Source organism: Alcaligenes sp. LTN-3 (assembly GCF_059735605.1).
This window is the reverse complement of the sequence record NZ_JCAPDN010000003.1, coordinates 1-112,182: the sequence shown is the minus strand read 5'-3', so window position 1 is coordinate 112,182 and position 112,182 is coordinate 1. Positions and strand designations below refer to the sequence as shown.

The 112,182-nt window shown below is 56.6% G+C and carries 108 protein-coding genes (1 of these 108 only partly in view); 56 read left to right on the top strand and 52 right to left on the bottom strand.

The window, feature by feature from the left end; genetic code table 11:
- The 3 genes from leuA to AC6I6N_RS13475 all read right to left on the bottom strand — a co-directional run.
- Nucleotides 1-830: the 5' portion of a 2-isopropylmalate synthase gene (gene leuA, locus AC6I6N_RS13485; protein WP_199827894.1), read on the bottom strand. The gene continues 865 nt to the left of window position 1, outside the view; the window shows 830 of its 1,695 coding nt (coding positions 1-830); its start codon is at nt 828-830; the stop codon falls past the left edge of the window.
- Nucleotides 831-968: 138 nt separating this feature from the next.
- Nucleotides 969-1,121, bottom strand: a complete 153-nt coding sequence (locus tag AC6I6N_RS13480; RefSeq protein ID WP_159063885.1) for a hypothetical protein — start codon at nt 1,119-1,121, stop codon at nt 969-971.
- Nucleotides 1,122-1,160: 39 nt separating this feature from the next.
- Nucleotides 1,161-1,715, bottom strand: a complete 555-nt coding sequence (locus AC6I6N_RS13475; RefSeq protein WP_094195249.1) for a hypothetical protein — start codon at nt 1,713-1,715, stop codon at nt 1,161-1,163.
- A gap of 16 nt (nt 1,716-1,731) precedes the next feature.
- Here AC6I6N_RS13475 and rpoN point away from each other — a divergent pair, with 16 nt between their 5' ends.
- Complete coding sequence (gene rpoN, locus AC6I6N_RS13470; RefSeq protein ID WP_094198227.1) at nt 1,732-3,117, top strand: RNA polymerase factor sigma-54; 1,386 nt, start codon at nt 1,732-1,734, stop codon at nt 3,115-3,117.
- A 156-nt stretch (nt 3,118-3,273) separates the two neighbouring features.
- On the opposite strand, the gene AC6I6N_RS13465 is transcribed toward rpoN, so the two are convergent.
- The 9 genes from AC6I6N_RS13465 to AC6I6N_RS13425 form a co-directional block, all read right to left on the bottom strand.
- The gene (locus AC6I6N_RS13465; protein WP_497943565.1) at nt 3,274-5,400 is read right to left on the bottom strand and encodes a TonB-dependent receptor; all 2,127 of its coding nucleotides are present in this window, start codon (nt 5,398-5,400) and stop codon (nt 3,274-3,276) included.
- Between the two features lie 566 nt (nt 5,401-5,966).
- Entirely contained in the window at nt 5,967-6,605 is a 639-nt protein-coding gene (gene leuD / locus AC6I6N_RS13460) for a 3-isopropylmalate dehydratase small subunit (RefSeq protein ID WP_497943564.1), read from the bottom strand.
- Nucleotides 6,602-8,014, bottom strand: coding sequence for a 3-isopropylmalate dehydratase large subunit (gene leuC / locus AC6I6N_RS13455; RefSeq protein ID WP_497943563.1), 1,413 nt, complete (start codon nt 8,012-8,014; stop codon nt 6,602-6,604). Before leuC ends, leuD begins: the two co-directional genes overlap by 4 nt.
- Nucleotides 8,011-8,916 carry a hydroxymethylglutaryl-CoA lyase gene (locus AC6I6N_RS13450; RefSeq protein ID WP_497943562.1) on the bottom strand — a complete coding sequence of 302 codons (906 nt, stop codon included), beginning with the start codon at nt 8,914-8,916 and terminating at the stop codon, nt 8,011-8,013. The genes leuC and AC6I6N_RS13450 overlap by 4 nt, the downstream gene beginning before the upstream one ends.
- Nucleotides 8,913-10,124: a CaiB/BaiF CoA transferase family protein gene (locus tag AC6I6N_RS13445; RefSeq protein WP_497943561.1), complete on the bottom strand. Its 1,212-nt coding sequence runs from the start codon at nt 10,122-10,124 to the stop codon at nt 8,913-8,915. Before AC6I6N_RS13445 ends, AC6I6N_RS13450 begins: the two co-directional genes overlap by 4 nt.
- Nucleotides 10,125-10,252: 128 nt before the next feature.
- Nucleotides 10,253-11,551 (bottom strand): TRAP transporter large permease, encoded by a 1,299-nt coding sequence (locus AC6I6N_RS13440; protein WP_321269216.1) that lies wholly within the window; start codon nt 11,549-11,551, stop codon nt 10,253-10,255.
- Between the two features lies 1 nt (nt 11,552).
- Nucleotides 11,553-12,071, bottom strand: coding sequence for a TRAP transporter small permease (locus AC6I6N_RS13435; RefSeq protein ID WP_094195256.1), 519 nt, complete (start codon nt 12,069-12,071; stop codon nt 11,553-11,555).
- A gap of 59 nt (nt 12,072-12,130) precedes the next feature.
- Complete coding sequence (locus AC6I6N_RS13430) at nt 12,131-13,132, bottom strand: TRAP transporter substrate-binding protein (protein ID WP_094195257.1); 1,002 nt, start codon at nt 13,130-13,132, stop codon at nt 12,131-12,133.
- A 34-nt stretch (nt 13,133-13,166) separates the two neighbouring features.
- On the bottom strand, nt 13,167-13,787 hold the full coding sequence (locus AC6I6N_RS13425) for an isochorismatase family protein (RefSeq protein WP_094195258.1): 621 nt from the start codon (nt 13,785-13,787) through the stop codon (nt 13,167-13,169).
- Between the two features lie 171 nt (nt 13,788-13,958).
- Here AC6I6N_RS13425 and AC6I6N_RS13420 point away from each other — a divergent pair, with 171 nt between their 5' ends.
- The 3 genes from AC6I6N_RS13420 (at nt 13,959) to bfr (ending at nt 15,993) form a co-directional block, all read left to right on the top strand.
- A complete protein-coding gene (locus tag AC6I6N_RS13420) occupies nt 13,959-14,843 on the top strand; it encodes a LysR family transcriptional regulator (RefSeq protein ID WP_094195259.1) in 885 nt (294 codons plus the stop codon).
- 130 nt (nt 14,844-14,973) lie between these two features.
- Nucleotides 14,974-15,243 carry a (2Fe-2S)-binding protein gene (locus AC6I6N_RS13415; RefSeq protein WP_094195260.1) on the top strand — a complete coding sequence of 90 codons (270 nt, stop codon included), beginning with the start codon at nt 14,974-14,976 and terminating at the stop codon, nt 15,241-15,243.
- Nucleotides 15,244-15,513: 270 nt separating this feature from the next.
- Nucleotides 15,514-15,993, top strand: a complete 480-nt coding sequence (gene bfr / locus AC6I6N_RS13410; protein ID WP_094195261.1) for a bacterioferritin — start codon at nt 15,514-15,516, stop codon at nt 15,991-15,993.
- Nucleotides 15,994-16,135: 142 nt separating this feature from the next.
- On the opposite strand, the gene AC6I6N_RS13405 is transcribed toward bfr, so the two are convergent.
- The 4 genes from AC6I6N_RS13405 to AC6I6N_RS13390 form a co-directional block, all read right to left on the bottom strand.
- Complete coding sequence (locus AC6I6N_RS13405) at nt 16,136-16,759, bottom strand: hypothetical protein (protein ID WP_094195262.1); 624 nt, start codon at nt 16,757-16,759, stop codon at nt 16,136-16,138.
- 110 nt (nt 16,760-16,869) lie between these two features.
- Nucleotides 16,870-18,483, bottom strand: a complete 1,614-nt coding sequence (locus AC6I6N_RS13400; protein WP_094195263.1) for a peptide chain release factor 3 — start codon at nt 18,481-18,483, stop codon at nt 16,870-16,872.
- A gap of 97 nt (nt 18,484-18,580) precedes the next feature.
- A complete protein-coding gene (locus tag AC6I6N_RS13395; protein WP_094195264.1) occupies nt 18,581-19,204 on the bottom strand; it encodes a LysE family transporter in 624 nt (207 codons plus the stop codon).
- Between the two features lie 65 nt (nt 19,205-19,269).
- Nucleotides 19,270-20,745 (bottom strand): DEAD/DEAH box helicase, encoded by a 1,476-nt coding sequence (locus tag AC6I6N_RS13390; protein WP_230019491.1) that lies wholly within the window; start codon nt 20,743-20,745, stop codon nt 19,270-19,272.
- A 426-nt stretch (nt 20,746-21,171) separates the two neighbouring features.
- Between AC6I6N_RS13390 and AC6I6N_RS13385 the strand changes: the two genes are divergently transcribed.
- From AC6I6N_RS13385 to AC6I6N_RS13365, 5 genes are read left to right on the top strand one after another with little or no spacing between them, the layout of a single operon-like run.
- Entirely contained in the window at nt 21,172-21,792 is a 621-nt protein-coding gene (locus tag AC6I6N_RS13385; RefSeq protein ID WP_094195266.1) for a LemA family protein, read from the top strand.
- 20 nt (nt 21,793-21,812) lie between these two features.
- The gene (locus AC6I6N_RS13380) at nt 21,813-22,769 is read left to right on the top strand and encodes a TPM domain-containing protein (protein WP_094195267.1); all 957 of its coding nucleotides are present in this window, start codon (nt 21,813-21,815) and stop codon (nt 22,767-22,769) included.
- Nucleotides 22,770-22,786: 17 nt separating this feature from the next.
- The gene (locus AC6I6N_RS13375) at nt 22,787-23,281 is read left to right on the top strand and encodes a TPM domain-containing protein (protein ID WP_497943560.1); all 495 of its coding nucleotides are present in this window, start codon (nt 22,787-22,789) and stop codon (nt 23,279-23,281) included.
- Between the two features lie 15 nt (nt 23,282-23,296).
- Complete coding sequence (locus AC6I6N_RS13370) at nt 23,297-24,703, top strand: DUF2868 domain-containing protein (protein ID WP_125277879.1); 1,407 nt, start codon at nt 23,297-23,299, stop codon at nt 24,701-24,703.
- The gene (locus AC6I6N_RS13365) at nt 24,700-26,148 is read left to right on the top strand and encodes a DUF3482 domain-containing protein (protein ID WP_121737685.1); all 1,449 of its coding nucleotides are present in this window, start codon (nt 24,700-24,702) and stop codon (nt 26,146-26,148) included. Before AC6I6N_RS13370 ends, AC6I6N_RS13365 begins: the two co-directional genes overlap by 4 nt.
- An 11-nt stretch (nt 26,149-26,159) precedes the next feature.
- Here AC6I6N_RS13365 and AC6I6N_RS13360 read toward each other — a convergent pair whose 3' ends face one another.
- The 3 genes from AC6I6N_RS13360 to AC6I6N_RS13350 all read right to left on the bottom strand — a co-directional run bounded on the left by AC6I6N_RS13360 (nt 26,160) and on the right by AC6I6N_RS13350 (nt 27,537).
- The gene (locus tag AC6I6N_RS13360) at nt 26,160-26,603 is read right to left on the bottom strand and encodes a DUF488 family protein, N3 subclade (RefSeq protein WP_321269237.1); all 444 of its coding nucleotides are present in this window, start codon (nt 26,601-26,603) and stop codon (nt 26,160-26,162) included.
- A gap of 233 nt (nt 26,604-26,836) precedes the next feature.
- A complete protein-coding gene (locus AC6I6N_RS13355; protein ID WP_094195272.1) occupies nt 26,837-27,085 on the bottom strand; it encodes a GlsB/YeaQ/YmgE family stress response membrane protein in 249 nt (82 codons plus the stop codon).
- 275 nt (nt 27,086-27,360) lie between these two features.
- Nucleotides 27,361-27,537 (bottom strand): hypothetical protein, encoded by a 177-nt coding sequence (locus tag AC6I6N_RS13350; RefSeq protein ID WP_159063886.1) that lies wholly within the window; start codon nt 27,535-27,537, stop codon nt 27,361-27,363.
- 311 nt (nt 27,538-27,848) lie between these two features.
- Between AC6I6N_RS13350 and thpR the strand changes: the two genes are divergently transcribed.
- The 12 genes from thpR to AC6I6N_RS13290 all read left to right on the top strand — a co-directional run bounded on the left by thpR (nt 27,849) and on the right by AC6I6N_RS13290 (nt 37,778).
- Nucleotides 27,849-28,448 carry an RNA 2',3'-cyclic phosphodiesterase gene (thpR, locus tag AC6I6N_RS13345; protein WP_094198228.1) on the top strand — a complete coding sequence of 200 codons (600 nt, stop codon included), beginning with the start codon at nt 27,849-27,851 and terminating at the stop codon, nt 28,446-28,448.
- Nucleotides 28,445-29,383, top strand: a complete 939-nt coding sequence (locus AC6I6N_RS13340; protein WP_230019486.1) for a LysR family transcriptional regulator — start codon at nt 28,445-28,447, stop codon at nt 29,381-29,383. The genes thpR and AC6I6N_RS13340 overlap by 4 nt, the downstream gene beginning before the upstream one ends.
- Before the next feature lie 195 nt (nt 29,384-29,578).
- A complete protein-coding gene (locus tag AC6I6N_RS13335) occupies nt 29,579-30,253 on the top strand; it encodes a DUF4286 family protein (protein ID WP_094195274.1) in 675 nt (224 codons plus the stop codon).
- 37 nt (nt 30,254-30,290) lie between these two features.
- Nucleotides 30,291-31,259, top strand: coding sequence for a TRAP transporter substrate-binding protein (locus AC6I6N_RS13330; RefSeq protein ID WP_108727086.1), 969 nt, complete (start codon nt 30,291-30,293; stop codon nt 31,257-31,259).
- A 15-nt stretch (nt 31,260-31,274) separates the two neighbouring features.
- Entirely contained in the window at nt 31,275-31,766 is a 492-nt protein-coding gene (locus AC6I6N_RS13325) for a TRAP transporter small permease (RefSeq protein ID WP_094195276.1), read from the top strand.
- A complete protein-coding gene (locus tag AC6I6N_RS13320) occupies nt 31,759-33,054 on the top strand; it encodes a TRAP transporter large permease (protein ID WP_108727087.1) in 1,296 nt (431 codons plus the stop codon). Before AC6I6N_RS13325 ends, AC6I6N_RS13320 begins: the two co-directional genes overlap by 8 nt.
- 12 nt (nt 33,055-33,066) lie before the next feature.
- Nucleotides 33,067-33,891, top strand: a complete 825-nt coding sequence (locus AC6I6N_RS13315) for an NHL repeat-containing protein (protein WP_094195278.1) — start codon at nt 33,067-33,069, stop codon at nt 33,889-33,891.
- A gap of 64 nt (nt 33,892-33,955) precedes the next feature.
- The gene (locus AC6I6N_RS13310) at nt 33,956-35,092 is read left to right on the top strand and encodes an ABC transporter permease (RefSeq protein WP_321269243.1); all 1,137 of its coding nucleotides are present in this window, start codon (nt 33,956-33,958) and stop codon (nt 35,090-35,092) included.
- Entirely contained in the window at nt 35,086-35,883 is a 798-nt protein-coding gene (locus AC6I6N_RS13305; RefSeq protein WP_094195280.1) for an ABC transporter ATP-binding protein, read from the top strand. The genes AC6I6N_RS13310 and AC6I6N_RS13305 overlap by 7 nt, the downstream gene beginning before the upstream one ends.
- Entirely contained in the window at nt 35,883-36,800 is a 918-nt protein-coding gene (locus AC6I6N_RS13300) for an MlaD family protein (protein ID WP_321269245.1), read from the top strand. The genes AC6I6N_RS13305 and AC6I6N_RS13300 overlap by 1 nt, the downstream gene beginning before the upstream one ends.
- Nucleotides 36,797-37,432, top strand: coding sequence for an ABC-type transport auxiliary lipoprotein family protein (locus AC6I6N_RS13295; protein ID WP_094195282.1), 636 nt, complete (start codon nt 36,797-36,799; stop codon nt 37,430-37,432). Before AC6I6N_RS13300 ends, AC6I6N_RS13295 begins: the two co-directional genes overlap by 4 nt.
- Before the next feature lie 4 nt (nt 37,433-37,436).
- Entirely contained in the window at nt 37,437-37,778 is a 342-nt protein-coding gene (locus tag AC6I6N_RS13290) for a hypothetical protein (protein WP_321269247.1), read from the top strand.
- Nucleotides 37,779-37,974: 196 nt separating this feature from the next.
- Here the strand turns inward: AC6I6N_RS13290 and AC6I6N_RS13285 are convergent, their stop codons facing one another.
- Complete coding sequence (locus AC6I6N_RS13285; protein ID WP_094195284.1) at nt 37,975-38,655, bottom strand: HAD family hydrolase; 681 nt, start codon at nt 38,653-38,655, stop codon at nt 37,975-37,977.
- A 205-nt stretch (nt 38,656-38,860) separates the two neighbouring features.
- On the opposite strand from AC6I6N_RS13285, the gene dctP reads away from it, so the two are divergent.
- The 3 genes from dctP to AC6I6N_RS13270 all read left to right on the top strand — a co-directional run bounded on the left by dctP (nt 38,861) and on the right by AC6I6N_RS13270 (nt 41,815).
- The gene (gene dctP / locus AC6I6N_RS13280; RefSeq protein WP_094195285.1) at nt 38,861-39,835 is read left to right on the top strand and encodes a TRAP transporter substrate-binding protein DctP; all 975 of its coding nucleotides are present in this window, start codon (nt 38,861-38,863) and stop codon (nt 39,833-39,835) included.
- Between the two features lie 130 nt (nt 39,836-39,965).
- Nucleotides 39,966-40,490 (top strand): TRAP transporter small permease, encoded by a 525-nt coding sequence (locus AC6I6N_RS13275; protein ID WP_121737700.1) that lies wholly within the window; start codon nt 39,966-39,968, stop codon nt 40,488-40,490.
- Between the two features lie 14 nt (nt 40,491-40,504).
- Nucleotides 40,505-41,815 carry a TRAP transporter large permease gene (locus AC6I6N_RS13270; RefSeq protein WP_230019483.1) on the top strand — a complete coding sequence of 437 codons (1,311 nt, stop codon included), beginning with the start codon at nt 40,505-40,507 and terminating at the stop codon, nt 41,813-41,815.
- Nucleotides 41,816-42,913: 1,098 nt separating this feature from the next.
- Here the strand turns inward: AC6I6N_RS13270 and AC6I6N_RS13265 are convergent.
- From AC6I6N_RS13265 to AC6I6N_RS13255, 3 genes are all read right to left on the bottom strand, one after another.
- Nucleotides 42,914-43,102: a hypothetical protein gene (locus AC6I6N_RS13265; RefSeq protein ID WP_121737702.1), complete on the bottom strand. Its 189-nt coding sequence runs from the start codon at nt 43,100-43,102 to the stop codon at nt 42,914-42,916.
- Nucleotides 43,103-43,215: 113 nt separating this feature from the next.
- Nucleotides 43,216-44,376 (bottom strand): thiolase family protein, encoded by a 1,161-nt coding sequence (locus tag AC6I6N_RS13260; protein ID WP_406611683.1) that lies wholly within the window; start codon nt 44,374-44,376, stop codon nt 43,216-43,218.
- A 21-nt stretch (nt 44,377-44,397) separates the two neighbouring features.
- Nucleotides 44,398-46,014, bottom strand: coding sequence for an ATP-dependent acyl-CoA ligase (locus tag AC6I6N_RS13255; RefSeq protein WP_406611684.1), 1,617 nt, complete (start codon nt 46,012-46,014; stop codon nt 44,398-44,400).
- A gap of 356 nt (nt 46,015-46,370) precedes the next feature.
- On the opposite strand from AC6I6N_RS13255, the gene AC6I6N_RS13250 reads away from it, so the two are divergent.
- Nucleotides 46,371-47,327 (top strand): Bug family tripartite tricarboxylate transporter substrate binding protein, encoded by a 957-nt coding sequence (locus AC6I6N_RS13250; protein ID WP_094195291.1) that lies wholly within the window; start codon nt 46,371-46,373, stop codon nt 47,325-47,327.
- Nucleotides 47,328-47,414: 87 nt separating this feature from the next.
- Here AC6I6N_RS13250 and AC6I6N_RS13245 read toward each other — a convergent pair whose 3' ends face one another.
- On the bottom strand, nt 47,415-47,762 hold the full coding sequence (locus tag AC6I6N_RS13245; RefSeq protein ID WP_094195292.1) for an ankyrin repeat domain-containing protein: 348 nt from the start codon (nt 47,760-47,762) through the stop codon (nt 47,415-47,417).
- A 113-nt stretch (nt 47,763-47,875) separates the two neighbouring features.
- A complete protein-coding gene (locus AC6I6N_RS13240; protein WP_094195293.1) occupies nt 47,876-48,547 on the bottom strand; it encodes a GntR family transcriptional regulator in 672 nt (223 codons plus the stop codon).
- Nucleotides 48,548-48,808: 261 nt separating this feature from the next.
- Between AC6I6N_RS13240 and AC6I6N_RS13235 the strand changes: the two genes are divergently transcribed.
- Complete coding sequence (locus tag AC6I6N_RS13235; RefSeq protein ID WP_094195294.1) at nt 48,809-49,693, top strand: LysR family transcriptional regulator; 885 nt, start codon at nt 48,809-48,811, stop codon at nt 49,691-49,693.
- Nucleotides 49,694-49,799: 106 nt separating this feature from the next.
- Entirely contained in the window at nt 49,800-51,047 is a 1,248-nt protein-coding gene (locus AC6I6N_RS13230; RefSeq protein ID WP_497943559.1) for a D-amino acid dehydrogenase, read from the top strand.
- A gap of 2 nt (nt 51,048-51,049) precedes the next feature.
- On the opposite strand, the gene AC6I6N_RS13225 is transcribed toward AC6I6N_RS13230, so the two are convergent.
- Nucleotides 51,050-52,060, bottom strand: a complete 1,011-nt coding sequence (locus AC6I6N_RS13225) for an acyltransferase family protein (RefSeq protein WP_321269264.1) — start codon at nt 52,058-52,060, stop codon at nt 51,050-51,052.
- Between the two features lie 278 nt (nt 52,061-52,338).
- Between AC6I6N_RS13225 and AC6I6N_RS13220 the strand changes: the two genes are divergently transcribed.
- Nucleotides 52,339-53,685, top strand: a complete 1,347-nt coding sequence (locus AC6I6N_RS13220) for a DNA recombination protein RmuC (protein WP_497943558.1) — start codon at nt 52,339-52,341, stop codon at nt 53,683-53,685.
- Nucleotides 53,686-53,768: 83 nt separating this feature from the next.
- Here the strand turns inward: AC6I6N_RS13220 and AC6I6N_RS13215 are convergent, their stop codons facing one another.
- Nucleotides 53,769-56,327, bottom strand: a complete 2,559-nt coding sequence (locus AC6I6N_RS13215) for an EAL domain-containing protein (RefSeq protein WP_230019479.1) — start codon at nt 56,325-56,327, stop codon at nt 53,769-53,771.
- Nucleotides 56,328-56,510: 183 nt separating this feature from the next.
- On the opposite strand from AC6I6N_RS13215, the gene AC6I6N_RS13210 reads away from it, so the two are divergent.
- The 5 genes from AC6I6N_RS13210 to AC6I6N_RS13190 all read left to right on the top strand — a co-directional run bounded on the left by AC6I6N_RS13210 (nt 56,511) and on the right by AC6I6N_RS13190 (nt 62,743).
- The gene (locus AC6I6N_RS13210; RefSeq protein WP_094195298.1) at nt 56,511-56,789 is read left to right on the top strand and encodes an acylphosphatase; all 279 of its coding nucleotides are present in this window, start codon (nt 56,511-56,513) and stop codon (nt 56,787-56,789) included.
- Between the two features lie 149 nt (nt 56,790-56,938).
- The gene (locus AC6I6N_RS13205) at nt 56,939-57,835 is read left to right on the top strand and encodes a MurR/RpiR family transcriptional regulator (RefSeq protein WP_094195299.1); all 897 of its coding nucleotides are present in this window, start codon (nt 56,939-56,941) and stop codon (nt 57,833-57,835) included.
- A gap of 56 nt (nt 57,836-57,891) precedes the next feature.
- Nucleotides 57,892-58,890 (top strand): TAXI family TRAP transporter solute-binding subunit, encoded by a 999-nt coding sequence (locus tag AC6I6N_RS13200; RefSeq protein ID WP_094195300.1) that lies wholly within the window; start codon nt 57,892-57,894, stop codon nt 58,888-58,890.
- Nucleotides 58,891-59,060: 170 nt separating this feature from the next.
- The gene (locus AC6I6N_RS13195; RefSeq protein ID WP_234354370.1) at nt 59,061-61,709 is read left to right on the top strand and encodes a TRAP transporter permease; all 2,649 of its coding nucleotides are present in this window, start codon (nt 59,061-59,063) and stop codon (nt 61,707-61,709) included.
- A 107-nt stretch (nt 61,710-61,816) separates the two neighbouring features.
- On the top strand, nt 61,817-62,743 hold the full coding sequence (locus AC6I6N_RS13190) for a pseudouridine synthase (protein ID WP_249460849.1): 927 nt from the start codon (nt 61,817-61,819) through the stop codon (nt 62,741-62,743).
- Nucleotides 62,744-62,901: 158 nt separating this feature from the next.
- Here AC6I6N_RS13190 and AC6I6N_RS13185 read toward each other — a convergent pair whose 3' ends face one another.
- The 6 genes from AC6I6N_RS13185 to AC6I6N_RS13160 all read right to left on the bottom strand — a co-directional run bounded on the left by AC6I6N_RS13185 (nt 62,902) and on the right by AC6I6N_RS13160 (nt 68,495).
- On the bottom strand, nt 62,902-63,891 hold the full coding sequence (locus AC6I6N_RS13185; RefSeq protein WP_249460852.1) for an asparaginase: 990 nt from the start codon (nt 63,889-63,891) through the stop codon (nt 62,902-62,904).
- Nucleotides 63,892-63,955: 64 nt separating this feature from the next.
- Nucleotides 63,956-64,639 (bottom strand): ABC transporter permease, encoded by a 684-nt coding sequence (locus AC6I6N_RS13180; protein ID WP_094195303.1) that lies wholly within the window; start codon nt 64,637-64,639, stop codon nt 63,956-63,958.
- On the bottom strand, nt 64,636-65,349 hold the full coding sequence (locus AC6I6N_RS13175; RefSeq protein WP_094195304.1) for an ABC transporter permease: 714 nt from the start codon (nt 65,347-65,349) through the stop codon (nt 64,636-64,638). Before AC6I6N_RS13175 ends, AC6I6N_RS13180 begins: the two co-directional genes overlap by 4 nt.
- An 18-nt stretch (nt 65,350-65,367) precedes the next feature.
- Entirely contained in the window at nt 65,368-66,177 is an 810-nt protein-coding gene (locus AC6I6N_RS13170; RefSeq protein ID WP_094195305.1) for a transporter substrate-binding domain-containing protein, read from the bottom strand.
- 89 nt (nt 66,178-66,266) lie between these two features.
- A complete protein-coding gene (locus AC6I6N_RS13165) occupies nt 66,267-67,046 on the bottom strand; it encodes an ABC transporter ATP-binding protein (protein ID WP_094195306.1) in 780 nt (259 codons plus the stop codon).
- A 159-nt stretch (nt 67,047-67,205) separates the two neighbouring features.
- Nucleotides 67,206-68,495: a Glu/Leu/Phe/Val family dehydrogenase gene (locus AC6I6N_RS13160; protein WP_094195307.1), complete on the bottom strand. Its 1,290-nt coding sequence runs from the start codon at nt 68,493-68,495 to the stop codon at nt 67,206-67,208.
- A 193-nt stretch (nt 68,496-68,688) separates the two neighbouring features.
- Here AC6I6N_RS13160 and AC6I6N_RS13155 point away from each other — a divergent pair, with 193 nt between their 5' ends.
- Complete coding sequence (locus AC6I6N_RS13155; protein ID WP_125278032.1) at nt 68,689-69,393, top strand: YggS family pyridoxal phosphate-dependent enzyme; 705 nt, start codon at nt 68,689-68,691, stop codon at nt 69,391-69,393.
- Nucleotides 69,394-69,526: 133 nt separating this feature from the next.
- Nucleotides 69,527-70,492 carry a Bug family tripartite tricarboxylate transporter substrate binding protein gene (locus AC6I6N_RS13150; RefSeq protein WP_108727098.1) on the top strand — a complete coding sequence of 322 codons (966 nt, stop codon included), beginning with the start codon at nt 69,527-69,529 and terminating at the stop codon, nt 70,490-70,492.
- Between the two features lie 29 nt (nt 70,493-70,521).
- Here AC6I6N_RS13150 and AC6I6N_RS13145 read toward each other — a convergent pair whose 3' ends face one another.
- On the bottom strand, nt 70,522-71,208 hold the full coding sequence (locus tag AC6I6N_RS13145) for a Crp/Fnr family transcriptional regulator (RefSeq protein ID WP_094195309.1): 687 nt from the start codon (nt 71,206-71,208) through the stop codon (nt 70,522-70,524).
- Nucleotides 71,209-71,383: 175 nt separating this feature from the next.
- Between AC6I6N_RS13145 and AC6I6N_RS13140 the strand changes: the two genes are divergently transcribed.
- The 8 genes from AC6I6N_RS13140 to AC6I6N_RS13105 all read left to right on the top strand — a co-directional run bounded on the left by AC6I6N_RS13140 (nt 71,384) and on the right by AC6I6N_RS13105 (nt 81,093).
- The gene (locus AC6I6N_RS13140) at nt 71,384-73,348 is read left to right on the top strand and encodes an AMP-dependent synthetase/ligase (protein ID WP_094195310.1); all 1,965 of its coding nucleotides are present in this window, start codon (nt 71,384-71,386) and stop codon (nt 73,346-73,348) included.
- A gap of 14 nt (nt 73,349-73,362) precedes the next feature.
- Nucleotides 73,363-74,148 (top strand): ABC transporter ATP-binding protein, encoded by a 786-nt coding sequence (locus AC6I6N_RS13135; protein ID WP_009460135.1) that lies wholly within the window; start codon nt 73,363-73,365, stop codon nt 74,146-74,148.
- A gap of 11 nt (nt 74,149-74,159) precedes the next feature.
- Entirely contained in the window at nt 74,160-75,089 is a 930-nt protein-coding gene (locus AC6I6N_RS13130; protein ID WP_094195311.1) for a branched-chain amino acid ABC transporter permease, read from the top strand.
- Nucleotides 75,090-75,101: 12 nt separating this feature from the next.
- Nucleotides 75,102-76,166, top strand: a complete 1,065-nt coding sequence (locus AC6I6N_RS13125) for a branched-chain amino acid ABC transporter permease (protein WP_249460862.1) — start codon at nt 75,102-75,104, stop codon at nt 76,164-76,166.
- 134 nt (nt 76,167-76,300) lie between these two features.
- On the top strand, nt 76,301-77,569 hold the full coding sequence (locus AC6I6N_RS13120) for an ABC transporter substrate-binding protein (RefSeq protein WP_406846452.1): 1,269 nt from the start codon (nt 76,301-76,303) through the stop codon (nt 77,567-77,569).
- A gap of 50 nt (nt 77,570-77,619) precedes the next feature.
- A complete protein-coding gene (locus AC6I6N_RS13115; RefSeq protein WP_094195314.1) occupies nt 77,620-78,453 on the top strand; it encodes an ABC transporter ATP-binding protein in 834 nt (277 codons plus the stop codon).
- 253 nt (nt 78,454-78,706) lie between these two features.
- The gene (locus AC6I6N_RS13110) at nt 78,707-79,987 is read left to right on the top strand and encodes a phenylacetate--CoA ligase family protein (protein WP_121737708.1); all 1,281 of its coding nucleotides are present in this window, start codon (nt 78,707-78,709) and stop codon (nt 79,985-79,987) included.
- A gap of 89 nt (nt 79,988-80,076) precedes the next feature.
- Nucleotides 80,077-81,093 (top strand): amino acid ABC transporter substrate-binding protein, encoded by a 1,017-nt coding sequence (locus AC6I6N_RS13105; RefSeq protein WP_042484596.1) that lies wholly within the window; start codon nt 80,077-80,079, stop codon nt 81,091-81,093.
- A 256-nt stretch (nt 81,094-81,349) separates the two neighbouring features.
- Here the strand turns inward: AC6I6N_RS13105 and AC6I6N_RS13100 are convergent, their stop codons facing one another.
- The 3 genes from AC6I6N_RS13100 to dprA all read right to left on the bottom strand — a co-directional run bounded on the left by AC6I6N_RS13100 (nt 81,350) and on the right by dprA (nt 84,071).
- Nucleotides 81,350-81,817: a hypothetical protein gene (locus AC6I6N_RS13100; RefSeq protein ID WP_094195316.1), complete on the bottom strand. Its 468-nt coding sequence runs from the start codon at nt 81,815-81,817 to the stop codon at nt 81,350-81,352.
- Entirely contained in the window at nt 81,817-82,737 is a 921-nt protein-coding gene (locus AC6I6N_RS13095) for a hydroxymethylglutaryl-CoA lyase (RefSeq protein ID WP_094195317.1), read from the bottom strand. The genes AC6I6N_RS13100 and AC6I6N_RS13095 overlap by 1 nt, the downstream gene beginning before the upstream one ends.
- A 167-nt stretch (nt 82,738-82,904) precedes the next feature.
- Nucleotides 82,905-84,071, bottom strand: coding sequence for a DNA-processing protein DprA (dprA, locus tag AC6I6N_RS13090; protein ID WP_230019473.1), 1,167 nt, complete (start codon nt 84,069-84,071; stop codon nt 82,905-82,907).
- A gap of 158 nt (nt 84,072-84,229) precedes the next feature.
- Here dprA and def point away from each other — a divergent pair, with 158 nt between their 5' ends.
- A complete protein-coding gene (gene def, locus AC6I6N_RS13085) occupies nt 84,230-84,748 on the top strand; it encodes a peptide deformylase (RefSeq protein ID WP_094198232.1) in 519 nt (172 codons plus the stop codon).
- Nucleotides 84,749-84,753: 5 nt separating this feature from the next.
- The gene (gene fmt / locus AC6I6N_RS13080; RefSeq protein ID WP_249460867.1) at nt 84,754-85,695 is read left to right on the top strand and encodes a methionyl-tRNA formyltransferase; all 942 of its coding nucleotides are present in this window, start codon (nt 84,754-84,756) and stop codon (nt 85,693-85,695) included.
- A 12-nt stretch (nt 85,696-85,707) separates the two neighbouring features.
- On the opposite strand, the gene AC6I6N_RS13075 is transcribed toward fmt, so the two are convergent.
- From AC6I6N_RS13075 to AC6I6N_RS13040, 8 genes are all read right to left on the bottom strand, one after another.
- Nucleotides 85,708-86,643, bottom strand: a complete 936-nt coding sequence (locus AC6I6N_RS13075) for a DMT family transporter (RefSeq protein WP_121737713.1) — start codon at nt 86,641-86,643, stop codon at nt 85,708-85,710.
- Nucleotides 86,644-86,713: 70 nt separating this feature from the next.
- A complete protein-coding gene (locus AC6I6N_RS13070; protein ID WP_121737714.1) occupies nt 86,714-88,069 on the bottom strand; it encodes an amidase in 1,356 nt (451 codons plus the stop codon).
- A 42-nt stretch (nt 88,070-88,111) separates the two neighbouring features.
- Complete coding sequence (locus tag AC6I6N_RS13065) at nt 88,112-88,795, bottom strand: DUF2848 domain-containing protein (RefSeq protein WP_108727103.1); 684 nt, start codon at nt 88,793-88,795, stop codon at nt 88,112-88,114.
- Nucleotides 88,796-88,827: 32 nt separating this feature from the next.
- Nucleotides 88,828-90,111, bottom strand: a complete 1,284-nt coding sequence (locus AC6I6N_RS13060) for a TRAP transporter large permease (RefSeq protein WP_249460870.1) — start codon at nt 90,109-90,111, stop codon at nt 88,828-88,830.
- Nucleotides 90,108-90,728 carry a TRAP transporter small permease subunit gene (locus tag AC6I6N_RS13055; protein ID WP_094195324.1) on the bottom strand — a complete coding sequence of 207 codons (621 nt, stop codon included), beginning with the start codon at nt 90,726-90,728 and terminating at the stop codon, nt 90,108-90,110. The genes AC6I6N_RS13060 and AC6I6N_RS13055 overlap by 4 nt, the downstream gene beginning before the upstream one ends.
- A gap of 130 nt (nt 90,729-90,858) precedes the next feature.
- Nucleotides 90,859-91,905, bottom strand: a complete 1,047-nt coding sequence (locus AC6I6N_RS13050; RefSeq protein ID WP_108727104.1) for a TRAP transporter substrate-binding protein — start codon at nt 91,903-91,905, stop codon at nt 90,859-90,861.
- Nucleotides 91,906-92,016: 111 nt separating this feature from the next.
- Complete coding sequence (locus tag AC6I6N_RS13045) at nt 92,017-92,820, bottom strand: putative hydro-lyase (protein ID WP_121737716.1); 804 nt, start codon at nt 92,818-92,820, stop codon at nt 92,017-92,019.
- A gap of 100 nt (nt 92,821-92,920) precedes the next feature.
- Complete coding sequence (locus tag AC6I6N_RS13040) at nt 92,921-93,820, bottom strand: LysR family transcriptional regulator (protein WP_094195327.1); 900 nt, start codon at nt 93,818-93,820, stop codon at nt 92,921-92,923.
- Nucleotides 93,821-93,944: 124 nt separating this feature from the next.
- On the opposite strand from AC6I6N_RS13040, the gene waaC reads away from it, so the two are divergent.
- Nucleotides 93,945-94,961, top strand: a complete 1,017-nt coding sequence (gene waaC, locus AC6I6N_RS13035) for a lipopolysaccharide heptosyltransferase I (RefSeq protein WP_094198233.1) — start codon at nt 93,945-93,947, stop codon at nt 94,959-94,961.
- A complete protein-coding gene (locus AC6I6N_RS13030; protein WP_094195328.1) occupies nt 94,958-96,283 on the top strand; it encodes a 3-deoxy-D-manno-octulosonic acid transferase in 1,326 nt (441 codons plus the stop codon). The genes waaC and AC6I6N_RS13030 overlap by 4 nt, the downstream gene beginning before the upstream one ends.
- A gap of 156 nt (nt 96,284-96,439) precedes the next feature.
- Here AC6I6N_RS13030 and AC6I6N_RS13025 read toward each other — a convergent pair whose 3' ends face one another.
- The 4 genes from AC6I6N_RS13025 to AC6I6N_RS13010 all read right to left on the bottom strand — a co-directional run bounded on the left by AC6I6N_RS13025 (nt 96,440) and on the right by AC6I6N_RS13010 (nt 99,812).
- Nucleotides 96,440-96,649 carry a cold-shock protein gene (locus AC6I6N_RS13025; RefSeq protein WP_026483779.1) on the bottom strand — a complete coding sequence of 70 codons (210 nt, stop codon included), beginning with the start codon at nt 96,647-96,649 and terminating at the stop codon, nt 96,440-96,442.
- Between the two features lie 253 nt (nt 96,650-96,902).
- Nucleotides 96,903-97,733 (bottom strand): UTP--glucose-1-phosphate uridylyltransferase GalU, encoded by an 831-nt coding sequence (gene galU / locus AC6I6N_RS13020; protein ID WP_094195329.1) that lies wholly within the window; start codon nt 97,731-97,733, stop codon nt 96,903-96,905.
- A 334-nt stretch (nt 97,734-98,067) separates the two neighbouring features.
- Nucleotides 98,068-98,904, bottom strand: coding sequence for a type III pantothenate kinase (locus AC6I6N_RS13015; protein WP_497943557.1), 837 nt, complete (start codon nt 98,902-98,904; stop codon nt 98,068-98,070).
- Nucleotides 98,905-98,942: 38 nt separating this feature from the next.
- On the bottom strand, nt 98,943-99,812 hold the full coding sequence (locus tag AC6I6N_RS13010; protein ID WP_094195331.1) for a biotin--[acetyl-CoA-carboxylase] ligase: 870 nt from the start codon (nt 99,810-99,812) through the stop codon (nt 98,943-98,945).
- Nucleotides 99,813-99,869: 57 nt separating this feature from the next.
- Between AC6I6N_RS13010 and AC6I6N_RS13005 the strand changes: the two genes are divergently transcribed.
- The 8 genes from AC6I6N_RS13005 to AC6I6N_RS12970 all read left to right on the top strand — a co-directional run bounded on the left by AC6I6N_RS13005 (nt 99,870) and on the right by AC6I6N_RS12970 (nt 107,901).
- On the top strand, nt 99,870-100,520 hold the full coding sequence (locus AC6I6N_RS13005; protein WP_162496889.1) for an alpha/beta hydrolase: 651 nt from the start codon (nt 99,870-99,872) through the stop codon (nt 100,518-100,520).
- 125 nt (nt 100,521-100,645) lie between these two features.
- Entirely contained in the window at nt 100,646-101,875 is a 1,230-nt protein-coding gene (locus tag AC6I6N_RS13000; RefSeq protein ID WP_203226730.1) for a serine hydrolase, read from the top strand.
- A gap of 24 nt (nt 101,876-101,899) precedes the next feature.
- Nucleotides 101,900-102,772 (top strand): D-amino acid aminotransferase, encoded by an 873-nt coding sequence (locus AC6I6N_RS12995; RefSeq protein WP_094195333.1) that lies wholly within the window; start codon nt 101,900-101,902, stop codon nt 102,770-102,772.
- Complete coding sequence (locus tag AC6I6N_RS12990; RefSeq protein WP_094195334.1) at nt 102,769-103,041, top strand: DUF493 family protein; 273 nt, start codon at nt 102,769-102,771, stop codon at nt 103,039-103,041. Before AC6I6N_RS12995 ends, AC6I6N_RS12990 begins: the two co-directional genes overlap by 4 nt.
- Before the next feature lie 17 nt (nt 103,042-103,058).
- Entirely contained in the window at nt 103,059-103,721 is a 663-nt protein-coding gene (gene lipB, locus AC6I6N_RS12985; protein WP_321269316.1) for a lipoyl(octanoyl) transferase LipB, read from the top strand.
- Nucleotides 103,722-103,816: 95 nt separating this feature from the next.
- On the top strand, nt 103,817-104,323 hold the full coding sequence (locus AC6I6N_RS12980) for an RNA polymerase sigma factor (RefSeq protein WP_321269318.1): 507 nt from the start codon (nt 103,817-103,819) through the stop codon (nt 104,321-104,323).
- A 45-nt stretch (nt 104,324-104,368) separates the two neighbouring features.
- Nucleotides 104,369-105,346, top strand: a complete 978-nt coding sequence (locus AC6I6N_RS12975) for a FecR family protein (protein ID WP_321269320.1) — start codon at nt 104,369-104,371, stop codon at nt 105,344-105,346.
- 134 nt (nt 105,347-105,480) lie between these two features.
- Entirely contained in the window at nt 105,481-107,901 is a 2,421-nt protein-coding gene (locus AC6I6N_RS12970) for a TonB-dependent siderophore receptor (protein WP_321269322.1), read from the top strand.
- Between the two features lie 18 nt (nt 107,902-107,919).
- Here the strand turns inward: AC6I6N_RS12970 and AC6I6N_RS12965 are convergent, their stop codons facing one another.
- On the bottom strand, nt 107,920-108,711 hold the full coding sequence (locus AC6I6N_RS12965; RefSeq protein ID WP_321269323.1) for an enoyl-CoA hydratase: 792 nt from the start codon (nt 108,709-108,711) through the stop codon (nt 107,920-107,922).
- A 199-nt stretch (nt 108,712-108,910) separates the two neighbouring features.
- Between AC6I6N_RS12965 and lipA the strand changes: the two genes are divergently transcribed.
- Nucleotides 108,911-109,915: a lipoyl synthase gene (gene lipA, locus AC6I6N_RS12960; protein WP_094195337.1), complete on the top strand. Its 1,005-nt coding sequence runs from the start codon at nt 108,911-108,913 to the stop codon at nt 109,913-109,915.
- Nucleotides 109,916-110,249: 334 nt separating this feature from the next.
- Here lipA and AC6I6N_RS12955 read toward each other — a convergent pair whose 3' ends face one another.
- Together AC6I6N_RS12955 and AC6I6N_RS12950 are read right to left on the bottom strand one after the other, a co-directional pair.
- A complete protein-coding gene (locus tag AC6I6N_RS12955; protein ID WP_094195338.1) occupies nt 110,250-110,603 on the bottom strand; it encodes a hypothetical protein in 354 nt (117 codons plus the stop codon).
- Nucleotides 110,604-110,633: 30 nt separating this feature from the next.
- Nucleotides 110,634-111,428: a uracil-DNA glycosylase gene (locus AC6I6N_RS12950; protein ID WP_234354371.1), complete on the bottom strand. Its 795-nt coding sequence runs from the start codon at nt 111,426-111,428 to the stop codon at nt 110,634-110,636.
- Nucleotides 111,429-112,182: the final 754 nt, after the last annotated feature.

The window sequence follows — 112,182 nt, the reverse complement described above, 5'->3', positions numbered from 1 at the left end:
CCGCTACCGAACAAGCAGCCTTCGATACGGTCTGCGCCCGCCATCACGGCCAGTTCAGCAGCCGCTACTGCCGTGCCACGGTCATTGTGCGGGTGTACGCTCAGGGTCACGTTGCTGCGTTGCTCCAGATTGTTGTGCATCCACTCGATCTGGTCGGCGTACATATTGGGCGTGGTGGCCTCAATGGTGGCGGGCAAGTTCAAAATGACGCGCTCGTCGGCGGCTGGGTCCCAGGCTTTCACCACCGCATTACACACGTCCAGAGCGAATTCAGGCTCGGTGGTGCTGAACACTTCGGGCGAGTACTCGTAGCCCCATTGGGTTTGCGGGTACTTGGCCACTTCGCTTTTGACCAGACGTGTACCGGTCAAGGCAATTTCCTTGATCTCGTCCTTGCTCAAGTTAAAGACGACCTTGCGAAAGGCCGGCGCACATGCGTTGTACAAGTGAATGATGGCGCGTTTGGCGCCCGCAGCGGCTTCGACTGTGCGCTTGATCAGGTCTTCACGCGATTGCGTCAAGACGATGATGGTGACGTCTTCAGGGATACGGTTTTCGTCGATCAGCTTGCGAACGAAATCGAAGTCGGTCTGCGATGCGGAAGGGAAACCGACCTCGATTTCCTTGAAACCGATTTTGACGAGTTGCTCGAAAAAGCGCAGTTTGCGAGCCACGTTCATGGGCTCGATCAGGGACTGATTGCCGTCACGCAAGTCAGTGCTCATCCAGATGGGCGCTTTGGTAATGCGCTTGGACGGCCAGGTGCGCTCGGCGAAGTCGCGATCAAAGGCGACAAAAGGACGATACTTTTGAGAGGGGTTTTTCAGCATTGCCATGGGGATACCTGTCGGACAAAAAGTGTTGATTACTTCTTGCCGTCACCAGCGATTGCAGCATTTACGTAGGCCGGTGGCGGCACAAATGACGTAGATGTGGCTGAGTATTGGCTGCCGAACTGCCACAGGACACTAGGCCCGGCAACCGGACGCTAGTAGTAGCAGCTGGGATAGGATGGAGGCAGGGGCCGAGGAACGGCCTTCACGCACGGAACGCGACAAGGTTGCTTCAGCGGCGGGGCTGAAACCTTGGCAAGCGTAGGAGAGTTGGCGTGCGTGAGTCATGACCGTTAGTCAAACACAAAAGAAACAGGAAGGCAAGTGTCAGGTTTGTGGTTCTTGGCGCTCATAGTCGGCCTGTAACAGGCGGCTTTGTTGCTCGGCCAGTTCGATCTTGCCAAAGCGGCCAGCGCGCAACTCGCTATAGGCGCGTTGTAAATCACCCACAGTCAAAGGGCTGCGCTGATCGGGCCAGCACCACAAAATGACTTCACGGGCCGGACGGCTGAGCGATCGGGCTAACTGAGCCACGGTGGACTCGTCGATAATGCGTTGCTGGTTGCGTTGCATGACCCTTTGTATAAAGCCATACAAAAGATAGGCAATAATGAGCGTTATGACGCCCACTACCGTCCACCAGAAAAACGGGTTGTATTGTTTGATCAGCGCCAGGTTTTGAATGCTCAAGGCCTGCAGGCCAGAGTAATCCAGGCCACGCCCGAAGCTGATAAGACGGTTGAGAAGGTCCCACCAGATAATGGCTACTACGACAGTGATGACGGTGCAGATAATAGTGGCTGTGGCGCACAGCTTGAACAGAGTGCTACGCAGAGCCTGACTATCGTTGGCGGTGGGTGTCTGGGCGTTGTCAGTTTTCATGGAAACGATTGTACCTATGCTTACGCGTCAGTCACTAGATTTACGCCAGCAGCAAACGCTGGTTTTGACGCCGCAATTGCAACAGTCTATTAAAGTGTTGCAGCTATCGGGGGCCGAGCTGGAGCAGGAGTTGGCTCAAGCTTTGCTGGACAACCCTTTGCTGGAACGTTTGGACGTGCAGATGGATGTCGCCGCCGAGCCATTGCCCGAAGCCGCTTCGGGCGAGGCGGAATCCTCGTGGGCGAGTCTGGAGTTTCCCAAGCACCAAGGGGATTCGCATGACCCTGATTGGTCCCCCGAATCGGCCATTGATCAGGACCTGGCTGCTTATCTAAGCGAGCAGTTGGGATTGTTGCGTTTGAGCGACCGTGACCGGGTCCTGGCACAGTTGTTAATCGACGAGCTGGACGATAACGGCTACCTGCCCGTCTCTTTGGACGAGGTGCTGGCCTGCCTGCCCGCTGAGCTGGATATTGATGAAAGTGATTTGCGCTGCGCGCTGGCACAGGTGCAGTCTTTGGACCCGGCCGGTGTCGGTGCGCGGGATCTGGCCGAGTGCCTGAGCTTGCAACTGATGCAACAGGCCCAGCAACTGGAGCCCGCCTTGTTTGATTGCGCCCGCTATCTGGTGCGTGAGCATGTCGGCGTTCTGGCCTCGCCCAGTCAACTGCGTCAGCGCTGTGCAGGCCTCTATCCGGCCGAGCTGGTGGAGCGGGCCCATCATTTGATCCTGAAACTGGACCCCAAGCCGGGGCGTGCCTGGACACAGAATGTCTCGGCGTATGTCGTGCCGGACGTCTTGCTGATTCGTGGCAAGGATAGCTGGCAGGCGGCCTTGAATCCCCTGGCTGTACCGCGCCTGCAACTGGTGAACCTGCACGATTATGAAATTGAAGCGCACCCAGCCTTATTGGCAGAGCGCCAAAAAGCGACCGGCTTGCTGCGCAGCGTCAACAGTCGCTTTGTGACGATTTTGCGCGTAGCACAAGCGATCGTGCAGATGCAGCAGGATTTCTTCACGCAGGGTGTGTCGGCCTTGAAACCCATGCAGTTGGCCGATCTGGCGGCTGAACTAGATTTGCATGAGTCGACGATTTCGCGTGCAACGCGGCAAAAGTACATGCAGACGCCGCATGGGGTGATGGAGCTTAAACAGTTCTTTACCGTGGCCTTGGCCAGTGTGGATGGCAAGGCCGATATGTCCGCTGCTTCGGTGCGGGCGCAGATTGTACAGATGATTCGTGACGAGCCACCGGCCAAGCCTTTGTCGGACCAGCAGATTACCGATCTCTTGCAGGCTCAGGGCTTGACGTTGGCGCGCCGTACAGTGGCCAAGTACCGGGAGGCGGAAGGTTTGGCACCGGCTTCACAGCGCAAGATGCGGGCAGCGGCGGGAGTCTAGGGCGACAGCCACAGCAGGCTCAAGATACTTGGCAAGACCTTGGAAACAATAAAAAAAACAGGGCCTGCATACACGCATGAACAGGCCCTGCAAAAGCAAAGTTAGCGCCTGCCATCCAGACGGAGTCACTGGATCGCAGGGTTGTTGTTGGTCTATTTAGAATTTCATGGTGGCCGAAGCCAGGAAGGTACGTGGTGAGCCTTGGCCATTGCTTAAAGGCACGACCCAGTAGGCTTTATTGCCTACGTTTTCCAGGCTGGCGCGCAAGGTCACTTCCTTGCCGGCAAAACGTGTTTTGTAGCGCATGCCCAGGTCATAAGTGGTCACGCCCGGCATGTAGTAACTGTTGCTGGCGTTGGCATATTGCTTGGACTGGGTGTGCAGATTGGCATTTAAGGTCAGGCCTTGAACAAAGGGGGTGTCCCATTCAATCCCGGCCTTGGCAACCCAGCGGGACAGGCCAACGGCGCTACGCCCTTCGGTATCCGGGTTGCTGGCCTTGCGGATTTTCGGATCCAGGTAGGCGATACCGCCAGTCAGGCGCCAGTTCTTGGCAATCTGGCCAAACACCTGTACTTCCACGCCTCGGTTGCGCTGACGACCGTCGTAGCTCAAGTTGGGCTTGCCATTGAAGCGCTCATTGCTCTCGTAGCTATTGGGCTGGGTAATGTCGAACAGGGCGGCGGTCAGTGCGTAGTCGCCACTGTCGTACTTCATCCCGATCTCGTATTGGCGTGTTTTCTGGGGGGCGAAGACTTGACCTTCGTTGGCGTAGTCGTCGCCCACAATCATGCCCTGGGTTAGACCTTCGGCATAGTTGGCGTACAGCATCCAGTCGTCCTGCAGTTGCCAGACACCGGCAATAGTGGGTGTCAGGGCGTTCTTGCGGTAATTATCGCTTTTGCCGCTTTTATCCTTGGTGCTGACCCATTGCTGGCGCAGACCCAGGGTCAACTGATATTTGCCGTCTGCAAAAGACAGGGTATCGGCCAGCGCTGCACTGTACAAATAGCTGACGTTAGGCGCACTTAGCCCATTCATGGGGACATAAGGGCGTGCCGGGTAGTCCGGATCATAGATATTGATGGTCTCGGACCAGCCCTTGATGGAGGTGTTGTCGCTGCGCGAGCTTTTACGATTCCAGTCCAGCCCGGCGCTGATGGTGTGCTGCACCGAGCCGGTGTCAAAGCTGTAGAACAGGCCGGTATTGGCAGCCAGGTTGTAGCCAGTATTGTTGCGCCGAGTCGCGGCCAGCTTCAGGTCCCCTTGCTCGTTCAGCAAGGTGCTGCCCTTGGTGTTGTAGTTGTTCATCTCGGACTTGCTGTAACCCGCCGAACCGTACAGGGCCAGCTGGTCGCTGGCAGCCCAGTCTGCACGGATCAGCGCCGTGGTTTCACGCGTCAGGCCGGCAGCCCAAGGGACACCCAACAAGACATCGCCTTTGTGAGGCGTAGGCAGTGGGTTCTTGTCCAGACCCTTGGCCAGACGCACACCTCGATTCAGGCCGGAAATGTACTCTTCCAGGTGATACAGGTCGGCGGACAACTTGAGCGATCCCAGACGGTAGTCCGCTCCCAGCGAGATCAGTTTGTCACGATTGGTACGGTGATCCACCACGCCCTCGCCGTCCTTGAACACGCCATTCAAGCGCAGGCCCAGTTCATTGGATTGACCGAAACGGCGGCCCAGATCCAGATGCGTCCCGAATTGGGAGGGCTGGATGTAGGACAGGGTGACGTTGCTAATGGGATCGTCCGTGGCGCGCTTGGTCACCAGATTGATCGAGCCACCCACATCATTGCTGGCATTCATGCCGTTCAGAACGGCAGAGGGGCCTTTGAGAATTTCTAAACGCTCTGCGATGGCCATCACGCGGCGGCCACTGGTCAAACCTTGCAAACCATTTAGAGACACGTCACCGGCACGGAAACCCCGTATATACAGAGTGTCTTTCCCACCTGTTCCACCTGCACCGGGTGTCTGCACGGAAGGGTCGTTCTTGCTGATCAGAATGCGCAGTTCCTGGCCTTGCAGGTCCTCGATGTAGTCGCTGGTGTAGTTGATGGTGCTAAAGGGGGTGTTCATGACATCCCGGTTGCCCAGCAAACCCAGATTGCCGCCGGTAGCGACATGATTGCCTTCGTACGCAGGCGGCAAATCAATGTATTCGCTGGCTTTGACTTCAATAGTGGACAAAGACGTAACCGGGGGAGCATCGGAGGATTGTGCCCAACTGCTGCCCGCACTGAGCAGGCTCAGGCCAACAAGATAAGAAATACGCATGAATTTGTAATCTAAATATAAATGATTCTCATTAATGTTTCATTTGTAGCATCTGCTTGTAGGGGGTTCAAGCAGTTAGGTGGCTTTGTGATATAAAAACGACCCTAATAAACTTAAGGGTATAAGGAGACGATGCAGTCGATTTTGCTCCGAAATCGCGCCGGAATTAGGGTTTCAGGGGGATTTTTGAGCAAAATCGTGGCACGTCTGACTCGACGGTGGGAATGCGTCCCGTGGAGCAATTTTGGCAAAACAGGCGATGTTTGCTTGGCAAGGGGAAGGCAGAGGAGCGGTGATGACTCCCGGCTATAAGGGAGCGGCTCAAGAAATTGTTTTATTTTTGGCCTGAACTGGCTTGAGCTGTGTTTCGATACTTGTCGACTGCGACTGCGACTGCGACTGCGACTGCGACTGCGACTGCGACTGCGACTGCGACTGCGACTGCGACTGCGACTGCGACTGCGACTGCGACTGCGACTGCGACTGCGACTGCGACTGCCAGGGCGGGAGGCAGGTAGGCAGCGGTGGAAGTCCCCTTCCGCGACTGCCCCCTTTATCTATCGTCCTTAGCTAAATAACCAGGGTTCCTGTTTCCGGCGTTTCTGTTCGTAAGCCTGGATCTGATCCATTTTCTGTTCCGTCACGCTAATGTCGTCCAGCGCCAGCAGCAGGCGGTGGCGACGTTCTGGTTCCACCTGAAAACGGATGTGCTGGTCGGGACCGATCACCATGCAGGCTTGCAGATCCACCGTCCATTCACCCCACGGATTGTGCGTGACAGCAGTGAATAAGGCATCAATCTGCTCCGCAGCCAGTTGTATGGGCAACATGCCGTTTTTAAAGCAGTTATTGCGGAAGATGTCGGCAAATGAAGGGGCGATCAGCACCGCAATGCCCAAATCCTTCAGTGCCCAGACCGCGTGTTCACGGCTGGACCCGCAGCCAAAATTCTCGCGTCCCAGCAGAATTCGTGCCCCTTGTGCGCTGGGCTGATGCAGACAAAAACTGTTGATCGGCTCACGCTCGGCCAGCGGTTTGCCAGGGTAGCCAATATCGGCGTAACGCCAGTTGTCGAAGGCATATTGCCCAAAGCCGGTACGCGACAAGGAGGTCATGTACTGCTTGGGCAAGATCGCGTCGGTATCCACATTGGCGCGGTCCAGCGCAATCAGGCGCGAGCGCACGGAAGTAAAAGCTGTGTTCATACGGCGTCCCAGTGGCGGATATCGACAAGATGGCCTGCAATTGCGGCGGCAGCAGCCATGGCGGGGCTCATCAGGTGTGTGCGTCCCAAGGCGCCCTGCCTGCCCTCGAAGTTACGGTTGGAGGTGGAGGCGCAGCGCTCGCCCGGATTTAGACGGTCTTCGTTCATGCCTAGGCACATGGAGCAGCCCGGCTCGCGCCATTCAAAACCGGCTTGCGTGAATACCTGGTCCAAGCCTTCCTGCTCGGCCTGACGGCGTACCAGTCCCGAGCCGGGGACCACCAAGGCTTGCCGCACCGTGCTGGCTACGCGCTTGCCTTTGACCATGGCCGCAGCGCTACGCAGGTCTTCAATGCGAGCGTTGGTACAGGAGCCAATAAACACCCGGTCTACGGCGATGCCTGCCAGCGGTTGGCCGGCCTGCAGATCCATATAGTTCAAGGCGCGTTGAGCATCAGCCTGTTTACCCGTGGCGGCTGCTAATGGATCAGGCACAAGCTGGTCGATGGCCGCCGCCATATCGGGGGACGTGCCCCAGGTCACGGTGGGGGCGACTTGTGCGGCGTCGATTTGCAGGTGCTGATCGTATTGGCAACCCTCATCGCTGATCAGCGTGCGCCAGTATTGTTCCGCCTTGTCCCATGCCTGTCCTTTCGGTGCCAAGGGACGGCCGCGCACATAGTCCAGGGTCTTGTCGTCCACGGCGACCAAGCCAATACGGGCACCCGCTTCGATCGCCATATTGCACAAGGTCATGCGCCCTTCCATGGACAAGGCCCGGATGGCCGGACCGGTAAATTCAATGGCGCAGTCCCGCCCGCCGTCCGTGCCCATGTGGGCAATGACGTGCAGGATCAGATCCTTGGCGGTGCTGGTGGCAGGCAGTTCGCCTTGCACGTCTATTTGCAGGCTGCGCATGCGCTTTGTGGCCAGGCACTGCGTGGCCAGAACATGCTCCACCTCGGAGGTGCCAATGCCAAAGGCCAAGGCGGCAAACGCGCCATGTGTGCTGGTGTGGGAATCGCCAGCCACAATGCTGGAACCGGGCAAGGTCATGCCTTGTTCGGGTCCGATCACGTGGATGATGCCTTGGCGCTCGTCATCCAGCCCAAAGTAGCGCAGGCCAAACTCCCGGCTATTGATTTCCATCTGGTCGATCTGCGCTTGGGCCAACGGATCTTCCAGACGCTGATTGCGGCGGCGGGTGGGCACGTTGTGGTCCACCGTCGTCAGCGCGGTGTCGGGGCGACGCACCGAGCGTCCGGCCAAGCGCAAACTCTCGAAGGCTTGCGGACTGGTGACTTCGTACAACAACTGACGGTCTATGTAGATCAGATCATGCTCATTGTCTACCGCCGCAACGCGATGTGTATCCCAGAGCTTTTGAAACAGGGTACGGGCTGTGTTCATGGTTGGCACACTTTCAAGGCATAGGCCGGCCCGGCTTTGTGCAGGCGACTTTGAATAGGCTCTTGCGTCAGAGCCGCGATTTCTTCGGCTAAAGGCTGGAGCGCTTCCAGATTCAAGCCTGTGTCCACGCCGCTGATCTGGAACATATGCGCCAGATCTTCCAGGCTGGCATTGCCGCTGGCACCAGGGGCATAAGGGCAACCGCCCAAACCGGCCAAAGCCGCATCGAAACGACGCCCGCCTTCACGGTACGCCGCCCAGGCATTGGCCAGTGCCAGCCCGCGGGTGTCATGAAAATGGCCGGTGACGCCCTGCTCGCCATACAAACTCAAGGCGGCTTGGGTCAGGCGCTCTACCTCTACAGGTGAACCCATGCCAGTGGTATCGCACAGGCTGATGGAACTGGCTCCCATGCGCTGCACTTGCTGTATCAAGCTAATGACATGTGCGGGGGCGACGGGGCCAGTAAAGGGGCAGCCAAAAGCGGTGGACAGGGATACGTTGACCGGCGTCTTGCCTGCTGCCTCCAGTACCTGCTCCAACTGGACCAGCGATTGTGTAATGTTCATGCGCAGGTTGGTCTGGTTATGCGCTTCAGAGGCTGAAAACACAAAATTCAGCTCGTTCATACGGGCTGCCAAGGCGCGCTGTGCCCCACGCAGGTTGGGGACCAGCGCGGTGTAGCAGACCTGAGGGGCGCGTGTAGTCAGGCTGGCCAGCTCATCGGCATCTGCCAGGGATGGAATGGCTTTGGGTGAAGTAAAGGACGTCAGCTCGATCTTGCGCACGCCGCATTGAGGCAGCGCTTGTGCGATACGCAGCTTGTCCGGCGTAGGCACCCAGCGTGGCACGATTTGCAGGCCGTCTCGCAAGGTGACGTCGGTGATCAATACGGTACTCATTCCACGGTTCCTTGTTCACGCAGGGCTTGGCGGCGCTCCGGGCTGATGCCTAGTTCTTGCAGGATGCTATCGGTGTGTTCGCCCAACTCTGGCCCCAACCATTGGGTGGCACCGGGGCTGCGGCTAAGCTTGGGCACAATGCCGGGGATGGTCAGTTCCTGGCCGTCTTGCAGCGTGTGTGTTTCCAGCATGCCGCGAGCCTGGTAGTGCGGGTCATCCAGAATGTCGGCGGCGGTGTAGATACTGCCGCTGGGAACTTCAGCCTGATCCAGCACGCCCAGTACCTCTTCCAGGCTGCGGCCGCCGGTCCAGTCGCCAATGGTCTGGTCCAGCATGGCGCTGTGTTCCACACGTCCGGCGTTGTCGGACAAGCGCGGATCGTGGGCCAGATCGGGACGGTCCATGGCCTGCATCAAACGGATGAAGATGGCATCGCTGTTGGCGGCAATCACCACCCATTTACCATCGCCGGTGGGGTAGGTGTTGGACGGGGCGATACCGGGCAAGCTGGCTCCAGTGCGTTCGCGTTGATGGCCGTTCAGTTGATAGTCTGGAATCAGGCTTTCCATGATGGCAAAGACGGATTCATATAAGGCCACATCAATCATTTGGCCTTGTCCCCCTTCCTGGCGCAGATGGTGCATGGCCAGCAGCGCGCCTATGGTGCCGTACAGTGAAGCCAGCGTATCGCCCAGGCTGACACCGGCTCGTACGGGGGGGCGATCCGGATAGCCGGTGCCATACCGCAGGCCACCCATACATTCTGCGATGGCTGCAAAGCCAGGGCGGCGGTGATAAGGGCCGTCCTGCCCATAGCCGGAGACGCGCACCATGATCAGGCGCGGGTTCAGTGCATGCAGTGTTTCCCAGCCCAGGCCCCAGTGCTCCAGCACACCAGGGCGGAAATTTTCAATGACAATATCGCTTTGTAAAGCCAGTTCACGGGCAATTTCCTGGCCTTCGGGCTGGCGCAGATCCAGCGCAATGGAACGCTTGTTGCGGCTTTGCACACGCCACCACAGCGAGGTGTCCTTATGCAACTGCCGCCAGCGGCGCAGCGGATCGCCCTTGCCGGGCGGTTCGATCTTGATGACATCGGCCCCGAATTGGGCCAGCAAGCTACCGGCATAAGGGCCGGCAATCAGCGAACCCAGCTCCAGGACTTTGATCCCTTTGAGCGGTGATTCGGTAATGTTTTTCTTATCCATATCTGTTTCCTCCAGTTATTGATTCTGGGATAGAAATGGAAAGTGGAAAAGCAGTTAAATATTATGCTGCCATCGTAAAAAACGTGGATGGAAATAAATAAAAACCCGCATGGCGCGGGTTTTTGTTTTTAAAGTTTTCTAGGTAGCCAAAGAATGATTTCTGGAAATATCGTCAAGATGATAATCGCCACAATTTCCAGGGCGACAAAGGGCAGCGCGCCACGTGTAATCTGCTGCAATGAGATCTGCGGAGCAATACCTTTGATGACGTATAAATTCAATCCCACCGGCGGTGTAATGACGGCCATTTCGCAGGCAATAATCATGACGATGCCAAACCACAATGGGTCGTAGCCCAGAGCAATAATAACGGGTAGTACAACGGGGGTGGTAATTAGAATAAGAGAGACAATATCCAGAAACATGCCGATCAAAATAAGAAACAGCAGAATGAATATTAAAATTACCCACGATGGCTGAGACGAGGCGGTAATCAGCGCAACCAGTTTTTGCGGAATCATCAGACGCGTCATGATGTAGCCAAACAGCAGTGCTGCGGCCAGAATCAGCAAAATCATGCCGCTGGTGACGGCTGTGGAGCGCAATATTTGCAGTGCAGTGCGCCAGTTCATCTCGCCATAGGCCATGGCGATCAGAAAGGCTCCCGTTGCGCCGATGCCAGCGGCTTCGGTGGGGGTGGCAATACCCAGATAGATCGTGCCCAGAACCAGCAAAATCAGCAGTGCGGCAGCCCAGATATCTTTCAGGGCACCGAGCTTTTGCGCCCAAGTTACCGTTTCGGCATTGCGAGGGGCAGCTTCGGGGCGGAAGATGGCAATGAACACGACATACATGACCATCATGACAGTTACCATCAGGGCCGGCAGCAAGGCACCAATGAACAACTTGCCGATGGATTGGTCCGCCATTTCGCCATACAGCACAAAGCCGATGCTGGGAGGAATCAGCAAGGCCAGTGCACCGGCGGCAGCAATGGTGCCACCAGACAGGCTAGGTGAGTAGCCACGCTTGAGCATTTCAGGAATGGCAAAGCGGCCAATGGTGGCGGCACCGGCCACACTGACCCCGCTCATGGCACCGAACACAGCCGAGCTGCCTATGCTGGCCACTGCCAAACCACCGGGCAAACGGTTCAACCAAAGGTAAAACAACTGATAGAGCTTGCCGCCGATACTGGTTCGCGCAATGACTTCGCCCATCAAGATAAAGAGCGGGATGGCGATCAGGGAATAGCTGGCCATGCCACGGTGCAAGGTGGCGGGGATGACGTCCAGACCGGCCAGTCCGGACTTCATTAAAATGCCGGAAATACTGGCAACACCCAGTGCGGCGAAGATGGGGGTGCCGATGACCATCAGGATGGCAAAGCAAGCCATCATCAGGCTGAAGATGAGCATGGAATCCATGTCAGAACTCCTTGATGCTGTCGTTGGATTCCACGCGGTTCGGAATGAACAATTGGCGCAGGGCAGCCAGGCCCAGCAAAGTACCACCCAGCGGAATCATGCCGTACGCCATCCACAGGGGGAAACGCAGCATGGACGATGAGCGGTAGTTGCGGGCAAGGGCCGTTTCCACTACCGAAATACCGGCCCATAGCAGCACCAAGCAGAAAAACAGAATGCACAGTTGCGACACGCAGGAGGCCAGGCGCTGGCCGCGTGGAGAAAACTTCTGATGGAAAGCCTCCACGCTGACGTGGCGGTTTTCCAGATGGACCCAGCCTATGGACAGCCAGGAGCAGATCAGCAGCAAATAGACACATATTTCAGTGATATAGATGCTGGGACTGTTAAAGACATAGCGAGCGATAACGCCGTAGGTGCAGGCAAGCATCAATGCAGCCAGCGCGATTTCGGCTACAAAAATGGCGACTCGGTTGCTGCCATGCGCAAAGGCACCCAGGAAATGAGTAAGTGAATTCATGGTGTCTCCACACGAGGGCTGCACGCCAGCACTTCATACTGGCGTGCATTCACGCGTGATCAGGGCTGGCGGGTTTTCTCGATCAGGTCCAGGTAGGCAGGACCGTTATCAACCTGCTTGCTCCACTCGTCAATAGCGGGACGGGTCAGTTTGCGCATCTCGTCCAGTTGTGCAGGTTCAATGCGGTTGATGGTTACGCCGGCTTGTTGGTAGCGCGTCAGAGCCTGGTCTACAAAGGCGTTAACACGTTCAAACTGCTCTTGGTCCCGCTGGTGAGCGGCCTTGCGGATGATCTCTTGCAGATCAGGTGGCAGGGACTCCCACTTTTTACGGTTGATGGTCAGCACGGACACGTCGATACCAAAGTTGGCGATGGAAAGGTACTTGGCGACTTCGTACAGATTGCGGCCAATACCGGTCAGCAATGGGCGTGGGGTCGCGTCGATTACACCGCGGTCAAAGGCCAGGTATAGCTCGGAAGACGGCATGCCGGTAGGCGAGCCGCCCAGCAATTGCAGTGCGCGTGCGTCCATGGAGCTGGTCGAGGCCCAGACTTTACCCTTGGCATCAGCGGCCGAATTGATGGGGGACTTGCGGCTGTAGAACTCGTACGGATCCCAGGGAGCCAGGCCCAGCACAACGGCATCGTGCGTGTCGCGCAGCTCCTGCTCGGCACCTAGCTTGAACAGGCCCTGGTCCAGGGCGCGCTTTAGGTGAGCCGTGCTGTCAAACAGAAATGGCAGGGTGAAAATGTTCAGCGCAGGTATGGTACCGCTGGGGTAGGTGCTGGTCATGTTGATGATGTCCACGTCACCACGCGACAGGGCAGGCAGTTCCTCGTAGCCGTCAAACAACTGGCCGGAATGGAACACATTGATCTTGATGCGGCCCTGGCTTTCTTTTTCTACGTTCTGAACGAAGTTCTCGATGGGTTTCCAGGCGTATTCGTAAGCCGGTGGCAGGTAGGTTGAAAAGGTCAGCTCGACTTCTTGGGCGTGCGCAGGCGAGATGCCCAGCGTCAGGGTGCAGGCGGCCAGAGCCGCTGTCAGGGCTTTTTTCATGAATGTCTCCTGTGGTTTCTTTTTTTGTGTGGCGTTAAAGCGTGTGTAAATGGGCGATCAAGTTGGCCGAGGGCAGTACTTCGGCGTATTTGCTGGCCATATCGACCAGATTGCTGCGGTGTTGGGCTGGTGAGCGGTCAGCTACCGCATCTTCAGCCACGAACGGGGCAAATCCTGATTGCAGGCTGTCTACCACGCTGGCACGCACGCAACCGCTGGTGGTGGCGCCGGCCACAATCAGCATGTCGCAGCCTTGATGGGCCAGCAAGGCGGGCAGTGGCGTGCCATAAAAGGCGGAGGCCTGGGTCTTGTACAGGATGATGTCTTGTGCAGGGTCGTAATCGAGCCGTGGATCCAGCTCACAGGCCGAGGAGCCGCGCAGCAGGCAGCGCAATGACGAAGCCTTGGTCAGCCACAGATTGGCGTCGGCCAGATGGGCTTCGTAGCCAATGATGGTGAAAATAACGCGGCCCTTGCCACGCATGGCGCCGATCAAGGCATTGGTTTGCTCGATCTGGCTGTCGCAGTTTGATGCCAGTGGTGTCAGACCAGGCTCTGTAAAACCGCGTTGAAAGTCGATAACGACCAAAGCTGGCTGTTGCCCCAAGGGCAGGGTGCCGTCAAACCCCCCTTTCAGATTGTCGCTGTCGCGCATTTGTTCTCCCTTTACTATTTTTCCCCGATTTAATTAATCAGGTTCCGTATTATTTGTGTAGTCTGTCATCGCTAATGACGTGAGTACAGCGTCAAAATACGATGGTGCTATCGCAATTTATGATGGTAAGGCGCTTGTCGATTCGCCTCTCCTAGGATGGAATACCGGCTTATGAACATCGATCCCAAATCTTTGCGGCTATTTTTGTTGGTGCTGGAACGCGGCACCATCTCGGGGGCGGCCGAGCAGTTTCACATTGCGCCTGCGGCAGTCAGCAAGCGCCTTAGCGATCTGGAGCAGCAATTAGGCGCGGCTTTGATCGAGCGTAGCAATAAAGGTGTGTATCCGACCGCAGCAGGTAAATCGCTGGCTGCCATGGCTCAGCGTTTGCTCGATGATATGGACGCCATGGGGGCCTTGATGCGTGACTTTGCCGGAGGGGCTACCGGCAATGTGCGGATTGCGGCGAACCTGTCCTCCATCACGCAATTTCTGCCGCAGGCCCTAAGCTCTTTTATGGCGCGTCATCCTAAAGTGCGGGTGTCGTTGGAGGAGCGGATCAGTGCCGGAGTCGCGCAGGCGGTGGCTGACAATAATGCGGATCTGGGTGTGTTGATTCGAGGCGTAGGTAGTGCTGAGGTGGAGTACTACGACTACCGTCAGGACCAGTTGGTTTTGCTGGTGTCGGCGAATCATCCATTGGCTGGACGGAACGAGCTGGCCTTTAGTGAAACGCTGGATTTTGACTATGTCGGGATGCATACCGGCAGTCACCCCAATCTTTTGCTGTTACGTGCTGCCAGCGAGCTGGAGCGTACCTGGCGTTGCCGTGTACAGGTAACCAGCTATGATGCCCAATGCCGCATGATTGAGGCCGGTCTGGGCATTGGTGTGCTGCCGCGCTCTGTGGCGCAATCCTATGTGCAAAGCCTGGGCCTGGTGATGTGTGTGATCAAGGAACCTTGGACGGCTCGTCGTGTCGCCTTGTGTGTGCGTAGCCGTTATAGCTTGTCGCCCGCTGCGCGCTTGTTGATGGACCACTTGTTGCAGAATTGATGCGTTTGTCGGTGTTGGGCCAGCCTGCAAAGGCAGGCGGAAAGCGCTTCTTGGATATATGTTGGCGTGATAGCTTTCTTAATGAGAATGACTCTTGATATTTTTATGTTTCTTGATAATAATAGTTCTCATGTTTATCTGCATATGTAACGCGATCACCGAGCGTCAAGTACAAGAAGCTGTACGTGGCGGCGCTTCCAGCCTGGCAGACCTGCAAGGTCAGCTTGGCGTGGCGTCTTGCTGTGGCTGCTGCGCCGAGACTGCTCAGGATTATTTGCCCGGCGGGCGCTATGCCAATCAAAGCATGATTGCTAGCCTTGAAACCGCCCGGGTGGATTACGCTGCCAACGACAGCCTGATCCCTGCCCCTGAGTTCGGCCGCCTTGTTTGTCGCGCCTAAGCGCGTGTTTTTGATCAGGATTTCACATTCCCGCTGTTGCTAGTGGGAATGATTGTTATTGTTCCTGCTACTAACCCAAAAGTGCAACGCTTTCTGGGTGCTTCTTTGTTTTTTAAGCCATTGCCCATGCGTGCATGGTAGCCTGTCACATTCACCTCCCACTGTGTTTTTGCCTATATCGCGCTTGTGTGCGATCACTGGCGGAAGTAGCGTTTGTGGGGGCTCGGCGGCTCCTTGGGGGGAGCGCCGTCAGATTTACAGGAGAACAGCATGTTTGGCGATAAAGTGGTAATTCAGCATCTGAACAAGCAGCTAAAGAACGAACTAACAGCAATCAATCAATACTTCTTGCACGCTCGCATGTTGAACCATTGGGGCTTTAACAAGCTGGGCAAACATGAGTATGACGAGTCCATCGGCGAGATGAAGCACGCCGATATGCTGATCGAACGTATCTTCATGTTGGACGGCCTGCCCAACCTGCAGGACATGCACAAGATCATGATCGGTGAGAACGTGCCTGAACTGCTGGGCTGTGACTTGAAGCTGGAACAGGCTGCCCGTCAGACGGTGGTGGAAGCGATTGAGTACTGTGAGTCCACCCGCGATTATGTCTCGCGTGATTTGTTTTTGAAGATTTTGGACGATACCGAAGAACACATCGATTGGCTGGGTACACAGCTGGAGCTAATCGAAAAAGTGGGACTGCAGAACTACCTGCAATCACAGATGGGCGATCACGGCGAGTAAGCTTGCTGGTTGCTCAGACAATAAAAAGCACCCGTTCTCTAACGGGTGCTTTTTTATTTTCCCTGCCATTCGCAGTGCGCGGCCTTGGACGTGCAGTGCTAAGGGTAAAGGGTGGTAGTGGTCAAAAAACGCGGCTGTTTCTTTAGAAGGATTTTTTTGGACAGCCAGGAACCTTGCCCCATGCATCGTTTGGACCGCAATATTTATTCCGGGCGTCCCAGGAGCAACTTGGGCGATCAAAAAATCCTTTTTGGCTACAGGCATTTAACTCTTGCTGCAGTTGTGCCTGCCAGGCGCCGCCATTGTTGCTGGCCACTTGAATATCTTGTGGTGGTGGTGGCGGTGGTGTGCCGACATCGACCGGCTGAATGGGCTCGGTGCCACCCAGATTCACGCGGGCAATTCCTTGCAACTCCCGGTTCTGCTCGGCCATGGCGATTTGTATCGCCTGCTCCAGCGAAATGGAGGTTGTGGCCAAAGCAATGGGAGGCTGCTCTTCAGTAAGGGTAGATGTGTCAATTTCCCAAGCAATCGGCGTTGGGGCTTGTGGCACGCCTAAGCGACCGTTGATCAAGGGTTGTGGCGGCTGGGCGGTAAAGGGCTTGCCATCGGCATCGAGCGTAGGCAGATCGGACGGATCAGGCGTACTGACCACCATAGACTTCTCTGGGCCGTGCGCGATGAGCCAGTTCCCCAGTTCCAGGCCGCCCCATACTGAGGCACCTGCGGCCAGCAGCAAGACAGCAATGATAAAACGCCAGGGCATAAGCGATGTCTCGGTTTTGAGTCAGGAGCGATCCGATGGGTCGGATGCGCGTTATTAAAAGAAAAGAGCCGTCATTGTAGCGAAATGTCGGCCCTGTTCTTGTGACAGAATTAGACGGCATCCCCGAAAACGTGTCCACCGTGTTCACGTAATGCGTGAAATTCAATGCCTGGATTGAGCTCCTGAGCCACACGCAGTTGCGCAGGCGATGTTGCTAAAAAGGCAATGGCCTCGACCACGTCATAGGCAATATTGCCGGCGTTGGTCTCGATAAACTTCTTCATGTCTTTAGGGTCTTTGGCGGTGACCCAACGAGCCAGGTTAAAGCGGCTGGACGATAGGCGTGCTTCCACACCGTATTCGGTTTTCAGGCGGTGTGCCACCACTTCAAACTGCAGTTGGCCGACAGCACCCAGGAGCATCATGCCGCCTGCCATATGGGGACGGAACACCTGAATGGCGCCCTCTTCACCCAGTTGGGTCAGGCCGGTACGCAACTGTTTAGTGCGCAAAGGATCTTTGACCTCAATGGACTGGAACAGTTCAGGGGCAAAGAACGGCAAGCCGGTGAACTGCAGGTTTTCGCCTTCAGTCAGCACGTCGCCCAATTGCAGGATGCCGTGATTGGGGACACCGATGATGTCACCGGCAAAGGCATCGTCCAGCAGTTCACGACGTTGCGACAGGAAGGACACCACGTTGTTGGGGCGAATTTCCTTGCCAGTACGTGACACTTTCAGTTTCATGCCGCGCTTGAAATGGCCCGAGCTGACGCGCACAAAGGCCACGCGGTCACGGTGGGCGGGGTCCATATTGGCTTGCACCTTGAACACCACACCACTGAACTTGGGTTCGTCGGGCTGCACTTCGCGCTGCAAGGCGGCGCGTGGGCCTGGAGAAGGGGCCAGGTCAACCAGCGCGTCCAGCACTTCCTGCACACCAAAGTTATTGATGGCCGAGCCAAAGAAAACAGGCGTTTGCTGGCCAGCCAGGAACATTTCCAGGTCGAACTCTGGGGCGGCGGCGTTGAGCAGCTCAATCTCTTCCTGTGCCTTTTCAAAGGGTTCGCCAAAACGCTCGGCAATCACGGGGTTGTCCAGGCCGGGGATGATTTCATCCTGGCCATGGCGTTCCTGACCGGGTTTGAACACACGCATATGATTGGCGCGCAGATTGAACACACCGCCAAAGCGACGCGCCATCCCGATAGGCCAGGAAAAAGGCACTACTTCCATACCCAGGTGCGACTCAATTTCCGACAGCACATCCAGCGGCTCTTGAACTTCGCGGTCCAGCTTGTTCACAAAGGTGATGATGGGCGTATTGCGAGCCCGGCACACTTGCAAGAGGCGGATGGTCTGCGGTTCCACACCGTTGGCCGCGTCAATCACCATCAAGGCGGCGTCCACAGCGGTCAGCACACGGTAGGTATCTTCCGAGAAGTCCTGGTGACCAGGGGTGTCGAGCAAGTTGATCACGCAGTCGCGGTACTCCATCTGCATGACCGAGGAGGCCACCGAAATACCACGTTGTTTTTCAATTTCCATCCAGTCCGAGGAGGCGTGGCGGCTGGCTTTACGGGCCTTGACGCTCCCTGCAATCTGAATCGCACCTGCGAACAGCAGCAGTTTTTCAGTCAGTGTGGTCTTACCCGCGTCAGGGTGCGAAATGATGGCAAAGGTGCGGCGTTTCTTGACTTCAGAGCGTATGTCACCGGACGACATTGAAAATCCTTGTGGCAGCGCCAGTCTGGCGCGTGGAAAACAGTGAGCGAATTATCCGTAAAGCAGGGCTTGGGGGCAAGTTGATGCGTGCACAAGGCTAACGCGACACGCCGGCCAATACCGTCCCTGCCAGGATAAATAGCGAACCGAATACGCGGTTCAGCAGCCGTACGTGGCTGGCCTGACGGAGCAAATGCAACATGCGCGCGGCCAGCGAGGTGTAGCAACCCATGGCCACCAGATCCGTAAAGCACAGGGTCATGGCGATCAGCAGGTATTGCAGTGGCATGGGCCGATTCAAGTCCAGAAACTGGGGCATGATGGCCAGCAGAAATACCAGCCCCTTGGGGTTGGTGATATTGATCAGACAACCACGAAGCAATAGATCACGAATGCGAAAATCGCTGGGTGCCTGGCCTGTGACCTGCACCGGCATGGCGTCAGTGCGTAATTGCTTCCAGCCCAGATAAATCAGGTACGCCGCGCCCAGCCACTTAAGCGTGGTGAACGCCAGTTCCGAGCGCGCCAGAACTTGTCCAAGCCCCAGGCTGATGATGAATATCTGGATCATGATTCCGATATTCAGGCCAATCGCCATCCAATACCCACGTTTGAAGCCGTATTTCAGGCCCGAGGACATGGAGGAGATCGCGCCGGGACCGGGTGAGAAGGAAATGACCCAGGAAGCCGCGAAAAAGGCGAGCCAGGTGCTCAGTGCCATGGTGTGCTCGGTTCAAAGGCGGGCGCTGTGCCCGCCTTTGGCAGGCACAGCCCCTTTTGCAGGGTTTAGGCTTTGGCTTGGGCGGCGCTGCGGTTGCTGCGGTTCGGGCCACGGCTGTCCTGACGGCCACCGGGGCGGCCTTGACCGGCACGGGCAGCACCACCACCTGCACCACCAGGAGCGGCGCTGCGACGTGGACGGTTGTCATTGCCAGGACGGCGTGGACGGCTTTCGCCATTACCACCACGGCCTTCAGGCGAGCGAGCCTGACCACCACCGCCACCTGAGCGGCGAGCACCTGCTGGAGCACGAGCACCAGGGCCAGGAGCGCTGTGGAAACGGCGCTCTGCGTAGGTGTCTTCCTTGGCTTCTTCAGCCAGAGCAGCACGCGAGGGAGGCGTCCAGCCTTCCACCACAATGCGCTCGATAGGATTGCGGGTCATGCGCTCGATCTGCTTGAGCAAACGCATTTCGCTGCGATCGACCAGCGACAGGGCCACGCCTTCGCTACCGGCACGGCCAGTACGGCCAATACGGTGAACGTAATCTTCAGGCACGTTAGGCAGTTCGAAGTTCACCACGTAAGGCAGTTGATCAATGTCCAGACCACGTGCGGCGATGTCGGTGGCAACCAGCACCACAACCTTGCCGTTCTTGAAGCCGGCCAGCGCACGGGTACGAGCCGCCTGGCTCTTGTTGCCGTGCAGGGCTTCAGCCGCCATACCGTCTTTGGACAGTTTTTCGGCCAAACGGTTGGCGCCGTGCTTGGTGCGGCAGAACACCAGCACCTGGTTCCAACTGCTTTCGCGGATGATGTGGCTTAGCAGGTCACGTTTGTGTGCCTGGTCAGCCAGAATCACTTGCTGGGTAATCAGTTCATTGGTGGTGTTGCGAGCAGCAACAGCCACTTCGACCGGGTTGTTCAGCGAGCTGCGGGCCAGCTCACGGATTTCGTCCGAGAAGGTAGCCGAGAACAGCAGGGTCTGACGCTCAACGGGCATCAGGCTGATGATCTTGCGAATGTCGCGGATAAAGCCCATGTCCAGCATGCGGTCGGCTTCGTCCAGCACCAGAATTTCCACGCCAGTCAGGTCTACCGTGCGTTGACGCACGTGATCCAGCAAACGGCCAGGGGTGGCGACCAGAATGTCCAGTGGCTTGCGCAGGGCATGGAACTGGGGGTTGATGTTCACGCCACCAAACATGACCATCGAGCGCAGACGGGTGTGCTGGCTGTACAAACGTACCGATTCTTCAACCTGGGCGGCCAGTTCACGGGTAGGAGCCAGGATCAGCGCACGTGGGCGGCCTGGTTTACGATTTTGCTGAGGGTTGTTCAGCAGACGGTGCAAGATAGGCAGGGTAAAGCCTGCGGTCTTGCCAGTGCCGGTTTGAGCAGCGGCCAACAGGTCACCACCTTCAATGACCTTAGGGATAGCCTGGGCCTGAATAGGGGTGGGGTGGGTATAGCCTGCGTCGGTTACAGCACGCAACAGAGGTTCTGCCAGCTCAAGAGAGGCAAAAGTGATTTGAGAGTCCAAGAATTTTCCAGTGACTAGCCCAAAAGCCCTCTTTGGGGCCCTACCAATCCAGGCTAAGGTATTTTGTTTATGGCGACGATGCCACGGCAGGGGCAAGAACGCCGCCTGCTGCAAGAGGCGCAGTGATTGGTGCGCTGCGCAATCAGCCATTATAGCGTGAAATCAGTAAAAATCCTCATTGACCATCTTGTATCATTTTGAGTGGTCGCGTTAAAACAACCTGTTTCAAGCATCAAAGGTCAGGCTTGCTGCGTAGCCGGATTTGACAGAAATTGTTAAGCGCCGTCATAGACGCACTTGTTATGCGGCGGGACGCGGTTTACGCTGGGCGTGCACGCACTGCCGGGCTCGGTTTGGCAGGTGCCCGAGCGAATGGGTTAAAACCCTTTTTTGTTGTTTATCTGCTTATTTTTGCAGGAAAAAATCATGACATCATGGATACGATGGGTCTTTATCAGCAGTGTAGCGGTCTTGCTCTCTGGTTGTGGGTATAACGAGATCCAGCGCTTGGACGAGCAGGTCAAGGCTGCTTGGTCGCAAACCTTGAATCAATACGAGCGCCGGGCCGAACTGGTGCCCAAACTGGTCAGCTCGGTCAATGCCTATATGGTTAACGAGCGCGCGGTGCTCACCCAAGTCACTGAGGCTCGCGCCAAGGTCGGCACGATTCAGATGAAAGTGGATGATCTGGACAACCCCGAAGTCATGGCGCGTTTCCAGCAAGCCCAGAACCAGTTGTCCTCGGCCTTGTCGCGTTTGATTGCCGTCTCGGAAAACTACCCACAACTGAAAAGCGACGGCCTGTTCCGTGATTTGATGACACAGCTTGAAGGCACGGAAAACCGTATCGCTACCGAGCGTGGCCGTTATGTACAGGCTGTGCAGGAATACAACCTGTTCATTCGTCAGTTCCCTACCCTGATTACCGCCAAGCTATTTGGTTACAAGGTCAAGGAAAACTACGGTGTGGATCGTCAAAGCGAGATCACGCGGGATCCCGAGGTCAAGTTTGATATCCCTGCGACCCCTGCTCCTGCCGGGTCTTGATTAATTCTGGAGGTGGCACCATGAACGTGCACGATCTTGCACGGACTGCTGGGCCTGGGTCTGCACGTTCTGGCAGGCTGGTCTGGGTTTGTGGCTGGTTGATGGCACTGCTGTTCTTGTGCTGGCCCTGGGCACAAGCGCATGCCAAACCCGAGCCTATTCCCGCCATTGCGGGTTGGGTGACCGATACCACGGGCACCTTGAGTCCGGATCAAAAAGACGCCCTGAACCAGCAGCTCAAGGCGGTGGAGCAGGAAAAAGGCGCACAGGTGGTCATTTTGATGGTGCCCACCACGGGCGACGAAACCATCGAGCAATACGCCTTGCGTGTTTTTGATCAGTGGGAAATTGGCCGCAAAAAAGTGGATGATGGCATCTTGCTGTTGGTGGCCAAGGATGATCGCCGCATGCGTATCCAGACCGGCTACGGCTTGGAAGGCGCAGTGACCGATTTGCAGGCTGGCCGCATCATTCGCGAACAGATGACGCCTCGTTTTATGGAAGGCAATTTCTACGCTGGTATTCAGGCTGCTGCCGATAGTCTGGTGGGCTTGGTCAATGGTGAAGAGCTTCCCCCTCCCCCTAAGAATGCGCCTGTTACTTCGTCAGGTGAAGAAGGCGTGTTCTGGGAGCCTTTGCTGGCTGTGGGGGCAATTGTGTTTTTTGCCTCTCCCTTGTTTGCTGCCTTTGCCGCAGGCGTCTTTACCCTGATTGTCTCGGGCAGTATTGGCTTGGCCTTGTTGGCTGCTGTTGTGGGCGCTGGATTGAGCCTGATTGGCCGACTCTTTGGTGCGGGCGGTAAGTCCAGTTCCGGGCGTGCCTCGCGCCGTGGTGGCGTCATTGGAGGGTTGGGCGGTTATTCTTCCGGTGGCTTTGGTGGAAATGGTAGCAGTGGCGGGGGCTTCGGTGGTTTTGGCGGAGGCAGCGGCGGCGGTGGTGGCGGTAGCGGAGGCGGTGGCGCTTCCGGTAGTTGGTAAGGCCACAGGGGAGCGATATGCGTGTGAATTGGAAAGAACTCTCGGGCTGGGCGTCGGTGCAAGGTCAATGGCTGCGCCGTCGTTATTTCAATGCTGAAATGCTGGGCCATCTGGCTGAACAGATCCGCAAAGGTGAAGAGGATCATAGCGGTGAGCTGGTCGTCGCCATTGAAGCCGTTTTACCCGCTCATGAAGCCGACAGCGCCCAACGTGCTCTGGAGGTTTTTGGCCGTTTGCGTGTCTGGGATACGCCTTTGAATTCTGGCGTTTTGCTGTACCTGGCCTTGGGCCAACGCCGTATCCATATCATTGCGGACCGGGGTATCCAGGCCGATCCGGCGCAATGGGAACAGATCTGTCGGCAACTGGAGAAAGATCTGGCCTCGCGCGAGTATTTGTCCGGCTTGCTGGGGGCGGTCAGTGCCATCGAAGCTGTCTTGCAAAAAGGTGCCCCGACGCAGACTCCGGGTGCGGCGGGCAATGCTTTGCCTGACGAACCGGTACTCCTTTAAGTGGTGGCCAGTGCCATGAAACCGTCTGAATCCGTCGGCTCCTGGCAGCAGCAAACTCTGGTGGAAGCCATACGTTTGCGCGAAACCCTGTGGGGCCCTATTGAGGACCTGTCTGAATCGCGCCGTGCGCGGGCGGCGGGTGGTTCATTTGCTCAACGTGTATCGGCACGCGCTTTGGCTCTGGCGCGGCGCGATGGGCTGGAACAAGCCTGGACGCGTTGGTGGCGTATGGCCCGCCTCCTGCTGATCGCCATGGCGGTGCTGGCTTTGTTGGCAGGCGCCGGGACCGCTGCAGGAGCACTGGGCGATGGCAGTCGAGCCGTGAATGTATTGACGGCCTTGGGGGCTTTGCTGGGTTTGCACGCGCTGACCTTTATTTTCTGGCTGTTCAGCTTGTTCTGGTCCGGCAAAAGCGCTGGCACGGGCAGTTGGGCCAGTGATGCCTGGTGGTGGCTAAGTCGCCGCTTCGTCAAAGGCGATGCCAGTCTGGTACCCCAGGCTTTTGCCGCCGTACTGGCACGCCGAGGTAGCCAGTCCTGGCTAGCGGGTCTGATCAGCCATAGCTTGTGGGTGCTGGCCTTTTTGTCGGCCTTGAGCACCCTGCTGTTATTGCTGGCTTCGCGCCGCTATCACTTCAATTGGGAAACCACGCTTTTGACGCCAGATAGCTTTGTCTGGCTGGTTGAAGGCCTGGGTGCCCTGCCGTCCTTATTGGGCTTTGCCCAGCCCGATACCTTCACCATACGTAGCAGCGATGGCCTGCAAGTGCTGGATGCCCAGGCTCAGGCCCTGTGGTCCAGTTGGCTGTTGGGCGCGGTGGTCACCTATGGTTTGCTGCCTCGTGTGCTGGCCTTGGCCTGGAGCCTGTGGCAATGGCGTAAACATACGGCTCGCTTGAGTCTGGATGACAGCCTGCCGGGCCTGGCAGAGTTGCGTCCGCGCTTGATGCCAGCCAGCGAACCGACGGGCGTGGATGAATTGGCATCGCCCGACAGGGTGGCTCGCATTCAAAGCCAGCCCAGCACGCCTTTGACCGCTAATGCGCTGTGCGTGGTGGGGCTGGAGTTACCGCCAGAACATAGCTGGCCGCCTGCTTTCGTGCAGACACAGATGCAGGACTTGGGCCGGGTGGATTCGCGCGCTGAGCGCCTGGATATTCTGGGGCGCTTGCAGTCGGCCAGTCCTCGCCATTTGTTGATGGTATGTGATGCCGCCCAGACGCCGGACCGTGGTGTGGTGGCAACGCTGGTTGAATGGGCACAGTTGGCCCAGCAATCCGATGTGGTGTTGCTGGACGACGCCTTGGCCGACCCGGACCAGACGCGCCGTCGCAGTTGGCATGAGCGCTTGGTGGCGGCAGGCTTTGCGCCTGGGCAGATTCACGATCAATGGCCAGACTTGTCTACGAAGGAGCCATCATGAGTGCGGCGGCTTTGACGCTGGCGGTGGTGGGTCACACCAATACGGGTAAAACCTCTTTGCTGCGTACCCTGACGCGGGATACGGAGTTTGGGCAGGTCAGCAATAGCCCTGGCACTACACGGCATGTGGAAGGAGCCAGACTGACGGTGGACGGCGAGGCCCTGGTGGAGCTGTTCGACACCCCCGGCCTGGAAGACAGCATGGCCTTGCTGGACTTTATGGATCAGCTCAGCCAGCCCGGTGAACGTATTGATGGACCGGAGCGGATACGTCGTTTTCTGGAGTCCCCGGCGGCACAGGGCCGTTTCGAGCAGGAAGCCCGTGTGCTGCGCAAGTTGCAATCTTGCGATGCGGGTTTGTATGTGGTGGATGCGCGCGATCCTGTCTTGAGCAAGCATAAGGACGAGCTGACTTTGTTGGCCTATAGCGGGCGGCCTTTGCTGCCTGTGCTCAATTTTGTGCGTAGTCCGCAGGCGCGGGTACAGGAATGGCGCAGTGCGTTGGCACGTCTGGGGCTGCATGCCTTGGCGGAGTTCGATACGGTGGCACCGGCTTTGGATGGCGAGGCTTTACTGTACGACAAGCTTGCCGTTCTGCTGGAGACGCAGGCGGGAGTGTTGCAGCAGTTGAAAGTGGATTTGGCGCAGCAGGCGGTATTGCGGCGTCGAGACGCGATGCGGCTGCTGGCAGAATTGCTGGTGGATGTGGCGGCCTGGCGGGTCAGTACACCCTCGGACAAGGAGGCCATGGAACTGGCCGCGCAGCAGTTAAAGGAGCCGGTCTTGGCGCGCGAGGCCAAGAGTGTGCAGGCTTTGCTCAAGCGCTACAGCTTTGGCCGTCAGGATGTGGTGGCGGACCTGCTGCATTTTGACGGTGGTCGTTGGGGCATGGACTTGTTTGATCCCCAGGCCTTGAAGGAGTTTGGCGTGCAGTTGGGCAAGGGTGTGGCTGCCGGTGCCATGGCCGGCGCGACGCTGGATGTGATGACGGGCGGTCTGAGCTTAGGAACCGGGACGGTTCTGGGCGCCTTGGCAGGTGGTTTGTGGCAAGGCGCGGACAAATGGGGCCAGCGTTTGATGGGCAAGTTGCGGGGCGAGACTGAGCTTAGCGTGGATGATGCCGTCTTGCGCTTGCTGGCCGTGCGGCAGCTAAGTTTGATGGCGGCTTTGGAGCGACGCGGTCATGCCGCACAGACGCCGATTCGCCTGGGCGAGATTGATGCCGAGAATTTCGATCAGGCCTTGCAGCGGGAGTTGAATGTCTGGCGGGCACAAGGTCTGCCGGAGGAGCTGGCACAGGCACGGATTCATCCGGCCTGGTCGACTTTGCGAGCGGACTATGCGCCGGACTCACGGCGCGAGGCGTGTGTGCAGGGGTTGGTGCAGCGTCTGCTGGGGGCGCGCAATGCGCCTGGCGCTAATACTGTCGGGCGGCCGCAGGGATAGCCAGTCACGGCTTATTGCTTGTCTTCTTTCACTACGTGCGCGTAACAAACCGGCGAACTGGGTTCATTGCCGTCGTGTAGGCGATCCTCTTTGGCCAAAGCCTCGATCACAGCCTGTTTCAGCACCGTCAGATAGGAGGTTTGCGGGTCGTGGGTGGCGGTTAGCAATTGCAGCTCGCCTTGGCGGGCCAGTTTCATCAGGGGAAACAAGGCGTCGGGGTCGTGCTGCAGTTGTTCGTGATAGCGGTGCTGGAATTGCTCGGGGGAGATGGCGCCGCTATGAAAATTTTTGCGCAATTCGCTTGCCGGGCTGGCCTCGTGCAGCCATTGGATGTCGCCCAACTCGTCTTTGCTCAGACCGCGTGGCCAGAGGCGGTCTGTGAGTACACGGGCCGCTTTGCCGGCAGGCTCATGGATGGCGTTGTAAATGCGACTTAAGGTGATCGTGTAGGGCATGACTGGCTCCGGGAGCGTCAGGCTTTGTGTGTTCAGGCGCTGGCGGTCAATGACACAGCGTCTGTTTTTTCTGTGAGTCAGGGTCGCGATAGCTACAGGTATCAGTGAATCGCGCCTTATGCAGCCTGGCAGACTGCGGTATGGCAGCCTTCCAGTAGTGTGTGGCCGTGGGGATACTGCGGATTGCCAATCACATTAGCTGCAAGGCTGCGGTTTTGTATTTATACGGCGTTTTACGCTTTTTTGCTGATCAGTCCGTAGACAAAGAGGACGATGATGGCACCCACGATGGAGCCGATCCAGCCTGCGCCTTGCCCTGGCACGTACCAGCCCATGGCTTGTCCCAGATAACCTGCCACAAAGGCACCGACAATACCCAGGATGGTTGTCATTATCCATCCCATTTTTTGGTCGCCGGGCATGATGGCTCGTGCCAGCAAACCTACGATAAAGCCCACAATAATCATGGAGATAATACCCATCGTGCTACTCCTGTGCTGTGTGTCGGTCTGGGGTTCGGACCGCTCCGCTTATATTAGGTATGGAGTTTTTAGGCGTCTATCGTTTTGCGTTTTGGAAACAGAGAAAAACGTCAGGTTTTGTAAATGAAGGGCTTGTAATCCACTTCGTTATGTCGGGTGATCGTTGCCTGCATCTGGCTCGGCTTAACCCAGTAAGGCGGGTTTGCGTTTTTGTACCCACTGCGTGGCCTGCTCATATGCGTAGGGCAGTGACAGGAGACTTTGCGTTTGGCAATCTAGCCCGACAGGGTCTGCGTATTGGCCATGATGATGTCTCGGGCCATACCCCGGTCGGGGGAGGTTGTTGCGAAGGCTTGGCGCTCTAAAGAAGGGGGCCTGCCTGCCAGCGACAGCAAGCCGGTGGTTGTTAAAACGTGGTGGCGCGTACCCGGCTGTGTCGGGGAAACAGCCATGGTTGTCTCCGGTGTTTTTATAGGCTTTCCAAGCGGTCGAGCATATTCTATGCAGGTACAATGCGCGGCTCAAACGCCAAAAAATCATCAAGTTGATGCGGTCTGTGCATAAGCCGGTTCAAGCGTCAGCAAGGGGACAAGCATGGGCTTTCGCAAGCTGCGGCACTTTGTGGCCGTTTGCGAACACGGTACGTTTGTCAGGTCGCACGCAATTGCCGGCCTTGGATATTGTTTATGATCTGGCGCGCCGTCTTTGCAGGGCTTAGGCTAAACGCCCTTTTTCTCGATCCGTCTTGTTTGAGGGTTTGCTGATGACGATTCCCTTGCCTACGCTGGACCTGCAGTCGCTTGATGCCGATCACGTTTTGCGCGCATTTATCGGTTGGTGGCCGGACGTACAAACCCGTGCCTGGCTGGCCGAACAGGCGCTGCAGGCGCATGCGATTTACGGCGGGCGCATGATGCAGCCCGATCACTTTCACTTAACACTGGCATTTCTGGATGGCAGCCGCGTGTCTGATCTGCAGACCTTGGCGACACAGATGGCGCAATGGCCGGTGCCGCAGATCAAGATGGACCTGACAATGCGTGATGTGTTTGAGAAACCGCGAGTGGTGTGGGCTGGGCCGGACGCGTCGCAAAGCCAGGCATTGACGGCCTTGCAGCAGTGGCACGAAGAGATTTGGGCCAAACTGATTGCCTTGGGCTGGACCCGGCAACCACGTCTTTTTCGTCCGCATGTCTCCTTGCTGCGCCATGCTCAGATTGCTGCTGGTCAGCCGCATGGCCATGCTTTGCCTACGCAGGCTTTTGTGGGGGATGGTGTGGGCCTGATTGTCTCTGTTCCTGGTGAACAGCGCAGTCAGTATCATCTGGCTGCCATGATCAAGCCCGAAAGGACAGGTGCATGAATATCCGCTTTTTGGAAACCTTTATCTGGATCGCTCGCTTGGGCAGTTTTCGTGCAGCCGCGAACAAGCAGCATTTGACGCAAGCGGCTGTTTCAGGGCGGATTGCGGCCCTGGAAAGCGAGTTTCAGAAAACCCTGTTTGAGCGCGGTCACCGTGATCTACGCCTGACCCCGGCAGGACGCAAGCTGATGCAGTATGCCGAGCAGATGCTGGGTATGGAGCACGATTTGCGCGAGGCCCTGGCAGGCTCCAGCCGTTTAAGCGGCCGTATGCGCCTGGGTGTGGTCGAATCCATTGTGCATACCTGGTTCAAGGATTTGATTCGTCAGTTGCATGCCCTCTACCCCGAACTGGAAATAGAGCTGACCGCCGAATCCACCTTGCGCCTGCATGACTTGCTCAAGCGCGGCACCATTGATGTGGCCTTGCAGACCGACCCCATCATGGGGGATGGCATACGCAACCTGCCAATGGGCTCCATGCGCATGGGCTGGGTGTGCATGGCTGATGAATCCATGCCGGTACGTAGCGGCTTGCAGGAACTGGTGCAGCGTTGGCCTTTGGTGACGTTTCCCCGTGGCTCCCAGCCGCATCTGGCCTTGGTGCAATTGCTCGAACCCTTGCCGGTGGATCAGGCACGGATTCACTATGTCTCTTCGATTGCCGCCAGCACGCAATTGATTGAAGCTCAACCTTGCATTGCGACTTTGCCCTTGGCGGCAGTCAGCCGTCAGTTGGACAGTGGGCTGTATCAGGAGATTGTGTGTGAGCATGCCTTGCCCGACTTGCGCCTGGTCGCCAGTTGGCGGCCCGACCCTTTAACGCAGACCGCCCAGGCAGTGATTGGCGTGGCGCTGGAGCGCATGCATCATTTTGCGGCCGAGCATCCTGGACTGGCTTTACCCCCGCCAGACACGCGTGTCTTTGCCATTTAGCCTTTGAGGGTTTTCCCCTTGACTGTGCCTGTGTACGGATTGTCACCTTGCTTGATAATCTAGATACTGCGCCATTCGCTTTGTCTGATCGCTTTTTCCTATCGACCCAGGTGGAAATAAAACATTTGGACTCTGCTTAGAAGCCGTTGGACACTCCCACAAAGAGTGTGCAATAACCTTTTTGGGGAGGCTTTCGTGTCTGCTACTTTTCGTACTGATCGTGATGCACCGGGGGAACTGTTTATCTGGACGGATATCGCCCCTGAGCATGAGCAGGATTTCAATCAATGGTATGAGCGCGAGCACATGGCTGAACGCGCGGCCATACCGGGTTTTCAATGGTCGCGTCGTTATGTGCGCCATGGTGCCGGGCGCAAGTATCTGGCTTTGTATCGCACGCAGTCCTTGCGTGTTTTTGGGACGGCGGAATATAAAAAAGCCTTTGAGCAGCAAACGGACTGGTCTAATACCAATTTTGCCCGTATGAGCAATACCCAGCGCCGCGTAATGGCGGTGTCGTTGCTCGGTGGTGCTGGCACAGGTGCTGTTGTGTTGCTGGTACGTCTGCCAGAAGCGGCTCAGCGACAAGCGTTGGCACGTCAATGTGCCGCCTATCTGGAACAGACCGATGGCCTGCTGGCCTTGCGCGTACTGACACCTGATCCGGAGCTCTCTACCCCTTTACCGTCCGAGGATGTACAACAGCGCAGCCTGGACCCTTACCTGGTGGCTGATCTGACCACCCTTGACGCCGCTCGTATCCTGGCTGCCCGCTTGCAGCAGGATTTAGGGGTGGCAACAAACGATGTATCCGAGTTTTCTTTGCTGTGGGATCTGCAGTCACGGGATCTGAATGCGGGCCGCTCATAAGGCGGTCATCACCTCAATTCTTGGGAGAAGCGACATCATGATTAAAAAACTACTTTCCATTGCCTGCGTCTTTGCGTTGGCAGGCACTGCTCAGGCCGCGACCAACTGGAACATGAGTACCGAGCAGCCCGATAGCAATTTCCTGACGCAAAATGCGCGCGAGTTCGCGGCGGATATCAAAGCGGCGACTAATGGCGAATTGAATATCAACGTGCAGTCGAACTCGGTGCTGCTCAAGCGCCCCGAGGTCAAGCGTGGCGTCCAGCAAGGCGTGGTGCAGGCTGGTGAAATGCTGGTGGCGGCCATCGGTAATGAAGATCCCCTGTTTGAAGTCGATAGCGTGCCCTTGCTGGCTTCGTCGTTCGATGAGTCAGAAAAGCTCTGGAAAGCCACACGTCCCTTCCTGGCAGAGCGCCTGGACAAGCAAGGCATCATTCTGGTGTATGGCTCGCCTTGGCCACCACAGGGGATTTACACCAAAAACCCCGTGGAACAACTGTCTGACCTGGAAGGCGTGCGTTTCCGTGCTTATAGCCCGGCAACCAGCCGTTTGGTCTCCTTGATGGGGGCCGTGCCGACCACTGTGCAAACGCCCGAAGTCCCTCAGGCTTTTTCCACCGGCATTATCGATGCCATGCTGACCTCGCCCGCCACGGGTGTGGACTCGCAGGCCTGGGACTATGTGAAGTACTACTACGATGCCCAGGTGTTTATTCCACAAAGCTTTGTGATCATTAACAAGCGTGCCTTTCAGCGTCTGCCCGAGAATGTTCAGAAAGCGGTTCTGGAAGCGGGTGAACGCGCCGAACAACGCGGTTGGGCCATGTCGCGCGAGCAAACGTCCAAACTGACCCAGACCATGGCCGATAAGGGCATGGTGGTAGGCCAGTTAAGCGAAAAGTTGGCCGGCGAGATGCGGGCGATCGGCCAGACCATGACCGAAGAGTGGTTGAAGAAAGCCGGTGCCGACGGTCAGAAGCTGCTTGATACCTACCGTCAGCCCTAAACAAGGAGTGCGTCCATGATTGTGCTCGAGCGTATGGCCAGAGTATGCGGCGCACTGGCCGCACTCTTTCTATGTTTGATCGGGGTGGTGGTGACGGCGCAGATCGTGGCGCGCCTGTTCTCTACGCAAATCCCCGCGTCGGATGATTTTGCTGGCTGGTTTATGGCAGCGTCGATTTTTCTGGCGCTGCCCTACGCCATGTTGCATGGTGACCATATCCGGGTGTCCTTGTTGCTGCAGGTGATCCCGGAGCGTTTGCGACGCCCTTATGAACTAGTGGCAACGCTGATCGGGCTTGTGCTGGCTGCTTGGTGTACCTGGGAGACGGCCCACTTTGTCTATGAGTCCTTTATCTACAAGGAAGTGGCGCAAGGCATGGTGGCAGTGCCGCTGTGGATTCCCCAATTGGGGATGCCCATTGGTCTGGGCTTGCTGACCTTGATGTTGTTGCGGCGCTTGCTGCGCGTGGTTCAAGGTCAAGAATTGGAGGCGACTGAGCATGGCTGATTTATCTCAGGCAATTGTGCTGTTTGTTGTTCTGCTTGCCTTGCTGGCCAGTGGCGTGTGGGTGGCGCTGGTTCTGATCGCTTGCGGTATCTTGTCTATTTTTCTGTATGCCGATGCGCCTGCAGGCATTATTTTCGCGACCAAGGCGTGGGACTCCTCGGCCAGTTGGGCCTTGACGGCCTTGCCCCTGTTTATCTGGATGGGGGAGATTCTGTATCGCACCCGCCTGGCCGAAGACATGTTCAGTGGCCTGGGGCCGTGGGTACAGCGTTTGCCGGGCCGTCTGTTACACGTCAACACCTTGGGTTGCGGTATTTTTGCGGCGGTCAGCGGTTCGTCGGCGGCTACGGCGGCCACGATAGGCCGTATTTCCTTGCCTGAACTGAAGGCGCGTGGCTATGACGACAGGATCAGTATCGGTTCGCTGGCCGGTGCCGGGACCTTGGGCCTGTTGATTCCGCCTTCCATTGTGATGATTGTGTATGCGGTGGCCGCACAAGTTTCCATCATTCGACTGTTTGTGGCGGGTGTGCTGCCAGGCCTTTTGCTGATGTGCCTGTTTTCGGCCTACATCGCTTTTTGGTCTATCCGCCATCCGGATCGTGTGCCCTCGGCAACCGAGCAACTAAGCCTGAGCGAGAAGGTACGACGCTTGCGCTTGCTGTTGCCGGTCGTTTTGCTGATCATTGCGGTGATCGGGTCGATTTACGGGGGCATTGCCACGGCGACTGAAGCGGCTGTGCTGGGTGTCATTGGTTCTTTGGTGATTGCCGCTTTTGGTCGTTCCCTGAGCTGGAAAACCTTTACCGCCAGTTTGCTGGGTGCGGCGCGCACCTCGTGCATGATTTCCTTCATTCTGATCGGCGCCGCTTATTTGACCAGTGCCATGAGCTTTACTGGCCTGCCTGCAAATCTGGCGGCCTGGATTGGCTCTTTGGGCCTGAACCAATACGCCCTGATTGCTGTATTGACGGTGTTCTTTGTGATTTTGGGCGCCTTTCTGGATGGTATTTCCATTGTGGTGCTGACCACTTCGGTCTTGCTGCCTGCGGTGATTGCCGCCGGTATTGATCCCATCTGGTTTGGTGTTTATCTGATCCTGACCGTGGAAATGGCCCAGATTACTCCGCCTATTGGTTTTAACTTGTTTGTGATCCAGAGCATTACCGGGCGCAATCTGTTCGAGCTGGTACGCATGGCGCTCCCGTTTTTTCTGCTGCTGGTTCTGGCGACCGTCCTGGTGACGATATTCCCGCAAATTGTCCTGGTCTTGCCTAACGCCATGTAAGGGAGGCGGAAGATGGCACTTGCTTATGTGATCTTGGGTTCGCAACGCTACAAAGTAGAGCGCGCCTGGACTCAGGCTGATATCAGCGGCATCACCAGTGTGGCGGTGCTGACAGACGGGCGTATCGCTGCCTTGCTGCGTCGTCCGGCCTGTGTCTTGGTACTGGCACCGGATGGTCAAGTGTCAGCGCGCTGGTCTTTGGATGACATGCTGTGCCCGCACCATATCAGTGCCCGTCCGCAAGGCGGGGTGCTGGTGACGGATCTGGATGGACATCAGGTCTTGGCTTTGGGCCCCCAAGGCCATGAGCAATGGCGTTTGGGCACGCCTGGACAGCCCTGTTGGCAAGAGCCGTTCAACCATCCCACGCACGCCGTTGAATGTGGTGATGGCGGCTTGTGGGTAAGTGATGGCTACGGCAATACCGTGGTGCATCGCTTTGATCCGCAGCGCCAATGGCTGGCTGCGTTGGGCGCGCCTGGCCCAGGCCCTTTGCAGTTCAGCACGCCTCATATGCTCGCGTGTGCTGCTGATGGTTCGATCTGGGTAGCCGACCGCGAAAACAACCGTGTCCAGCATCTGGATGTCCAAGGCCGTTATCTGGGTGAATTGCGCCCCCTGCACAAACCCATGGCGGTGGCTGTGCAAACTGACGGTTCGGTGTTGGTTAGCGATCAAACGGCCAGCTTGTCTTTGTTCGACCCGGATTCGGGCACATTAGTAGGACGTTGCCGGGTGCAAGGTGTCTACGGACACGGGCTGTCCGTCGGCTTGGACGGGCGTATTTATATAGCGGAAATGTTGCCGGATTGTTTGACTTGCTTACAGCCCGCTTAATTGTCCACAAAGCATGAAAAAGTAGTCGGCGCTATGGAAGCTGTCAGAGCAAATCCATTAGACTATGCGCATGAATACGTCCGTGCCTCTGTATGTTCGTACAGACTCCCCTGGTCAGCTGCAATTGCTAGGCGATTGGTCCTTGCGTCACTATGAAGCGCTGCAAAGTAGTTTGCGCTCGATAAGTGACAAGCAGGGCCGTTGGTCTTTGGATTTCAGCCAATTGAAGTCCCTGGACACAACAGGTGCTCAAGTCCTGTGCGAATGGCTGGGTGCCGAGCGTGTGCAAACGGCCTTGGACAGTGCTCAAGGCTTGTCCAAAGAGCGCCATCAATTATTGCAAACCGTTGCCAAGGCAATGAGCCGCATGGATGAGGAGCACGTGACTGCGGCGCGTTGGGGGATGACGGATCTGCTCGAGCGCGTGGGCCTGTCCATGATCCACATCACGCGCAATATGCGTGAGCTTTTGGGTTTTATTGGCCTGACGCTGGAAACGCTCATCCTGAATATGCTGCGGCCCAGCCAGTGGCGCGTCACCTCGATTGTGGCGCAGTTGGAAGAGACCGCCTTTAACGCCGTACCTATTGTGGCCTTGCTGACGTTCCTGGTGGGGGCGGTGATCGCATTTCTGGGAGCGACGGTGCTGGCGGATTTTGGCGCCACCATTTACACCGTAAATCTGGTTGGTTTTTCCTTTTTGCGTGAGTTTGCTGTGCTGTTGACGGCCATCTTGATGGCAGGCCGCACCGCCAGTGCCTTTACCGCGCAGATCGGCTCCATGAAAGCGAACGAAGAAATTGATGCTTTACGCGCTCAGGGCTTGAATCCCATGCTGATTCTGGTCATTCCGCGCGTATTGGCCATGCTATTGGCTATGCCTATCTTGACCTTTGTGGGCATGGTGGCCGGGATCTTCGGCGGCGGCTTGGTCTGCGCCCTGATTCTGGATATCTCGCCCACCATGTTCATCAATATCTTCAATCAGGATATTGATTTGCGGCACTTTGTGCTGGGCATGGCCAAGGCTCCGATTTTTGCCTTTTTGATTGCCGTGATCGGTTGCCAGGAAGGCTTTAAAGTGACCGGCAGCGCCCAGTCCGTGGGGGAGCACACGACTTCAGCCGTGGTGCAGTCCATCTTCATCGTGATCTTGATTGATGCGCTGGCCGCGTTGTTCTTCATGGAGATGGGATGGTAGAGGCAGCCGCTCGTCCCATTATTCAAGTACGTGATCTGGACAATCGCTTTGGCGATCATGTCGTGCATGAGCATCTGGATATGGATGTGTATCCCGGCGAGATTGTGGGCGTGGTGGGTGGTTCCGGCACAGGCAAGTCCGTGCTGCTGCGCTCCATTCTGGGACTGCGCCCACCCACCGGCGGCACGGTACGCATTTTTGATCAGGAAATCGGCACCCTGTCGCCCGAGGATCGTTCGCGGCTGGAGCGCCGTTTGGGCGTGCTGTTCCAGCAAGGCGCGTTGTTCTCCTCGCTGACGGTGGTGGAGAACATTGCCATGCCTCTGATCGAGCATATTGGCCTGTCTCGCGCTGCCGCTGAACATATTGCCGCCATGAAAATGGCCTTGGCAGGTTTACCGGCCAATGCGGCTACCAAATACCCAGCAGAATTGTCCGGTGGCATGATCAAGCGTGCTGCCCTGGCACGTGCGCTGGCGCTGGATCCGGAAATCCTGTTTCTGGATGAACCCACTGCCGGGCTGGACCCGGTGGGTGCGGGGGATTTTGACCAGCTTATTTTGACCTTGCGCGATGCGCTGGGATTGACCGTGTTTTTGGTGACACACGATCTGGATACGCTCTACACCATTTGTGATCGGGTGGCCGTGCTGGCGCAAAAGCGCGTGCTGGTCAACGACACACTGGCCCGCGTAGAGCAAGTTGATAACGACTGGATCCGGGAGTACTTCCACGGTCCACGGGGACGGGCCGCCCAACAGGCCCAAAACCGTCGTCAGGAGCATAATTAATGGAACCGCGTGCCCATCATGTATTGATCGGGGTCTTTACCTTGGTAGTGGCGGCGGCCGCTGTCCTGTTCTCGCTTTGGCTGGCCAAGTCGGGGCAAGATGCCGAGACCCGTGATTACGATATTGTCTTTCTGGAAGGTGTGCGTGGTCTGTCTCGTGGCAGCGCCGTGCAATACAACGGCTTGCGTGTCGGTGAAGTGCGCTTGCTGCGCCTGGACCCGAATGACTTGCAGCGTGTGCGAGCGCAAGTGGCGATTCAGGCTTCCATCCCGATTCATGAAGACACGCAAGCTCGCCTGGCACTGGCTGGTATCACCGGCCAGTCCGTGATCGAGCTTAGCGGCGGCACACCGAACAGCCCCTTGCTGGAAGCGCCCGACGATGGCCTGCCCATGATTGTGGCCTCGCCGTCCCCGCTGGCCCAATTGATGGCAGGTGGCGAGGAGCTGATGACGCAAATTTCCAAGTTGCTCGATAACGCCAATACGTTCCTGTCGTCCGAGAACTCCCAATCCCTGTCGGCCAGTTTGCAAAAGCTGGAAGCCTTGATGGGCCAGCTTTCGACCGCCAGCGAAGGCGTGCCAGCCTTGGTGAAGGAGCTGTCCCAGGCCAGCCAGCAAGCCACCACCTTGCTGTCTTCTACACAAGGTCTGGTAGACCGTCAGGGTACGCAGGCCATGAATGCCATCCAGAAATCCATGGAAGATTTCAGCCGTGCCACGCAAAGCTTGAACACGCTGCTGGAGCAGAATTCGGCAGCTATTGGCCGGGGCGCTCAGGGTTTGACCGAGATCGAACCGGCATTGCGAGAATTGCGTCAGGTGCTGGCCGGTTTCCGCGCCGTCACCTCCCGTCTGGAAGATAATCCGGCCGGCTATCTTTTGGGTCGCGACAAATTACAGGAGTTCACACCATGATGCCCACTGTTGTGCGTCGTTTTTTACAGGTGTCGCTAGTGGGTCTGGCTGCCCTGTCTGCCGCTTGTTCTGTTCTGCCTCAGGCGGAGTCCCTGACTTATTATCAGCTTCCGGCAACGGCCTTGAAGGCGCAGTCTGCACCTGCTTCGCATAGAAGTTTAATCATTCAGGTGAACCGGCCTCACGCCGAGCGCCTGCTGGCCAGTTCGCGCATCACGGTGCTGCCTCAAGGTAATGAGCTCAGCGCGTATAAAGGCGTACGTTGGGGTGACGATGCACCCGCCCTGTTGCGTAACCGTCTGGCCGATGGTTTACGTGATGCGGCTCAATTCCGGGCGGTGGTGCTGGACAGCGAATCCGTCATTGCTGATGTGGAGCTTGGCGGGACGCTGGGCGCCTTTCAGGTGGAGTATATCCAGGGCGTTCCACGGGTACGGATTCAGTTTGATGCTTTAGTGCGTGATCAGCGCTCGGGCCAGTTGATTCAGACCCGCCGCTTTGTCGCTCAACAAGAAGTTGACGGCACGGCCGTGCCACAGGTGGTTGAAGCATTTGGGCAGGCTACCGATGCCTTGTCCTTGCAAGTTAGCCAATGGTTAGCTTCTTTAACTGTTCAGGCCAATACGCTTTAATGACATGTACGAGTCACGTGATCAGCCCTTGATTTCGCGTTGGCAGTTTGCCAAGCGCCTGTTGGCGCATGCCTCGATCGGCATCGTGTTTGTGGTCTTTTCCCTGATGCTGGGGGTATTGGGCCATATGTGGTTTGAAGAGAACGTACATTGGCACGATGCGGCCTTGAATGCGGCCATGATGGTCGGTGGGTTGGGGCCGATGGCCTTGCCTGAAACATGGGCTGGCAAAGTGTTTTTTGCCATATATGGGGCGTATGTCAGCCTGGTGTTGGCCGCAGCGTTCGGGCTGATTATTGCGCCCGTGCTGCATAGAATTTTGCACACCTTCCATCTGGAAGACTAAGCAACAGAAAAAAGGCCCCATACTACGCCTTTCGGTTTGCTGCCGTCCGAGGGGGCTTTTTATTGGCAGCACCGAGTCTTAAGGCGGTCTGGCGGCAAATAAGGCGCTGTGTTTTGAGCAGTTCCAAAAGGTTGGATCTCCCTCTTTTGAAGAAACTGCTCAAAACACAGCGCCTTTTCTATTGTCTGGCTATGAATCAGCCTTGTACGCGTTCCTGCTCCAGCTTGGCGATCAACGTGGGTAATTCATCCATGCGGCGGAAGGTGTCACGCACACCAAGACGGCGCAAGTCCTCTTGCTTGTCGGGGACCGGGCAATAGCCCAAGACGGTGGCCCCGGCAGCCAAGCCAGCCGTTGCGCCCGTGACGCTGTCTTCCACAACCAGACATTCCTTGGGGTCGACACCCAAGCCATGCGCGGCGGCCAGATAGACATCCGGGTAGGGTTTGTTGCGGGGCGTCTCTGCACCGCTATAGATATGGGTGCCAAAGTAATCCAGCAGGCCAGTCTGGCCCAGTTGCAGTGCCAGCTTGCCGCGGTCGGCGCCGGACGCACAGGCAATCATGCCGGGCTTGTCGCGCAAGATCGCGTCCAGCGTGTCCTGAATACCGGGAATGGCCATGACTTCATTGCTCAGTGCATGGTTGCGGCGCATGCGAAAGGCCATTACCCATTCCATATCCAGATCTTTACCGGTCATCTTGCGCACGGTGGGTAGTTCGTCGGGCAGCGCTTTGCCAATGAACCAGTCATAGCATTGCTCGTAGGTCATGACCCAGCCTTCTTCTTGCAGCATGTCCCGCAGCACGCGAACCGTGATGGGTTCGCTGTCCACCAGCACACCGTCACAATCAAACAGCACAGCGGAAAATGTCATGAGTCATCCCTATTAAGCAATAAAACGTCAAGTTTGTGATGATACCGCAGGCTGCCCACCCACAGGATTGAGGTGCAATGAGGGGGCGCACCCTATGAAGCCCTTAGGGGGCTTAGTGAAAACCCCGACTCATAAATAATTGATTATTGATATATTTATATCTAAACTAAAATTTCATTACACACATTTCTGCGGAACTTCCGTCATGGTGCATAAAACAACTCGAGTAGTGGCAGCAGCCTTGCTGGCATTGGGAATGGCTGGCGCTCAGGCAGCGGAAGTTACGCTGAAAGCGGTATCTGTCTTTACGATGGACACCTTCTTTACCAAGCGCTTCAAGCAGTTCGTTGACAAGGTCAACGCAGAAGGCAAGGGGTTGGTGCAGATCAATGTCATTGGCGGCCCAGAGGCCATTCCGCCTTTCGAGGTCGGCAATGCGCTGCGTTCTGGCGTGATTGATTTCGCCAATACCACCGCCGTCTTTCATGCCAATCTGGTGCCAGAGGCACTGGCCTTGACGCTGACAGAAAAACCCATGAGCGAGCTGCGCCAGAACGGCGGCTACGAGCTGATGGACAAGATTCACCGCGAGAAAGCCAACATCACTTGGCTGGCTCGTACGACGGACGGTTTGCAATACCACATCTACACCAACAAGCCCGTGACCTCGGCTGACCTGTCGGGCTTCAAGCTGCGCGGTGTGCCGGTGTACCTGTCCTTCTTTCGCGAAATTGGCGCAACCCCGCTGCAGATTCCACCGGGCGAGGTCTACACCGCGCTGGAGCGTGGTGTCGTGGACGGCTATGGCTGGCCTTCTGTGGGCGTGATGGAAATGGGCTGGCATGAAAAGACCAAATACCGTGTAGAGCCAGGCTTCTACAACGTGGAAGTGGGTTTTTTCATGAACCAAAAGAGCTGGGAAAAACTGGACGAAGACCAGAAAGCCTTCATGCGCAAGCAGATCGAGTGGATGGAGTCGCAGAACGTGACTGAACACCAGATGGCAATCGAAGAAAAAGCGGCGACCGAACAAGCCGGTGTGCAAGCGCTGGTACTGGAACCTGAGGCCGCTCGTGCCTTGCGCACCAAAGCCTACGAAGCAGGCTGGGCCGGTATCGACAAATCCAGTCCCAAATATGCGGCGCAATTGCGTGAATTGTTTGGTGGCTATCAGCCTTAAGCCAGTTTATTGATGATTTAGTTTGAGAGTGGACATTGTGCCCTTGGGGACAGTGTCCACTTTTTGATGGTGCCATATGGGTGGCTAGATGTCCGCCCTTTCAGTGACCTTGATCTGCGGAGAAGACGCGATGTCTGCTGCCACTGCCTCGGAAGGCTCGCCTTCCAACCCGACCTGGGGGCGTCCGTACGCCCTGTTAATGAATACTTGTGGCGCCGTCGCGGCCCTGACCTTTGGGCTGATGAGCCTGCTGGTGTGCGCGGATGTGGTGCTGCGCAACCTGGGCTACGACGCGCTGTCCACCAGCGTGGAAATAACCGAATACATGTTGATCATTGCCACCTTCGTGGCAGCACCGTGGGTGCTGTACCTGGGCGGCCATATTCGTATCGATGTGCTGTTTAACAACTTGCCCCTGCCCATGCAGCGTGGCCTGGACCTGCTCTCTAACCTGTTGGGGCTGACCGTCTGTGGCATTTTGGCCTGGCAATGCGCGGTCGTTGCCCTGGACTCGTACGAGCAAGGGGCCCTGGTCTTTAAAGCCCTGGTCTTTCCAGAATGGTGGCTGAATCTGCCTTTGTTGTTTGGTGCATCCATGTTGGCGCTGGAGTTTCTGCGCCGCCTGATTTCCCGTCCCGTTGAGCAAGGAGCCTGAACATGGAATGGCACATGGCATTGATCCTGTTGCTAGGATCGCTCTTTGTCTTGATGGCGATCGGCACACCCGTCGTTTTTGCCTTTCTGTCCGTCAACCTGTTGGGGGCTTGGCTGTTTCTGGGTGAAGCGGCAGGTTTGGCACAATGGGCGCGCAACACCACCGCCTCCATTGGCAGCTTTTCCTTAACCCCCATTCCTTTATTCGTCTTGATGGGCGAGGTGTTGTTTCACACCGGGCTGGCCTTCAAGGCCATTGACTCCATCGAGCGCATGATCTCGCGCGTGCCGGGCAAACTGTCTATCGTCAGTATCCTGGGGGGGACAACCTTTGCGACGTTGTCGGGCTCGTCCATTGCCAACACGGCCATGATGGGCGGCGTGATGCTGCCAGAAATGCTGCGTCGCGGTTATCACCCCACCATGGCCATGGGCCCCATCATGGCGGTAGGCGGTATTGCCATGCTGATCCCTCCTTCGGCTCTGGCCGTCATGCTGGGGAGTCTGGCTGGTATCTCCATCGAACGACTGTTGATCGGCGGTATCTTGCCGGGCATCTTGATGGCAGCCGGCTTCCTGGCCTACGTCGTGGTACGTAGCCGCCTGCGCCCACAGGATGCCCCCATGAGCGACGAAGATCCGGCCATTCGCCTGAAAGGTTGGGTCTTGTGGAAGCCCTTTGTGTTTAACGTCTTGCCATTGTTGGGTATTTTTGTTGCGGTCGTCGGCTCGATGCTGGTCGGTTGGGCATCGCCCACCGAGTCGGCTGCGATTGGTGTCGTGGCCTCGGTGCTGGCAACCATTGCCTACCGCGCTCTGACCCTGAAAGCCCTGTGGAAAAGCCTGATCGAAACCGCCAAAGTCTCGGTTGTGATTCTGTTCATTCTGGCTGCATCAACCACGTTTGCTCAATTGCTCAGCTTCTCTGGAGCCAGCGCAGGCTTTTTGGGCATGATCAAAGACTACAACCTGTCGCCCTTCGTGCTGGTGGTGTGCATGTTGCTGGTGCTGATAGTCATGGGCATGGTGTTGGATCAAATCTCCATGATGATGATTGCCTTGCCGTTTTTCATGCCTCTGGCTCTGGCTGCTGGCGTGGATACCGTCTGGCTGGGCGTGATGATTTTGATCGCACTGGAAATCGGCTTGCTGACGCCACCCTTTGGCCTGTTGCTGATAGTGATGCAAAGCGTGGCCCCTCCATCTATCCGTTTGCCTCAGATCTACAGTGCCGCCGTGCCCTTCCTGGTCATAGAAATCGGCATCCTGGCCCTGGTCCTGTTTGTCCCCTGGATTGCCGTGGGTCTGCCAGGCCTGATCGGCTAAGACCGAACAGGCCGCTGAAAAGAGGGGCAACAGCGATGTTGTCCCACACAGAAAACCAGAGTCTCGAACAGGCTCTCCGGGCAAAAACGAAAAACCTGAGTTTGGCAAACGCCGAACTCAGGTTTTTTTGTCGCCGGGCCGCCCCAAGACAAAAAGCACCCCCTTGGGGGGAAGCAAGCCAAAGGCGCAGCGAGGGGGCTTGTTTTGTCGCCGGGCCGCCCCAAGACAAAAAGCACCCCCTTGGGGGGCAGCAAGCCAAAGGCGCGGCGAGGGTTTTTTTGTGCGCGATAGCATAGATCCGTTCTGGCCGTATCTCTGCCTGCTTAAAAGCGGTTGATGTGGGAGCCTTATTTCATTGCCAAGCCGCCTTTCAGCTTCTTGCAGACTTTTGGGGGGGCGTGGGCTGGCTTCATGGGTTTGGGCCGTGCTAAACCAAGATAGTGTTGAGAGCCAAGGCAAGCCGTGCGCCCGTTTTGAACCCGCTTGTCGTACGACCCAGTTGGACAAGGCAGACGCATAAGATCGCCGAGAGTTGTCATCCTGATTTTTCAAAAAAGTCAGTTAGACCGCCAGTGCTGGATAGCAAATATCTCGTTCGAGACGCAAACTCTGACCCTGGAAAACCCAATTAACAATCGCCCGATAAAAGATGCTGTGAGCTGATCGAGGGGCGGTGCCGGTGTGGGGGCGGATCAGGTGACTTGCCGCAGGCAGATCATTGCGTAGGGATGCAAGCACCTTGCTGTTCGAGTCCGGCGCTTGTGATTGGTCCGGGGGACCAATCACCGAACGAGTTCAAGGTGCGCCCGTAGCGATTATCTGACCAGGGCATCGGCGTGCAGCGCCGGCAAGTTGCCAGCCCCGACACCGGCACCGCCCCTCGATCAGCGTTTTATAGTCACCCTCTTTATCACCGGGCAGTTGATGATCCTGACCTTTGGACGAGAGTGTCGGAAATTTTGTGTTCGGGCCTATGATTGCCGGTCAGTTGTTGACCCTGAGTTCTGAGCCATCATTTTTGTGTGCAAAAGCAGAGTGCAAGAGCCTAATTCCCAGCTAGCCAAGCATTAAAAACCAAACTCGCAAGAAAAAAGACTTTTATTTGCGCCCAGGCTCAGCATAAATCCCGCCATCCCGCAAAACCAAAGCGACCTTATCTCCCCGCTGCACGGTTTCATCCAGCACACGAGCAATCAACATCGGCCCCGCATCGCTGGCAACCGTTGCCAGCATATACCTCTCAGCCCCTTCACCAGAGGAGGCACTACGCGTCAGTTCCGTCACCATCCCAGACGAGCACTCCTCAGCCTCAAACTCATCCCCATGACACGTCGGACACAAGAACCGCTCTGGGAATACCCGATGATCACACTGAACACAACGAAACACAGAAGGACCCATCACAAGGCCTCCAAAACAAGAGCTGTCGAACACATGCCATAGCGATACTCCACCATGCCGTAGCCCGTGACCAAACCATAACGGGCCTGCGCCACCTGACGCTCCCCAGCCTGAGCGCTTAACTGACGCATTACCTCCACCAAACCATGCAAGTTGCATGCCGCCCCGGCCTGCCCGGCCGACAACTGCCCGCCAGACGTATTCAAAGGCAGGCGCCCCGTTGCAATCGACTCGTGAATAAACTGCTTTGCGTCATCCGCCTGAAAAAACCCCAAATCCTGCAACTGCGCCAGGACCATGACCGGGTAATCGTCATAAATACTGACGACATCCATCTGCGCCGGACTCAATCCCGATTCCGCCCATAAAGCCGGGGCCAAAGTCGCCAAACCTGTGCTCAAACCATCGCCCTGCTGATCATCAATATTGTGAGCACTGCGTAATGCTTTCACCGTAATTGCTGGCTGATTGTGCGCCGCCGGATGATCCGCGCGCATCACAATCAAGGCATTGGCCCCATCTACCACCGGCACACAATCGAGCCGCGTCAAAGGATCGGCCACTTGAGGCGCATTCAAGTATTCATCCAGACTCATGGGGCTGCGATACACCGCGGCAGGATTCATGCTGGCCCACAAGCGCTGGCGCATCACCAAGGCGGCATAATCCGCCCGTTCCAAACCCAGCTTGCGCATTTGATTGGCGGTTAGCATGGCAAAGCGATGATTCGGACTGCCTGCGCCTAACGGCCGTAAATGATCGTAAGTTGTCTGGTTATAGTTCTCGACCAGTTGCTGGAAGTCCTTGGCCTGAAAATGATCCCCGGCCACAATCGCAATACAGCGAGCATCACCCGCCTGAACCGCGCGAATCGCGTGCTGCAGAATATTCAGACCGCTGGCACCGCCATTGCTGTCATCCATAATCCAGCCCACCTTCAAGCCCAGCTTCCAGGCCAGATCAATAGCCCGATCCGGTGCATGGGTGAAGGAGGCCACCCCCAGACCATCAATATCGCTGGCCTTCAGACCTGCTGCGGCAAGAGACTGCTTGAAAGCCTGGGCCAGCAGCTCGGACGTGCCAAGCTGACCACGCCGGGTGTAAGTGACCTCGGTTGCGCCCAGCAGGCGCACCGTGTCCAGATTGAAACTAGGCGTCATATCGAATTCCTGTGGCAGCAATCAGCGGCGAACCTGATAGCCTGCTTTTTCTCTATCCCAGGTATCGGGGCCAATGCCGCGATCACGCAGGGCAAACTTTTGAATCTTGCCATTTTCCGTGGTGGGCAAGACTTGGGCAAACTCAATAAAGCGCGGCACCGCAAAGTAGGGCAGACGGCGCTCGCAATGCTGCAGCAGCTCCTCGCAACTGACCATGCAATCCGGGCGCAGCACAATCATGGCCATGACTTCATCCTCGGCCAGCTCGGACTTGGCGGCATAGACGGCAACCGTATGGACAGCGGGATGGCTGGCCAAAGCCTGTTCGACTTCGTAGGAGGAAATGTTCTCACCACGACGGCGAATCATGTCTTTCAGACGGTCTACAAAGCGGTAGTAGCCATCGGCATCGCGTACCACGCGGTCGCCCGTGTGGAACCACAGATTTTTCCAGGTCTCCACGGTCTTGTCGGGTTGACCGTAGTAACCCAAGGCAAAAGCGTAAGGCTCATCGGCGCGCAACAACAGCTCGCCCACCTCACCATCTGGCAGTGGGTTGTCGTTCTCGTCCACCACCAGGGCTTCAAAGCCCTCAGACACTCGGCCCATATAGCCATTACGCTGTTCCTGAATGCCACGGCCCATCACATAGTTGGTTTCGGTAGAGCCAAAACCATCCAGTAGATGCATGTGGCAGCGCTCCAGAAACTGGCTATGAAACTGTTCGGGAACGCCTGGGCCCAGGGCAATGCGTGTCTTGTGCCGCTTTTCTGCCGCTGTTGCTGGTTTGGACAGCAAGATAGGCACCATGGCGCCCAGCAGATAGGTAATCGTCGCGCCGGTTTCGCACAGATTGTCGAAGAAACGGCTGGCGGAGAAACGTTTATCCACCACCATGCAGGCGTCGCTGACCAGGGCCTGGAAAAAGGTGTTCAGGGCATTGGTGTGGAACATGGGCAGGCAGGTGTACAGCACATCATCGGGTTTCATGTCCAACTTGCTGGCGGTGTAAATACCCCACCAGTAGAACTGGGCGTGTGGGCACTGAACGCCTTTGGAAGGGCCTGAAGTTCCGGAGGTATACAGAATGGCCAGCGTATCGCCAGGGCCTATGTCGGCAGGCTCGCAGTAATCGCCCAAAGCAGGTAGATCGCAGGTGGGTACAGCCAGGGTTTGTGCCACTTCCTGGCCTTGAATCAGCCAGGCTTGCTGGACGGCGGTGGCGGCAAGGTCCACATCGGCCAGCAGTGGTGTCAGATCGGTTTCCACCACCAGCAAGCTGGCCTGGCTATTGCACAGGATGTGCTGCAACTGCGCGCCGCGCGAGGCGGTATTGATAGGGACCACAATCGCGCCCAGCCAGCCGCAACCCAGCACCATGTCCAGGAACTCGTGACGGTTGGTACACAGCAGGGCAACACGGTCGCCACGCTTGATACCGGCACGGCTCAGGCGGCTTGCACTGGCGGCGGCCGCCTGCAAGGTTTGCTGGCCGGTGTAGTGGATGTGTCGGTCTGAGAACAGCGGCGTATCACCCATGCGCTCTGCGCGCAGGCGCAACAAGGCGGGCACCGTGCGCTGCGTGGCAGGTATTGAAAACAGTGGCAATTCAGAAGCAGGAATGGAATGGGCGTGCATGATCAATCTGTCTCCCGGCCAACGCGCGATCAAGGCGGCAAGCCGATATGCATGGGTGAAATTACTAATATCCGGCAAACAGTATACTGCAATATATTATTTTGAAATTCCTGTCCTTCACCGGAAAAACCCGAAGTCGATGAGGCCGCCAAGTCGTGGTGTTTCGCATAAACCAAGGGCTGGACAAGGACAGAAAAGGGGGCGTTTTGCAGGCCAGGGCAGTACGGCAGGCAAGGCGGTTGATCAGGTTTCAGAACGACAGTCGATCAGCAAAAAGCAGGTCAGGCCCACGTGTTTGGGCGGATGTGCTTCACAATGACTTTGAATAAGCCCACAGGGGCAACGGGGATAGAACAATGAAGGTATGGCTTAAGTTGGCAACGTGTTGCGCGCTCATGTTGGGTGCACAGGCTCATGCTCAGAATAAGAATGTCACGCTGGTTATTCCTTATCCGCCTGGTGGTGCGGCTGATCAGTTGGCGCGTGTGATTTCTCAGGAAATGGGAACACGCTTCGATCAGAAAGTGATTGTGGAGAACCGTCCGGGTGCCGGTGCGCAGGTCGCCATGAATGTGGTGAAAAATGCCAACCCCAATGCCTTGGGAACGGTGCTGTTTCTGGCCGATAGCGGTGCCTATTCGCTTAACCGCCATATGTATCAGCGCCTGAACTACGATGTCGCCACGGACCTGATTCCCATGACGCTGGCCGCCAAGGCTCCTGTGTTCCTGCTGGTCAACAAAGACAGCCCTTTCAAGACCGTTCAGGATCTGGTTGCCGCCGGCCAGAAGCAAGAGCTGACATACGGCTCGCCCGGTATGGGTACCGGCACTCACCTGTTGGGCGAGATGCTGCGCAAAGAAACTGGCGCCCGTCTGGTGCACGTGCCTTACAAGGGCGCAGGTCCGGCCTTGATCGATGCGGTCAGTGGCCAGATCGACTTTATTTTTGATGTATTGACCGGTAGCCGTGGCTTTTTGGAGGATGGTCGTTTGCGCGCGATTGCCGCTGCCACGACAGAACGTAGCCCGTTGCGTCCTGATACGCCCACCCTTGCTGAAAGCGGTATTCCCAATGTGGCTTTTACGATCTGGTGGGGTATCTCGGCCAAGGCAGGCACCCCTGCCGATGAGGTGACACGCTTAACCGAGCAGTTGACGGCTGTGCTCAATGCGCCGGAAGTCGTGCAGAAGTTTGTGGACTTTGGTATTGAGATTCAGCCCTCGACACCACAAGCGTTTGCTGAGTTGATCGAGAGCGATGCGACGGCGATGGGCCCGATGATCCAGTCTTTGCAGATTACGTTGGATTAATTCTGTTTTAGGTGACGGGCCTGCCGTCAGAGGTGTTGCAGACAAGCCGGCCATGCCGGCTTGTTTCATTGATGCCCGGCCCCAGAATCAGGGACGCAACTCTTTGGCGCCGCGTTCGATCAACATGGCCGAGATTTCCTTGTTGCCATTTGCATTGGCACGCACCAGTGGCGAATAGCCTTCAAAATCGCGGGCGTTAACATCGGCACCATTGTCCAGGAGGAAGCGGGCGATTTCTTTGTTGCCGTTCATGCTGACCAGATGCAATGGGGTATAGCCGTCCAGCTTGGCATTGACCAGGGCTTTGTCTTGTTGCATCGCCGTAATGACTTGCTCGGCTTGGCCAGCCCAGATCTGTTCATACAGATCGGCGTTGGCGGCGTAGACGGGGGCGGCAAGGCTCAGGGTAAGCAGGGCAGCGGAAATAAACTTCATTTAATACTCCAAAAGCAGATTTAAACTAACCGTTATGAATAATAGTTATTTTTGAAAGCGGGTTCTGTAATGGCTTGTTACTTCAGGAGGCCGGGCCAGGGGCTGGCCATGCGCTAGTGGGACAGCAGTTCGGCTTGTTTGATGCAATAGGCGGAGCTGCAGATCACCAGATTTTCATGAATTTTTTGCGCGGCCTGTTCAGGCTGGCCCTGCTCAAAAGCCTGGTAGATGCCTTGAGCGCGTTGCAAGGTTTCTCGACGGAAAAGCGGGTCTTGCAGGCAGGCGATACGGGCTTGATCGGCCCGGTCATGCAAACGCTCCATGGTATCGATGAGCTGCTTGTTGGGCACCATATTGATCCAGGCACTACGAAACGACCAGTTGGCCTGAATGTTGTCCAGAGGATCCCCTTGCTGATGCGTGGCTTCAATGCGCGCCACCGCCTGCCCCATGGCACGCAAGCCCACTGCACTTTGATGCTGACAGGCAAGGTGTGCGGCGGAAGGCTCCAATAGCAAACGTACCGAGAAGATGTCTTCAATATCTTGTGGGGTGTAGATCTTCAGGACAAAGCCGCGCGAGGTGCTCTCGAGCACGCCCTCGTTTTTAAGCTGCAACAGGGCTTCGCGCACGGGCATGCGCGACACGTTCAGGCTGGCTGCAATTTCATTATCAACCAACCTGACCTCAAAGCTGATCTTGCCCAGTGCAATGTCCTGGCGAAGCATGCCATAGACTTGTTCACGGATATTGGGTTCGCGTTTTTTGTAGGGGGTAGCAGCCATAAACTCGTCCGGCGTCTGGCGCACGGCAAAACTCTGAAAGGGGTATAGGATACCAAGTAAGCATGAAGGGCTGAGGCGTTTTGTACCAGGATGGGATGGGTTGAAACCGTCTGGCCTGAGTGGCTGAAAAGGATTGTTCTGGCGGCGTGGCCGTCGTGTGATGTCTCCTGTATGGGCAAGACTCTGGGCAAACCGCTTCACAGGCTGACTTGCCGCATAATAGGTGTTTTTCAACTCAGCACGCACCAGAGGGGGCAATTGATGCGGTGGCGGCATGTAGAAATTTTTGATGCGATCTGCCGCGGTGGCTCTTTGACGCAGGCCGCACAGTTGCTGCATATCTCTCAGCCTGCGGCCAGCAAAATGTTGGCGACGGCAGAAATGCAGCTGGGTTTTAAGTTGTTCGATCGCGTACGTGGCCGCCTGATCCCCACGCGTGAGGCCAGCATTCTGGCACCCTACGTTGCGCGTCTACATCAGAATCTGGATGACGTCAGCCGACTGGCGCGCAATCTGCGCTCTCATCATGAAGGCCTGTGGCGTATCGGCAGCAGCCCGGCTTTCGGATTGGAGCTATTGCCGGTGGCCTTGAGCCGTTGTCGCCAGTCCCACCCGGCCATGAGTTTCGAGTTGCGTACCCATCACAGTGGGGAGTTATTACAAGCCCTGGAAACGCGCGACCTGGATATGGTGATCAGTTTTGATCAGGGCGAGTCCTCGGGCGTGCAACAACAGGTTCTGGCCGATACCGAACTGGTGCACGTGACCTTGCCGGGTGTTGCTCCTTTGCGTCATTGGGAGGAGATGGCCGAGCGCGCTTTTATCGCTTTAGACGCTAATGATCCTGTGGGCGCGATGGTTGAGGATCTGCTGCAACGCTATGCCCCCGATGTGGCCCCCTTTATGCGTGTACAGACCCATTACGTGGCGTGCAACCTGGTTGTGCAGCAGGTGGGTGAGGCCCTGGTGGACCTGGTCACTGCCCGCGCCATGCAAGGTCGGGGCCTGGCCATACACCGCTTGCCCGAGCCGTTGCCTATCCCAGTCAGTATTTTGACGGCCCATGATGATGCGGGTTCTGGCTCGCGTGAGCGGGTGCTGGACCACATCCGGCAGGCTCTGCTGGAATGTCGTTTCCCGGACTGAGCGGAATCTTGACTCCATAACCCAGGGTTATGGAGAGCGCCAACTATTCATTGGCGCTCTGTAGCACCCCCCAAGACAATAGAGGCCAGTTATTGGGGGTATGTTCATGCATGTATGTATTATCGGCGCCGGTGTCATTGGAATGAGTACCGCGTTCATGTTGCGCCAGAAAGGGGTGAAGGTCACGGTACTGGAGGCGGGTTCACAAGTGGCCGGACAGACCAGCTTTGCCAATGGTGGACAACTGAGCTACAGCTACGTGGCCCCCCTGGCTGATCCTGGCGTATTCAAGGATTTGCCTCGCTGGTTATTGAAGAACGACTCGCCGTTGCGTTTTAAGCCTGCGCTGAGTCCGCAACAATGGCGCTGGCTGCTGCATTTTCTGAAAGCCTGCCGGGGTGATGTGGTGCGCCGTACCACCGCGCAGATGCTGACCTTGTCCTACCTGAGCCGCGACATTTTGCACGACTGGCAAGAGCGCTTCAATCTGGAATTTGCCCATCAAAACAATGGCAAGTTGATTGTGTTTCGCAGCCCCGGCCCGTTTCAGCATGCCCGTGAGCAGGCGCAATTGCAGGCGGATATGGGCTCCTCGCAGCAAGTGCTGGAAGCGGCTCAAGTGTTGGAGCTGGAGCCTTCTTTGCAGACGTTGGGCTCGCGCTTGCAGGGTGCGATTTACACCCCTAGCGAAGAGGCAGGGGATGCTTATCTGTTCTCTGTGGCCTTGCATGAGCGCATGCAAAATGACCGCGATTACCAGCTCAAACTCAATACGCCGGTGCAGCGCTTTGTGAGGGAAGGGCGCGATATCCGCGCTGTGCAAACCGCAGAAGGTGAGATCCAGGCCGATCAGTTTGTTGTTGCCAGCGGTATGGGCACGGTGCCTTTGTTGCGCCAATTGGGTGGCCGCCCTCTGATCTACCCGCTAAAGGGCTATAGCTTGAGCCTGCCGTTGGAAGGCTTGAATCAAGCCGTGCCCGCCATCAGCGTGACGGATTACGAACAGCGCATCGTGTATGCCCGCTTGGGCGAGGTGCTGCGTATGGCTGCCATGGTGGATATCGGCTTTGATGGGTTGGATATTCCGGCCGATCGTATGGCGGCCTTGAAGCAGCAGGTGAAGGATCTGTTTCCCGCTTTGCCGTTGGAACAGGCACAGACTTGGGCAGGCTTGCGCCCTGCAACACCTTCGGGCAAGCCTATTGTAGGGGCCAGCACGCTGGCCGGTCGTTTGTGGGTGAACGCAGGCCACGGCGCATTGGGCTTTACCTTGGCGTGTGGCAGTGCAGCGATTCTGGCCGCGCACCTGACCGGAGAGGCTTCACCTATTGATGATGCGCCGTTTCGTCCTTAATCCTAGACCGTCGCCCGCAACACCGGCATGGCTTTCAAGCCCGCCGTCAGCAACAGGGATAGACCATAGATGGCGGCCGCCAGCACCGGAATCGACCACAGTGCATTGAAATCCAGCGCCGTGAACAGATAGCGGTACATCAGGTCGATCAGCCAGGGGTGGATCAAATACACCCCCAAGGTCAGCTCCGCCAGATGGGCACTGATCCGCGAGTTGATCAAGGGCTGGTTCCAGTCACGCAGCAATAGAATCAGCGCGATGGACATGGGGATGACGGTAATACTCAGGTAGTCATAAAAGTACGCAGCGGTTTGCCGGTCGTGGGTGATGGCCAGCGCATAAAAGCCCCAGGCTGTGGCCGCGATACTACTGAGCAGCACCGTCATAGTCAGCCAGCGGGGCATACGCACCGGCACTTTGCGTAGCAGATAGCCCAGCAGAAAATAGGGCAGATAGGACAGGAACCAGGTGAAGAAGGGGGCAGAGTGGGTGTTTAGCTCTGGCTTACTGAGCGTGCTAAGGGCAGATAGCACGAAGGCCGCCCCGGTCAGCGCGGCCAGTTGCTTCAAGTTGGTGTTCTGAACCATACGACGCAAAAAGGGCGTGAACAGGTACAGGAACACAATCATGTACAGAAACCAGAGGTGGAAATAAGGCCGACCCTGCAGCAGCCGCTCCAGATAGGGATAAGGGTCAGCGTCTGGCGTCCACCAATGCTGCTTGAAGGCCGTCCAGCCTAGATAAAACGCGGTCCAGAACAGCAGTGGCAGCAAGACTCGCGACGCCCGCTTGCGGTAGAAGCGCTTCATGCCCTCCTGGGGACGGGGTTCCAGCAAGAGCGCACCGCTGACCATGACAAACACCGGTACACACCAGCGGGTGGCGGCATCGTAGAGATTGCCACTCCACCAGTTGGCTGTGCCCAACTCGGCATTCAGGACGGCGTAGGCGGCGATATGCAGGCAAACGACAGAGAAAATCGCCACGATCCGTGCATTGCTGATCCAGTTCATGACAGGACATCAAAATCAGAGACCTAACTATCGTAACGAGCAGACGTTTCTGATATGTCCCCCAAATACGGGATTTAGCGTCCAGTTTTGTCTGGATGTGACGGTGCAAGGGAATGTTGGCTACTGATGCGGGCAGGATGGATTCACCCTATCGCCTTTCGGGAACGACTGAAAAAGGGTGTATAAATTACCAGCGTTATACGGTTAAATAGCAGGCTTAGCCAGACAGACCAGTCAGGGCACTCCTGAACTGGCAGTGCTGGTCAGGAGTAGGGTGAATGGAGCTGGATTTTAGCGGGTTGGATGTGCTGATTGCCCTGGTCGCTTGGGCGCTGGGCTTGCTGATCGGGTTGTGGCTGCGAGCGCGCATGAGAGCGCCTGTTGAGCAAGTTCTGGAGGATCGCTGTGCACGTCTGGAACAAGATCTGGCCCTGGCGCAGGACAGGGCGGCGGAGCTGGACAAGGAACTGATACGCCGCGATGCCCAGTTGCAGGCTCAGCAGATGCGCAATCAGGCCATCCAAGAGGACTTGGAACATAGCCGCGAGCAGATGCGCTTGCAGTTTGAGTCCCTGGCCCAGCAGATTCTGGAGTCCAAAGGGCAGACGCTGCGTCAGGATAGTCAACGCACCCTGGATGAAATGCTGCGACCCTTTCGAGAACAATTGGCAGGCTTTCAACTGCGCGTGAATCAAGTGCATGATGAATCCGTCAAAGGCCAGACCGCCTTGAGTCTGGAGCTGCAACGTATGCAGGAAATGGGTCTGCGCATGAGTGCTGAAGCACATTCCTTAGCTGTGGCCTTGAAAGGCGATAAAAAGACCACTGGTAATTGGGGTGAAACCCAGTTGGAAAAAACGCTGGAAGTGGCTGGTTTGGTGCGCGGTGTCCACTTTGATACACAATGGCAAGCTCGCGACGAGCAAGGTCGCCTGCGATACCCTGACTTCGTGGTGCATCTACCGCAGGACAAGCATCTGGTGCTCGATTGCAAAGTGTCCTTGGTGGACTATGATCGCGCCATCCGCGCTCAGACTGACGAGGAACGCCAACAAAGTCTGCAAGCCCATGTGCAGGCGCTACGCAAGCATATTGATGATCTGGCCTCCAAGGATTACAGCGCCTTGTCTGGCCTGAACAGCCCCGGTTTCGTGTTTATGTACGTGCCTATCGAGGCGGCATATATGCAGGCTTTGCAGCAACAGCATGGCTTGTTCGACTACGGCCTGGGCAAAAATGTCCTGATGGTCTCGCACACCACCTTGCTGCCTATTTTGCGTACCGTAGCCAATATCTGGATGATGGTGCGCAGCAACGAGCAGGCTCACGAACTAAGCCAACGTGCGGGCGATATTTATAACCAGGTATCTATCTTGGCTGAGCGCCTGAAAAAGCTGGGCGAAACCTTGGGGCAGGCGGGCAAGCACTACAACAGTACGGTGACAGCATTGGCAGGTCAGCAGGGCTTGTACGGGAAAGTCAGCCGCTTTGCCGAGCTATCGGCCCGGGCCAAGCGTACCCAGCCGGGGATCGAACCCTTGCATACGGATATAGAACACGAGCGCCTGGATTGGGTCTTGCCCGAGGATACCGAGCCGGCGCAGGGCAAAGAGTCGGATGCCTAATTGTTAAAAGCTTAGGTGCCTGTTCCCGCAACCGATATGGTGTCGTGATTTTGTATAGGCTGGCTGAGGGCGGCCCATGGCGTTTACGGTTGAGCGCCATCTTCCTGCTCAATTGCCTCCAGCCAGTGCTCTACCAACTGCGGCGCGCTGAATAGATAGCCTTGCAGGGCATGGCAGCCGCGGCGTAGCAGAAACTCCTTTTGCTGCTCATTTTCCACACCTTCAACGACTACGTGCAGCCCTAGTTGCCGTGCCATGGCCAGTACCGTACGCACAATGGCGTTGGCTTCCTGCTCCATGGGTACTCCCAGGATCAGGCTGCGGTCCATTTTCAGCTCGTATAGTGGCAGGCGGCGGATGGCGGCCAGGTTGGAATAGCCTGTGCCAAAGTCGTCCATGGAAAAGCGGATCCCCAGGTCTTTGAGCTCGCGCATCATGCTGTTGGCCGAGGAGAAGTCTTCCATCAGTACGCCTTCGGTAATTTCAAAGATCAGACGATGGGCGGGGGCGCCGCTGGTCTCCAGGATCTGGCGTGTGCGGCGAGCAAAGTCAGGGCGGCGGAATTGAATCGGGCTGACATTAATGGAAATGGGAAAGCTGCACTCCTGGGTCTGTAGCAGCAAATCACAGACTGATGCCATGATCCAGTCGCCCAGGGGCGTGATCAAGTCGGTGCTTTCCGCCAGGGGAATGAACAGATTGGGGGTCAGCATACCGCGTGTTGGGTGTAACCAGCGCAGCAGCACCTCGGCCCCGCAGATGTGGTTTTGCTTGTCGTACTGGGACTGGACAAACAGGCGCAACTGATCCGAGCCAATCGCAAAACGCAGATCGTGCTGCAGACTCAGATGCTCTTCCAGGGCCTCTTGCATACCAGGTTCGTACAAGGTGATCTGGTTGCGACCATTTTCCTTGGACCGATACATGGCTGTGTCAGCTTGTCGCATCAGGTCCTCTGCAGTCAGGGTGCTGTCGGTAATCAAGGCCAGACCAATACTGCTGCTGCTCAAGTAAGAGTGGCCTTCAATGCTGTAGGGCTCTTCCAGACGGGTGCGTACCTGTTCGGCAAACTCCAGGGCTTCTTTGTGGCAGTCTCGTACCGTACCGAGTTGCAGTATCTTCAGGATGACAAATTCGTCCCCACCCAAGCGGGCCACGATGTCTTGGGGGTCAATCATCAAGGATAGGCGGCGCGCCACTTTGCGTAGCAGCGCATCGCCAATGGCGTGTCCCCGCGCATCGTTAATGTGCTTGAATCGGTCCAGATCCAGGAAATACAGCGCACCAGGTCGTTTGTAAGGCTCTATGGTTTGCAGGTGGCGTTCCAGGCGTTGCATCAGCAGGCGGCGGTTGGGAAGTTCGGTGAGCGGGTCGTAGAAAGCCAGCCGGTAGTTCTCTGACTGCGTGGCTTTGAGCGCCGAGATATTGGTGGAAATACAGTACAGGCTGGTTTGTTGAGTCTCGGGGTCTTGGACCGGCATTTTGATGGAGAAAAAGGTGGCGCGTACATCGCCTTTCCGGTCCCGTACCACTTCTTCTACAGCCAGGCGTTCACCGCTGTACAGCACCTGCTCGTCGTTATGACGGAATTCGTTAATGGTTTGTTTGTTGGCGTACAAGTCCTGGTCGGTTTTACCCACAATACTGACCGTGGTGTAGTTCAGGTCTTCGCATAGTTTGCGGTTGGCGTATTGATAACGAAACTGGTCATCCTTGATGTAGACGTAGGCGTCAATGGCATCGAGCACGGTATGCAGATGATGCTCGGTGCGGACCAGTTTTTTGCGCTGACGACGCAGGCCAATGCGCATTAGGCTCACGGTGAGCAGGGCAAGGGTCAGCAAGATACCCAGTGTGAGCAAGGCGGGGATGATCCAGGGCTTGGTTGGTTTTTCAATCAGGCGCAGGCCCCACTGGTTCAGTGTCTCTGTGTAGAACGGATCGTTATTGTCTTGCCACTGCTTGATATGAGTATCAATAGCGGCCAACAGGTCCAGGTGGCGGTCCTTGGCGGTCACAAAGTAAGTGCTGGTGGGCTCTAGCCGGATAGGCGCGGTTTTCAGGCCATGTTCGCCTGCATGACGTACGCCAAATAAATGGCCGACGACGGCGGCGTCGGCCTGTTTTGTCTGGACCAGTTTGAGCGCGTTGTATTGGGAGTCGGTAATGACCAGCTTGGAGCCAAGCTCCAGTTTCTGCAAAATATTGTAGAGCTGGGTTAGCTGCAGGGTTCCGCTCATGACGGCAATGCGTTTGCCATTCAAGTCGTTCAGCGCACTAATATGCGTGCCTTTTCCCGTGAATATCTGTGACCAGTCCTCCAGTACGGCTCGGCTGTGATAGCTGTACAGGGTAGCGCGTTCGGGGGAGTAGGCCAGGCCCGGCACGATATCGATCAGGTCATTTTGCAGGGCGTTCAGGCATTGTTGCCAGTCGCATTGCACGGCTTCCAGTGTCCAGCCTTCACGCTTGGCAATTTCCAGCAGCAGTTCGCCCATGATGCCGCCGGGACGGGCCTGACTGTCGAGCAGGAGTTTAGGTGGGTTTTCGTAAACGCCTATACGTACGATATGTTGCTGGGCGTGGGGGGCTGCCTGGGTCGGTGGTGATACAAATCCTAGTGCAACCAGCATGCCTAGCATGTACATTGCCCTGCACATCGATAAAGTAAAAAGGCGGGGCAAATTCATAAGGTAATGGCTGCACAAAGCAGATAATCGGGGACGGGGGCGATCATGCAACAATGATGTGACTAATTTAACTGAATATCGAGATGTGGGGCGGATGCGTGCCGTATTTCGGCGATAAATAGCAGGAGCAGGCGAATGGCGGATTGTGAAACGGTAGAGGTGCGTGTTAAGGGGCGTGTGCAAGGGGTCGGGTTTCGAGCCAGCGCCTTGCGTCATGCTCATTTGTATGGCGTCAAGGGCTGGGTCAGCAATGCTGGGGATGGTTCCGTAGAACTGCTGCTGCAGGGCAGTGCTGATGTCATCGACAGTATGGTCAGCTGGTTGTATATCGGGCCCGAGCATGCCGTGGTCGAGCAGGTGGATATACAGCGCTCTTATACTGACAAACGATATGATTTTTTTGAGATTCGCTAGCAAGAGCTGACGCCAGCGTTGAGTTTGCCCACGCAAAAAAGAAATAATTATAGGTATTTGCGGGCAAACCCTAGGAAAACATTTGTTTTTTTTAGTGTTCTCCAGATTAACATGCGTTTTATTGCACTGATATGTGAGTAGGACGACAAATGGAGCCCTTGTTGCGTTTGCAGCGTATCTTGCCTGGTCTGACGCCCGAGCTGCGTCGCGCTGCGCAATGGGTGGAGCGCCATCCTGTTGAAGTCAGCCTGTGGTCCATGCGCAAACAGGCCCAGGAGTTGTCGGTTGCACCGGCAACCATGCTTCGTCTGGCTAAAGCGGCGGGTTATGAAAGCTACGACGGTTTTCGTGAGCCGTTTCAGCAGGCCCTGCACCGCAATGGCGGCACGATGGCGGCGCGAGCGCAAAATTTGCAAGGTAACCGGGCCTCAGAACAACAAATACGGGACCTGGGGGAGCAACAAGAGCAGGCCCTGGAGTCGGTCTTGAGACTGAATTCAGCCAGCGCTCTGGATGCTTGTGCCCAGGCGCTTCTGGGCGCCTCCAAAGTGGGGTTTATCGGTCTGGGGGTCAGTTTTGCCTGCGCGTTCCAGATGCATTATGCCTATCAATTGATACGTGGTAATGGTGTCTTGCTGAACCGGGCCGTAGACTTGTTCCTGGAGCTGGACGCCGGTTTGGACAGCGGGGGTGTGCTGGTTGTGATCAGCCAGGCGCCATATGTCAAAACAGTGGTCAATAGTGTGCATCAGGCGGTGCAGCAGGGCATCACGGTGGTCGCGGTAACTGACAGTGTGCTGTCCCCGGTGGCCCAGGGGGCCAAACATGTCTTGTTGTTTGATGCACAGGCCAGCGAGCAGCCAGCGGCCAGTTTTTTTCATTCTCTAGTGGGCACGGTCACCGTTGCAGAACATTTGTTGGCACGGATCGCCACCTTGGGCGGTAAGACAGTGGTGCAGCGTCTCGCGCAGCTGGAGTCTTCATTTCGAAGTCAGGGAGTTTATTGGCAACAGGACCAAGCGGTTGACCCCGCTTCGTCTATGTAAACAAACCGGTCGTACCGGTCACACAAACCGGGGATACCCCCATGGGAGACACAAAGATGGAACACATTAGTAAGAAAACAGGTAAGAAAGCAGTGTGGGCACTTAGCACAACGGCAGCGATGTGCGCCATGTTGCTCAGCCCCTTGCCTGCCAGCGCCCAGCAGAAGTTTGTCAGTATCGGGACAGGGGGTGTGACCGGGGTGTATTACGCGGCCGGTGGCGCTATTTGCCGCTTGGTCAATAAGGATCGTGGTACGGATGGCGTACGTTGCTCGGTGGAATCCACGGGCGGTTCGGTCTTTAACGTCAACACCATCAAAGCGGGTGAGCTGGACCTGGGTGTGGTGCAGTCTGATGTGGGCTATAACGCGTACAACGGAGAAGGCCAGTTCAAGGACGGTGGGGCGTACAAGAAGCTGCGTTCGGTATTCTCCATTCACCCGGAGCCCTTTACCGTGCTGTCTCGCAAAGAGGCCAATGTCAGCAAGTTTGACGACTTCAAGGGCAAGCGTTTTAACGTAGGCAATCCGGGTTCGGGCACACGCGCCTCGATGGATCAGTTGTTGCAGGCCATGGGGCTGGATAACAGCTTTTTCTCACTGGCCTCGGAGCTGCGTCCCGATGAGCACGGCCCGGCATTGTGTGATGGCAAGATTGACGGCTTTATCTACGGCGTAGGCCATCCTTCGGCCAATATCCAGGATCCCACCACCTCTTGCGGCGCCAAGCTGGTGCCTCTGACCGGTCCTGCGGTGGACAAGCTGGTCGAGACTTATCCCTACTACGCCAAGGTCGCGATTCCTGGTGGCTTGTACCCCAACAATCCTGACGATGTCCAAACCTATGGCGTTCTGGCAACCTTTGTGACGTCCGAGGACGTACCGGAAGAGTCTGTCTACAACGTCGTCAAAGCGGTGTTCGACAACTTTGATGATTTCAAGCGCTTGCACCCTGCGTTGGCGAATCTGAAGAAAGAAGACATGGTCAAGAACGGCTTGTCTGCTCCATTGCACAAAGGCGCTGAAAAGTACTTCAAGGAAAAAGGGCTGCTGTAAGACAGTCTGATTGACACCAGGCTGGCTGTGCCAGCCTGGCCGCAAGTGCCATGGCCCTAGCTGTGGCCTTGCCTCTGGTCTGGGGTTCCTGGGCTGCGCAGTCCAGGTGGATCGGGTGCCTGGCTGGTGGTACTCGGGCTCCACGCCGGGTTTTCCTGGAGATACAGTAAATGACACAACAAGAACATAAAAAAATGGGGCCAGACTTGGCCCTGACACAGGATGAAACGGCAGAGCTGGAAAAACTGGTTGCCGATGTAGACCGTGGTGGACGCTCTGTGGCTGGCGTTGCAGGCATGGTTTTGTTTTTGGTTGGAATAGGCTGGTCCTTGTTTCAGCTTTGGTACGCCTCTCCGCTGCCATTTGCCCTGAATCTGGGCATTTTCAATGACACAGAAGCGCGAGCCCTGCATTTGGGCATCGCCATGTTTTTGGCCTATCTGGCGTTTCCTGCAAGCAAACAATCCGCGCGCGACCGAATTCCGATTCATGACTGGCTATTGGCCCTGATTGCGGCCTTTTGCGGCTCGTATTTATTCTTTTTCTATAAGGAATTGGCCTCGCGCCCCGGTATCCCCACCACGATGGATGTGGTGGTGGCCAGTATGGGTCTGGTGTTGCTGCTGGAGGCGACGCGGCGCTCGTTGGGCGCGCCCATGGCGGTGCTGGCGATAGTCTTTATTGCCTATATTTTTCTGGGCCCCTGGCTGCCGGATGCCTTGTCTCACCGGGGCGCCTCCTTGCAGCGCCTGGTTTCGCATATGTGGCTGACCACGGAGGGTGTGTACGGAGTTGCCCTGGGCGTTTCTGTCTCGTATATCTTTATTTTTGTATTGCTGGGCTCTTTGCTGGATCGCTGCGGGGCGGGTAATTACATGATGCAGGTCTCGTTTGCCTTGCTGGGGCATTTGCGGGGCGGGCCAGCCAAAGTGGCTGTGGTCTCCTCGGCCGTGAACGGTCTTGTGTCGGCTTCTTCGGTCGCCAATGTGGTGACAGGCGGTATTTTTACCATTCCCTTGATGAAAAAAGCGGGCTATGGCGGCATTCGGGCCGGGGCGATTGAAACGGCCTCGTCCGTCAATGGCCAGATCATGCCGCCGGTCATGGGGGCGGCTGCCTTTTTGATGATCGAGTATGTCGGCATTCCTTACACCGATATCATTCGTCATGCTTTGCTGCCTGCGGTTATTTCATATATTGCGCTGTTTTATATCGTGCACCTGGAAGCGCTGAAGCTGGGTATTCAACCCATGATGGCCTCGGGCAAGCCCAAGACCTTCATCCAGAAATTAGCGGGTTGGGGCATGGGTACGGCCGGCACCCTGAGTGTGATGGGGCTGGTCTATTGGATAGGTGTTGGGGTTCAGGCAATCGCCGGTGATGCGGCTATCTGGATTTTGTTGCTTTTGTTGCTGGTGCTGTATGTGTACTTGCTGAAAATTGCAGCGGACCACGAAGACCTGCCTACCGATATTAATGTGAACACGCCCGTGCGTCCCGAGCCTTGGCCCACCGTACGTGCTGGCTTGTATTTCCTGATCCCGATCGGCATTTTGGTGTGGTGCCTGACGGTAGAGGTGATGTCTGCCGGCTTGTCGGCTTTCTGGGCCGTTGTGGCCATGTTGTTTCAGATGGCCACACAGCGCCCCATCATTGCCTGGTTCCGTAAACAGGCAACGGCGCAACCGCTGCGCCAAGGTGTCAGCGAGGTGTGGACAGGACTGCAGGAAGGCGCCCGCAATATGGTGGGTATCGGGATTGCCTGCGGGACAGCCGGCTTGATTGTGGGAGCGATTACCCTGACTGGTTTGGGCCTGCGTATGACGGCTTTTGTGGAGCTGGTCTCCATGGGTAATGTGCTGGTCATGCTGTTCTTTACGGCCGCTGTGTGTCTGGTGTTGGGTTTGGGCATGCCCACGACCGCCAACTACATTCTGATGGCCACGTTGATGGCGCCCGTTGTGGTGGAGCTGGGAGCGCAAAGCGGTATGGTGATTCCGCTGATTGCCGTCCATATGTTCGTGTTCTATTACGGGATCATGGCCGATATTACGCCGCCTGTGGGCTTAGCCACTTTTGCGGCAGCGGCCATTTCAGGGGAGGATCCGATCAAGACCGGCGTGAAGGGCGTGACCTATGCCATGCGTACGGCGGTGCTGCCTTTCATGTTCATCTTCAATCCCATGCTGTTGTTGATCGGCATACACAGTGCCTGGGAGCTGGTTCTGGTGGTGGTGGGCTCAACGGTGGCGTCGCTGGCTTTTGCGGCGGCGACAATCGGGTGGTTGCGTATTAAAACCAGTTGGCTTGAGACCGTTTTACTCTTGCTGGCTACGTTCATGCTGTTTCGTCCGGACTGGTTCATGGATCATGTCAGCGAGAAGTACCAAAGCCGTCCTGCATCCGAGTTGATGCAGGTGGTGCAGAACACCCCGGACGGGGGCAATCTGGTGGTGCAACTGGCCGGGATGAACCTGGAAGGCAAGGATCTGCAGAAAACGGTTGCCGTGTCCTTGCCTGCCCTGCCAGAAGGGGATCAGGCGACAGGTCTGGCCGCAGCCAGCAAACGTCTGTCTTTGGCTGGCCTGACGGTCATGGCCTTTGGAGACACGGCTCAAGTGGCATCGGTTGCCTTTGGCAGTTCAGCGCGCCGAGCAGGCTGGGAGCAGGGCTGGGATATTGAGCAAGTGAAGGTGCCGCATCCCGATCGTCCCTCTGAGTTTTGGGTATTTTTGCCTGCCTTGCTGATCTTGTTCTGGGTATGGATCCGGCAAGGTGTGCGAATGCGGCGTGCTTTGCCTGCGAACCCGGCGGTTTAAGTCTGGGTACCGTCTCTACCAGCCGCCCTTGTGGTGGCTGGTAGTACACTGATGGCCCTGGATTTCAGGCCCGCCTTTAGCGGGCTGTTTTCTGTTTGGCTTTTGTAATGTCACCGATCAGTTGCTCTTCACCTGTACCGTCGCGCAATGGGGTCAGCCCCAGCAAAGTGTGGTGCCCGCGTGGCCCCTGGATAATGCTGGACGCTTTTCTCCTGGAGCGTTTTCCGCATATGGACCCGGAGGTATTGCGAGAGCGCCTGGCGCGGGGCGATATCCTGGATCAAAACGGTGTGCCGCAGCAGCCGGGCTCCAGCTATCAGCCTGATCGCTGGCTGTGGTACTTCCGCATGGTGGAAAACGAAGCGACCGTGCCGTTCGAGATGCCCGTGTTGTATGCGGACGAGCATCTGATTGCGGTGGACAAGCCACATTTCCTGGCGACAACGCCGGGTGGACGCTACTTATACGAAACGGCGCTGACTCGTCTGCGGCGAGACTTTGGCGAGGATGACATCAGCCCCATCCATAGGCTGGACAGGGAGACGGCGGGAATCTTGTTGTTTTGCCGTGACCCTGCCGTTCGTGGAGCCTATCAGTCCTTGTTTCAGCAAGGCGGTATTGAGAAGGAATACGAAGCGGTCGCGCCGTTTCAGGAAAAACTGGCCGATGGACTGGTGTATCGCAGCCGTATGAAAGAGGTGCCTGGCCGCTTTGTGATGGAAGAGGTTGCCGGAGAGCCGAACAGTAGCACCGAGATCCTGTGCGAGCGTCATTGGCATACCGAGCAGGGGCTGCATTTGGCGCTGTACCGCTTGCGGCCCCAGAGTGGTCGTAAACATCAGTTGCGGGTACACCTGAGCAGTCTGGGTGCGCCCATCATTAACGATGTGTTTTATCCCGTGCTGCTGGCGGAGCGCGATGCAGACGATTTCAGCCAGCCTTTGCAGTTACTGGCGCGGCATATTGCCTTTGTAGACCCTTTAACGGGTGAACCAAGATGCTTTAGCAGCCAGCGGCAGTTGGAACTGGGTTGAACCCACTGGTATTGCGCTTGAGGAAGCGGTTGCCGAACAGCCCTTGCATAGTTACTGGTCGGGTATCGGCCGTTCGTCTTTGGCAGCCACAGCCAGCGTGCCGCCTCGGGTCGTCGCCTGGTCGGCGCGTCTAAGGGACGATGACTGAAGCCCGAGCCTTAATAGTCGCGGAAAGCCGCCGCTATCTCATCGTGCTCCAACTGAGCAGCCAGACAGAGCATTAACAAAATCCGGGCTTTTTGTGCGGGCAGATAGTGCGCCGCGATCGTGTGATGGTCCTCATCGTAGGCGCTGTCCGTCACCGGCCCTGCGTGGATGCGCGAGGCTCGCACACAAACCACGCCTAGTCTGTGCGCCCGGCTGACGCCTTCCAGTGCGCCGGGGGTCAGGCTACCGTTGCCGGTTGCCGCCACTACAATGCCTTGCACACCGCTTTGTGCTGCATGGCGATACAGTTCCGCCAGGGTATCGGGGTGATCGTAAAAGACCTGAACTTTAGGCAGGTTGTGTTGGGAGCGCACATCGAACAGGCTGCTGTGCGTGTGCGGCAGCAGGGTGCGCATCATGAAACGTGGCTGACCACCTGCGACCAGCCCCAAGGGGCCCGCATCGGGTGAGTCGAAGGCGCTGGTCTGAGTGGTGTGTTGCTTGCTCAGGAAGCGGGCGCTGTGGATCTGGTCGTTCAGCAATACCAGCACACCTTGGTCTTGTGCCAGCGAAGAGCAGGCTACCTGCACGGCTTGATACAGGTTCAGCGGCCCATCTGCACTCAAGGCCGAGGCGGGGCGCATGGCGGCCACCATGACTACAGGTTTGTCGGTTTTCAGGGTCAGGTGCAGGAAAAAGGCGCTTTCTTCCAGCGTATCGGTGCCGTGGGTAATCACCGCTCCATTGATGTCCGGTCGAGCCAGCAGTTCATTGAGCTTGTGGGACAGCTCCAGCAACATCAGCGAACCCATGGCCCGGCTGTCCACGTTGAAAAGCTGATGGCACTCCAGGTCGGCCAGCTCGTTGATGCCGGGTACGGCCTGCAGCAGCGTGTGCACGCCTTGGGTGATGTCGTAATCGGTCAGGCCGGTATTGGATTGGGTTGTGGCAGCAATGGTGCCACCCGTGCCCACCAGGACCAGTTTGGGGCGTATTGGCATTGAGGTCGTGCTCCGCATCCAGTTGTTGCGCTAGAGGGGGCGCAGAGCTTGAGATAATGCCGGTTTAACGGCGAACTTTCAACCAACGCTCGATCAGGTGGACCACCGACAGAAGGGTGAAGTTAATCAGCAAGTACAACAGGCCCGCAACCACAAAGGTCTCGATGATGGCGTAGTTCTGGTTCATCAAGCGTTTGGCGTGGCCGGTCAGGTCCATGACGGCAATGGTCGAGGCCAGACTGGTGCCTTTGATGGCCAGCACGATTTCATTGCTGTACGCGGGCAGTGCCTGGCGAATCGCCAAGGGAAAAACCACGCGACGAAATCGCATCCAGGCGGACATGCCGATGGATTTGGCCGCTTCGATCTGGCCAACCGGCACGGCCTGAAAGCCGCCACGGAAAACTTCGCTGACATACGCCCCACTATTCAGACCAATGGCCAGAATCGCGCAGCGCATGCCATCGCTGAACAGCCACCACAGAGTGGGTGACTCCTTTACAAAACTCAGGGTGCCCACGCCGTAGTACAGCAGGAATAATTGCACCAGCAAGGGCGTGCCACGGAACACGGTACTGTAGCTAAAGGCGAAGCTGCGCAAAATACGGCTATGGGACTGACGCATCAGGGCCAGCGACAGGCCGATGAACAGTGACAGCACAATGCCCCACAAGCCGATATACACGCTCATGCCAAAGCCCTTGAACAGGGTTTCGACGGTGGTATTGAATAATTCCAGATCAATCATGCCTGGGCTCTCATGCCTTTGCCGGTGTAACGTTCGGCCAGCAAAAACAGGGCCTGACTACAGGCACCAATCAGAAAATAAAGTACACCTGCAATCAGGTACATAGCCATGGGCTCGCGCGTATTGGCGGCACCCAGGGTAGCGGCACGCATGATCTCGACCAGGCCTACCAGGGAGATCAGGGCCGTGTCTTTCAGTGCGGTTTGCCAGACGTTATTGGCGCCGGGCAGGGCGTACCAGAACATCTGCGGCAAAATAATGCGGCGCAGACGCTGCCAGGGGGACATGCCAATGGCTTTGGCCGCCTCGATCTGGCCTTCGGGAATGGCTTGCAAGGCGCCGCGAAACACTTCCACGCTGTAAGAGCCTGCAATCAGGCCAATGGCCAAAATACCGACCAGCGCAGGGAACCAGCGCGTCACCACATCTTCCATGCGCATGAAGTCGGCCAGATCGGAGACAAACTGCACCGAGCCGAAAAACAGCAGGTAGATGATGAGCAGCTCGGGGATACTGCGAACAACCGTGGTGTACAGGCTGACGGGGCCACGCAGCCAGCGCGGCCCGTTGGTCTTGATGCTGGCTCCTGTAATCCCAATGACTACGCCAAGGGCCATGCCCAAAACGGAGATCAGCAAGGTCATTGCTGCTCCGCGAAGGAACATCCAGCCCCAGCCTTCGCGCAGCACATTAAAAATAGTCTCTAGCATCAAGTGGTACTTCTCGACTTATTTCTTGCAGATCTCGTAGTTGGCGATGTCGATGTCAAACCACTTTTCGCTGGCGGTCTTGACGGTGCCATCATCGATCAGCTTGCACAGGGCAGCGTCAACCTTGGCTTTCAGCTCTGCATTGTCTTTGTGAATACCGACGGCAATGCCATAACCCAGGGTCTCGGGGTCGGAAGAGCCTTTGATGACCAGCTTGGACAGGGCAAAGTTGTCTTCACCGACTTTATGCAGGAACTTCGATTGCGAGGTCAGGTCGGCAAAAGTGCCGTTCAGGCGACCGGCGTCCAGATCGATTTGCATCTGGTCCAGGGTCTCGTAGTTCTTGATGGTCGTCTTGGGGGCTTTCTTGGTCAGGAAAGCGCCGTGGGTGGTGCCGCCTTGAACGCCAATGGTTTTACCGGCCAGGCCATCAAAAATGGTTTGTTCGTTGTCGGCGCCGACCAGTTCACTGTTCTTGGGCAGAACGAAAATGGCGTCTTCAACGGCGTAAGGAATACTGAAGTTCACGCGCTTGGCACGCTCGGGGGTGTAGGACATGCCCGAGATGATCAGGTCAAATCGTTTGGCATCGAGCGAAGGAATCAGGCTGTCAAAGGCTTGTACGATGAACTTGCAGTCGCTGTTGAGCTCTTTGCACAGAGCCGCGCCCACGTCGGCGTCAAAGCCGGTAACCTTGCCGGCTGCATCCACCATGCTCCATGGTGGGTAACCGCCTTCCGTGCCGATTTTCAGGGTGTCTGCCATTGCAGCCTGGGAGCCCAACAGGGCCAGGCTGGCACAGATCAGGGTCTTGCTGAGGAAACTCATGGTCTGGCTCTCCTTTGTGGATAGGCTGGTCAGGGCCGTCTTGGCCCTGCTGGTTTTCCAGCCTGTGTCGTATTCACGAAGCGATGATCTTACTGCATTGGTTGTAGAAACTGCTGTAGACGCTCGGATTGTGGCCTATCGAACAGCTCTTTGGGGTGGCCACGTTCTTCAATCAGGCCGTTGTGCATGAAAATGGTCTCGGAGGACACGTCACGCGCAAAATTCATTTCGTGGGTGACCAGGATCATGGTGCGACCTTCCTGGGCCAGTTGGCGAATGACGCGCAGTACCTCACCCACCATTTCCGGATCCAGCGCGGAGGTCGGTTCGTCAAACAGCAAGACGTCCGGGTCCATGGCCAGCGCACGGGCAATGGCCACGCGTTGCTGCTGGCCGCCGGACAGTTCGGCCGGGTAGGCATCGCACTTGTTGCTCAGGCCGACCTTGCCCAGCAGTTCTCGGGCGTATTCAGCCGCTTCACGGGCCGGGCGGCCCTTGACGTGAATGGGGCCTTCGGTGACGTTTTGCAGCACCGTGCGGTGCGACCATAGATTGAAGTTCTGAAACACCATCCCCAAGCGGGCGCGGACTTGTTCCAACAGACGCGGATTGTCTGTCTGGCAAATGCCCTTGCGGTTGCGATGGCTGCGCAAAATGTCATTGCCGATCTGGACTTCGCCCTGATCGGGGACGACCAGGTGGTTAATGCAGCGCAGCAGGGTACTTTTACCCGAGCCCGAGGCGCCGATAATGGAGAGTACATCGCCCTTGTGGGCCTGCAGGGAAATGCCCTTGAGCACCTCGTTGGTGCCAAAGCGTTTGTGGATGTCGCGTACCTGGACCGCCGCGTTCAGGTCATTGTTATTCACAGCAACGTCCTTGCGGTCAAAGAGAAAGGGGGTAAGGGTTTCATACGGGTGTCATATCCTGGATGCCCCGATTCTACCGCTTTCCCCCTGATTTTTTTGCACAAGCGCTGTATTTTGCGCATAAAAAGCGGCATAAACCGAGTATGCCGCCTTATGAGCTTAGGGATACAGGCCGCGTACCTGACGAGATTCCAGAATGCGGGCGCAACCCACAATAAAGGCAGCGGTACGCAGGGTGACGTTGTGCTCTTTGGCAACGGCCGCTACCGTGGTGTAGGCCGCGCGCATCATCATTTCCAGCCGATTGTTGATCTCGTCCTCGGTCCAGAAAAAGCTGGAGAAGTCCTGAACCCACTCGAAGTAGGACACAGTCACACCGCCGGCGTTGGCCACCACGTCCGGGACAATGGTCACGCCCTTGTCGTTCAGGATGTCATCGGCTTCGGGGGTGGTGGGGCCATTGGCACCTTCGATCACAATGCGAGCGCGGATGCGGTCGGCATTGTTCTTGTTGATCTGGCCTTCCAGCGCGGCCGGGATCAGCAGATCGGTTTCGATGTGCCAGAAATCGTCATTGGAAATGGCTTCGGCGTTGGGTGCTCCGGCCAGACCTTTGTGTTGTTCCATGTGGTCCAGCAAGGCCAGCACGTCCAGACCGTTGGGGTTGTAGACCGTGCCCGTGTGGTCCTGTACGGCCAGCACTTTGGCACCCGCTTCCTGGAACAGGCGGGCGGCCGTGCCACCCACGTTCCCGAAACCTTGCACAATGACGCGGGCGCCATTGAGGTTGATACCGGCGTCGCGAGCTGCTTCACAACCCACGGTAAACACGCCACGGCCAGTGGCTTCTACCCGGCCAAGACTACCGCCCAGGGACACGGGTTTGCCGGTGACTACACCGGTGCTGGTGCCGCCCACGTTCATGGAATAGGTGTCCATCATCCAGGCCATGGTCTGGGCATTGGTGTTCACATCCGGTGCGGGAATGTCCTTGTTGGGGCCAATGATCACGCCAATCTCGCTGGTGTAGCGGCGGGTGATACGTTCCAGTTCGGCCTGGGAGTAGTGGCGTGGGTCAATACGAATACCGCCCTTGGCACCGCCAAAGGGCAGGTTCACGGCCGCTGACTTGATCGACATCCAGGCAGCCAGCGCCATTACCTCGGACAAGGTGACATCCTGGTGGTAGCGCACGCCGCCCTTGCCTGGGCCACGGGACGTATTGTGTTGAACGCGGTAGCCCTCAAAGTGGGCCACGGTGCCGTTATCCAGTTCGATGGGGACGTCGACAATCAGTGTGCGCTTGGGGCGCTTGAGTGTTTCAACCCATCGGGACAATTTGCCCAGATACGGAGTGACTCGCTCCACTTGTTCGAGATAAATACCCCATGGGCCGACGTCGTCGGCATTCAGGTATGACGGCAAAGCATGGGTGGGACGATCTGTCATGAGCTCCTCGATAAAGTTGGGGAAACGGGATACGAGTACACAGTGAAGATGCAAATTACGCCTAGATGCAGAACACGGCAAAGACGCTGTGGATTGGCTTAGCGATGGCCGTGTGCAGCAGTTATGCTATCGGAAATGGCCGCTGTTGTGTTTGCAGCGTTTGCGATGGTTTTATCTGGGTGCTGGTGCATTGATGGATTCTTCTGACTCTTCCCTTTCTGGTCGCTTGGCGCAATTGCGCCAACGTATCGAACAGGCTTGCTTGCAGGCCGGCCGCCCTGCCGGTGCGGTGGCGCTTTTACCGGTCAGCAAAACCTTTCCTGTGCCCGTGCTGGCGCAAGCTCTGGACCTGGGCTTGTTGCGAATGGGCGAGAACAAGGTTCAGGAGATTCGGGACAAGCAGGCCGAGCTGGCCGATCGCGCGGTGCAGTGGGTGATGATAGGCCATCTGCAGAGTAATAAGGCTAAAGATATTGCACGCCTGGCCAGCGAAGTCCAGTCTTTGGACCGTTTGTCGCTGGCCCAGGCCCTGGATCGGCACCTGCAAACCGAGCAGCGTAGCCTGGATGTGCTTGTTCAGGTCAAGACCTCGCCCGAACCCAGCAAGTTTGGCTTGGCCCCGGAGCAATTGCCTGCTTTCATGCAGTCCTTGCGCTCGCTCGATACCCTGAACGTCCGGGGTTTGATGACCATGGCCGTCAATAGCGAGGACCCTCAGGCGGTGCGCGCCTGTTTTGCTACGTTGCGCCAGTGGCGTGATCGTCTGGTGGAGTTGGGCCATGAACAGGTGCAAGGCCTGTCCATGGGCATGAGTGGGGATTTCGAGCTGGCGATTCAGGAAGGTTCGACCGAGGTTCGGGTTGGCTCGGCCCTGTTTGGCGCACGCAATTACCGCTGATCGATATCCGCATCGTTACTAATGCCCTGCGTAGGGCTGTCCGCGCATAATGTCTCTGCGCATCCCGAACGGGATGCTTAACATTTAAAAAAACAGTGCCCTAAGCGCTGTTTGTATGTACGAAGGAGACATCATGGATTGGAAAAAATTGGGAGCCGGTGTGTTGCTGGGCGCCAGCCTGACAGGAACGGCCCTGGCAGCGGACTGGCCCCAGTCGGCGGTAACGTGGGTAGTGCCTTATCCCGCAGGCGGTGGTTCAGATGTGATTGCTCGGTTGGTGGCCAAGCAGTTGGAAAGCAGCCTGGGTCAGACGTTGATTGTGGAAAACAAGCCGGGGGCGGCGACCATCATCGGCGCGACCTATGTGAGCAACGCCAAACCGGACGGCTATACCGTGGGTACCGCTGACTCAGGCACGCTGGCATTCAATTCCTCCTTGTACAACAAGCTGCAGTACGACCCGGCGGCTTTCACGTATGTGGGCGGACTGGCCCGTTTTCCCTTGATGCTGGCGGTACCGCAAGAATCCCCGTACAAGACGGTGGCCGATTTGCTTGAAGCGGCTCGTAAGCAGCCTGAAAAACTGACCTCCTCGTCCGCTGGCAGTGGTTCACCTCACCATCTGGCGTTGGAAATGTTCAAGCAGCGCACCGACACCCAGATCGTGCATGTGCCTTACAAGGGAGCCGCACCCGCCATTCAGGATTTGCTGGGCGGTCAGGTGGATATGTCTTTTGTCGATTCTGCAGCGGCATTGTCCAACATCAAGGCTGGCAAATTGCGGGTTCTGGCCGTGGCCACGCCCGAGCGCAGCAGCCTGTTGCCTGATGTGCCAACCATGGCCGAAGCCGGTATTGCCGACTTCTACGCCTATGCCTGGCAAGGGTTGGTGGGCCCACCCAAGATGGACGAAGGTGCCCGTCAACGCTTGAGCCAGGACTTGATGCAGGCTCTGAAAACGCCCGAGCTGGACCAGCGTATCCGCGCGATGGGTGTAGAGCCCATGCCCATGACGCCCGATGAATTCCAGGCCTACGCTCAGCGTGAACGCGCGGAATGGGCCACGGTTATCGAGCGTGCCGGTATTCGTATGGATTGACGGTCATGCGGCCAACAGTGGCCGCATAATCAGGCGGCATATTCATCGCCGTAACGTTTCAGGCCGTCCAGGTCCAGTACCTGGACGCCACCATATTTGATCAACAACAGCCCTTCGTTTTCCAGTTGACGCAGGGCTTGGTTGGCACGTTGGCGCGATACCCGCGCCAGGTAGCCGATCTCTTCCTGGGTAATGTCCAGGCGCAGACCTTTTCCGGGGTAGAGCAGCGGGTTGAACAGCTCTGCCAGACAGCGCGCCACGCGGGCATCGGGGGTAGACAGGCTGTTGTACTCGGCCTTGCCGATAAATTGCGCCACACGCTCATTGAGCTGATGCAGGAGGTAGCGGTTGAAAGCAATACTCTGGTCCAGCAAATCGTTAAAACTGTGGGCGGGCAAGCGGGCCACCTGGCTGTCGCGCAAGGCCACCACATCGTATTTGCGCTCTTCGTTTTTCAGCAAAGAGCCTTCGCCTATCCAGCCACCGGCAGGCACCCCTGTCATGGAGGCAATTTTGCCGTCGGAGTTGCCCACCGATACTTTGAGCAAACCCGAGAGCACGCCGATCCAGGCCGTGGCGCGTTCCCCCTTGCGTTCGACGATGGCTCCGGCCTCGTATGCGGTGATCAGCGTGTCGCGGCGGACACGCTCTTGCAGCTCGGGTGTCAACAAGCGAAACCAGGCGGCTCGCTCCGATAAAGCATCTACAACATGCATGAGGATTAACCCTCGATAAAGGTCGAATGTCATGTCCGTGACAATCTTCGGGACGTGCAGCCGATAACTTGATTATTAACAGGCTGCAAATAGCTTGAAGGCATCACTTCAGCCTTCTGCCGCAATCATAAGCAGCCTCCTGGACCATAACAAGCCGGGAAAATTCGGAGGAGACATGGTTGTGCGGATGGATAAAGAGCAGGTAGCGGGGTTACCCGGCACCTTCCCAGCCTGGATAGAACACCATGCCCAGGTGCGCGGCAACAAAGTTGCCATGCGCGAAAAAGACCTGGGAATCTGGCAGACCTGGACGTGGCGGGAGCTGGCCGAACAGGCCGAGCAACTGGCTGCGGGCCTGGCCGGGCTGGGAGTCAAAGACGGTCAGCACGTTGCGGTGATCGGTGAAAACCGCCCGCGTCTGTACCTGGCCATGATGGCAGCGCAAATGCTGGGCGCTGTGCCCGTGCCTTTGTATCAGGATGCGGTGGCCCAGGAAATGTTGCACGTGTTGCTGGATGCCAGCATTCGTGTGGCCGTGGTCGAGGACCAGGAGCAGGTCGACAAGCTGCTGGAGGTCTGGGACCAGTGCCCCGATCTGGATGCACTGATCTATGACGATCCACGTGGTTTGCGCAACTATCAGCAAGAACAACTGCAATACATTGAACAAGTCATGGAGCAGGGGCGCGAGCAATTGGCGCGTGATCCGGACTGTGTGCGTCGTATCTGGAAGGCCATTACGCCTGACCATGCTGCTGCCATGTTCTATACCTCCGGTACGACCGGCAAGCCCAAGGGTGTGGTGTTGACCCACGGCGCCCTGGTCGATCGCGGTCTGGCCATTCAGGAGCTGGAATCGCTGACCGATGCCGAGGAAGTGCTGGCTTATCTGCCTCCCGCCTGGATTGGGCAGAACATGTTTTCCTACACGCAGTTCCTGGTCACGGGTTTTACGGTGAATCACCCTGAATCGCCCGAGACCGTGTCCATCGACCTGCACGACATTGGTCCCACCTATTACTTTGCGCCTCCCCGCGTGTTGGAAGGCTTGCTCACGCAAGTGACCATTCGCATGGAGGATGCCGGTGCCTTAAAGCGCGCCCTGTACAAGCGTTTCATGACTTTGGCGCACCGCGTGGGTGTGCAGATTCTGGACAAGCGCCCTGGCGTGGGGATGTGGGATCGCCTGTGCTATGGCCTGGGCAATATCCTGATCTACGGCCCCTTGCGTAATGCCCTGGGCATGAGCCGCGTGCGTGTGGCTTATACCGCCGGTGAAGCCATTGGCCCCGATCTGTTCGATTTTTACCGTTCTATTGGCATCAACCTCAAGCAACTGTACGGCGCGACGGAAACCTCGGTGTTTGTCTGCGTGCAGGAAGATGGCCATGTGCGTGCCGATACGGTAGGCCCACCCGTCAAAGGTGTGGAAATCCGTGTGGCCGATAACGGTGAGATTCAGGTGCGCAGCCCTGGCTTGTTCAAGGAGTACTACCGCAATCCCGAGTCCACCGCCGAGTCTTTTACCGAAGACGGCTGGTATCACACAGGCGATGCCGGTTATCTGGACACCGATGGTCAGTTAAAGATCATCGACCGTGCCAAGGATGTGGGCAAATTGGCCGACGGCTCTTTGTTTGCACCCAAGTACATCGAGAACAAGCTCAAGTTCTTCCCCTTCGTCAAAGAAGCCGTGGCTTTTGGTGATGGCCAAAAGGAAGTGTGCGCCTTTATCAATATTGATCTGGAAGCAGTGGGCAACTGGGCCGAGCGTCGCAACCTGCCTTATGCCGGTTACACCGATCTGGCCGGCAAGCCCGAGGTCTATGCCTTGATTCGGGATTGCGTGGCGCAGGTCAATGATGATCTGGCCAACGACCCCAAACTGGCCGGCTCGCGCATCAGTGCCTTTTTGATTCTGCACAAAGAGCTGGACCCGGATGACGATGAACTGACCCGCACCCGCAAAGTACGTCGCGGTTTTATCGCGCAAAAGTACAAGGTTCTGGTCGACGCCCTGTTCAACGGTTTGGACAGGCAGTTTGTGGAGACAGAAGTGAAGTTTGAAGATGGGCGCAGCGGTCGCATTTCGGCAGACCTGCACATTGAGCGCATGACAGACGCAGCAAGGAGCGCATGATGAGTGAGGCGCAAATGCCGGGCCGTCGGATTGGCCCAGTGGTACTGGATTTAAAGAATATTTCGCTGTCCTTCGGGGGGGTGAAAGCCTTGACCGATATCTCGTTCAATATTCGCGAACACGAGATCCGCTCCATCATCGGTCCGAACGGAGCAGGCAAAAGCTCCATGTTGAACGTCATCAACGGCGTATATGCACCACAACAAGGCGAGATTGTCTTACGTGACCAGAGTTATGCCCGCATGAACTCACGTCACACCGCCGAGCAGGGTATTGCCCGTACCTTTCAGAACCTGGCTCTGTTCAAGGGCATGAGTGTGCTGGACAACATCATGACCGGCCGTAATCTGCACATGAAAAGCGGGGTGTTTGCCCAGGCTTTCCGACTGGGTGGTGCCGAGCGCGAAGAGATTCGCAACCGTGAGTACGTGGAAGGCATCATCGATTTTCTGGAGATCCAGGCCTACCGCAAAACGCCGGTAGGGCGTTTGCCTTACGGTCTGCAAAAACGGGTTGACCTGGGGCGGGCGCTGGCAATGCAGCCGAGCATTTTGCTGCTTGATGAGCCTATGGCAGGCATGAACATCGAAGAAAAGCAGGATATGTGCCGTTTTATTCTGGATGTGAATGAAGAGTACGGCACCACGATTGTTTTGATTGAACACGATATGGGCGTAGTCATGGATATTTCGGACCGCGTGGTGGTTCTGGACTATGGCAAGAAAATTGGTGACGGAGTACCGGACGAAGTACGACAAAACCCGGACGTCATCCGCGCCTATCTTGGCGCTGGCCATTGAGGGGAACGGACATGGCATTTTTTCTTGAAACCTTGCTGGGCGGGCTGATGAGCGGGATGTTGTACGCCCTGGTCGCGCTGGGCTTTGTTCTGATTTTCAAAGCATCGGGTGTTTTTAACTTCGCACAGGGCGCAATGGTGTTGGTGGCCGCACTGGCCATGGCTCGTCTCTCCCAGTGGATTCCGCAGTTGCTGGGCATGGAGCCCGGCATTTTGGGCAATGTGCTGGCTTTCATTGTCTCGGCCATATTGATGTTTGTGCTGGCCGTGGTCATTGAGCGCTGGGTGCTGCGTTATCTGGTGAACCAGGAAGGCACGACCTTGCTGATGGCCACCATCGGTATCAGCTATCTGCTCGATGGTTTGGGTCAGATCGTGTTTGGCAGTTCGGTGTACTCCATTGACGTGGGCATGCCCAAAGACCCGGCTTTCATCCTGGAGTCCGTGTTTGAAGGCGGTGTGCTGGTCAGTCTGGAGGACTTGAGTTCAGCCGTGGTTGCGGCCTTGCTGGTTGCGGCCCTGGCCATCTTCTTTCAGTACACCAGTGTGGGCCGTGCCCTGCGTGCGGTGGCAGACGATCACCAGGCGGCACAGTCCATTGGTATTCCCTTGAACCGTATCTGGGTCGTGGTCTGGACGGTGGCCGGTTTGGTGGCATTGGTCGCCGGCATTATCTGGGGTTCCAAATACGGGGTGCAGTTCACCTTGTCGACCGCTGCGTTGCGCGCCTTGCCTGTGGTGATTCTGGGTGGTCTGACCTCGGTGCCCGGTGCCATTGTGGGTGGCCTGATTATCGGTGTGGGTGAGAAGGTGTCCGAGGTTTATCTGGGCCCTTATGTAGGTGGCGGCATCGAGATCTGGTTTGCTTATGTGCTGGCCCTGGTGTTCCTGCTGTTCCGACCACAAGGTCTGTTCGGCGAGAAGATTATTGATCGCGTCTGAGGTGGAGCCGATATGATTTACCGCGAAAATGGTCAGTTCAAAAGCAGCTATCGGGCTGACCAGCAGATTTTTCCCATCCGCCAGGATCGTTATGTGATGTTGGGCCTGTTGCTGGTGGCATTTCTGTTGGTGCCAGCCATGGCATCCAACTACTTCCTGCAAGCTATTCTGATTCCCTTTTTGATTCTGTCCTTGGCAGCGATCGGCCTGAATATTCTGGTGGGCTATTGCGGACAGATTTCCATTGGTTCAGGCGCCTTTATGGCTGTGGGCGCCTATGCCGCCTGGAACTTTGGTGTCCGTATTCCTGAGTTGCCGTTGGTGTTGCAGATCTTGCTGGGCGGCGTGTTTGCCACTCTGGTGGGTGTCGCCTTCGGTATTCCCAGCTTGCGTATCCGTGGCTTGTACCTGGCGGTCACAACCCTGGCTGCGCAGTTCTTTGTGGATTGGGCGTTCCTGCGTATTGCCTTTTTCACGAACTACTCGCCATCGGGCAACGTGTCGGTGCCCGCCTTGAGTGCATTTGGTTTGCCGGTTCAAACCCCCATGCAAAAGTACTTGTTTGTACTGATCTTTGTGGTGGTGTTTGCCTTGCTGGCCAAGAACCTGGTGCGTGGCGCGATTGGTCGTCAATGGATGGCGATTCGTGACATGGACGTGGCCGCTGAAGTGATTGGTATCCGTCCGGTCTACGCCAAGCTCACGGCCTTTGCTGTCAGCTCATTCATCATCGGTGTGGCCGGTGCCTTGTGGGCCTTTGTTCATCTGGGTTCCTGGGAGCCACTGGCTTTTGACCTGACTCGCTCTTTGCAGCTGTTGTTCATTGTCATCATCGGTGGTCTGGGCTCGATTGTGGGCAGCTTCTTTGGTGCCGCTTTCATGGTCTTGCTGCCCGTGCTTCTGACCAACGTGCCGCATTGGTTTGGTATGTCCATCGGCGTGGACACCGCCTCGCACATTGAACACATGGTGTTCGGTGCCCTGATCGTATTTTTCTTGATTGTGGAGCCGCATGGTTTGGCTCGACTCTGGAGTATTGGTAAGGAAAAGCTGCGTTTGTGGCCCTTCCCCCATTAGCAGGTAGGCAGTTTATTACAACAACAGCCCCGCCAATCGGGACGGGGTACTTAGACAAATGGTACTTATCGGAGGACCAGGAGATGACAACACGACTGAAACGCGCTGTGCTCGGTTTGAGTGCTTGCGCTGCAATGTTGACCATGAGTACAGCCGCTTTGGCAGCTGAGGAACAGTACATTCCACTGCTGACCTACCGCACCGGCTCCTTTGCCCCACTGGGAATCCCATGGGCCGATGGCAAGCTGGACTATCTGGCTTTGGTCAACGAACGTGACGGCGGTGTCAATGGCGTCAAGCTGGCATACGAGGAGTGTGAAACGGCGTATGCCACCGACCGTGGCGTAGAGTGCTACGAGCGCATGAAAGGCAAAAATGGTGGTGCTTCGGGGTTTGATACCCAGTCCACAGGCATTACTTTTGCCCTGACCGACAAGGCTATTGTGGATGGGGTCGCCATTGAAACCATGGGCTACGGTCTATCGCATTCGGCTAACGGTGCGGTGTTCGAGTGGAACTTCCCGCTGCTGGGCACGTACTGGACCGCAGCCGATGTCATGATCCAGGACATCACCAAGCAAGTGGGTGAGGACAAGCTGAAAGATCAGCGTATTGCCCTGATCTACCATGACTCGCCTTACGGTAAAGAGCCTATCGCCCTGTTACAGGCCCGTGCCAAGGAACAAGGCTTCAAGCTGGATCTGTATCCGGTGACCGCTCCTGGCGTGGAACAGAAATCCACCTGGTTACAAGTGCGTAAAAACCGTCCTGACTTCGTGTTGCTCTGGAGCGCCGGGATCATGACGCCTACCGCTATTCGTGAAGCTCAGGCTGTGGGTTACCCACGCGACAAGATCTACGGTATCTGGTGGGCAGCGTCCGAGAGCGATGTGGTCGATCTGGGGCAGACCGCCAAGGGTTACAAGGGCATCACCATTCACAACAGTGCCGAGGACGGTCCAGTGCATGACGCTGTGCGCGAGATGCACGCCAAAGGCAAAGGCGCTGAAAACGGTGACAAGTACGTCGGCACGCTGGCTCACACCCGCGGCATGATGATTTCCATGATGCAGGTTGAAGCGATTCGCACCGCACAAGAGAAGTTCGGTAAAGGTCAGCACATGACCCCCGAGCAAGTGCGTTGGGGTTTCGAGAACCTGAATCTGGACGAAGCCCGTCTGAAAGAACTGGGCTTTGAAGGCATCATGCGTCCCGTTAAAACCTCGTGCAGCAACCATATGGGTGATGACTGGGCTCGTATCGTGCAGTGGGACGGCAACAAGTTTGAAGTCGTGTCCGACTGGTATCAGTCCGACAAGAAATACGTTGATCCTTTAGTCAAGGAAATGTCGGCCAAGTACGCCGCTGAGAAGAAAATTACGCCTCGCACCTGCGAAGGCTAAACCCAGGCGCCCAGGGTTCGCCCTGGGCACTGCATTGCGTGGGGAAGATTATGAGTGAGACCGTAGGCCAAGTGGATGAGGCGCCCATCTTGTTGGACGTCAATGGCATCGAAGTGATTTACAACCACGTCATTCTGGTGCTCAAGGGCGTGTCCTTGCGTGTACCGGAAGGGCGGATTGTTGCCTTGCTGGGCGCCAACGGTGCCGGTAAAACCACGACCTTGCGGGCCGTATCGAACTTGCTGCGCGCTGAGCGCGGCGATGTGACCAAAGGCCAGATCCATCTGCGTGGCGAGCGTATTGATCAACTGACTCCGGCTGATCTGGTCAAGCGCGGCGTAGTGCAGGTGATGGAAGGGCGCCACTGTTTTGCGCACTTGAGCATTGAAGAAAATTTGCTGACCGGGGCCTATACCCGTTCCTTGTCACGTGGTGATGTAAGCGCCGAGCTGGACAAGGTGTACCAGTATTTTCCGCGCCTAAAGCAGCGCCGTACCAGTCAGGCCGGTTATACCTCGGGCGGTGAACAGCAAATGTGTGCCATTGGACGCGCCTTGATGGCCGACCCCAGCATGATCTTGCTGGACGAGCCTTCCATGGGGTTGGCACCGCAGGTGGTGGAAGAAATTTTCGAGATTGTCCGTGACCTGAATCAGCGCGAGCGAGTCAGTTTCTTGCTGGCCGAGCAAAACACCAACGTGGCCCTGAAGTATGCCGACTATGGCTACATCCTGGAAAACGGCCGCGTCATGATGGATGGACCCTCCCAGGCCTTGGCCGAGAACGAAGACGTCAAGGAGTTCTATCTGGGTGTGTCCGGGGGCGAGCGCAAGAGCTTTCGTGACAATAAATTCTATCGACGACGCAAGCGCTGGTTGGCCTAACCCTCAAGGATTTTCACAGTATCAGCAGGGCCTGGCCTGTATTGAAAGCGGCGGGATCAGTACAGGAACAGGCCATCGATCGGGATGCACACAAGGTGCCGCCCTGACCCCTTTTGACATTTTTAGTTTTGGGCAGCTCCTGGCTACACGGGGTGTAGTCGCAGAGCTTGGTATCGACACGCGTCAGTCTATGAGCAGGAAGTCGGCTGGGCGCGGGAGTGTTTGGATGCCAATTCATCCCAGTGGAGGAGAGATGAGCGAATTTTACGACGAGCGCGAAACCCAGGAACCGGACGAGCGTGAGGCTGATTTACTGTCCCGTTTGCCGCAGGTTTTGCAAGCGGCTGCAAAAGGAGCCCCTGCCATTGCCAGACAACTGGATTCGGTGGATCTGGCCGCTGTGCGCAGCCGTGAGGACCTGCTGGCTATTCCGGTGTTTCGTAAAAGCGAGCTGCTCAAAGCCCAGTTGGAAGCTCGTGAGCGGGCCCGCTCTGGCGCGCCGTCGGCTGAGTATGCGCAGTCCGTTTTCGGCGGCTTTTCCTCCATTTCCTGGGGGGCAGCTCGCAAAGTGTTTGCTTCGCCTGGCCCCATGTATGAGCCCGAAAGCCGTCGCCCGGACTATTGGGGCTTTGCGCGGGCCTTGTATGCAGCGGGTTTTCGCCGCGAAGAACTGATTTTCAACTGCTTCTCCTATCACTTCACGCCGGCCGGTTCGATGATGGAAACCGCTGCTCATGCTTTGGATTGCACCGTGTTTCCGGGGGGGGTGGGGCAAACCGAACAGCAAGTGCAGGCCATGGCCGACTTGCGCCCGCATGGGTACACCGGTACCCCCAGCTTTCTGAAAATCATCATGGAAAAAGCCCAGTCCATGCAGATTGCGTTGCCGGGATTGACCAAGGCCTTGTTCTCGGGTGAAGCCTACCCGCCCTCTTTACAAAAATGGTTCAGCGAGCATGGCGTGGCAGGCTATCAAGCTTACGGCAGTGCCGATCTGGGCATGATTGCCTACGAAACTCAGGCCCGTGAAGGCTTGGTGCTTAACGAAAACCTGATTCTGGAAATTGTGCGTCCGGGCACAGGCCAGCCCGTAGAGCCTGGTGAAGTGGGCGAAGTGGTGGTGACGTCTTTTAACCCAGACTACCCGTTGGTGCGGTTCGGTACGGGGGACTTGTCCGCCGTCATGCCCGGCCAGTCTCCTTGTGGTCGGACTAATCAGCGTATACGCGGCTGGATGGGGCGTGCTGACCAGACGACCAAGGTGCGCGGCATGTTTGTGCATCCGGGACAGGTGGAACAAATTCGCTTGCGTCACAAGGAACTGGGCCAGGCTCGCTTGGTGGTGCGGGGTGCCAGTGGTCAGGACCAGATGGTGTTTCAGGTGGAGGTCACCTCCAAGCCTGAGGGACTGGAAAACGCGTTGGCCGACTCTATTCGCGAAATCACCAAACTGCGCGCACAGGTGGAGTTTGTGGAGCCAGGCGCCTTGCCTCGGGATGGTAAAGTCATCGAGGACCAACGCAGCTACGATTAATTAGCCATGTAGATATGCACACAAGTAGCAGTCGGGCTGCGGTACTATGCTGGAAAATAGTCAATACCTATATCTTTGAGGAGAGCCCGATGCGCTTTGTGCCAGTTTCTGCTGTAGTCCTGGCCTTGATGGCCAGCATGCCTGCTGCCCAGGCCGCCACCTTGGACAATGTCAAACAGCGCGGTCACGTGCTGTGTGGCGTGACCACCGGCTTTGCCGGTTTTTCTGCCCCTGATGACAAGGGCAATTGGACAGGGCTGGATATTGATGTGTGTCGCTCGGTCGCTGCCGCCACCCTGGGCGACGCCAGCAAATTCAAGGCCGTGCCTTTGAACTCGCAGCAACGTTTTACGGCGTTGCAGTCAGGTGAAATTGATCTGCTGGCCCGTAACACGACCGTGACTCAGCAGCGCGATACGGCCGTGGGTGCTATCCACGCCGGCATCAACTTCTACGACGGCCAGGGTTTTCTGGTGTCCAAGAAGCTGGGTGTTTCCAGCGCCAAGGAATTGAACGGCGCCACGGTTTGTATGCAGACGGGAACGTCCAACGAAAACACCATGGCTGACTGGGCCCGCGCCAACAAGGTTGAGTACAAGCCTGTGGTGATCGAACAGTTCAACGAAGTGGTCAACGCTTTTGTGGCTGGCCGCTGTGACGTGTTCTCTACCGATGCGTCCGGCCTGGCTTCGATTCGTATCTCCAAAATGGAGAATCCGGACGACTACCTGGTGCTGCCTGAAATCATTTCCAAAGAGCCACTGGGCCCCTTCGTCCGTCAGGGCGACGATGCTTGGCTGAACATTGTGAAATGGTCCATTCAGGCCAGCTTCAATGCTGAAGAACTGGATGTGACAGCAGCCAATGTGGACGAGAAGCTCAAGAGCAACAACCCCAACATCCAGCGTCTGCTGGGCGTGACTCCCGGTGCCGGTAAAAACCTGGGCCTGGACGAAAAATGGGCTTACAACATCATCAAGCAAGTCGGTAACTACGGCGAATCCTTCGAGCGCAACGTGGGTAAAGGTAGCCCGCTACAAATCGAACGCGGCCTGAATGCTTTGTGGATCGACGGTGGCTTGATCTACGGTCTGCCTATTCGTTAATCCATTCGGGGTTCGCGATATGCAAAAAGCAGCTCTCTGTGGGAGCTGCTTTTTTATTGACTGATCGATCTGGGGGCGATGACGTTGATGTGTTGTTGCTCTTTGTGCCCTGGCGATGTGCGTTGACCAAGGGCGCTGGTGTATGTATCACGCGGTGATACATAGTCTGCCTAACTGCTGCGCACGGTTTTCGGATGCGAGACGTTCGGGATTGTTTGCCCCAATATGTCAGGCCGTACGGGGCAAACCTGAAGACTTAATTCTTGCGCCGTAATACCAGCGAAATCTTGGCAAAAGCCACTTGCAGATCCTGTGTGGCACCTTGGAAAATCACGGGCCGACCACGCCGGGTAAAGCAGATCAGGCGTTTGGAGTTGAACAGCGGCACGAACTTGGCAAAGTGGATGTCTTGCCATTGCACTTCCCGCTTCATGATCCAGCTCTGGCGTATGCCGTTCTGGTCAATCGTGGTGATGCCATGCCACATGTGCCAGGCAATCAAGATCAAGCCAGTAAACAGCAGAACCAGAGAGCCCGCCAGTACAGGGCTGATAGCCGCACCTTGTGGGGAGCTGGCTACCAGCGCAAAACGCACACCAATCAGGGCTAGCACTATCCAGGCACCAGCCGCGACCCATTTAGGCCAGGAGCGGCCTTGAATAGGCAGTGAACCCAGATCCTTTAACAGGGCGTCAATTTCCTCTTTCGAGGGGGCTTGGCTCATCAGCACGCGGCGGCCCCTTGTTTGCGGGCTGCCAGGGCGTTACCGGCATTGCTGGCCGATTTGCGCTTCAAATGAGCCGAAATCCATTGCCCCGTGTCCACCACGGCGTTCAGATCAATGCCGGTTTCAATATCCAGGCCTTGCATCAGGAACAGCACGTCCTCGGTGGCGACGTTGCCGGTTGCGCCTTTGGCGTAGGGACAGCCACCCAGCCCGGCTACAGAACTGTGGAAAATATGAATGCCGGCCTGCATGGCGGCCACAATATTGGCGATGGCCTGGCCATAGGTGTCGTGGAAGTGGCCGGACACATGAACGGGGTCAATGTGCTCGGTGATCATGCGCATCACCTCGTAGACCTGACGGGCCGTGCCGACACCGATGGTGTCGGCTACGTCGATTTCATCGCAGCCTAGTTCGATCAAACGTTGGCCGACTTTCAACACATTGGCCGGCGCCACAGCACCTTCGTAGGGACAACCGAACGAACAACTGATGGAGCCGCGCAGGCGCATGCCAGCTTCTTTGGCGGCCTGGGCGACGGGGGCAAAGCGCTCCAGCGATTCTTCAATGCTGCAATTGATATTACGCTGCGAAAATGCTTCGCTGGCAGCGGCGAAGATCACCACTTCGTCGGCCTTGGCAGCCAGGGCGCCTTCAAAGCCACGCATATTGGGTGTCAGAACTGAATAGATCGTGCCGGGGCGACGGTCAATCGTAGCCATCACTTCCGCGCCGTCTGCCATTTGTGGCACCCATTTGGGCGAGACAAAGGAGGCGGCTTCCACGTTCACAAAACCGGCGTGGGACAAGCGGTTGACCAGCTCGACCTTGATGTCGGTAGGGATGAATTCTTTTTCGTTCTGCAGGCCGTCCCGAGGGCCGACCTCCACAATCTTGACGCGCGAGGGGTATGACATGAAGTTTCCTGAAGGTAAGGGGCTGGGCCTGGAGGCCTTTACGTATTCGTCATGATACCTCTTGAAGGCCAGCGCTGGCCCCCTAGGAACAGCCCTATAAGCAGGCGACGTGACCGGGGTCTCGATGCAAAGGAGCAGGCCATGATGCAGTGTGGCCCTGTTGGATTTTATGGCTTGATACGTTGGAATCGCCCGTCTGCCAGAGGCTCTATGCAGCCAGCCAGCTCCAGCTCGGCCAGAACCGCCGGCAGTTGAGTTGCCAGAAGACCGGTACGGCGCATCAGTTGCTCGGGCGTCAAGGGGGCGAAATCGATGCGCTCCAGGATGGGGCGCAGTTCTTCCGGTAGGTTATCGTGCTGAACAGGCCTGGCATTGGACGGGTTGCCGGGTTCAAGTTTGAACGTGTGCTGCACATTGCCCAGCTCATCCAGAATGTCCTGGGCGCTCTCTACCAGCTTGGCGCCTTGGCGTATCAAGGCATGGCAACCACGTGCCAAAGGCGAATGGATTGAGCCCGGAATAGCAAAAACCTCGCGCCCCAGTTCTCCGGCCAGACGGGCTGTGATCAGGGAGCCACTTTGCTTTGCCGCTTCTACCACCAGCACGCCTTTGGCCAAAGCGGCCACAATGCGGTTACGGCGGGGGAAATGGTGCGGCATGGCGCGGGTGCCTAAGGGGAACTCGCTGAGCAGCAGACCGTGATCACTGATCTGGTGTGCCAGATCGCGGTGCGCTGCCGGGTAGACCAGATCCAGTCCCGTTCCCATGACAGCAATGGTGCCGGCCGATTGCGGGCCTGCTTTGAGCGCGCCTTTGTGCGCTGCCTGATCAATGCCGCTGGCCAGCCCACTGATGATGCACCAGCCTTTGGAGGCCAGCGTGGCAGCGAAGTCGGTCGCCGTTTCCTGGCCAGACTGGGTGGCATTGCGAGCACCAACAATCGCCAGCCCGGGGTGCTCCAACACATCCAGATTGCCATTGGCGTACAGCAAGAGCGGGGCGTCATGTAGATCCAGCAAGGCGGCAGGGTAAGCCGGGTCTGCCAGCGTCACAATGTGATGACCCGCTTGCTTGAGCCATTCCACGGCCTGGTCAATGTGCGCTTGTAACTCGGTCAGTGGTTCCTGGCTTAGCTGGACGGCCAGTTCGCCAGGAATATGGCGTGACAGGGTTTGAACCGAGCTTTGATAGATTTGCGGTGGCAGTCCACAGGCGGCCAGCAGTTGCCGGGCCTGGGCGGGCGTAAGCTCTGGCTCCAGTGACAGACGCAACCAGGCACGCAATTCTTCCGAGATTTCATCCGAGGTTTCCCCCGAGCTAAAATAATGAGGCATAAGGTAGTGTGGCACGAAACCGTTTTTGAGGCTGGGTGTCCCGGACGTTTTTATCCAGGGCGATGGCCGCTTTGCTGTTAGGGCTTGGTGTGGTGCCAGGTGCCGCCCTGAAACTTGTTTTATTATATCGACTTATCGCTTTTTCTTCGGACATGACAATGGCTTTGCTTCCTATCCTGAAATTTCCTGACCCACGTCTGCACACGGTTGCCAAACCCGTGCAGGAGGTCGACGACCGTATTCGCAAACTGGTCAAGGATATGGCCGAGACCATGTATGATGCGCCCGGTGTAGGTTTGGCCGCCACTCAGGTTGATGTGCACGAGCGTGTGGTGGTTATCGACGTGTCGGAAAGCGGCAATGAGTTGCTGGTGCTGATCAATCCGGAAATCACCTGGAAAAGCGAAGAGCTGAAGGTCTACGAAGAAGGTTGCCTGTCCGTGCCCGATACCTATGACAAGGTCGAGCGCGCTGCCAGCATCCGTTTCAAGGCTCAAAATGAAAAAGGCGAGTGGTACGAGCAAGAGGCCGACGGCCTGCTGGCCGTATGTGTTCAGCACGAGCTGGATCATCTGGATGGCAAGGTGTTTGTGGAGTATCTGTCGGTACTCAAGCGTGAGCGTATTCGTAGCCGTCTGCGCAAGCAGCAGCGTGAAGCCCTGAAGGCAGGGCAATAGTCGCCATGCGTATTGTTTTTGCCGGCACCCCGGATTTTGCCCGTATCGCCCTGGAAGCCCTGTTAGCGCAGGGCTTTGACGTTCCTTTGGTCATGACGCAGCCAGACCGTCCGGCTGGCCGTGGCATGAAGCTTAGCCCCAGCCCGGTCAAGCAAGCCGCTGTGAACGCCCATATTCCGGTTCTGCAGCCGCATAGCTTGCGTCTGGATGGCAAGTATCCCGAAGAGGCCGCCCAGGCCCGTCAGACCTTGCTGGATTTGCAACCGGATCTGATGGTGGTGGCGGCCTACGGCCTGATTCTACCCAAATGGACCTTGGAGCTGCCTCGTTATGGCTGCTTCAATATTCACGCCAGTCTCTTGCCCCGCTGGCGCGGTGCGGCACCGATTCAGCGTGCGATTCAGGCAGGCGATGCGGCCACGGGTATCACCATCATGCAGATGGACGAAGGCTTGGATACCGGCGATATGCTGGTGCGTAGCGAGCTGGCAATTCGTGACGATCACAGTGCTGCAACCTTGCATGACGATTTGGCGCAACTGGGGGCACAGGCCTTGCTGCAAGCCTTGCAGCACGTGCGTGATGGCACCTTGCAGGCGGTTCCTCAGCCAGAAGAAGGCGTGACCTACGCCGAGAAACTGTCCAAGGCGGAATCGGCGCTGGATTTAAGCCAGCCAGCCAAAGAGCTGGAGCGCCGTATTCGCGCATTTGACCCGGTGCCAGGTTCCACCCTGTCCTTACCCGGTTTGGACCAGCCTGTGAAGGTTTGGCGCGCTCAGGTGATAGAGCAAACGCATGGCGCAGAACCCGGTCAGATTTTGGGCGTCAGCGCCCAAGGTATTGATGTGGCGTGTGGAGAAGGGGTGTTGCGTTTGCTGGAACTGCAAAAAGCGGGTTCCAAGCGCCAGCCCGTTGCCGTCTTTGTGCAGGGCTGGCAGTCTCGCTAAGTCGTGCAGGGCTCAGGCGCCAGCCTTGCTCTGGCGCCGCCATTCCAGGGTTCCGATCACAATGCCACTGGAACACACCACGGCAATGCCGATCCAGGTAAACATATCGGGGAACTGTCCCCAGATCAGCCATCCCAGCGCGGCGGCTGCCACGATCTGTAGATACACAAATGGTGCCAGCAAAGAGGCCGAGGCCCGTTGATAGGCCTGGATTTGCAGCAAATGGCCCAGACAGCCCCACAAGCCCGTCGAAATCAGAATCAGCCATTGAAAAAATGTCAGCTCCTTCAGGACAGGCAGGGCGGCGGGCAGCAGAAAGGGCAAGGCAATGGTCAAACAGATGCTGCCTACGGCGCCACTCCAGATCAGGGTGGTCAGCGAGTTGTCAACGGCCACGCGGCGTGTGGCGATAAATTGCGTCGCAAACATACAGGCGGTCATCAAACCGAACATTACGCCCAATGGGTGCAGACCAGCCGTGGGCCGGATGATGATCAGCACGCCCAGAAAACCGACCCCGGCCGCCACCCAGCGACTGATGCGTGGCGGCTCTTTCAGAATCCAGGGAGCAACAGACAACACCAGCAGGGGAGCTAGAAAGTTGATGGAGGTGGCTTCGGCCTGAGGCAGATAGCTCAAGGCACTGAAAAACGAGAAGGTGGACAGCATCATCACTGTGCCACGCAGAATTTGTGCTTTGGGGCGGGAGCTGCGCAGGATTTTGCGGCCTTTGACTGGCAAGACCAGCGCCAGCACCAGCACCAGATGGACGACGTAGCGAAACCAGCACATCACCAGCAGGGGCACACCAAAGCCCATGATCCATTTGCCACTGGCATCCAGACCCGACAGGGCCCAGGATGACAGAATCAGAATGAGCACCCCCGCCAAGGGAAAGACCGTGGGTGTCATGATCTGGGGCAGGGAGGAGGATTGGGGTGTGCTCATGACAGGCTCCTGACGAAAAGCACAAGGACGGCCGGGTGGCCGTCCTGGAACGAACGTAAATCTTACCGGATTAGTGTTTGCGCAGGGGCAATACCCGTTCGATTGCTGCACCTACCGCCAACAGGTGCTCGTCGTGGTAGGCGGGGGCGGCTACCATCAGGCCTACCGGGGCTTCATCAGCCGCGTGGCAAGGCAGCGACAGAGCGCAACCGTCCAGGAAGTTGATCAGGGTGGGGTTGCGCAGGACCAGACCGTTGGTGGCGAAGTAGACCTCGTCCGAGGCTTGCAGATCGGCAATGCGAGGAGCGACCACAGGCACGGTAGGCATCAGAACGGCATCGTAGCGTTCCAGACGGCTTTCCACGGCGCTGATCCAGGCCTGGCGTGTGTCTTGAAGCTCGATGTAATCAGCGCAGTCGATGTCCTTGCCGCGCAAAATGCGGGAGGCCACCCGGGGGTCGTATTGCTCGCCCTTGCTTTGCAGGGTGTCGCGGTGCACAGACCAGGCTTCGGCGCAGACGAAACCGCCTTTGCGGTTGATCTGTGGCAATTGGTCAAATTCGGGCAGATTGATCTCTTCAACCACAGCGCCTTGCTCGCGCAGCAGGGTGATGGCACGGTCAAAGGCGGCGCGCACGGTCTCATCGATGCCGTCAAACACAAAGGTCTTGGGCACGGCCAGGCGCAAGGTGTCCAGGGCGGGGGTGGCCACGGGCACGTACGGCTGGTCGGTCAGGATGGAGTCCACAATGGCGCAGCATTCTACCGAGGCGGCCAGAGGGCCATTAGAGTCCAGGCTGCGCGACAAAGGCATGGTGCCTTCGCTGGGAACACGCTCGGCGGTGGGTTTGAAGCCGGTCAGGCCGTTAAAGGCCGAAGGGATACGGATGGAGCCACCCGTATCAGTACCAATGGAGAACACCGACATGCCCTGGGCAACGGCGACCCCGGCACCGGAGGACGAACCGCCGGGGATGCGGGCATTGTCGCGGTCCCAGACCGAGCGCGGCGTGCCGTAGTGAGGGTTGATGCCCAGACCGGAGAAGGCAAACTCGGTCATATTGGTGGAGCCAATCAGAATGGCGCCGGCGCGTAGCAAGCGCTCCACAATGGTGGCGTGCCGTTCAGCCGGCTCCGCATCTTTCAGTACAGCCGACCCACCCAGGGTCACATAGCCAGCGATGTCATGCAGGTTCTTGACCGACATGGGCAGGCCTTCAACCAGCGAGCGGCTCAAACCGGCAGCGCGCAAAATGTCAGAGGCTTTGGCGGCGGCCAGCGCCTGTTCAGCAAACACTTCGATGAACGCGGCAGCGCCGTCACGGCTTTCGTCCTGGATACGGTCCAGGGCTTGCTGGGTCAGCTCGACCGAGGTCGTTTCGCCACGATCAAGAGCACGTTGCAGTTCGGTAATAGTCGCTAGCATGGATCACTCGCAAAATAAATGGGTGGGGCGGGCTGGGCCAGTTTAGGCTACTTCAGGCAGAGTTTCAGTCACGTAGGTATGACGGATGCTGCGTTCGCGGCGGGGGTCATACAGCTCCATGGTGAACTGGGTTGCGGGGCGGATACCACCGATGGCGCCGACCGTGCCGCAGGTCATGCCAAAACCTTCGGGCATGGTGGTGGACTGAAAGTAGCCTTCGATCAGTTCCAGCGGGTTTTTCAGGGTGGACAAAGGACCATCCTGGTACAGGACTTCCTTGCCGTCTTCCTGAATGTAGGCGCGGATAATCAGCTCGTCCCAGTACTCGGCCACATCGCTGAACAACCAAGCATCACGGGCAACGGGCTTGGCGCAGATTTGTTTGGACAGGGCCACGCTGTGGGCTTCCAGAACACGGTCAGTGTGGTCCGAGGCCAGACTCACCAGCAGGCGGCCTTGGTGATTAAACACAAATACTTCGGTCTCGCCGGACGAACCGGTACCAACGACCTGGATGTCGGTATCCTGGATCATCTGATTGGCAGCGATGCGGTAGTACAAAGGTACGGCGCTTGGTCGGGGCACACCCAGTTCGGCCAACTCTTCAATGTGGTGCTCGATGGCCGCCAGATCGCGGCCAGCCCAACCGGCCACGATGCAGTGCTGCAGGTCAGCTTCGATGATTTCAGTGTGGGTGGCCTGGGCCAGTTCAAACGTCAAACGCATAGCAGTACTCGTTTACTCAAAAACAGATTGGATTAACCGAACAGGCGTGGCAACCACAGAGCCAGATCCGGGAAGATGGCCAATAGACCCACCATGGACAGCAGCATGATCACAAAAGGCAGACTACCCAGCATGACGTCGTTCATGCTGCCGCTCTTGCGCAAGCTCTGGACCACAAACAGGTTCAGACCAACAGGCGGAGTGATCAGCGCCACTTCCACCAGAATAATGATGGCAATCCCCACCCATATCGGGTCAAAGCCCAGGGCAATCATGATCGGAGCCACGATCGGGATGGTGGTGATCATCATGGACAGGGTTTCCATGAAGCAGCCCAGTACCAGGTAGAACACCACGATAATCAGCAGCATGGTGATGGGCGAGACGCCCAGGCCGGTAATGGCGTCAGTCAGCGCTGTGGTCAGGCCGGTAGCGGACATGACAAAGTTCAGGAAGGCTGAACCGATCACGATCAGCATGATCATGGCGGTGGATTTCATGGTGCCTTCCAGCACTTCCTTGATCATTTTCCAGCTCAGGCGGCCCGAGAAAGTGGCCAGCAGCAGCGCACCGACCACACCCAAGGCGGCGGCCTCGGTCGGGGTGGCGATACCGGCGTAAATCGAACCGACCACCAGCAAGAAAATACCCAGTGGTGGAACCAGATGCACTAGGCTGGCAAAACGCTGGCCCCAGGAGGCTTTGACTTTGCTACCGCCCCATTGGGGTTTGACCATGCAGGCGCCAGCAATAGCCAGCATGAACAGCAAGGCCATGGCCAGACCAGGGATGATGCCGGCCAGATACAGCTTGGGTACGGAGGTGTTGGTCAGCACGCCGTAGATCACCAGATTGATCGAAGGCGGAATCAGAATGCCCAAGGTGCCACCCGCAGCCAGACTGCCCAGAAACAGCGGCTCGTTGTAGCCTTGCTTTTTGATCTGCGGCAAGGCCACGGTACCGACGGTGGCGGCGGTCGCCACACTGGAGCCAGACGTGGCGGCAAACAGGGCGCTGGCCCCGATATTGGCATGCATCAGGCCACCGGGCAGCCAGGACAGCCATAGGCTCATGGCGTTGTACATGCGCTCGGCCATGCCCGAGCGCAGCAGAATTTCGCCCAGCATGATGAATAAGGGGATGGCAACCAGCAGGAACTCGTTGCTGGTGCCCCAGGAAATTTCACCGAGTGCGCCGGTCAGTGGCAGCATGGAATACAGCGGGTCCAGAATCAGGCCCAGAACCCCCAGGGCTGCGCCTACAGGGATGCTTAGCCCGATCAGAACGAGCAGGAGAGTCAGTGCGGTACTAATCATTTGGTGTCTCCGTGGACCATGCGTTGGCCGGCCTCGGCTTCTTCAAGGGCTTCTTGCTGGGTACTGCGAATACCGCACAGGCTCTGAATGGATTTCAGATCGCCCGTAATCAATGCCAGGCTGGAGCGCAACAGCATCAGTGCCAGGACCACGCACAGCCAGAGCAGGCCTGCAACCCACAGAAACTGGGGAATCCACAAGGGAGTACCCATTGCCGTGTTGGCGGTGGACTGATTGGTCCAGGACACGTCGGCCACGCTGGTGGCATACAGGGTCAGATACACAATAAAGACCGAAAGTGCGACCAGGGCAATCCAGTCCAACAGTGCGGCCAAGCGCACGGGCAGATGCTGGTAGATGGCGTCGATACGGATATTGGCGCGTTGCAAGGTAGCAAAGGACAAGGCCCAGGAGATGCTGATGGCAAAGGCATAGCCAGAGAGCTCATCGGAGCCGCCAAGCGAGCGTCCGGTGAATTTGCGCAGCAGGACATCGGCCGTGATGTAGAGAGCACTGATCAGGGTCAGGCTGCCAGCAAACCAGATGGCGTAGCGCGACAGATTGGTAGCACCAGCCAGCAAGCGGTTGAGCATGGCGAATTTTTCGGTATTTTCCATGGCGTCTAACCCGTAGAGGGTTCAGGGAGCATATGAATGGATGATAGGCCCTGAAGACAGGGGGGGCCCAGGTGCTGGGCCGCCAAGCGGTGCGAGAAGGAGCGCCGCTTGGCAGTGAGATCAAGTCAGATTACTTCTTGGCTTCAAAGCCCAGGATCGGGCTCAGGCTGGTGTTAAAAGCGGCCACGGTGTCAGCGGAGCTGCGCTCGGCCCACTTGGGCACCACGGTTTCGCTCATGACTTTTTTCAGCAGCTCTCGGTCAGCGTCTGTTGGCTTGACCAGGGTCATCTTGCCTTTTACCGGCTGTGTGCAAGCATCGGCGCCGGTGTTGCAGTCATAACCTTCCTGCGTTTCCTTGGCAGCGGCAACCCAGATCTCTTCGGTCATGGCCTTGATGTTGCTGGCCAGGAATTCTTGAACTTTAGGATCCAGCTTGTTCCAGGAGCCCAGGTTGGCAGCGTGGATCTGCTGGTTCCAGTTGATGGGCATTTCGTACAGCTTGGAGCTGACTTCGTACCACTTGGCCGAGTAGCCGGACATGGAGCCGGTGATGGCGCAATCGACCACACCGTTTTGCAGAGCTGGAACCACTTCACCAAATGGAATGGTGACGCTGTTGCCGCCCAGAGCCTGAACGAATTCAGCCTGTGTACGGCTGCTGGTGCGAACTTTCTTGCCTTTCAGATCGCTCAGGCCATTGAAGTTGCCGTTGCAAAACAGAACTTGAGCAGGGTAGGTGGAGAAACCCAGTACCTTGACGTTGTTCTTGGCGTAGAACTGCTCGTAAGCAGGAGTGAACGCGTCGGTCAGCTTCTTGGCTACGTTGATATCGGGAGCCAGGCCAGCCAGGTCGATGGCTTCGTTGATGGAGTTGTCACTGGCGAAGTAGGCCAGAGTAGCCGTACCAAAAGGAATCACGCCTTGACCGATCAAGCGCATGATTTCAGGACCTTTCAGGCCCATATCGTTAAAGCCCTTGATATCAGCGGTGATTTGACCACCGGACAGCTCAGGCACTTTCTTGGTCCAGAAGGGCTGCTCGGTGTTCTGGTAGGCGGTCAGGTTGCTCAAGCCACCGACAACTTTCAAGGAAGTCTTGGGCAGATCCTGGGCTAGGGCAGCAGAGCCCAGGGCCAGTGAGCCTAAAGCCAGGGAGGTCAGTACGATTTTTTTCATAAGGTGCTCCTAATAGCGGTCCAGCTGTATGGTTGATAGAGTGCGCTCCCTGTTTGCAGGGGCTGCATATTGAAACCAAAGGGGCGACCGGGGGTACCGGTCTAATCTTGCTTAAAGCGCGGCCAGCCGTGTGTTGGGCAGATCGGTAATCAACATATGTCCAGGGGCATGTGTGATACAAAACTGCGGCTTGGCCTGGGCAGCAACGGCTTGAGGGGTGACGCCGCAAGCCCAGAAAACGGGTAATTCGTCGGCACCGACTGGCACGGCATCGCCATAGTCGGGGTGTTGCAGGTCGCTGATTCCAATCAGGGACGGGTCGCCGATATGAACCGGAGCACCGTGCACGGACGGAAAGCGCGAGGTGATCTGAATAGCGCGGATGGCATCGGCCGCACGCATGGGGCGCATCGAAACCACCAAGGGGCCCGACAGGCGCTGCGTGCCCTGAGTCTGAATCGAGCTGCGATACATGGGCACATTTACCCCCGTGCTGATATGGCGTACATCAATTCCATCGGCCAGCAGCGCTTCTTCAAACGAGAAGGAGCAGCCAATCAGAAAGGACACCAGATCATCGCGCCAGACTGCTTCGATGTTCAGCGGCTCGGCACTGAGCTCGCCGTTGTGCCAGACACGGTAACGAGGGAAATCCGTGCGCAGATCAATCGAGCCACCCAGGGTCGGCACCTGAAACTGGCCGGGTTCGGTCACGGCCAATAAAGGGCAGGGTTTGGGATTGCGCTGACAAAACAGCAAGAACTCATCGGCCCAGTCTTTGGGCAGGATCATCAGGTTGGCCTGCACATAGCCTGCCGCCAGCCCCGCAGTGGGACCAGTATGGGTTTCTCGACGGATCAGCTCGCGGCATTTTTGGGCCTCGGGCGCCAACACAGGCAGGGTTTGCAGGTTCATGAATGACCACTCGCACAAAAGGGGGTTGATCACAGCATCGGATTGCAACCGATCGGATAATGTGTGTCCAATCGTATGTTTGAATCCAAGGCTATAAAGATTACTTATCGGACTGCACGTATTGTTGGGCGATTGCTTGTGCATGGTCAGCGACGACGCGGGCAATATGGCTGTCTGGCGAGTCCATCCAACAGGCAAAGAATTCGATCGCTGGCAGTGGCTGATCAACCTTCAAAAGACGCAGTTTTCCCTCGGCAAGCTCGTCTTTTATGACGTCGGGGGCAAGTACGCTTGGGCCCATGGCGTGGCGTGTCATTTGCACGATAGTGCTCAGGGATGCGCTGCCAAAAATACGGGGAGATTTGACGCCGGCACGCAGCAGCGCTTCACGTGTGGCCAGGTAGGGAACACTACCAGAAGGATAGGTGATTACAGGGTAAACCCCTAGCTCTGAAACACTGACTTTTCGGCCATGCAGTTTCAATTCGGGGCTGGCGACCCAGCCTAAGTGATAAGCACAAAGTCGAATGCACTGCTCTTTTGGGTCCTGGCCCACGCCTACGATCATCGCCATATCAATCTGGAAACTGGCCAGTTGCTGGCGCAGCACGCTAGTGGTGTCGACATGGATTTCAATGACCAGGGAAGGGTACTCCTGATGCAGTTTGTCGATCAGCTCATGCAGCCAGGTCTGGACAATGGTTTCAGCCACTCCCAGGCGTAGCAGGCCGCGAATGGCATTTTGTTCTTTGGCTGCGCGCAGCATCTCGGTGCGTAAATCCAGCATGCGCTGTGCGTGCGATAACAGCTCCTGGCCTTTGTCGGTCAGTTTGATGCCCCGGGCGCCCCGATCAAACAAGCGTAGCTCCAGGCTGGATTCCAGCCCGGCAATACGCTGAGAAATAGACGGTTGGGTCGTGTTGAGTTTTTCGGCAGCTGCCCGGAAACCGCCAAGCTCGGCAACCCATACAAAGGCTTCGATCTGTTTGAGATCAATCATGTTTCCGGTCCAGAAAATAGGCAGTCTTATTATGCCTGATCGCCATCGGCGCTCAGAACTAGAGCTGACGGATATTTTTCCGTATCTTTGTTTGATTGAACGCGCCCACCACTATAATTCGCCCATGACTTGCAAGATACTGATTGTGCGTACGTCCTCTTTGGGAGATCTGGTGCATATGCTGCCAGCGATCTCGGACATTGCACGCTATGTGCCCGGTGCACAAATAGATTGGCTTGTGGAAGAGAGCTTTGCTCAGATTCCGGGCTGGCATCCGGCAGTAAATGAAGTGATTCCGGTGGCGCATCGGCGTTGGCGCAAACAATGGTGGTCTGCCCAGACACGCCAGGAACGCGCCGCCCTGCGAGAACAGTTGCAGTCGCGCCAATACGATGTGGTGCTCGATATGCAGGCCTTGATGAAATCCATTTGGCTGGTGCGCCAAACGAAAGGCCGCCGTCATGGTCTGGACTGGAAGTCTGCGCGTGAGCCGCTGGCCTCGTTGTTCTATGACGTGCGTCATCGCGTCGGGTTTTGGCAGCCTGCCGTTTTCCGTCAGCGCAGCTTGGCCGCTTCGGCCTTCGGCTATCAATTCGAAGGTGCGCCCGATTTTGGTTTGCAGGGTTTGGCCGCACAAGCGCCCAAGGACGAAAATCCTTATGCCATTATCATGCCGTCAGCCAGTCGCGACGATAAGCTCTGGGAGCCGGAGAACTGGCAGCAGGTCTTTGACCGCCTGCAAGGTGAAGGCTTGGCACTGCGTTTGTTGGCAGGCAGCCCTACCGAGTCTGAACGTGCCCAAGCCCTGATAGCTGGCCGCAGTCAGGCACAGGTCATGCCACGAATGGATTTGACGCCTATCGCTTTGCAATTGGCTGGAGCCCAGGTCATGGTGGGTCTGGATAGCGGTTTGACCCATTTGTCGGCCGGCCTGGGCCGTCCCACTATCGGTATCTATAAGGCCTCGACCCCAGTACGTACCCCTTTGGAAGGTTCTGCCTATACTGCCAGCCTGGGCGAGCGCGGGCATCCTCCTTCAGCAGAAACAGTGCTCTGTGCGATCGATCAGGCATTGGGGCGGACGCAGATGCCTGAACCGGGCTTGGCTGCTGCCGGTCTTACATCGAGGCTTAGCGGGTGAACCGATTTTTCTATACTGCCTCCATTCGTCTCCTGGCTCCAGCCTTGATGGCCTGGATGGGTGTGCGTGCCCGTCGTGCTGGTGGTGACTGGCAGGTGTTATCGGGCCCTCGCTTTGGTTTTTATGGTTCCCTGCCTGTGCCTCAGAAGGCGCCGGTGTGGGTACATGCAGTCAGTTTGGGTGAGACGCGTGCCGCTCAGCCTTTGATTCGTGCCTTGTTGGATCAAGGCGAGACGGTCTTGTTGACCCATATGACCGTCACGGGCCGCGCAGAAGGGGCACAAGCATTTGCCGCCGAGATCGCAAGTGGACAGTTGTTGCAGCAATGGCTGCCTTACGACTTTCCCGGCTCGGTACGGCGTTTTTTCGCGCATTACCGTCCATGTGCCGGGGTGTTGATTGAACGCGAAGTGTGGCCCAATCTGCTGGCTGCAGCGCGCCGACAAGGTGTTCCCATGATGCTGGCCAGTGCTCGGTTTTCGGAAAGTGCGCTGCGAACCAGTTTGAAGGCGGGTTCGGTCATGCGTGGGGCCTACCGTTCCTTCAAACTGATCTATGCACAAAGTCTGGCCGATGCCCAACGACTGGAGCTGGCGGGAGCTCAGGGAGTGCGCGTATCTGGGAATCTGAAGTTTGATGTGGTCTTGCCGCAGGACAAGATTGCTCGTGGTCGTGGCTTTGCCAGCGAGCTGGGGCGGCGTGTGGTGGTGATTGCCAGTACGCGTGAGACCGAGCATGCCGATTTCATGGATGCTATTGCCCACTATTTGCGTCGCGAACGCGAGCATGGCAGCGAACTGCATCGCCCAGTCTTGTTTGTCGTTATTCCGCGTCACCCCGAGCGCTTTGAGGAAGCGGCAGACTATCTGAACCAGCTAGGCTTGCGTTCGGTGCGACGTAGTGAGCTGTTGAAACAGGGCGATACCAGTACGAGTGCGATCCAAGCTTGCCGAGAGGTTGATGTGCTTTTGGGCGATACCCTAGGTGAAATGCATTGGTATTACGGCTTGGCGCGCGTGGCCATTGTGGCGGGTAGCTTCCAGCCCTTGGGCGGACAGAATTTTATTGAAGCCTGCGCAGTCGGTGTCCCTGTGATTGTGGGCCCGCATACTCATCATTTTGCCCAGGCTATGCAAGATGCCATGCAGGCTGGTGCTGTGATACGGGCCAGTACGCCAGCCTTGGCGTTGCAACAAGCATTGGAATTAGTGGACGATCCGGCACGTCACAACAAGATGGCTGATTCGGGTTTGCATTGGGTCCAGATGCATCAAGGTGCAGTGCAACGTGTACTTTCTGGATTGGCACAAATTCGCGATTAAATACCGAGCTGTTTATTAGCTAAAAGTATTAGGTTTTATGTGCTGTTGAGTTTGTGGTAATTTGAAGACAGCTTGTCTTGATTTGAATCAAATCAAATAAAAAAGCCCGCATTAAGCGGGCTTTTTTTTGAGATCTAAAAACTGATCGAAATCGATTTACAGTTTCTGGATGCTCTTAGCTTGTGGGCCCTTCTGGCCTTCAGCCGACACGTACGAAACGCGTTGGTTTTCTTCCAAGGATTTAAAGCCTGTGCCCAAGATGTCGGAATGGTGAACGAAAAGATCTTTGCCACCGTTGTCGGGGGAGATAAAGCCGTAGCCTTTTTCGTTATTGAACCATTTCACGATACCGGTTTCTGTTTGCATTTCCTGCATTCCCTAAAAATGACGAGCAATCTGCTCAAAAAAGATTGTCAAGATGTAAAAATCAGGGCAATGAGTATTAGAAACAATACCGTATTGAACAAACTTCGACGAACTTGAAATCCTGCACCGCCAATCGTAGGGGGTATTTGGCCTGTAAGTCAAGCTAAATCGCCCTTTGCGTGGTTTTCAGGCAGTGTTTGATCAACAATTACAACCAAGCTTGTTATTGCAACGGACCCCTCTGCGCCCCTCGTTAAAGTCCGTGGTATTTCCGACCAAATTCAAGCGTAGCATGAAAGAAACCGGACTTGCTACCACAGTCGTAACGTGTGCCTTCATATTCATATGCATATACCGGACGGCTTTTCAAAAGGCTGGCAATTCCATCCGTTAATTGAATCTCTCCACCTACCCCTGCTTGAGTGCGTCGCAGGTGGTCAAATATTTCTGCTTCTAATACATAACGGCCCACAACGGCTTGTGTGGAAGGAGCAACATCCGGTGCTGGCTTTTCAACAATTCCATTTAATCGAGTGGCTTTGGAGTCGACGGCATTACCCGAAACGATTCCATATTTATTCGTTTCATTTCTATTTACATTTTGAGTTGCCACAATACTGCCGTTGTATTGATGCGCCGCCTCAACCAGTTGCCGACATACCGGTGTGGTAGCGTCAATCAGATCGTCTGCCAGTAGAACCAGAAAGGGTTCGTTGCCGACGATGGGGGCGGCACACAACACAGCATGGCCCAAACCCAGCGCGCGTGGCTGGCGGGTGTAAATACAGCTTACATGGCTGGGGATGATGTTCTGGACAGCATCCAGCAATTCCAGTTTATTCTTGCCTTCCAGCTCGTGCTCCAGTTCCGGGATGCTGTCAAAGTGATCTTCAATGGCCCGTTTGTTGCGGCCTGTAATAAAGATCAGCTCTGTGACTCCTGCGGCAACCGCTTCTTCGACAGCGTACTGAATCAGTGGTTTGTCGACGATTGGCAACATTTCCTTGGGCATGGCCTTGGTGGCCGGCAGAAAACGTGTGCCTAGACCGGCGACGGGGAAAACAGCTTTGCGTATGGGTTTCATAGTGTCGTCAATCGAGGATCAAGGTGAAGCTGGCGCGGGATGAGCCGGAGTTCCAAGTTGAATGGCATCCTGGTTTCGCTGCGAAAACTGCCGAGGCTCACGCCCTTGCTCACTGGGAGGTGTGCCGAAAAAGCCTTGTCCAAAAGCTAGAAGGGCGACGTTTGCCACCAGGATCAGTATGAAAAGCAGTCGCATCGCAGATGCCCTGAAAAATACAGTTCAACCCAAGATTGTACGGGTAGGCGGGTTTAAGTTCATCCGTTTTACTGCCAATCGTATCTAGAGGTTTTCCTGCTTGCCTTGAGCTGGGTGCTCGTTTTTTGGCAGTCCTGGTTCACCGGCAGCTCGCAAAAAGTGCCAGGCCACGCAAAGCAGGCGTTTCCAGCTCTTGCAGCTGGGGTACCTCTATATTGAGCAGGCGGCAATGGTGACTTAATTGTTCTAACAGTTCTTGCTGCGCCAGAGCGCGGCCACCGCCGGCCAGAAACACCAATGGGCTATGCCCCAGATGCTGACGCCCTCTCTCCCATTGCCGTAACACAGCTCCAGCCTGTGCCGCAGCAACTCCTGTACTGATGGCGGCTTGGGTATTGCGGGGGAAAGCCGCCGTCTGCCCGTGGGCCTCAGGAAGTTGTGCCGTATTTTGTTTGAGTGAAGCCAGCATCAAGCTGGGGCCGGGCAAAATGGACCCACCCAGAAAGTGGCGCACGCCATTTTGTTCGGGTCCCAGCAAATCAATCGTCGTGGCAGTACCGAAGCTGATCAGCAAGGCCCCTTGCTGGGCAGGATATTCCTGGGCCAGCAAATCGCTGAGCCCTAATAAAGAAGCCCAGCGGTCGGCGCCCAGTTGCCCGGCCTGTTCATAATCATTGTGCAGCCCAAAAATCTGCTCTTGTGCCTGTAGCCAGCGTACCGGGCCTAAACTCAGACGACTGACGGCCGCGTCAATTTGTTTTTGTACCTGTGGGCCTGCCACATTCACCCCCAGCGCTTGCACACCCTTTTGATTGGCGAATTCTTGCAAGGGAGCCTGACCTGCTTCCAGCCAAACAGCCAATTGATCCAATTGGTCCGCATGCAGGCTAACCGGCTGGCTTTCGCGCGCGCCGGTTAAGGGATGGCACCACCCCAATTTGATGCGGGTATTACCAGAGTCTATAAGCAGGGTCATGCCGGGTCGTCAGAGCTGAAAAGAGTGCAGTATAGCGATCAGCGTTGGGCGCGAACGGAAACTTCGCCCACGGTGACCGCCCGTTCCGTACCGTCGGGGTGACGCAACAATAATTGCCCCGACGTGTTGATGCCAGTCACGATACCGGTATGCAGGACTTGGCCGTTGTCAATGATATGGACTTGTTGGCCAATCAGCGCATCTACCTGTGCGTAGCGTGTCGGCAGATCAGCAAAGCCGTGGGCTGTGACATGGTTCAGGCTCAGGTACAGGCTTTGCGCAACCTTGGCCACAATGTCCGAACATCGTGCCAGGGATGCTTGCTGGGAGTGTTCCGCAATGCTGGTCCAGTCCGCAATGGCGCGCTGCGTGTTTTGGCTGATGGTTGCCGCTTCGCGCAGGTTCAGGCCTATACCAATAATGACAACATGATGATCACTGGAGCTGGGCGCAGCGCTGGCGCGGGTGGCCTCTACCAAAATGCCGGATAGCTTGGCCTGATCCCACAGCACGTCATTAGGCCATTTCATGGCTAGACGATTACGAACCGCCGGCTCCAGAAACAGGCGCAGGGCTTCCGTCGTTGCCAGACCCGATAGCGGTGAGAGTGTAGGCAATTGCCGTGCAGGCAGAAAAATATCGAAGGCACAGGAAAACATCAGGTTTGCGCCAACACTATTTTCCCACGTGCGCCCAGCACGCCCACGGCCACGGCTTTGCAGGTGCGCACCCAATAACCAGGGTCGCACACGCGGTCCCGATTCTTGACGAGCCAGAGCGAGCAAATCCGCGTTTGTCGATTCAGTCGAATCCACCCAGTGGATCTGGGGGAAATGTGGCAAGCGCGTACGCAGCTCTGCCACCATATCGCGAGGGCTGGGTAAGGTGAATGCAGAAGAGGTATTCATGACAATCCGGTACACTGGACGAGTTAAACGTAATCTTATGTGATATTTGATCTGAGCATGTCTGAACGCGTAGATACAATCCAATTTTCCGGCTTGGCTGGTGTTATTGACTGTGCTGTGGACTGGCCGACAGGCGAGCCCAGGGGTTGGGCTCTGTTGCTGCATCCACACCCTTTGCATGGTGGGGCACGTAATAACAAAGTCGTGACAACCCTGTCACGTAGCGCCACCCAACACGGTTTGCTGGCAGTACGCCCCGATTTTCGCGGTGTCGGAAAGTCCGCCGGGCAGTTCGACAGCAGTCGTGGCGAAACCGCCGATATGCTGGCCTTGATAGAGCAATTCCCATCGCATTTTCCACAGTGGAGTTCCGGCCCATCCCTGTTGGCTGGTTTTTCATTTGGCACAGCGGTTGCAGCCCAAGTGTATGCCGGCCTGCAGGACGCCCAGGCACCATTGCCGCATGCTTTTATCTTGACGGGCACGGCGGTCAATCGCTTCCGGTTCCGCGATGTCAGCCCTCCTGCCGATACCTTGTTGGTGCACGGCGAAACCGACGACGTTGTTCCCTTGTCCGAGGGCATGGACTTTGCACGTGAGCATCAGTTGCCCATGGTCGTGTTGCCTGAGGCTGGTCACTTTTTTCATGGCAAGCTGATTCAGCTCCGTGAATTGATCAGCCGACATTTGGCTGGGCTTGGAACCTAAGTCGGATTTTGCTTTCAAGTCGTTGCGTTTTCCTGCTCAGACTCAGGGGCTTGGCCCCTCACAGGCCTATATGGCTCTGCCATAATGGGCTCTTTCCGCCACTGTCAAAGCAATCGATTTTTTCCATGACTTCTATTCAAAAATTTGCATCTCCGGTCCTTTCCCGCTGTGTGGTGGCACTTGCCTTGGCACTGCCTATGGCAGTACAGGCACAGGCTCAAACTCCCACACCGACAGAATCGGCTCAAGTGCTTGGGGCGCCGACGCCTGCCTTGCCGGGTGATTTGTCCGTGGTACCCGCACCAGCCTTGACGGCGCGTGCCTGGTTGTCCATGGATGTCAATAGCGGCCAGATCATTGCCGCTGAAGGGCTGAATGAACAGGTGGAACCGGCTTCCCTGACTAAGCTGATGACCGCTTATCTGGTCTTTGATGCTTTGGAGTCCGGTCGCTTAAAGCTGGATCAGACTGTTGTGATTTCGGAGAAAGCCTGGCGTACCGAAGGCTCGCGCATGTTTGTAAAGGTCAATTCGCAAGTGTCGGTGAACGATCTGCTGCAAGGTGTGATCGTGCAATCGGGTAACGATGCCTCTGTGGCCTTGGCCGAAGCCGTTGCAGGTAGCGAAGAGGCCTTTGCTGCCCTGATGAACGAAGAGGCTGCCAAGTTGGGTTTGACTGCTACGCATTTCAAGAACTCTACCGGCTTGCCTGACCCTGATCATCTGACTTCGGTACGTGATCTGGGCATGTTGTCTGCTGCACTGGTTGCCCGTTTTCCCCAGTACCTGCACTACTACAGCCAAAAAGAGTACACCTATAACAATATCAAGCAGCCCAACCGTAACCGCCTGCTGTGGCTGGACAACACGGTTGATGGCCTGAAAACCGGCCATACCCAATCGGCGGGTTACTGCCTGGTGTCGACTGCCTTGCGCGACGGCCGCCGTGTGGTGTCAGTCGTTGTTGGTACGGCGAACGATGCCGCCCGTACAGAAAACAGCCTGAAGCTGTTGAACTGGAGCTTCCAGAACTTTGAAACGGTCAAGCTGTATGACACTAGCAATCCTGCCGTCACCGCTCGGGTGTGGGAAGGTGAGGTCGAGAACGTAGGCTTGGGTACCGCCCAGCCTTTGTGGTTGACAGTGCCCCGTGGAAAGTCGTCGGAAATCAAGCCTGTGGCTAACTATACCCAGCCTTTGCTGGCTCCGTTGAGCAAGGGTGACAAGGTCGGTACACTGACTTTGTCCTTGGATGGCAAGGTTCTGGCAGAGCAGCCTTTGCTGGTGCTGCAGGATGTGCCCGAGGCAGGCTTTTTCGGTCGTATGGCCGACAAAGTACGCTTGATGTTTGAGTAATCCCTTGGTGCGAGGCTGACCCCTATGATTGCAGGCATTGACCCTGACAGCATTGTTTATTTGAACGGCGATTTCGTGCGCTTGGGCGAAGCGAAGATCTCGGTACTGGATCGTGGCTTCATCTTTGGCGACGGCATTTATGATGTCGTACCTGCCTATCACGGAAAACCTTTCCGTATTGATGGGCACCTGGGGCGTTTGGAACGCAGTCTGGCCAAAGTGGGCATTCATAACCCTTTTACCCGCCGTGAGTGGGAAAAGCTGGTGATGGACATGCTGGCCCGTTCGGGTCGTGGGGCCGACTGCATGGTCTACATCCAGGTGACCCGTGGTGTTGCCAAGCGCGACCACGCCTTCCCCAGCAATGTGACGCCCAGTATCTTCATCATGGTCTCGCCGTTCAAGCGCGTGCAGCAAGAACGCGAGACGGGTTTGACGGCGGTGGCCATTGAAGATGAACGCTGGCTGCGTTGCGATATAAAATCCGTTTCCTTGCTGGGCAATGTACTGGCCAAGCAGCAAGCGGTCGAAGCCGGTGTGGATGAAGTCATTCAGTTCAGAGACGGTTTCCTGACCGAAGGGGCCTCCTGCAATATCTGGATTGTGCGCGACGGCACCTTGCTGGCACCCATGCGCAATAACTTGATCCTGGAAGGGGTGCGCTACAGTTTGATGGAAGAGCTGGCCGCTCAGGCGGGGATCGCCTTCCAGGCACGTCAGATCTCCCGAGAGGAGGTCGATACTGCCGATGAAATTTTGATGACGTCAGCCACCAAAGAGGTGCTGCCCATCGTTGTATTTAACGGTCAGCCCGTCGGTGACGGACGACCCGGCCCTGTCTTTGCCAAATTACGTGAAGGCTATGACAAGGCTATCAAGGCTGCGGAGCAAGCATGACAATTTCCCCTGAAGAATCGTTGATTGAATACCCCAGTGACTTTCCTATCAAAGTCATGGGTCAGAGCCATGAAACACTGCAAGACGAATTGCTGGCTATCGTTTTGGAACATGACCCAGACTTTGATGCCGCCACTATTGAAGTGCGGCCCAGTAAGGCGGGCAATTACACTGGACTGACTTTTACCGTGCGTGCCGTTTCGCGCGAGCAACTGGATAATCTGTATCGTGCCCTGCATGCGCATCATCTTGTGCGCGTGGTGATGTAAGCAGGAATCAGGCGTTCATGTCCGACTCAGTTCGTATCAAATGGTTTGAGCGGCCTAGCGCCTATGAACCTATCTGGCAGGCAATGCGCGACTTCACCGAGCAGCGCGGGCCAGAGACTCCGGATGAAATCTGGCTTGTTGAGCACACGCCTGTCTACACTCAAGGGCAGGCCGGCAAGCCGGAACATCTGCTTAACCCCGGCGGCATCCCCGTGGTGCAAACCGACCGGGGTGGGCAGATTACCTATCACGGCCCTGGTCAGTTAATGGTGTATTGCCTGTTTGATCTTCGCCGGGTAGGTCTGTACGTCAAAGAATATGTACGCCTGCTCGAAGAGGCCGTCATTGCCTGTCTGACGCATTTCGGTGTCAAGGGCGCTTGCTGTAAACCGGGGGCGCCGGGCGTCTACGTGCCGCAAGGGGTGGCAAGCCAGGAGTTGGCCAAGATCTCCGCACTGGGTATCAAGATTCGCAATGGCCGCTCTTACCATGGCCTGGCCTTGAATATAGACATGGATCTAAGCCCGTTTAGCGGCATCAATCCCTGTGGCTATGAAGGGCTGCAAACAACGGATATGCACTCGCAAGGGATCGTGGTCCCCATGGACGAGGTTGCACAGTATTTGTACTCCTACTTGAGCCAGGCAATGGCCCAACGTAACCAAGTCGCTACAACCTGAACAAGCGTCAGCGCATCGTAGCGAAACAGTCCAATTGTTGTAATGAGAATTGTTTGCGATAATGCGGAACACATTAACTGTTCTGTCGGGCCTGTATGCCGTCGTCCTCCAAATCTCGCAAGTCCTGGCTTGATCATTATCGCGGCCTGATGGGCAATTGGACCCGGCGTCAAACTAATCATCACGATGCAGAAGACGCCGTTCACGATGCCGTTCTAGGCCTGTTGGATCAGACCTGCACCCATATCCAGAACATTCCCTCTTATTTGTTTCAGGCGACTCGCAATCAGTTGTTCGATGAAAGTCGGCGGCGTGGGCGTTGGGCGCAGACACCCTTGGACCAGTTGGACGAGGCAGATACGCCTCTGTCCCCGGATGTGGCAGAGGCTTGTCAGTCTACTCAGTTGATGGACGAGCTGGAGGTGGTTCTGTTGCAGTTGCCACTGGTCTGTAGGCAAGTTTTTTTATGGAATAAAATCGAGGGCTATAGTCAGCGCGAGATTGCTGGGCGGTTGGACTTGTCGCAGAGCATGGTGGAAAAGCATATGAAACGCGCTTTGACCCATCTGCAGACGCATTTGCACCTGTTTCAGCAAGACTGATCAGCCCTGGAGTTTTCACGTTTTGCTCACGCCTATTTATTCCCTATGACGACGAGCGCAGGTCCCTCTTTGCCTTCGACGGCCCGTGAACAAGCGGTTCATTGGTTCGCGCGTGTGCGTCTGGGGCCATTATCGATAGAGGATCAGGCGGAGCTGGATGCATGGCTGGCGGCTTCGCCGCAGCATCAAGCGTATTTTCAGGAGCTGCAAAAAGCCTGGAACAAGCTGGATGAGCTGCCGGTCGATCGCCTGCGTCGTTTGACTCAAGAGCCTGCTGCCCTGCGAAAAAAGCCTGTGCAGCGTTGGCGGCTGGCCTTTGCGGCGATGGTTTTGTGTGCCGTGGTAGGAGGGGTGTGGCTTTGGCCTGTAGGTCCAGAACAGTCCTGGGCGGTCAGCACTACTGTTGCCCAACGACAGGAGCTGCGTTTACCCGATGATAGTGTTCTGACGGTTAATGCTCGTACAAAAATTAATGTGGCTTATACCTCCAGCGAGCGGCGGGTTTATCTGGAGTCAGGGGAAATTCTGGCGGATGTGCGTCCCGATGCAGATCGTCCCTTTATTGTGGAAACCGAGCAGGCAAAAGTGCAGGTGTTAGGCACCCGCTTCAATGTGCGTAAACAGTCTGATCAAGTAGAGGTAGCGGTTGACCGGGGGAGAGTCCGCTTGTCAGCGGGACCCTGGTGGAACTCCCGTTCCGAGCGCTTGGGCGCTGGTCAGGCCGCACGCGTTACGGCACGCCAAGAATTGGAGCCTGTGCGCGAAGCGGATGTAGCTGCCCTGACGGCTTGGCAAAGTGGTCGTCTGGAGTTCGACAATGAACCTTTGGCACAGGTGCTGGAGCAGTTGTCGGCATATCTGCATGAGCCCATACGCCTTGGTGATGCCCAACTTGGGCAACTGCGTATATCCGGCACCTTGACCATGAGCAAGCCACAAGAGGCCTTGCTGTTATTGGCGGATATTGCACCCGTCCAGATTCTGAATGTGGAATCCAAGGGCTGGGTCATCAACCGTCGGTAAATTCATTACGGAAAAATCCTTGCCCAGACGTCTTTAGACCAGGGAGGTGTGCTGGCGGCTGTAAACCGTTGGCGTGTCTTGGTTTATAGATTCCGTGCAGGCAGAACCTGCCGGTAGGGATGGATATCATCACCATGTCTGGTACTACATATAAGATCACTGTGCACAACCGTGCAGTCCGCCAATTGCCTCTTGGCCTTGGAGCCGTGTTATTGGGGCTGTGCCTGTCGGCCTTGGCCGCGCCCGGCTATGCACAATCCGGTGCGCCGCAGCAGACAATCAGCTTGACGGCCCAGCCCTTGTCGTCGGCCTTGCGTGATCTGGGGCGTCAGTTTTCGGTGCAAATTGTGTATTTGCCCGATACCGTGGCTGGCCGACAAAGTCCGGCCTTGTCAGGGCAATTCACCTTGGATCAGGCCTTGAGCCGCTTGCTGGCTGGTACAGGGATACAGGTGCGCCGATCGGGCAACAATATTTCGCTTAGTCCGGCAGACAAGGGTGATGCCGCACAGTTGGAGCCGGTACGGGTTCATGCCTCCCGCTATGATGTGACCAGTGAAGGCAGTGGCTCCTACGCCGCGGCCGGGGCGACGATTGGCAAATCTCCTTTATCTTTGCGCGAAATCCCCCAATCCGTCTCTGTCATGACACGCACGCAAATGGACGAACAGGGCTTTACGCGTGTGGCCGATGCGATCAACCATACGACCGGGATCAGCAGCAGCGGCTATCCCGATACAGAGAGCTTCAATAGCCGTGGTTTTGCGGCCAGCCTGCAATACGATGGGGTGCCGGCTCAAGGGGAGGGTGCACCTCATCTGGATCTGGCTGTGTACGATCGCATCGAGGTGCTGCGTGGTCCTGCCGGCTTGTTGTCTGGAACCGCGGAGCCGGGCGGGGTGGTGAATCTGGTGCGAAAACGGCCCACTCGCGAATTGCGTGTTGAGGGGCAGTTGTCCGCCGGGAGCTGGAACAACTATCGTGCAGAGGCTGATCTGAGTGGGCCGTTGAACAAGGATGGTACCCTGCGTGGACGTGTGGTGACAGCCTATCAGGATAAAGACCAGTACTACGATCAAGGCAGATCCAAACCGGCCACTTTTTACGGCGTGCTGGAATACGACCTAGCCCCCGCCACCACTTTGGGTTTGACGGCTTTTTATAGCGAGCTGGATTTCCGTAATTTCAACGGCTTGGCGCAGTTTGGGGACGGCAGCTTGCCGGATCGCCGCAGCTTCCTGGGCCCTGCCCGCACGTCCAATCACGAGGTGTACGAGCTGGGGGCAGACTTGCAACATCGTTTTGATAATGAGTGGGTGCTGAAAGCTAACTACACCCACAAGGAGAGTACGTATAAAGGCTTCAGCTCTTTTGCCTTGCAGCCCATTTCCCTGCAAACGGGCTTGGCCAATATGATGGCAGGCCGGATTCACAATGAATTTACTTGGGACCATGGGGACGTCAGCGTTACGGGGCCATTTAACTTGTTTGGGCGGGAGCATTCCTTGACCCTTGGTTTCAATGCAGCGCGCAACAATACCAAGACCAGTTCCCGCTTTAGTCAATTCCCAGATTGGGATGTTCTGAATGACTTTGATTATGGCCCCCTGTTGGATCAGCCTATTTTGAATCAGAATCAGGAGATCGTGACCCAGTCCGGCATTTACGCTTCCACACACTTGAAGCTGCATGACCGGGTAACTGCGGTGCTGGGTGGCCGCTGGAGCAACTACGAAAGCAAGAGTCGTCCAGTGCGGCCAGAGACCGGTCCCTGGGATGTGAGCGATGCCAAAGCCAGCGGGGAATTTACGCCATTTGCAGGCCTGATTCTGGATGTGAATGACACTATTTCGCTCTACAGCAGCTATGCCGAAAGTTTCGTGCCGCAGTCGCAGCAGGACTACACCGGCAAGACATTGGATCCGCGCAAAGGTTGGCAGATTGAAGCCGGTGCCAAAGGTGAGTTTCTGGACGGTCGCCTGAATGGTTCCGTGGCGATTTACCGCATGCGTGATACCAACCGGGCAGTAACGGATACGGATCATGTCGGTTGCGGTGGTAGTCCGACCGGGACGTGCTCTCGCGCGGCGGGTCTGGTGCAAAGCCAGGGCTGGGAGATGGAGCTGGTCGGTAATCTTGCTCCAGGCTGGGACTTGGGGGCGGGCTATACCTATACGGATGTGCGTTATCGCCGGGATACGGTACTGGAAAATGAAGGCCAGCGTTTCAATGCGAACCTTGTGCCCAAGCATTTGTTCCGTCTTTGGACGCACTACCGCTTTCAGCCTCAGGATTGGGGCGGCCGCTTGAATGGCTGGTCTGTGGGGGCGGGGGTACAAGCACAAAGCAATTTGTTCACCTCGGATGTATACCAGGGCGGTTATGCCACGGTATCCGCCAAAATTGGCTACAAGCCTAATGAGCGCTGGGAGGCATCCCTGGCCGTGAATAACTTGTTCGACCGACGTTACCTCTCCAGCGTGGGCTACAGCACGTTCCTGAATATTTATGGCGCACCGCGTAATGCGATGCTCAATCTTAAATATCGTTATTGATCAGGAAAGCGCGTCGCTTCAGCTTCCGCTCCATTGCGGCGCGCGTTTTTCGATAAAGGCGTCTATACCTTCGCAGGCATCATTGCTCATCATATTGTCGGCCATGACCTGGCCGGCGTAGTCGTAGGCTTGTTCAATAGCCAGGCTGCGCTGGCGGTAGAACATGGCCTTGCCTGCACGGACGGCAACCGGACTCTTGGCCATGATGCTGTCGGCCAGTTTCTGTACGGTTTGATCCAGTTGATCTTCAGCGACCGCGTAGTTGATCAGTCCCAACTCTTGAGCACGTTGGGCGCTGATGAATTCGCCGGTCATCAACATTTCCATAGCGGCTTTGGGCGGCACGCAGCGCGACAGGGCAACAGCGGGTGTAGAGCAGAACAGGCCAACATTAATGCCTGATACCGCAAAGCGGGTGGATTCGGTGGCCACAGCCATATCGCAGGTTGCAACCAGTTGACAGCCTGCAGCGGTGGCCAGTCCTTGCACACGGGCAATCACCGGCACCGGCAAGGCCAGCACGGCTTGCATAACGCGGCTGCAGCGGCTGAACAGATCCCGGTAGTAATCGTGTTCGGGCTGGGAACGCATCTGCTTCAGATCGTGCCCGGCGCAAAAAGCCTTGCCTTCCGCCTGGATGATGACGCATTGCAAGCTGGGGTCCTGGGCCAGCTTGTCCAGAATGTGTTGTAAAGAGTCCAACACTTCTTCAGACAGCGCGTTGTACTTGGCGGGCCGGTTCAAGGTGATGCGGGCCAGTCCCTGGTGTTGTTCCAGCAGGACGGGATCGGCTAGGTACTCTTGTGACATGCAAGTCTCCGTACTTATAGTATGTGCAGGTTTTATTCTCGGGTGTTGCTGCATCGTTAAGGCGACCTCTATATTAGAGGGGTCTGGCACAAACTATCGCCCTTGTTCTAGGCGCTTGTAAAGCGAAGGGGCTACAATTGGCCACTGCGCCCATCGTTTAGTGATGCTGCTCGCACGCTGTTTTTCTATTTAGACGCTTATGACCACCCCTACAGATACGTCCGTCGATTCCAAACCTACTGTGCGCCCTCGCGTTGTCGAATACGACGCAACGCAAAAGCAGAAGGCCGAGGCCAAGACCTCGCGCATTCCCATTAAGGTTGTGCAAGCAGAGCGTTTGAAAAAACCTGATTGGATTCGGGTGAAGGCGGCTGCTCCAAACTCTCGTTTCTACGAGATCAAGGAAACACTGCGCGAGCACAAACTGTTTTCGGTGTGTGAAGAAGCGTCCTGTCCCAATATTGGGGAGTGCTTTGGCAAGGGCACGGCAACCTTCATGATCATGGGTGACAAGTGCACACGTCGTTGCCCATTTTGTGATGTGGGCCACGGCCGTCCCGATCCGCTGGACGAGAACGAGCCGGCCAACCTGGCCAAGGCCATTGGTGCCATGAAGTTGTCCTACGTGGTGATTACCTCCGTAGACCGTGACGATTTGCGTGATGGTGGTGCTGCCCACTTTGTAGAATGTATCCGTCAGGTGCGCGAGCATTCGCCCACGACCACCATTGAAGTGCTGGTACCGGACTTTCGCGCACGCCTGGACCGTGCTTTGGGCATCCTGAATGCTTGCCCGCCTGATGTAATGAACCACAATCTGGAAACGGTGCCTCGTTTGTACAAGCAGGCGCGTCCTGGTTCAGACTATCACCACTCCTTGAAACTGCTGCAAGAGTTCAAGAAGCTGCATCCAGACATTCCGACCAAATCCGGTTTGATGGTTGGCTTGGGTGAAACCAACGAAGAGATTCTGGAAGTGATGCGCGATATGCGTGCGCACGACATCGATATGCTGACCATTGGCCAGTATCTACAACCATCTGGCCACCACTTGCCCGTGATGCGTTACGTGACGCCTGATGAATTCTTGATGTTTGAACGCGAAGCCTATGCAATGGGCTTTACCCATGCTGCTGTGGGTGCCATGGTGCGTTCGTCCTATCACGCTGATCAGCAAGCGCACGCCGCAGGTGTGCAGCCCTAATTGATAGGGTGGGGTGTTATAAAGCGCTGCTTTTATCTGAAAAACCCGGTCGGTTGGCTGGGTTTTTTTTATGCCTGCTCTTATAAAGAGGCTGGGTGAGTCACGCCTTGTTCAGTTGAAGGCTATATCAACCAACCACGCTGGGCTATCTCGTCGCTGCGCGGCTATTTGATCCGGTGCTGTGTGGAGTGAGGTGAGTGGACGAGAAGTTCTTGTCCGTTGGGCTATCTACTTATCCCTGCTTGCTGCGACGAGAGTATGTTGAATGATCGTAAAAATCAAAGGGCCGTAATCGACCCTTTGGAATTCTTCTTGAATAGGCGCTTGACCGTTTTCAGCGAGAAGCTGGAGGCTCCACTGCATCGCTCAGTGTCAGGGCACGGGTCGACAAACTCTCTATATAAGGCTCCAGCACTTCGTCGTAATCTTCGACGCCCAAATACCAGGCCGTCAGGCCTTTGCTGTCTTGTTTGAGATCAGTCCAGCAGAATAAAGAGCGGTCAAAAGAGTCCTTGATGGTCTCATTAACAAACTTGAACAGTTCATCTAGTAAGGGAAGGCTTGCCAGGGGAACGGCAAATGGTGTTTCCCCCTGGAATTGCCAGCTATATTGTTCGAGCAGTTCGTTCGACCAAAGAGCATGTTGTTCTGAAGAGCTTAATTCTGGATTAGCGGGGCTTAAAGGCATGGTTCGGGATCAGGTAAGGGGAACGGATGGTTAAGCGCCAGTGGCAAACCATTGAATGGGGGTGACCCCCTGCTCTTTGAGCCAGTCATTGGCTTGGTGGAAATGACCGCAGCCAATAAAAGGCACAGGGGGCCGGCGCGCAGCCAAGGGGGAAGGGTGATTGGCCTTCAAAATCAGATAGGGACGTTGAGAGTGCTGCTGAATCAAGGCCTCTTTGGCCTGAGCGTGCGCACCCCACAACATATAAACAATAGGGCGCGTAGTTTGCTGAGCCAGGTTCATCAGTAGGGAGTCTGTAATTTGCTCCCAACCTTTCTTGGCGTGAGAGGCAGGCAAACCATCTTCTACAGTGAGCGATGTATTCAATAGCAAGACACCTTGTCGGCCCCAGTTGCTCAGATCATGACTACTAGGTAACACGGTGTCGGGATATTCCAGTTCCAGCTCTTTAAAGATATTGCGCAGACTGGGTGGGGCCGGGCAGGTGTCGGGCACAGAAAATGACAGGCCCTGTGCTTGATTGGGGCCGTGATAAGGATCCTGGCCCAGAATCACCACACTGACTTTTTGTAATGGCAGTAGCTCCAGTGCACGGAAAGGGGCGGCCGGGTAAATAGCGGCGCCATCCTGGCACTCTTTGTCCAGCCACTTGGCCAGAGCCGCCAATATGTCTTGCAGCTCCGGGCGATCCAATGTGGCTCGCCAGTCGCTGGGAAGGCGGGCAACTTGAGTCAGGATGTTCTCGGTCAGGAGATTGCCGGAGAGGATTTCCTCGCCAATCAGGCTGAGCTGTGCCGCAGGAGCTTGAGAAGATGATCGTGCCATAGTCTGCATACAGAGTGAGTTGTCCGCCTATTGTAATGGGGGAGAGGTGGCCTACCTATCTGCTTGGATGGGGTGTCTATATATAGAGGGAGGTTTGACGGCAAAAAGCAGGGTGCTTGGTATGCCTCTCTATATAGAGAGACGACCAGCTCTATATAGAGTGTTGCAGGCGTAGTTCTAGATTAGCGATCCAGGGTGATAGCCTTCTGTTCAGTCCCCCCCAAGATCGCAACTGCATGCTCATCTTGTCTGTCTGTCTGTCTGTCTGTCTGTCTGTCTGTCTGTCTGTCTGTCTGTCTGTCTGCAAAAACACTCTGGGGCAGGAATTTAGTGTGAAACAAGAGAGACGATGCCGAGCTAGAGAGAAAAAGCCCAGAATCTACATGCTCTGCGCTATGACTTCCTGGTGTTTCTCCTGCCAGTTCTGGTATCCGTCCAGATATACAGGAATGATAGGCAGCTTGGTATTATTTTGTTTCATTTTAGATTGTTTATATATAACAATAACCTAAGTGAAAATTCGCTGTGAGCCATCTGTTTTGTATGAAATATTCAGGTTAAAAACTTGCCAAGCCGAAAATCATCGTGCTATAGTTCTTTTCTCGCTGCAGCACACACAGGGTTTTCCCGGAAGCGCCGCAGAGAGCAGTTAGACAAGTTTCACCGCCTTGGCCAAGAGGCCCGCACCGAAGCTTGAATGACTGGTCAGGTAACTGACACGGTGTAAAACCCGGAGCTTGACAAATCAGAAAAT

What these genes read in the sequence shown, in the direction of transcription:
- AC6I6N_RS13480 (WP_159063885.1), bottom strand. Translation starts at nt 1,121, where the DNA reads ATGACTCACGCACGCCAACTCTCCTACGCTTGCCAAGGTTTCAGCCCC.
- AC6I6N_RS13475 (WP_094195249.1), bottom strand. Translation starts at nt 1,715, where the DNA reads ATGAAAACTGACAACGCCCAGACACCCACCGCCAACGATAGTCAGGCT.
- rpoN (WP_094198227.1), top strand. Translation starts at nt 1,732, where the DNA reads ATGCTTACGCGTCAGTCACTAGATTTACGCCAGCAGCAAACGCTGGTT.
- AC6I6N_RS13465 (WP_497943565.1), bottom strand. Translation starts at nt 5,400, where the DNA reads ATGCGTATTTCTTATCTTGTTGGCCTGAGCCTGCTCAGTGCGGGCAGC.
- leuD (WP_497943564.1), bottom strand. Translation starts at nt 6,605, where the DNA reads ATGAACACAGCTTTTACTTCCGTGCGCTCGCGCCTGATTGCGCTGGAC.
- leuC (WP_497943563.1), bottom strand. Translation starts at nt 8,014, where the DNA reads ATGAACACAGCCCGTACCCTGTTTCAAAAGCTCTGGGATACACATCGC.
- AC6I6N_RS13450 (WP_497943562.1), bottom strand. Translation starts at nt 8,916, where the DNA reads ATGAGTACCGTATTGATCACCGACGTCACCTTGCGAGACGGCCTGCAA.
- AC6I6N_RS13445 (WP_497943561.1), bottom strand. Translation starts at nt 10,124, where the DNA reads ATGGATAAGAAAAACATTACCGAATCACCGCTCAAAGGGATCAAAGTC.
- AC6I6N_RS13440 (WP_321269216.1), bottom strand. Translation starts at nt 11,551, where the DNA reads ATGGATTCCATGCTCATCTTCAGCCTGATGATGGCTTGCTTTGCCATC.
- AC6I6N_RS13435 (WP_094195256.1), bottom strand. Translation starts at nt 12,071, where the DNA reads ATGAATTCACTTACTCATTTCCTGGGTGCCTTTGCGCATGGCAGCAAC.
- AC6I6N_RS13430 (WP_094195257.1), bottom strand. Translation starts at nt 13,132, where the DNA reads ATGAAAAAAGCCCTGACAGCGGCTCTGGCCGCCTGCACCCTGACGCTG.
- AC6I6N_RS13425 (WP_094195258.1), bottom strand. Translation starts at nt 13,787, where the DNA reads ATGCGCGACAGCGACAATCTGAAAGGGGGGTTTGACGGCACCCTGCCC.
- AC6I6N_RS13420 (WP_094195259.1), top strand. Translation starts at nt 13,959, where the DNA reads ATGAACATCGATCCCAAATCTTTGCGGCTATTTTTGTTGGTGCTGGAA.
- AC6I6N_RS13415 (WP_094195260.1), top strand. Translation starts at nt 14,974, where the DNA reads ATGTTTATCTGCATATGTAACGCGATCACCGAGCGTCAAGTACAAGAA.
- bfr (WP_094195261.1), top strand. Translation starts at nt 15,514, where the DNA reads ATGTTTGGCGATAAAGTGGTAATTCAGCATCTGAACAAGCAGCTAAAG.
- AC6I6N_RS13405 (WP_094195262.1), bottom strand. Translation starts at nt 16,759, where the DNA reads ATGCCCTGGCGTTTTATCATTGCTGTCTTGCTGCTGGCCGCAGGTGCC.
- AC6I6N_RS13400 (WP_094195263.1), bottom strand. Translation starts at nt 18,483, where the DNA reads ATGTCGTCCGGTGACATACGCTCTGAAGTCAAGAAACGCCGCACCTTT.
- AC6I6N_RS13395 (WP_094195264.1), bottom strand. Translation starts at nt 19,204, where the DNA reads ATGGCACTGAGCACCTGGCTCGCCTTTTTCGCGGCTTCCTGGGTCATT.
- AC6I6N_RS13385 (WP_094195266.1), top strand. Translation starts at nt 21,172, where the DNA reads ATGACATCATGGATACGATGGGTCTTTATCAGCAGTGTAGCGGTCTTG.
- AC6I6N_RS13380 (WP_094195267.1), top strand. Translation starts at nt 21,813, where the DNA reads ATGAACGTGCACGATCTTGCACGGACTGCTGGGCCTGGGTCTGCACGT.
- AC6I6N_RS13375 (WP_497943560.1), top strand. Translation starts at nt 22,787, where the DNA reads ATGCGTGTGAATTGGAAAGAACTCTCGGGCTGGGCGTCGGTGCAAGGT.
- AC6I6N_RS13370 (WP_125277879.1), top strand. Translation starts at nt 23,297, where the DNA reads ATGAAACCGTCTGAATCCGTCGGCTCCTGGCAGCAGCAAACTCTGGTG.
- AC6I6N_RS13365 (WP_121737685.1), top strand. Translation starts at nt 24,700, where the DNA reads ATGAGTGCGGCGGCTTTGACGCTGGCGGTGGTGGGTCACACCAATACG.
- AC6I6N_RS13360 (WP_321269237.1), bottom strand. Translation starts at nt 26,603, where the DNA reads ATGCCCTACACGATCACCTTAAGTCGCATTTACAACGCCATCCATGAG.
- AC6I6N_RS13355 (WP_094195272.1), bottom strand. Translation starts at nt 27,085, where the DNA reads ATGGGTATTATCTCCATGATTATTGTGGGCTTTATCGTAGGTTTGCTG.
- AC6I6N_RS13350 (WP_159063886.1), bottom strand. Translation starts at nt 27,537, where the DNA reads ATGGCTGTTTCCCCGACACAGCCGGGTACGCGCCACCACGTTTTAACA.
- thpR (WP_094198228.1), top strand. Translation starts at nt 27,849, where the DNA reads ATGACGATTCCCTTGCCTACGCTGGACCTGCAGTCGCTTGATGCCGAT.
- AC6I6N_RS13340 (WP_230019486.1), top strand. Translation starts at nt 28,445, where the DNA reads ATGAATATCCGCTTTTTGGAAACCTTTATCTGGATCGCTCGCTTGGGC.
- AC6I6N_RS13330 (WP_108727086.1), top strand. Translation starts at nt 30,291, where the DNA reads ATGATTAAAAAACTACTTTCCATTGCCTGCGTCTTTGCGTTGGCAGGC.
- AC6I6N_RS13325 (WP_094195276.1), top strand. Translation starts at nt 31,275, where the DNA reads ATGATTGTGCTCGAGCGTATGGCCAGAGTATGCGGCGCACTGGCCGCA.
- AC6I6N_RS13320 (WP_108727087.1), top strand. Translation starts at nt 31,759, where the DNA reads ATGGCTGATTTATCTCAGGCAATTGTGCTGTTTGTTGTTCTGCTTGCC.
- AC6I6N_RS13315 (WP_094195278.1), top strand. Translation starts at nt 33,067, where the DNA reads ATGGCACTTGCTTATGTGATCTTGGGTTCGCAACGCTACAAAGTAGAG.
- AC6I6N_RS13310 (WP_321269243.1), top strand. Translation starts at nt 33,956, where the DNA reads ATGCGCATGAATACGTCCGTGCCTCTGTATGTTCGTACAGACTCCCCT.
- AC6I6N_RS13305 (WP_094195280.1), top strand. Translation starts at nt 35,086, where the DNA reads ATGGTAGAGGCAGCCGCTCGTCCCATTATTCAAGTACGTGATCTGGAC.
- AC6I6N_RS13300 (WP_321269245.1), top strand. Translation starts at nt 35,883, where the DNA reads ATGGAACCGCGTGCCCATCATGTATTGATCGGGGTCTTTACCTTGGTA.
- AC6I6N_RS13295 (WP_094195282.1), top strand. Translation starts at nt 36,797, where the DNA reads ATGATGCCCACTGTTGTGCGTCGTTTTTTACAGGTGTCGCTAGTGGGT.
- AC6I6N_RS13290 (WP_321269247.1), top strand. Translation starts at nt 37,437, where the DNA reads ATGTACGAGTCACGTGATCAGCCCTTGATTTCGCGTTGGCAGTTTGCC.
- AC6I6N_RS13285 (WP_094195284.1), bottom strand. Translation starts at nt 38,655, where the DNA reads ATGACATTTTCCGCTGTGCTGTTTGATTGTGACGGTGTGCTGGTGGAC.
- dctP (WP_094195285.1), top strand. Translation starts at nt 38,861, where the DNA reads ATGGTGCATAAAACAACTCGAGTAGTGGCAGCAGCCTTGCTGGCATTG.
- AC6I6N_RS13275 (WP_121737700.1), top strand. Translation starts at nt 39,966, where the DNA reads ATGTCTGCTGCCACTGCCTCGGAAGGCTCGCCTTCCAACCCGACCTGG.
- AC6I6N_RS13270 (WP_230019483.1), top strand. Translation starts at nt 40,505, where the DNA reads ATGGCATTGATCCTGTTGCTAGGATCGCTCTTTGTCTTGATGGCGATC.
- AC6I6N_RS13265 (WP_121737702.1), bottom strand. Translation starts at nt 43,102, where the DNA reads ATGGTGACGGAACTGACGCGTAGTGCCTCCTCTGGTGAAGGGGCTGAG.
- AC6I6N_RS13260 (WP_406611683.1), bottom strand. Translation starts at nt 44,376, where the DNA reads ATGACGCCTAGTTTCAATCTGGACACGGTGCGCCTGCTGGGCGCAACC.
- AC6I6N_RS13255 (WP_406611684.1), bottom strand. Translation starts at nt 46,014, where the DNA reads ATGCACGCCCATTCCATTCCTGCTTCTGAATTGCCACTGTTTTCAATA.
- AC6I6N_RS13250 (WP_094195291.1), top strand. Translation starts at nt 46,371, where the DNA reads ATGAAGGTATGGCTTAAGTTGGCAACGTGTTGCGCGCTCATGTTGGGT.
- AC6I6N_RS13245 (WP_094195292.1), bottom strand. Translation starts at nt 47,762, where the DNA reads ATGAAGTTTATTTCCGCTGCCCTGCTTACCCTGAGCCTTGCCGCCCCC.
- AC6I6N_RS13240 (WP_094195293.1), bottom strand. Translation starts at nt 48,547, where the DNA reads ATGGCTGCTACCCCCTACAAAAAACGCGAACCCAATATCCGTGAACAA.
- AC6I6N_RS13235 (WP_094195294.1), top strand. Translation starts at nt 48,809, where the DNA reads ATGCGGTGGCGGCATGTAGAAATTTTTGATGCGATCTGCCGCGGTGGC.
- AC6I6N_RS13230 (WP_497943559.1), top strand. Translation starts at nt 49,800, where the DNA reads ATGCATGTATGTATTATCGGCGCCGGTGTCATTGGAATGAGTACCGCG.
- AC6I6N_RS13225 (WP_321269264.1), bottom strand. Translation starts at nt 52,060, where the DNA reads ATGAACTGGATCAGCAATGCACGGATCGTGGCGATTTTCTCTGTCGTT.
- AC6I6N_RS13220 (WP_497943558.1), top strand. Translation starts at nt 52,339, where the DNA reads ATGGAGCTGGATTTTAGCGGGTTGGATGTGCTGATTGCCCTGGTCGCT.
- AC6I6N_RS13215 (WP_230019479.1), bottom strand. Translation starts at nt 56,327, where the DNA reads ATGCTAGGCATGCTGGTTGCACTAGGATTTGTATCACCACCGACCCAG.
- AC6I6N_RS13210 (WP_094195298.1), top strand. Translation starts at nt 56,511, where the DNA reads ATGGCGGATTGTGAAACGGTAGAGGTGCGTGTTAAGGGGCGTGTGCAA.
- AC6I6N_RS13205 (WP_094195299.1), top strand. Translation starts at nt 56,939, where the DNA reads ATGGAGCCCTTGTTGCGTTTGCAGCGTATCTTGCCTGGTCTGACGCCC.
- AC6I6N_RS13200 (WP_094195300.1), top strand. Translation starts at nt 57,892, where the DNA reads ATGGAACACATTAGTAAGAAAACAGGTAAGAAAGCAGTGTGGGCACTT.
- AC6I6N_RS13195 (WP_234354370.1), top strand. Translation starts at nt 59,061, where the DNA reads ATGACACAACAAGAACATAAAAAAATGGGGCCAGACTTGGCCCTGACA.
- AC6I6N_RS13190 (WP_249460849.1), top strand. Translation starts at nt 61,817, where the DNA reads ATGTCACCGATCAGTTGCTCTTCACCTGTACCGTCGCGCAATGGGGTC.
- AC6I6N_RS13185 (WP_249460852.1), bottom strand. Translation starts at nt 63,891, where the DNA reads ATGCCAATACGCCCCAAACTGGTCCTGGTGGGCACGGGTGGCACCATT.
- AC6I6N_RS13180 (WP_094195303.1), bottom strand. Translation starts at nt 64,639, where the DNA reads ATGATTGATCTGGAATTATTCAATACCACCGTCGAAACCCTGTTCAAG.
- AC6I6N_RS13175 (WP_094195304.1), bottom strand. Translation starts at nt 65,349, where the DNA reads ATGCTAGAGACTATTTTTAATGTGCTGCGCGAAGGCTGGGGCTGGATG.
- AC6I6N_RS13170 (WP_094195305.1), bottom strand. Translation starts at nt 66,177, where the DNA reads ATGAGTTTCCTCAGCAAGACCCTGATCTGTGCCAGCCTGGCCCTGTTG.
- AC6I6N_RS13160 (WP_094195307.1), bottom strand. Translation starts at nt 68,495, where the DNA reads ATGACAGATCGTCCCACCCATGCTTTGCCGTCATACCTGAATGCCGAC.
- AC6I6N_RS13155 (WP_125278032.1), top strand. Translation starts at nt 68,689, where the DNA reads ATGGATTCTTCTGACTCTTCCCTTTCTGGTCGCTTGGCGCAATTGCGC.
- AC6I6N_RS13150 (WP_108727098.1), top strand. Translation starts at nt 69,527, where the DNA reads ATGGATTGGAAAAAATTGGGAGCCGGTGTGTTGCTGGGCGCCAGCCTG.
- AC6I6N_RS13145 (WP_094195309.1), bottom strand. Translation starts at nt 71,208, where the DNA reads ATGCATGTTGTAGATGCTTTATCGGAGCGAGCCGCCTGGTTTCGCTTG.
- AC6I6N_RS13140 (WP_094195310.1), top strand. Translation starts at nt 71,384, where the DNA reads ATGGTTGTGCGGATGGATAAAGAGCAGGTAGCGGGGTTACCCGGCACC.
- AC6I6N_RS13135 (WP_009460135.1), top strand. Translation starts at nt 73,363, where the DNA reads ATGCCGGGCCGTCGGATTGGCCCAGTGGTACTGGATTTAAAGAATATT.
- AC6I6N_RS13130 (WP_094195311.1), top strand. Translation starts at nt 74,160, where the DNA reads ATGGCATTTTTTCTTGAAACCTTGCTGGGCGGGCTGATGAGCGGGATG.
- AC6I6N_RS13125 (WP_249460862.1), top strand. Translation starts at nt 75,102, where the DNA reads ATGATTTACCGCGAAAATGGTCAGTTCAAAAGCAGCTATCGGGCTGAC.
- AC6I6N_RS13120 (WP_406846452.1), top strand. Translation starts at nt 76,301, where the DNA reads ATGTTGACCATGAGTACAGCCGCTTTGGCAGCTGAGGAACAGTACATT.
- AC6I6N_RS13115 (WP_094195314.1), top strand. Translation starts at nt 77,620, where the DNA reads ATGAGTGAGACCGTAGGCCAAGTGGATGAGGCGCCCATCTTGTTGGAC.
- AC6I6N_RS13110 (WP_121737708.1), top strand. Translation starts at nt 78,707, where the DNA reads ATGAGCGAATTTTACGACGAGCGCGAAACCCAGGAACCGGACGAGCGT.
- AC6I6N_RS13105 (WP_042484596.1), top strand. Translation starts at nt 80,077, where the DNA reads ATGCGCTTTGTGCCAGTTTCTGCTGTAGTCCTGGCCTTGATGGCCAGC.
- AC6I6N_RS13100 (WP_094195316.1), bottom strand. Translation starts at nt 81,817, where the DNA reads ATGAGCCAAGCCCCCTCGAAAGAGGAAATTGACGCCCTGTTAAAGGAT.
- AC6I6N_RS13095 (WP_094195317.1), bottom strand. Translation starts at nt 82,737, where the DNA reads ATGTCATACCCCTCGCGCGTCAAGATTGTGGAGGTCGGCCCTCGGGAC.
- dprA (WP_230019473.1), bottom strand. Translation starts at nt 84,071, where the DNA reads ATGCCTCATTATTTTAGCTCGGGGGAAACCTCGGATGAAATCTCGGAA.
- def (WP_094198232.1), top strand. Translation starts at nt 84,230, where the DNA reads ATGGCTTTGCTTCCTATCCTGAAATTTCCTGACCCACGTCTGCACACG.
- fmt (WP_249460867.1), top strand. Translation starts at nt 84,754, where the DNA reads ATGCGTATTGTTTTTGCCGGCACCCCGGATTTTGCCCGTATCGCCCTG.
- AC6I6N_RS13075 (WP_121737713.1), bottom strand. Translation starts at nt 86,643, where the DNA reads ATGAGCACACCCCAATCCTCCTCCCTGCCCCAGATCATGACACCCACG.
- AC6I6N_RS13070 (WP_121737714.1), bottom strand. Translation starts at nt 88,069, where the DNA reads ATGCTAGCGACTATTACCGAACTGCAACGTGCTCTTGATCGTGGCGAA.
- AC6I6N_RS13065 (WP_108727103.1), bottom strand. Translation starts at nt 88,795, where the DNA reads ATGCGTTTGACGTTTGAACTGGCCCAGGCCACCCACACTGAAATCATC.
- AC6I6N_RS13060 (WP_249460870.1), bottom strand. Translation starts at nt 90,111, where the DNA reads ATGATTAGTACCGCACTGACTCTCCTGCTCGTTCTGATCGGGCTAAGC.
- AC6I6N_RS13055 (WP_094195324.1), bottom strand. Translation starts at nt 90,728, where the DNA reads ATGGAAAATACCGAAAAATTCGCCATGCTCAACCGCTTGCTGGCTGGT.
- AC6I6N_RS13050 (WP_108727104.1), bottom strand. Translation starts at nt 91,905, where the DNA reads ATGAAAAAAATCGTACTGACCTCCCTGGCTTTAGGCTCACTGGCCCTG.
- AC6I6N_RS13045 (WP_121737716.1), bottom strand. Translation starts at nt 92,820, where the DNA reads ATGAACCTGCAAACCCTGCCTGTGTTGGCGCCCGAGGCCCAAAAATGC.
- AC6I6N_RS13040 (WP_094195327.1), bottom strand. Translation starts at nt 93,820, where the DNA reads ATGATTGATCTCAAACAGATCGAAGCCTTTGTATGGGTTGCCGAGCTT.
- waaC (WP_094198233.1), top strand. Translation starts at nt 93,945, where the DNA reads ATGACTTGCAAGATACTGATTGTGCGTACGTCCTCTTTGGGAGATCTG.
- AC6I6N_RS13025 (WP_026483779.1), bottom strand. Translation starts at nt 96,649, where the DNA reads ATGCAAACAGAAACCGGTATCGTGAAATGGTTCAATAACGAAAAAGGC.
- galU (WP_094195329.1), bottom strand. Translation starts at nt 97,733, where the DNA reads ATGAAACCCATACGCAAAGCTGTTTTCCCCGTCGCCGGTCTAGGCACA.
- AC6I6N_RS13015 (WP_497943557.1), bottom strand. Translation starts at nt 98,904, where the DNA reads ATGACCCTGCTTATAGACTCTGGTAATACCCGCATCAAATTGGGGTGG.
- AC6I6N_RS13010 (WP_094195331.1), bottom strand. Translation starts at nt 99,812, where the DNA reads ATGAATACCTCTTCTGCATTCACCTTACCCAGCCCTCGCGATATGGTG.
- AC6I6N_RS13005 (WP_162496889.1), top strand. Translation starts at nt 99,870, where the DNA reads ATGTCTGAACGCGTAGATACAATCCAATTTTCCGGCTTGGCTGGTGTT.
- AC6I6N_RS13000 (WP_203226730.1), top strand. Translation starts at nt 100,646, where the DNA reads ATGACTTCTATTCAAAAATTTGCATCTCCGGTCCTTTCCCGCTGTGTG.
- AC6I6N_RS12995 (WP_094195333.1), top strand. Translation starts at nt 101,900, where the DNA reads ATGATTGCAGGCATTGACCCTGACAGCATTGTTTATTTGAACGGCGAT.
- AC6I6N_RS12990 (WP_094195334.1), top strand. Translation starts at nt 102,769, where the DNA reads ATGACAATTTCCCCTGAAGAATCGTTGATTGAATACCCCAGTGACTTT.
- lipB (WP_321269316.1), top strand. Translation starts at nt 103,059, where the DNA reads ATGTCCGACTCAGTTCGTATCAAATGGTTTGAGCGGCCTAGCGCCTAT.
- AC6I6N_RS12980 (WP_321269318.1), top strand. Translation starts at nt 103,817, where the DNA reads ATGCCGTCGTCCTCCAAATCTCGCAAGTCCTGGCTTGATCATTATCGC.
- AC6I6N_RS12975 (WP_321269320.1), top strand. Translation starts at nt 104,369, where the DNA reads ATGACGACGAGCGCAGGTCCCTCTTTGCCTTCGACGGCCCGTGAACAA.
- AC6I6N_RS12970 (WP_321269322.1), top strand. Translation starts at nt 105,481, where the DNA reads ATGTCTGGTACTACATATAAGATCACTGTGCACAACCGTGCAGTCCGC.
- AC6I6N_RS12965 (WP_321269323.1), bottom strand. Translation starts at nt 108,711, where the DNA reads ATGTCACAAGAGTACCTAGCCGATCCCGTCCTGCTGGAACAACACCAG.
- lipA (WP_094195337.1), top strand. Translation starts at nt 108,911, where the DNA reads ATGACCACCCCTACAGATACGTCCGTCGATTCCAAACCTACTGTGCGC.
- AC6I6N_RS12955 (WP_094195338.1), bottom strand. Translation starts at nt 110,603, where the DNA reads ATGCCTTTAAGCCCCGCTAATCCAGAATTAAGCTCTTCAGAACAACAT.
- AC6I6N_RS12950 (WP_234354371.1), bottom strand. Translation starts at nt 111,428, where the DNA reads ATGGCACGATCATCTTCTCAAGCTCCTGCGGCACAGCTCAGCCTGATT.